This is a genomic window from Gemmatimonadales bacterium (assembly GCA_036500345.1).
GTDB lineage: Bacteria > Gemmatimonadota > Gemmatimonadetes > Gemmatimonadales > GWC2-71-9 > Palsa-1233.
Genome location: DASYCE010000026.1, coordinates 1 through 115,343 on the forward strand (window position 1 = coordinate 1; position 115,343 = coordinate 115,343).

The following is a 115,343-nucleotide window of genomic DNA, read 5'->3' on the forward strand; positions in this document are numbered from 1 at the left end:
ACCCACGCCTGATGGTAGTCATCGCCGCCCGGCGAACCACGCAATGCGACCCAGGTCTTACCGCCGTCCTTGGTGCGGCTCACCGCGACGTTGGGGACGTACACGACGTCGGCGTTGTGCGGATCGACGGCGATGTGCTCGAAATACCACCCGCGACCCCACAGCGCATTGTCCCCCGACACCTTCGTCCAAGTGGCGCCGGCGTCGTCGGAACGGAAGAAGCCACCTTGACCGGGCGCTGCACCGCCGCGGCCGCCACCCGCCGCTGGTGCTGGCGCGCCAGGTTCAGGAACGAGGCAATCGACCACCGCATACACGCGCCGCGGGTTGCTCGGCGCCACGGCAATTCCCGTCTTGCCGATCCCTTCCTTCGGCAAGCCGACGGTGAGTTGCTTCCACGTGGTGCCGCCGTCCGTTGACTTGAAGATGCCGCCCCCGGGTCCGTTGGTCGGAGCATAGGTGTACCACGGCGGGCGACGGGTGTTCCAGAGACCGGCATAGACGATCTTCGGATTGCTCGGGTCGATCACAACTTCCGCGGCACCGATGTTCTCGTCCTTGTAGAGCACTTTCTGCCACGTCTTCCCGCCATCGATGGTACGGAAGACGCCGCGCTCGGGACTCGCCGCATAGAGATGACCGATCACCGCGACAAAGGCGATGTTCGGGTTGCGTGGATCGACAGCGATCTTGCCGATGTGCTGCGTGTTCTCAAGGCCCAGGTGCTGCCACGTCTTGCCAGCATCGGTGGACTTGTAGACACCGTTGCCGAATCCGGTCGAATCGCGCAGCGTTGATTCACCGGTGCCCACATACACCGTGTCGGGCGACGACGCCGCGACTGCAATCGCACCGATCGACGCCACCGGCTGTGAGTCGAACACTGGCGTCCAGACACGTCCGGCATCGACCGTCTTCCACACACCGCCGTTGACCGCGCCAAAGTAGAACTCATTCGGCCGCCCCGGAACGCCGGTCACGGCATCGGTTCGGCCGCCGCGGAACGGACCGATGAGGCGCCATCGCAATCCCGAGAATGCCGATTCGTCCTGCGGCACGCCCATCCCATACTCGAACGGCGATGCGACCCGATCGCCGCGGAGCGCGCGGCCGAACGTCGGCCGCATCGCGGTGTACGCCACGCCGAGGCCCGCGGCCGCGAGAAAGTCGCGCCGGGTGGTCTCGGTTGGGGGCTCGGTTGTGGTGGAATCGGAAACGGGAGAGTCGGAGGAAAGCGGAAGGTGCTGATCGGACCCACGAGGTGACGCCACGAGCAACTCCGGTGAGAGGCGAGGTTGGGAGCCACAATGATTTGCGAGGCCTCTCAATTAGCTGGCGCGACGGGTGGTGTCAAGTTATGGCGCGGTACATTGTTGCAAGGCGGATCGATTCGGATCGGCCAGGCGCCGGACGGGGCACCGCTCTGGCGTTTCGGGCTGCGTCCAGCCATTTTTCAGGGCTTCCTCCGACTACCATTTTCTCGAGTGACCGGCATGGCGACCACCCGTAAGGCAACAGCTACCACCGCGATCCCGGCGACAGGCGATCCCGACGCGCAGCCGTTCTTTACGCCGCAGCGGATCCGGATCTTCGGGATCGCTGGAGCAGCAGTGCTGGTCATCGGGCTCGTCGCGTGGTTCATGGTTGCCGCCGGGCAGCGGAAGCAGGCCTTCGCCGCCGAGGCACTCGAGCAGGCCCGCGATGCCGCCGCACAGCAGAACTGGGGCGTCGCCGTCCAGGGATTCACCCGGGTCGCCTCGTCGTACAGCGGAACTCCGGCGGCGTACGAAGCCAATCTCGGGCTGGCGCAGGCGAAGCTCGTCGCCGGCCAGAACGAGCTGGCCATTTCCACCCTCGAGGCGTTCCTGAAGACCAATCCGCCTCCGACCTACGCATCACCCGCCAACAACCTGCTCGGCACCGCCTACGAGAACATGGGGAAATTCGCCGAAGCTGAGGCTGCCTATCGCAAGGGATCGGACCTCGCCACCGTGGATTACCTCAAGGCGAGCTCGCTCCTGGACGCAGGCCGGGCCGCCAGGCTCGCGAACAAGGCCGACGAGGCGAAGTCGATCTACACGGAGATCGTGACCAAGTACGCCAAGACCGCTGCGTACAGCGAAGCCCAGGTCCGGCTCGCTGAACTGACCGCACACTCCTGATTCGCTGATTTTCCCGCTGGGCGAGGAACGCCTTCCTCTAGCAAGCGACCTGGTTTCTGCATGCCAGCAATCGACACCCAACGATTGCCGGGGCCTTCCTCCGGAACGACCAGCAGTGATGGACCGGACGAGCTGATTCAGCTGAACGCTTGCCAAGAGCTAGCCAGCCAGCTCGGCAATTCAGACCTAACCAACTGGAAGTAAACGGGTTACGTAGGTCACTGATTCAGCGATCTGGCTGTGTAAACTACGACGTATAATGTATATTATGTTAAGTTGTACGGTGGATAAGTGTGGGAAACCGATCGTTATCCACCTTCCCCCATTGTCTATTGGTTTGGAAGCTCGCAGCAGGTTTGCTGGGAGTTCAGGAGAGCCAGACACCCCGCGCCACAACTCGCCCCTCGCCGCAGAGCCAGATGGCGGACCCGCGCCCGTGGTCCACGGTAGCGCTGACCGAAAGGATCCGACCGCTTGCGGAGAGGAACTGGAGCGGCAACGAGTCCAGCCCGACATCCGCGAGCGCGAGCGCCCCAGCCACCGTTCCAGTCCCGCAGGAGAGTGTCTCCGCCTCAATGCCGCGTTCATAGGTCCGAACGGTCCACGCCGGCGAGTCGCCCGCACCTCTAGTTCTACTGGAAGGTGAGGTCTGTGAGAGGAAGTTCACGTTGGCGCCACCAGCACCGAGCGCCGGATCGAATCTGAGGGTGCGTCCCCGCGCCATCACGTCGACTTTGGCGACATCGTCCACCAGGACGATCGCGTGTGGGACCCCGACGACGCCGAGGCGGATCCAGCGCTCGCCGGGCTGAAGCGTCGTGTCGACCGGCCGAGGGACCGGGGCGTCCGGAAGGTGGAGCTCTGCCATCTGTCCGGGACCGACGCAGCGGGTCGCGAAAGTCGCCGCCTCGGTCACCAGGGTCATCCCTGCCGCGTCGGCCATCTCGAGTCGAGCTGCCAGACGGGTCGAGCAGAGCGCGGCGTTGCCGCACATCGGGGCCGGTGATCCGTCACTGTTGAAGTAGGTCATCCGAACAGTGTCGGGACCCTCGGGTGTGACGAAGACGAGTCCGTCGCCGCCGACGCCGTTCCGGCGATCACAGATTTCGGCGATCCGACCGGTCGTCCAGTCCTCCGGCGCGGAGGTCCGGCCGTCGATCATGACGAAATCGTTCCCCGAGCCGGTCATCTTGTGAAATACGATCGTCATCCGAGCCGCCCGAACAAGCCCTGAAGCTGCAGCCACCAGACCATCCAGATCGCTTCGACTACGATCCGCCGGTTCATCTTGCTATGTCCTTCGCTGCGATCAGTGAAGATGATCGGTAGCTCCGTCAGCCTGAATCCCTTCTTCCACGCCCGAAAGGTCATCTCGATCTGAAAGGCGTAGCCATTGGACCGGACCTTGTCGAACGGGATCGCCGCCAGCACTTCCCTGCGGAAGCATTTGAAGCCGCCGGTGGCGTCCGTGAGCGGCAGGCGGGTGATCCAGCGTGCGTACTTGTTCGCGAACCACGACAGCAGCAGCCGGCTCATCGGCCAGTTGATCACGTTGACGCCGCTGGCATAGCGCGAGCCGATGATCAGGTCGCCGAGGCCGCCATCGCTGGCTGCCTGGAGGAAGCGCGGCAAATTGGCCGGGTCGTGCGAAAAATCGGCGTCCATCTCGAAGATGTGGGTGTAGTCGCGCTGAAGTGCCCAGTGGAATCCGGCGAGATAGGCCCGCCCCAGCCCTTCCTTCGTGGTCCGGTGGAGGACGTGGACACGCGGATCGGCCTCGGCGAACTGATCGGCGATCGCGCCGGTGCCGTCCGGCGACCCGTCATCGACGACGAGGATGTCGAGCCGCGGATCCTGCTCGAGGATCGCCGGAACGATCTTCGGCAGATTCTCGCACTCATTGTATGTCGGAACAACCACCAGCCCGCGTTCAGCCATCGGTCTTCCGGACGCCAATGCGGTCGATGCCGAGTACCACGACGACCAGGATCAGGGAGATCAGGGTGACGAGCTTCCCGGTTCCGTACGCCGCGATGTCGTACGTGAGCGTCACGCTCTTCGCCCCTGCCGGCAGCGGCACCGTGAGCAGCGACCCGTCGCCGCGCAAAGGCGTGACGTCCTTGCCATCGACGGTGGCGTGCCAATCCGGGTACCAGTTTTCAGCGACGACGAGGTAGCTCGTCTGCGGATCGGAACCGGTGAGCGCGACTGACATCGCACCCGGTGCCCATGCTGTCAGCTTCGCCTGGACGTTCGACGGCGCCGGAAGCGGCGCAGTGGAAGCGAGCGGCGGCGCGTTCACCGTCGCTGTGTCCGAAAAGACGACGTAGCTGTTCAGCGCGAAGGCAGTGCTCGCGACCGTCTGCGGAATCTGGTCATCGGCAAGCTTGGCAGCGGCCGGCACGACACGGACCCATTGAATCGCCGAATCGCGTTCGAAGAGGGTCCCTTCGCGTGGACCTTCCACCATGTCGGAGAGCTGCATCGGACCGGCGATGCGATGGTACCCCGGGATCGAGTCTGCGTTGCGTGCCAGCGCCACGTACTTGACCGCGAAGAGGTCCCACATGTGCGGCGCAAGCTGATATTGCCAGACGTTCTTTCCACCGAGGAGCGCGTCGAAGAATCGGTCTTCCATGCCGTGATAACCGAGCAACATTGGAATGCCGTTGACCATCAGGCGCGCGCCGGCGTATAGCGTCAGCGAGGCGAATTGCTGATGCTGCTGCGGATCAGGATTATCCGGGGACGCCGGTGAATAGACCCGGTACGGCAGCGGCGACTTTTCCATCAGCATCATGAACGGGTCGTCGGCGTAGACCGTTGAAGCAGGCGGAAACCACGGCGCGAACTTCTGGAGGATCGACCAGTTGTCGCCGATGACGATCGCCGCGAGAAGAAGTGCCGCCGCCAGGCCGCGCAAGATCCCGCGCCGAACCAGAATCACGATCACGGCGCCGACGATGATCACCGCGAGAAGCCGCGCGCTCCCGGCTGTCAGTTCCGGCGCGTTGGCAACGACCTCAGGCACCTTTGCCGGACCAGCGAGCCCCTCGGCGAGACCCTGAAGCGCGCCGACGACCCCAAGCAGCGCGATGCTGCCGAGGACCCCGAATATCGTGTAGATCGACCGCGTCGTCGACGTACCGTCGAAGAGACGGTCGACACCAAATCCCGCGAACACGCATCCGACCAGCGCCACGATGAAGAACGCCAATCCTGGGGCCCGGAACTGCCCCATCTTCGGCATCAGGATCCACAAGTGGTAGAACGGCGAATAGCCGCCCCATGACACCAGCAGAAAGAGGATTCCGATCACGCCGAGCGGCAGCAGGAGCTTGCGGCGCTTGACGGCACCAAAGCCGAGGATCGCCAGCGCGAAGATCACCGCGCCCATGTACGGCGTATCGGTCTTGAAGAAGTTCGGCCCCCAGTAGAACTGATCGAGGCCATTGAACTGCGGGAGGATGATCGACATCAGTTCGACCGGCGCCATCCCCCAGCTGCTGGCATAGGCGTAGCCGAGACTTTCGCCACCGGCGCCGCGCGCGGTATACGCGACCATGTGCTGCACTGGAATGAGCTCGACCCCTGCGACACCAAGCCCCACCACGACGGCTGCGGCCGCACATGCCAGCGTGACGATCGGGTTCATCGTGGCGGGTCGCTCAGGATCGAGGAAGACCAGCCAGAGGGTGAAGAGTCCGCACGCAACCAGGATGTAGTACGCCGCCAGATAGTGTGGTGTGAGCATCACCAGCCCGATCACCAGCGCAAACCAGCCGAAATAGCCGCGACGACCGCCGCGGATCGCGCGCAGCAGCGCGAGCAAGGCGAATGGCGCCAGTGCTGCCGCGAAAAGTTTGCCGTCGTGCCCCGGATTCATCTGCGACGCCACGGCGCCAGTGAGTTCGTACGCCAGGCCGCCCACAACCGATCCGGTCCAACTCACCCGCAGCGCCCGCAACAGCGCGTACATCGCGATGCCGGCGACGATGAAATGAATGAAGAAGGCGAGGGTCAGCGCCGTGTCGGCGCGGACGATCCAGCGAAGCCACGCAGTGGGGTAGAAGACGTCGAAATGTCCGGGCACCGCCCACAACGGCATCCCGCCGAAGATGTATGGATTCCATTGCGGAATGTGGCCGCTCTGGTGCATCCCCTGCTCTGCCAGCGCCCGGAAGGCGTAGCCTGCGACGATCTGGTCCTGGCCGCCGAGAAACTGCCCCGAGAGCATCGGGTAGAAGAGCGCCAGCGCGGCGACCAGGAATACCGCGCCCGCGATCAGGAGGGGGAACCTCGGCGTGAACCAGTCGTCAGACCGGGAGGATGATGTCACTCGGTTTTCTCCGGAAGAGAAGGAATGGCAATGCCACGCCGACCTCGTTGATCGTCAATGCTACGCGGGAAGCTGCGGCAATTGCCAGCGCCGGTGCGTCGCCGATCGTGTCGCGGAGGAGCATGAACAACGCGAGGTCCCTGATGCCGAACCCGGCCGGGATGAAGAGAAAGACGTAGCCGAGGACATAGGATGCGGCGAACCCGCCCGTTGCCGTAGTCCACGGAAGATCGATCCCCTGCAGCGTGCCGAGAAGGAGGAGCTGCAATGAGATGCCATAGCCGGCCCACGCCACGAGATTGGCGAACAGAGCGGCGGCGAGCGCACTCGGATCGACCGGGCGGATGGCTTCCGGCCTGCCAAGGACGAATCCGATTCGCCGCGTGACCGACGGGGACGTGAGTCCGATCGCCATCACCAGGGCGAGCGATGCGAGCACGATCGCCGCCGTCGCGCCGAAGCCGCCGGCGAGGCGGTTGAGGAGGTCGGTGCCGGAGAGGGCAAGCGCCAGCATCGCGCCGGTTGCCAGCGACACCAGTTGCATGATAACTGCCGAGCCGGTCGCCGCCGTTGCCGACACGCCGCGCTGCTGGGCCATCATCGCCATCCCGGCGATCGACCAGATCTTCCCGGGGATGTACTTGCCGAGGCTGGAGATGCTCCAGATTCTCGCGGCGTCGACGATACGCAGCCGTTCGCCCCACCCGGCCAGCACCGCGCGCCAGCCCCAGATGAGGACACCGTACATCGCCCACGTCACGATCAGCGCGGCAATGATGAATTCCCAGCGCAGGTGCCAGACAATCCGCTGCTCCTGCACCTTGGCCCAATCTGCTCGGGTCTTCTGGACCAGGAAATACAGAATGATTGCGCCGCCAACCGCCTGCGCCACGCGCCAACTCGTCTTACGCATGAAGCGCACCCTCGTACCAGGTGAGACAACGCTCAGCCACCGCGTCGGCGGACAGCCGGTCACGCCACTGCAAACCTGCCTGCCGTGCGTGCGGCATGGCGTCGGGAGTATTCAGCAGGTCGAGAATGGCGTCGGCAATCGCGGCCGCCGCCGGTTGGACAATCCACCCGCCGGCCCCTTGGATGACGACGTCGGCCAGTCCCCCGCCATCCCGGCATGCGATCACCGGGACACCCTGCATTAACGCCTCCGCTGCTGCGAGGCCGAACCCTTCACCGACGGCCGGCATGATACAGCCATCTGCGGTCGCGAGGACCGTGGGGACGTCCGCCGGCGCGATCTCTCCGACGAACCGGACGTGCGCCTCGATGCCGAGTTCGGCCGCACGCAGTTCGAGCGCGGCACGCTCAGGGCCATCGCCGACAACGTGCAGTGTACAGTCTACCCCCAGTTCTCGTGCGTGGGCTACCGCCTCGATCGCGAGATGAACGCGCTTCTGCGGCGTGAGGCGGCCGATCACGACGAACCCGCCGCCGCCGGCGCTCCATGGCCGGTCGACACTCACCACTGGCATCGGTTGAACGCCGCTCTCTGCCACGTGGACCCCGGTACGGCGCTCGACGATCTCCGCCAACGACCGCGACACGGTCGTCACGACTTTCGCACGGCGAAAGACGCGTCGTCCAAGGAATCGCGCCGGGGCGCTTCGTTCGAGCAGTTGCACGTCGGAACCGTGGCACGTGAGTACCATCCGCGCCCCGGCAGGCGCCGCGAGTCCGCCGGGCAGCCACCAGTGCGCATGGATGACGTTCGCCCCCGCGCTGCGCAGCTCCTCTCGCGCGCCTCTCCTGAGCGCGCGTCTGAGCGCATTGAAGGTCATCATCCCGGTCGGCGACATGATCGATCGCGCATTCATCCCGCCGTACGCCAATCGTTCGCGTTCCGGCCGCGCATATCGCACGCGGCGCACCGGCACCCCGTCGAGTTCTTCCACCCCACCCGCGCCGCCATCGCTAGGCGCTACGACCCGAAGATCGATACCGCGCGTGCGCAGCGCCACCGCGAGGGGATGCAGGAATGCACCAGCGATATCGCCGCGGAAGCGGGGATAATTATGGGTGATCCAGACGACCCGCAATGACTCACTCAGGGCGATGTGCCTGCAGGCGGCGCAGCAGCTCGCGCTGTTCTTCGCGCACGCCGGCCAGCATTTCACCGATGAAGCCGAATCCGAACAGCACGAACCCGCTGATCACCATCATCTCGACCAGGTTGAGCAACGGCCGGAATCCGGTGTTCAGCGATGCGAAGCCGAGGAGGTATCCGAAGCGAAGGACCAGGGCGACAAGACCCGCGACGAAGCCGACGAGAAAGAGCGCGGCCCCGGCGATGCCGAAGAACAGCATCGGCTTGCGGCCAAAGCGAAGCTGGAACCATACCGAGAGCATGTCGAGGACGCCGACCGGGATGCGCCTCCAGGTGAACTTCGACACGCCGGCGGTCCGTGGGTAGAGCGGCACCGGCGTCGAGGTCAGCCGAAAGCCTTCCGCGGCGGCGATGACGACCATGTATCGATGGAAATCGGGGCGCAGCGGCTGGATCAGCATGATCTCCCGCCGGAATGCCTTCACCGAGTTGAGGTCGGTGACCTTGATCCCGAAGAGCCAGCGGCAAAGCGTGTTGTAGACGGTCGACACGAACGCCTTCTCGTACTTCCCCTGCTTGGTCCCGGTCACAATGTCGGCGCGATCCTCGAGGATCGGCGTCACCAGCGACGGGACGTCCTCCGGACGATACTGGAGGTCGGCCGGATAGAAGACGAGGATGTCGCCGCTGGCCACGTCGGCCGCGGTGCGCAGGGCGTCGGCGATCCCGCGTTGGCGCAGATGCGTTGCGACGCGCAGAAACGGATACTCGCCGGCGAGTCGCTGCAGCACCGCCGGCGTGTTGTCGCGGGAGCCGTCGTCAACCACGACAACCTCGAAGGGAACGCCGAGCGGCGGGAGCGCCGCCGCGCATTGTCGCATGAATTCCGGGAGGTTCTCCGCTTCATCCTTGGCAGGAACCAGCATCGAGACGCGCGTTGGTGCCGTCATACCCGCTTCCGCATCCGCGCCGGGAGGATCCCGAGCTGATCGCGGTACTTGGCCACGGTGCGCCGGGCGATCTGGATCCCCTGTTCCTCGAAGAGATGCACGATCTGCTGATCGGTGAGCGGCTTCGCCGGCGTCTCCTCGGCGACCATCTTCTCGAGCTTGGCGCGGATCGAACGCGCCGACGCGTCCTCGCCTGACGCCGTCGACAGTGCGCTGGAGAAGAAGAACTTGAGCGGCAGGACGCCGCGGGGCGTCTGCACGTACTTCTCGTTGGTCACTCGGCTGACCGTCGATTCGTGCATCGAGATCACCTCGGCGACCTCCCGCAACGTCAGCGGGCGCAGGTATTCGATCCCCTTCTCGAAGAAGTCGCGCTGCCGGTCGACGATGAAGTTCATCACCTTGAGCATCGTCTGGCGGCGCTGCTCGATCGCCTGCACCATCCAAGTCGCGCTGTTCATCCGGGAGGCGATGAAATCACGGTTCTCAGCGGTCATCTTGGTGCGATCGCGGGCCAGCTCCTGATAGGCGCGGGAGAGCCGCAGGCGCGGCACGCCCGTGTCGTTGAGGAAGACGTGGTAGCGGCCGTCGATCTTGTCGACGATCAGGTCCGGGGTGATATACGCGTCACTCCGATCGGAGTACTTGAGCCCAGGCTTCGCCTCGAATCGTGCCAGCGAATCAACCGCCTCCTGGGCGGCGCGCGGCTCGACATTGAACTTCCGCGCGAGATCATTCCATCGATGCGCAATCAGGTCGGGGAACGCCTCATCGACGAACCGGTATGCCAACGATGACGTGTCGCCGGCGTCCTTGAGCTGCAGCATCAGACATTCGCGAAGGTCGCGCGCGGCAATCCCCGGCGGATCCAGCGCCTGAATCAGCGTCAGTGCGGCGTCGAATTCCGGTATCGAAAAGAGTGCCACGCCCGGCGGGAGCAACGAACCGTTGCCGTTTCCGTTCGCGCCGCCGTCGGCATGGGACGCCGACTCGACTTCGCTCTCCTCTTCGAAGTCGAACGGATCAGCCTCCGGCGGGCGTGCCGCCGGATTGTTCGACATCAGCCAGCGGTTGACCGATTCCAGGATCTGGTCGGCCGTGGCGCCGAGATATCCATCATCATTGATGTTGCCGACGATTTCCTCGCACATCAGGCGGAGACGCGGCGAAATGTCGAGCATCTGCAGTTGATCGCGAAGGTGATCGGCCAGATCACGTGTCTCGACCGACACCGGCTCGATGTACTGCAGCGATTCGAACTGTTCCCGTTGGCCTCCGACCTCGAATCCGTTGGTCAGAATCTCTTCCCAGTCGATCTCGTCGTCCTTCTTGACCTCTTCCTGCTCCTGCTCGGTCGTCTTCTCGGGCGTGGCTTCTTCCTCAGGCTCCTCCAGTTCGAGGAACGGATTGTTGAGCAGCTCCTGCTGCAGATGCTGCTGGAGATCGAGCATCGGCATGTAGAGCATGTCCATCGCCTGATAGAGGCGAGGGTTGATGCGCAGTTCCTGCCGCAGGCCGGTCTGCTGATGCAGGCCTGTCTTCATGTGGGGCGTTCCATCTGCCGTCGCAGTCGTGCCGTCAGCGTTGGTCCGAGATAGAGTTCGGCGACGCGGTCGTTCCAGACCAGGTCGCGGACATTGCCGGCAGCCTGCACGGTCCCTTCATGCATGATGTAGGCGCGGTCGACGATCTCCAGTGTCTGCTCGACGTTGTGATCGGTAATCAGCACGCCGATCCCGCGGTCGCGTAACGATGCAACGATCGTCTGGATGTCGTGCACCGCGATCGGATCGACACCGGCGAACGGCTCGTCGAGGAGCATGAACTTGGGCGACGTGGCCAGGGCGCGGGTGATCTCGAGTCGCCGCCGCTCACCGCCGCTCAGCGTGTAGGCCACGGCATGCCGCAGCGGCGTCAGCCCCAGCTCGGCCAACATCGCATCGAGCCGGCGATACCGCTCCGCTCGCGGCAGGTTGAGGACTTCAAGGATCGCCAGGACATTCTGCTCCACGGTCATTCGACGGAAGATCGACGGCTCCTGCGGCAGGTAACCGAGACCGCGACGGACGCGTTGATACATCGGCATGTCGGTGACATCGACATCGTCGAGACGGATCGTCCCCTGTTCTGGTCGAATCAATCCACTGATCAGGTAGAACGTCGTCGTCTTCCCCGCCCCGTTGGGGCCGAGAAGCCCGACGATCTCGCCCTGGGCAAGATCAACGGCGACGTCATTGACGACCGCGCGTCGCTGATAGGTCTTGCGCAATCCTTCGGCGTGGAGGACGGTCACGGGACGATCACCTTTCCCGCCCGCTTGGTCGTGTCGGCAGGGTGGCGCAATGACGCCGTTTCCTGCTCCAGGCCGTCGACATGCCCGAACGCCTGCACCGAGATCACGCCGGTCGAGTCTCCGGATCGCATCACCATGAGAATGGTGTCGGCGCGGGTGTAGTTGGTGGACGGTGACTTCTTGCCATCCTTGACCACCACTCGAGAATAGAGAGACGCGGCCTTGCCGTACGAATGCAGCTGCGACAGGTGGGAGACGAGCGTGCCTGCCGAGTCGACCTGGCTGAAGTGGGCCAGGATCCGGTCGCCCCAGATGGTGTTGCGCAACGTGTCCGGCGTGACGCTGTCGCCGGGAGTGAGCGGCGGTCTTGTCGCACCGCTGTCGCGCGGATTCACGATGACCCCGTCGCCGAAGAGACGAACCTCGCGGAGGATCTCGGCCGGAGAATCGACCGCCAGCGAATCGCCGCGCGCGTCATATCCTGCGCTGTGCAAAGTGGCGCCGGTCTTCCGTGCCCAGGCGATCGTCGATCCAAGCTTCTCGTCGGTGAAGCCGAGAACGATCGTGTCGCCGGTGATCCGGGACGCACCACGAAGGACCTGCGCATCGGTGAACGACCGGAGCTCGCGTAGCTTGTCGGCGGCGGTCGCGAGCCGGATCTCGTGGCCGAGGACGGTGAACGAATCGGCCCCACCGCGATGCAGCATTGACTTGGGCCCGAGCAACTGCCCGACACTGGCGTCCTTGTTCCGGACAAACGCCATCGAGTCGCCTTCGCCGTGCAAGGCTTGGCGATCGATCGTCACGCCGCCGCTCCCCCAGAGCTTCGATTGACCAAACCCGATCAGGCGATCGCCGCTGAGCACGTAAGGATGCTCGGCACCCGTGTCGCGCACCGTCGTTCGGGTGAAGTAGCGTACGACCGGCCGTGCAATCGCCACTACCCGCGCGCTGTCGTTGATCCCCCTCACCTGCCGCCAGTAATCGACGTAGGGACCGACCAGCGTCGAGCCGGAATGGAGGTCCAGGACGTGGACATTGCGCCGCGCCTCGATTTTCTCGATTGGTGTGTGATAGATCATCGAATCGGCGGTGAAGCGATACGCGGTGTCGTAATAGACTGCGTGGCCGATCAACTGCATGTACTGACCGCTCTTGATGCTCACCGAATCGGCGTCGAGATGCACGGTCCGATCTTGGTAGCACGTAAAGCGCACTTCGCCACCAATGTCATAGTCGGTGTTGCCGGGAATGATCTGGTTGCTCACCAGATTGTGCTTGGCACCGAGTAGGTAGATCTGGCACGGACGCGTCGACGCCGAGAGCGACGTCGCGACCGCCAGCAGCAGCGAGGCCGCGCTAAGAATCGACTTCACCGCGCGCCCCCCGGGCCGGGGATCAGGATCCCCTTCCCCTTCTGACGGCCGGACGGACGATTGATCGTGACGTGCGTGAACCCCGGATCGAACTCGATCCACGCGCCTGCCATGTTTCCCTGTGGCGATGTCGACGTGAACGACGTATCGGCGTTGATGCGATTCCGCGAACGGTCATACACCAGGTGCTCCGTCTTGAGCACCTTCGCACCCGGCGACGTCGCCACGACGTTTCCCCGCGCGTCGAGGTTTTGCAGTCGCATCGAGTAGATCCCCTTGTCGGCCGTGATCGTCGACGTGGGGGCCCCGGTGGAATCGTGGAACGTCACCGTCATCTTCTTGAGATCGGCGACCTGCCGCCCCTGGTAGACCCAGGCCGACTCGGCGACCACATGCGATACAACGACGCCGTTCCGCGTGATGTCGAAGTTCATCGAGTCGTACACCTGATCGGCGCTGTCGGCCGCGACGGTCCCGTGCGGTGCCACGCCGTGCTTGACACATCCGGCCAGAACGATCGCAGCGAACACCGCGCGCCTCACCCGGCACCCGAGCGGAGGAGATCGTGCAGATGGACGACGCCAACCACCTCGTCACCTGCTCCAAGCACCGGCGCTGCCATGATGCTGTGGCGTTCGAGCTGACCCAGTGCCGCGGCAGCGAGATCATCGGCGCGCACGGTCTGCGGGCGTGAGCTCATCACCGTGCCTGCGGCGACCTCCATGTATCCCGGCATCCGCTCGGCGAGGCGAGTCAGATCGCCGGCAGTAATCACGCCCCGCAGTGCACCATCGGAGAGGACCATTGCGATGCCGCGCCCGTGCGCCAGCGCCACCACGACATCGCGCATCGGTGCGTCGGGGCGGACCGCGCGGTCGGCCGGCACCATGACGTCGCGCACGCGAAGGAGCAATCGCCGGCCGATCCTCCCACCGGGATGCAGGACTGCGAAATCCTCGCGTCCGAATCCCTTCCGTTCGAGGAGCGCCATCGCCAGCGCATCGCCGATCGCGAGCGCCACCGCCGTACTCGTCGTCGGCGCGAGATCGTGCGGGCATGCTTCCTCGACAACCGATCCGTCGAGCACCACTCGCGCCGCACGACCGACAGTGGAATCGCGCACCCCCGTGATCGCGACGACCGGCACGTCCAGCCGGACCAGCGCCGCCAGCAGGCCGAAAAGTTCCTCGGTTTCGCCGCTCTTGCTCAGCAGGATCGCGACCGATTGCGGGTCGACGAGGCCAAGATCGCCGTGAAGTGATTCGACCGGATGTACATACGTCGCGGCCGTCCCGGTCGATGTGAGCGTCGCGGCAATCTTCTGCGCGATAATACCGGACTTGCCGATGCCGCTTACCACGACGCGACCCCCGGTCGCGAGAAGATCGACCGCCGAGCCAAAGTCGCCGTCGAGCCGGTCGCACGCGGCGAGAATCGCCTCGCCTTCCAGGCGCATCGTCCGGCGAGCGGTGGCCACGGCGTCGGTGGTGGTGATCACGTCGGGACCTGGCCGCGTTCGGTAAAGAACCGGTTCACTGCCGCGTCGAATTCACCACGGGCCTTGAGCAGGTTGTCGATCACCTCGCGTACTGCGCCATGACCGCCGCGCGCCTCGGTGACGTACTTGCATGTCGCCCGCAGTTCCTCGCGGCAATTGGCGACGGCGATCGGCAGGCCGACCTTCTTGAGCACCGGGAGATCGGGAATGTCGTCGCCGACGAACGCGACTTCGTCCCAGCCGATCCCTTTCTCGGCCAACACCTTGTCGAAGGCGGCGACCTTGTCGTACGCCTCCACCGTCACCACCGTCTTGACCTTGAGTTCGGCTGCGCGCAACAGCGTCGACGGCGACGTCCGGCCAGTGACCCACGCGATGTCAATTCCGCTGCCGCGGAGCAGCCGCACGCCGAAACCATCCTGGATGTCGAATCGCTTGAACTCGACCCGGGTGCCCTGCAGCTCGCCGATCCAGCTGTCGTTCTCGGTGAGGACGCCATCGACGTCGAGACCGAGGAGGCGGATCTTCCTGGCGATCGCGGCGTCAAACACCGGCGCGCTCGTGAGCGGTGTGCCAGACCGCCAGGGTCTGCTCGATGAGTCCGTCGAGGCGATCGAGCGGCCACTGTGTTGCAGCATCCGACAACGCGCGTTCGGGCTCGGGATGCGTCTCGATGAAAAACCCGTCAGCTCCGGCAGCCGCGGCCGCAGCCAGCAACGCCGGGATATGCTCCCGCAACCCGCCGCTCGCCCCGCCCGGCGCCTGCCCCGGCTGCTGCACGCTGTGCGTCGCATCGAAGATCACGGCGCAACCGGTCGCTTCGTGCAAGCGCGCAAAGTTGCGATAGTCCACCACCAGGTCGCCATAACCGAAGAAGGTTCCGCGCTCGGTCACGGCGATGTCGCCGCTGCCGCCGGTCCGCACCTTCCCGACCGCTCCCGCCATTGCGCCGGCGTGAACCCATTGGCCTTTCTTGATATTCACCGGCTTGCCCGTCTGACCCGCGGCGACGAGCAGGTCGGTCTGGCGGCAGAGAAACGCCGGAATCTGCAGCACGTCAGCGACATCGGCCGCCGGCATCGCCTGCTCAGGTTCGTGCACGTCGGTGAGCACCGGAAGCCCTGACCGCTCACGCACCCGGGCGAGGATCTCGAGCCCCGCGTCGAGCCCCGGTCCGCGCGGCGAATCACCACGGGCCCGATTCGCCTTGTCGAACGACGCCTTGTAGCAGACACGAATGCCATGCCGATCGCCGACCTGCGCGAGTTGATCGGCGATCCGGAACATCGTGTCGTCATCCTCGACGACGCACGGACCGGCGATCAGGAAGGGACCTCCGCCAAACTGCCAGCCTGTCACGATGTGACGCCCGCCACAGCCTGCGGGGTCGGCGTGTCGGTCGCGCCGGCGTTGTGATGCACCAGCGCCGCGCCGATGAACGCCGAGAAGAGCGGGTGCGGACGGGTCGGGCGCGACTTGAGTTCCGGGTGGAACTGGCAGCCGACAAACCACGGATGGTTGGGAAGTTCGATCATCTCGACCAGCCCGCCGTCGGGGGACTGCGCCGACAGCCGCATTCCGTGCTCCGCAAGCACGTCGCGATACGCGTTGTTCACTTCCCAGCGGTGCCGATGGCGCTCGGAGATCTCCGACGTCCCATACGCCTGCGCCACGCGACTGCCGGCGCGGAGCCGGGCGGAATACGCGCCGAGGCGCATCGTGCCGCCGAGATCCTTGACGTCGCGCTGCGACGCCATGAGAGCGATCACAGGATCCGGACAGTCGGGAGCAAATTCGGTGGAGCTGGTGTCGGCCATGCCGCAGACGTGGCGCGCGAATTCGATGATCGCCACCTGCAAGCCGAGGCAGATGCCGAAGAAGGGCAGCTGTGCGGACCGTGCGTACTCGATGGCGCGGATCATCCCCTCGATGCCGCGTTCGCCGAAGCCGCCCGGCACGAGCAGGCCATCGAAGCCGGCGAGCAGTGCCGCGGGCGACTCGCGTTCGAAGCGGTCGCTCGACAGCCAGGTGATGTCGACACCGGCATCATGGGGAATCCCGCCGTGCAGCAACGCCTCGCCCACCGACTTGTAGGCATCCGACAAGTCGGTGTACTTGCCAACCACAGCGATCCGCACGCGGGACTGCGGATGCAGGATCCGCTGGACCATCGCGCCCCACTTCGAGAGATCGGGCTCGCGGGTCTCGAGATGCAGGCGGGCGCAGACTTCGCGATCGAACCCCTGCTCGAAGAATCGCAGCGGGAGTTCGTAGATGCTCTTCACATCGGGGCTCTCGATCACCCCGGAGAAGTCCACGTTGCAGAAGAGCGCGATCTTCCGCTTGATCTCGGGGTCGAGGGCACGCTCGCTGCGGCAGATCAGCATGTCGGGCTGGATCCCGACCTGCATCAGGTCGCGTACCGAGTGCTGCGTCGGCTTGGTCTTGAGTTCACCGGCGGCAGCGATGAACGGCACCAGGGTGAGATGCACGAAGATCGCGTTGTCTCGCCCGACATCCTGGCGAAATTGCCGGATCGCCTCGAGGAACGGCAACGACTCGATATCGCCGACCGTGCCGCCGATCTCGACGATGACCACGTCGTGCCCCGGCGCCGAGCGCTTGAGCGCCGCCTTGATTTCGTCGGTGATGTGCGGAATGACCTGGACCGTGCCGCCCTGATATTCGCCGCGACGTTCCTTGCTGATCACCGTCTGGTAGACACGGCCGGTGGTGACATTGTTCTGCTGTGCCAGCGAACGATCGATGAACCGCTCGTAGTGCCCCAGGTCGAGATCGGTCTCGGCGCCGTCATCGGTGACGTAGACCTCGCCGTGCTGGAATGGCGACATTGTCCCGGGGTCGACGTTGATGTACGGATCGAACTTCATCATCGTCACGGCGAGACCGCGCTCGACCAGCAATCGCCCCAGCGAGGCCGCCGCGATGCCCTTGCCGAGCGACGAGACCACGCCGCCGGTCACGAAGATGAATTTGGTGGTGCGAGGAGGGGTGGTCATGGCGACACCTCGGCGAGTTCGCGCCACCGCAGCTCTGCGGCGGCCAGGTCGGCTGGTGTATCGATCCCCGGTTCGGCCGGGGCCTCCAGCAATGCAACGCCTATCACGTATCCAGCGTCGAGCGCGCGAAGCTGCTCGAGCCGCTCGCTCTGCTCGAGTGCCGTCACCGGGCGACGGGTGACGTCGAGCAGCGGTCCCCTGCGGTAGGCATACACGCCCAGATGCTGCCACCACCGGGTCCGGTCGAGATCCACCGGATCACGCACGTGCGGGATCGGCGACCGCGAGAAGTACATCGCGCGTCCCGCCTGGTCGCAGACCACCTTGACCCGCGCCGGGTCGTCGCGGAGCGCAGGATCGAGTGGAGCCGCGGCGGTGCCGATGTCATCGCCTCGCAGGACTCGACCAATCGCACCGGTCACTGCATCGACCGGCATGAAAGGCTCATCTCCCTGAACGTTTACGATGAGATCGAATTCCCCGAACTCCGGCCGCTGCGCGACTTCGGCGATCCGGTCGGTCCCGCTGGCGTGGTCGGACGAGGTCATCACCACTTCGACGGCCCACGGCGCCACAGCCTTCGCGATCTCCGCGCTGTCCGTGGCCATGACCACTCGGTCGACGCCGGGGACCTCCCGAACGCGCTCGATCACGCGGGCCACCATGGGCGCCCCGCCCAATGGGAGAAGGGGTTTTGACGGAAGTCGCGTGGAGCCGACGCGGGCGGGGACCACCAGCAGGACGGGCACGATGCAAAGTATCAGATGGAGCGCCCGCTGTCAAAATGCGTGCCGGACTGCCGTCGAAGCGCCTAAACGCTTGACAAACAACCGATTACGCTACAGCACCTGCGAGCGAGAGGAAGTTCGTGATCAGTTGCTTCCCGGCGCTGGTTCCTACCGATTCCGGGTGGAATTGGACCCCCCAGATCGGGTGGTCGCGATGCCGCATCGCCATGATCTCCTCGCCTTCCGGGCGATCTCCAGTCCACGCGATCACCTCCAGCGCCGGCGGCACGCTCGCGGGATCGACGATCAGGGAGTGATAACGCATCGCCTCGATCGGTGAGGGAACGCTGTTGAAGAGCGAATCCCCCCGGTGAACTACGGGGGAGGTCTTGCCGTGCATTACCCGTGCGGCACGTACCACCCTGGCGCCAAACGCCTCAGCCATCGCCTGGTGACCGAGGCAGACGCCGAGCACCGGAATCCCGGCCTCTCCCGCGGCCCTGATCAGGTCGACCGAGATCCCTGCTTCGCCCGGAGTGCATGGCCCGGGCGAGATCACGATCGCCTCTGGCGCCAGGGCGAGCGCCTCGGCAACCGTGAGGTCGTCGTTGCGCTTCACCGTGGGCTCGGCGCCCAGCTCGCCGAAATACTGCACCAGGTTGAACGTGAACGAGTCGTAGTTGTCGAGCACCAGCAGCATCGGCTCAGCCCCGCGGATGGAACTTGTGGTGGACTGTCCGAAGGTAATCGCGGTCGACGTGGGTGTAGATCTGCGTGGTCGAGAGGTCGGCGTGGCCAAGCATCTCCTGCACTGCACGAAGGTCGGCACCGCCTTCAAGAAGGTGCGTCGCGAAGGAATGCCGCAACGTGTGCGGTGTGACCCGCTTCTCGATGCCGGCCTGGGCGGCCCGCTTCTTCACGATTCCCCACGCACCCACGCGCGACAATGGCAACCCCCGCGCATTGAGCAACAGCCGGCTCTGTGATTCACCGTGATCGAGTGTGGGCCGGATCGTGTGCAGATAGACCGACACCGCCGACGCCACCGCGCGACCGACCGGAACGAGCCGTTCCTTGCGCCCCTTGCCGAAGGCGCGGACGAGGCCATCGCCCAGCATGACGTCGGCGATCCCCAGGTCGCAGAGTTCGGACACGCGAAGCCCTGCACCATAGGCGAGCTCGAGCAAGGTGCGGTCACGCCACGCCAGCGGCTCTTCGACTCGCGGCGCTTCGAGCAGCCGCTCGACTTCCGGAACCGAAAGCACTTCAGGAAGGGTGCGCCACCGCTTCGGCGTCTCGAGGCGGTCGCTCGGATCGCGCTCGACCAGCCCTTCGGCGGCAAGGAATCGAAACCAGGTGCGAACACCCGAGATGGTGCGGCGAATCGTCGCCCCGCTCAATCCGAGATCCTTGAGCAGGAAGATGAATTCTCGGAGCACCGGAGTGCTGATATCGCGCGGTCCGTCGATCCCTTTCGACCGAACGAATTCGGCGAGGCGCGTCAGGTCGCGCTGATAGGCGACGATGGTGTTGTCGCTGTGGCCAGCTTCGAGCGAAAGGTGATCGCGAAATGCGGTGAGATGAAACGCCGTCGCGACCGGCGTCGCGTTCACGGCGACGACGAGGCCGCTGCGGCGGATTCGGCGGCGACCAGCGTGGCAACCGCCATGACGGCGATCCCTTCGTGGCGCCCGATGAATCCCATTCCTTCGTTGGTCTTTGCCTTGACGGATACGGCGCCCGGGCCGACGCCGAGGACCTCGGCGAGTCGTTGCTGCATCGCCGTGATGTGCGGCGCGAGTTTCGGCGCATCGACGATGACGGTCACATCGGTCTGTTGCAACTGCCAGCCGGTCGCCTTGATGCGATCGTGGACATCGGCGAGGAGAACCATCGAGTCGGCGTTGCGATAGGCTGGATCGGTATCGGGAAAGAGCCGGCCAATATCACCGAGTGCGGCAGCCCCGAGCATTGCATCTGCGATGGCGTGGGCAACGGCATCCGCATCGGAGTGCCCCGCGAGCCCGCGCGGATTGGGGATGGTGACGCCGCCGAGAATCAGCGGGCGCCCGCCGGCGAATCGGTGCGAGTCGTAGCCGATGCCGACGCGCATCAGGCGACCGCAGCCAGCTGCTGGTCGAGAATCGAGTAATCCTGGCGCCGGCGCCGCGGCGTATACCCGGCGTCGCGAATCGCACGTTCCATCTCGCCGATTGTTGCGCGGTAGGTCGTCCCCGCCGCGGATACCACGTTTTCTTCCATCATCAGCGAACCGAAGTCGTTCGCGCCGAATCGTAGCGCGACCTGGCCGACCTTGAGTCCCATCGTCACCCAGCTCGATTGCAGGTTGGGGACGTTGTCGCAGATGATCCGCCCCATCGCCAGTGTTCGCAGATAGGTGACCGCGTCGGTCTTGACGTAGTCGCTCATCTCCGGCGTCCCATCCGGTTGCAGGGGCCAGCAGATGAACGCCGTAAAGCCGCCGGTGCGAGCCTGCAGGTCCCGCACGCGAATCAGGTGCTCGATCCGGTCGGCGTCGGATTCGCCGAGACCGTACATCATCGTCACTGACGTCTTCATCCCCTGCCGATGCGCCTCTTCCTGGACGCCGAGCCATTCTTCCGTCTGCGCCTTCTTCTTCGCGACGCGGGCGCGGACCTCATCGACGAGGATCTCTCCCCCGCCTCCGGGAATCGAATCGAGCCCCGCCTCGTGAAGCTGCCGCACCACTTCGGCAACGGGCATGCGGAATCGCTCGGAAAAGAAGACGACCTCGGAAGGCGAGAATCCGTGAATGTGAATCGGATGATGCGCCTTGATGTAGCGCATCAGTTCGAGATACCACTCGAACGGGATGTAGGGGTTGTGGCCGCCCTGCAACAGAATCTGCACGCCGCCGAGCGCCTTGCATTCGTCGATCTTGGCGCCGATCTGTTCGAAGGAGAGCACGTAACCGCTCTTGTCCTTCGGGCGGCGATAGAACGCGCAGAAACCGCAATCGGCAACGCAGACGTTGGTGTAGTTGATGTTGCGATCGATGATGTAGGTCACGACGTCGTCGCCGTGGTGACGATAACGTTCACGATCGGCCAGCGCGCCAAGCTCCAGGAGCGGTGCCCGCTGGTAGAGCTCCAGATAGTCACGGAATTCCGGCGAGTCGCGATTGACGCTCGACATCAGGCCGCCGTGAGAAAGGTGAGCGAGCCGTTCGGGACGAGGCCGTCACCCGCCAGTCGCCCGAAGAATTCGGTCAAGCCGGCGAGGTGCCGGTACGACAGATCGTAGTCGAGGTCGCCGAGATAGGCGCGGCAGGTCGACGCCGGGATACCAGTTCGTGCCGCGGCTTCATCCGCGATGAGGTCGAGATGCCCGACGCCCCATGCCCGCGAGGCAAGCAGATGTTCATGCACGGCAAGTGCGCCGGAGCGGTCACGATCGCGACGAGCGGCCCATACCGCGAAGACAAAGGGAAGTCCGGTCCACTCCTTCCACGCCAGCCCGAGATCCTGAAACACCGGATAAATCCCGCTGGCGCGCAGGTGGAGCGCTGCATCGCCGATCACCAGCACGGCGTCATGCGGCAGCGCTTGCAGCGCAGCCAGATCATTCGGCTCGGCGCGAGCAGTGGCGAACCGGGGAGTGACGCCCCAGCGATGCCGGCAGAGCAGCTCGAGGAGCAGATGCGAGGTGCGCGACGACGCCGTTCGCAGGACCGTTGCACCAGTCAAATCCTCTACCGGCCGCTTGCTGAAGAGCGCCACGCTGTGCACCGGACCATCGCACGAGATCGCCAGATTCGGCAGGAGGTGGTATGCCGCCGCATCGCGCGCGTATTCGACCGCCGAGACGACGCTGAGATCGAGTTCCCCGGCGGCGAGGAGGTCGTTGAGTTCGGCGGCAGTGGCGGAGACGACCGTGGCGGGAGGCGGAACGATCCCGCGATCCATCGCGGCGTAGACCGGTGCGGCGTTGATCCACGGGATCCGGCCGAGCTTCATGCGGCGTGCACCACCGGGAGCGTCATCCGGCGATCGCCGCCATGCGGGATGTCGAGCGTCGCAAAATCGGAGCGGACCGACTCATACAGCGAATTCCGTTCGACCGGCGTCTTCCCCGCGTCACGGATCATCGCGACGAGTCCCTCGTACGGCATGTGCATCTGGGTCCGCGCCCCGGCCTCGTGGTACACCCGCTCGTACACCACCGTTCCTTCGACGTCATCGCACCCGAACGACAGCGCCACCTGCGACATGAACGGGGTCACCATCGGCCAGTGCGTCTTGACGTGCGGCATCGAATCGAGGAAGAGCCGCCCGATGGCGATGTTCTTCAGGTCCTCGTATCCGGTTGTCGCTGTGCCGACACGACCAAGCTGTTCGCCGAGTTCGTTGTGCTCGGTGTGGTACGCCAGCGGGATGTAGGTGAGGAAACCACCGGTTTCGTCCTGCAGCTCGCGCAGCATCGTCAGATGCTCGATCCGATCGGCGGCCGTCTCGACGTGCCCGTACAACATCGTGCAGTTGGTCGGAATGCTGAGGGCGTGCGCTTCGCGGTGGACCTCGATCCATTCCTTGCCGGTGAGCTTCCGTTCGGCGATGGTGGCGCGCACTGCGGTGGAGAAGACCTCCGCACCACCGCCAGGGAGGGACGTCAGTCCCGCTTCCTTGAGCGCAAGGAGCGTGTCGCGGATGCTCTGCTTCTCGATCCGGGCGAGGTGGGCGATTTCGACGGCGGTGAGTGCCTTGATGTGCACATCGGGGTGCCGCTCCTTGAGCCCGCGGATCATGTCGGTGTAGTAGCTCAGCTTGAGCTTGGGATGCAGCCCGCCGACAATGTGAAACTCGCGCGTCGGCGATCCGGTCGCGCTGGCCGCTTCGTGATAGACCTCTTCGAGCGAGCGGGTGTAATTCCCTTCCTCTTTCGGCATCCGCGCAAATGAGCAGAAGGTGCAAGTGTTGCGGAGGATGCAGACGTTGGTGGGGTTGATATGCTGATTGGCGGAGAAGTAGACCCGATTGCCGTTGCGGCGCCGGTTGGCAAAATCGGCGAGCGTGCCGAGGCCGATCAGGTCGCTGGTTTCGTAGAGGGTTATCCCATCCGCGGCGTCGAGCCGGCGCCCTTCGGCGACGCGCTCCGCGATCGGCAGGAGCGCGGGGTCGCGGAGACGATCAATGGCCAGTACCTGGGTATCTCCCGGCATGGGTTGAAGTTAGCGCATTCGAGGGTGAGGCGGTACAGCGGGCCGCCAATCCGGCTCAGCGATCAGACGCCCCGTACCGCCAGCGTGGCGTTGTGGCCGCCGAATCCGAATGAATTGGAAAGCGCCACCCGGACCTTCGTCTTCCGCATGACGTTCGGAACGCAATCGAGGTCGCACTCGGGGTCGGGATCCGTCTGATTGATCGTTGGCGGAACCTCACCACGCGTGGCCACGAGCAGGGAGACCACCGCCTCGATCGCACCGGCGGCGCCGAGAGCGTGCCCCGTCATCGACTTTGTCGAGGCGAAGATCAGCTCCTTCGCCTTCTCCCCGAACACCGCCTTCACGGCGTTCGTCTCGGCGATATCGCCCTGCGGCGTCGACGTTCCGTGCGCGTTGATGTAGTCGACGTCATCCATCGAGATCTGACCAATCGACAGACAGCTCTGCATCGCCTGGATGGCGCCGCGGCCGTCGGGCGGTGGCTGCGTGATGTGGAAGGCGTCGGCACTGGCGCCGTACCCGATGATCTCGCCAAGAATGTTGGCGCCGCGCGACCGCGCGTGCTCGTACTCCTCGAGGACCAGCATCCCGGCGCCGTCGGCAAGCACGAATCCGTCGCGCCCGCGATCGAACGGCCGGGACGCTGCCGGCGGATCGTCGTTGCGCGTCGACAGTGCCTTCATGTTGGCGAATGCTGCGACGCTCAGGCCGGTGATGGCACCTTCGCAACCGCCGGTCAGCATCACATCGGCCAGCCCTTCGCGGATCAACTGCCACGATGTGCCAATCGCGTGCGCACCGGAAGAGCACGCCGAGACCGTCGCGAAATTCGGCCCTTGCAGATGGTATCGGATCGAGATCAGTCCGGCGGCGATGTCGGGAATGAACATCGGGACAAAGAACGGAGAGACGCGATCAGGCCCCTTCTGCAGGAACGCTTCGCAATTCTCCTGGAACGTCATCATTCCGCCGATCCCGGAGCCGACGATCGCACCGGCGCGCGACGGATTCGGGGCACCACCTTCCAGTCCGGCCTGCACCATCGCCTGATGCGCGGCGGCGATGCCGAGCTGCGCAAAGAGGTCGTAGCGCCTGGCTTCCTTCTTGTCGATGTACAGGGACGGATCAAATCCCTTGACCTCGCAGGCGAAGCGAACGGCCCAGTTGGTCGGGTCATACTTCGTGATGCGTGCCGCGCCCGACTTCCCGGCGAGGAGCGCCTGCCAGGTCTCGTCCACCGTGACCCCGACCGGGGTCACGAGGCCGAGACCCGTCACGACCACACGACGCATCCGGCTACTTCCCGAGCTTCTCGTGGAGATACTTCAGTGCATCCCCGACGGTGCGAAGCTTTTCGGCTTCCTCGTCGGGAATGTCGATGTCGAATTCCTTCTCGAATGCCATCACAAGTTCGACGGTATCGAGCGAATCCGCACCGAGATCCTCCATGAAGGACGCTTCCGGCGTGAGCTTTTCCCGTTCAACGCCAAGCTCCTCGACGATGATGTCCTTGACCTTCTCCTCCACGTCGCTCATCTGTTGCCTCGATTGCAGTGTTGAAGTGTTGGGTCCGATTCAGCCGATCATGCCACCGTCGACGATCAGCGTCTGGCCGGTAACATACGCCGACATCTCCGAAGCGAGAAACAGGACCGCTCCCGCGACCTCGTCCGGCCTTCCCAGGCGGGCGAGAGGGATCGAATCCAATAATGCAGCGCGCGTCGCCTCCGGCAAGGCACTTGTCATTGCGGTGTCGATGAACCCCGGCGCAATGCAGTTGACCAGGACGCCGCGCCCCGCGTACTCCTTGGCGACAGACTTCGTGAGGCCGATCAGGCCGGCCTTGCTCGCCGCGTAGTTGGCCTGCCCCTTGTTGCCGGTCACACCAACGACGCTGGTGATGTTGATGATCCGCCCCGACCGGCGCTTCATCATCCCCTTGATCACTCCCTGGATCGCAACGAACGCCGCGGTCAGGTTGGAGGCAATGACGGCATCCCAGTCGGCATCCGACATCCGGATCAGCAGATTGTCGTGCGTCACACCGGCGTTGTTGACAAGCATATCGATCGGACCGAGATCCTTCTCGCACGCGTCGATCGTCGATCGCATCGCGGCCCGATCGGTGATATCGCAACCGTAGCCGCGGACGCCGTCGCCGATCGCCGCGGCAGCCGTCGCGGCGCCCTCAGCCGAACGTCCGACAATCGCCACCCGTGCTCCGGCGGCGTGCAGCGTCACCGCGATCGCGTGCCCGATCCCGCGGGTTCCCCCGGTGACAAAAGCGACCTTGCCTGTCAGATCAATGGTGATGCTCATGCCGACATCCAGGCGTCGACCTGCGTCGCGGTGCCGAGCGCAGTGCACTTCGCCACCGGCACGATCCGCTTCAGCAATCCGGTCAGGACGTTGCCGGGGCCGACCTCCAGCCAATGCGCGTCGGGATGCATCTCGTGCAGCGCCCGCATCGATTCGACCCATCGGACTGGCGCCGTCAATTGCGCGCCAAGGGACGCAATCGCCTCTTCATGGGTGCGCGCAAGTTCCGCCGTGGCGTTGGCCATGACCGGAAACGCGGCGGCGCCAAACGGAGCGTGTGCCAGCGCATCGCGAAGACCGGCGGCGGCTGGTTCCATCAACGGCGAGTGAAACGCGCCGCTCACATTGAGGGCGATCACCCGCTTTGCGCCGGCGCTCTGACAGAGTTCTCCCGCGCGCGCGACGGCAGCCGGATCGCCCGATATGACGGTCTGATCGGGCGCGTTGAGATTGGCGGCTACCACGGTCAGCTCCGAATCAATCTCAGCCTGTGCGCATGCGACTTCGACATCCGTGGTCGCGAGTCCCAGAACCGCCGCCATCGCACCGGGACGGCTTTGCCCTGCCTGGAACATCAATTCACCGCGGCGGCGGACCAGACGTGCGGCGCCAGCGGCGTCGAGTGCACCACTCGCAACCCATGCGGAGTATTCGCCGAGGGAATGTCCCGCCGCCGCAACGACGCCCCGGAGTCGCGGCGCAATGATCGCGAGCACCGCGCACGAATGCGCGAGAATCGCCGGCTGTGCGTTGTAGGTCAGCGTCAGGTCGGCTTCGGGCCCATTCCACATCACCATCGTCAGCGGAGCGCCGAGCGCCTGATCGATCTCGGAGAGACGTTCCTTCGCCTGGGGATACCCTTCGGCGAGATCCTTCGCCATGCCGAGTTTCTGCGCGCCCTGTCCAGGGAAGAGGAGAATTGTTACCACCGGACCACCATGCTCGCCCAGGTGAAGCCGGCGCCGAACGACACCAGCATCGCGACCATGCCGGGCTTGAGCCGCCCTTCCTCGACCGCCTGCTGCAGCGCCAGCGGGATGCTCGCCGAGCTGGTGTTGCCATAGCGGTCGAGATTGACCATCACCTTGTCCATCGAGATGCCGGCGTGCTTCGCGGTCGCCTCGATGATGCGCATGTTGGCCTGATGGGGAATGAGGAGATCGATCGCGTCCGCTGTGAGACCGGCGCGGCCGATCGCCTCATCGACGGAACGGCTCATTGCCAGGACCGCCGACTTGAATACTTCGCGCCCGGCCATCTTGACCAGATGCTTCTTGTCGCGGAGCAACTGCTCGCCCAGCGGCTCGGCCGATCCGCCGCCGGGGATGTAGAGCAGCGGTGCGAGCGTGCCATCGGAACCGAGGTAGCTCGACAGGAGGCCGCGACCATCGCCGTTGCTGCGCCGTACCACGGCCGCACCGGCGCCGTCGCCGAAGAGGATCGCGGTCGACCGGTCTTCGTAGTCGACGATCGACGAGAGCTTCTCGGCGCCAAGGACCAGGATTGTGTCGCCCATGCCCGCGCGAAGGAGCCCGTCGGCGACGGTCAACCCGAAGAGCCATCCCGGGCACGCGGCGACCACATCGAACGCCCAGGCACGATCCGCTCCGATGATCGCCTGCAGGTCGCACGCGGCCGACGGCAGGCGTCGATCCGGCGTCACCGTGGCGAAGATGATTCCGTCGAGGTCGTGTGCGGTGATCCCGGCGCGATCGATCGCGATGCGAGCGGCCGCAGCGGTATAGCTCGACAACGTCTCGCCCGGTGCCGAGATGTGCCGTTCGCGAATGCCCGTACGTTCGACGATCCACTGATCGGACGTGTCGAGTGTGCGCTCGAGATCCGCATTGGTGAGGAGGCCGGCGGGGACAGCTGCGCCGAGGCCCGCAATGACCGCGACTGGAGGAAGGGTCACGACGCGGTGACGGGTTCGCGCCGCGCCATCTCCGCAGCGATGTGCGCGCTCAGCCCGCTGCGCACAGATTCCGCTGCCCTGCGGATGGCGTTCTTGATCGCGCTCGCGTTCGACGACCCGTGGCAGATGATCGCCACGCCACGAATGCCGAGCAACGGTCCGCCGCCATACTCGGCATAATCGAGGAAGCGCATCAGCGGCTGGAGGTCGCTCGCCTGAAGGAGCGCGGGATTCTCCTTGCGGATCAATCCGGTGACCAGCGGCCCCATCGATTCGTAGAACTTGAGGACCGCGTTGCCGGTGAATCCGTCGCAGACCACGACATCGATCTGTCCATGTTCGGGATGCGGCACCACGATGTCGCGCCCCTCGATGTTCCCGACGTAGCGGATGCGCGGCTGCGTGCGGAGCGCCCGGTGGGTTTCGCGAACGACTGCGGTTCCCTTTTCATCTTCGCTGCCGACGTTGAGCAGCCCGACGGCGGGACTCTCACGGCCGACGACGTCCCGCATGTAGATGCTGCCCAGGCGGCCGAAGTTGACCAGCTCCTTGGAGGTGCAGTCGACGTTGGCACCTGCGTCGATGACCAGCACGACGCTGTCGGCCGTGGGAAACGGCGACGCGACCGCAGCGCGATCGACACCCTCGTGCAGTCCGAGCATGATCGTCGCCGCTGCAAGGGTTGCCCCGGTATTTCCCGCGGAGACAAACGCGTCAACCTGATTGTCGCGGTGCAGGCCAAATCCGATGACCAGCGAGGATTTGGGCTTCTTGCGCACGGCAGCAAGCGGCCTTTCGTCCATGCCGATCACGTCTGGCGCGTCGACCACCTTGAGGCGCGCGGGATCGACGTCGCGATGCCGCGCGAGGTGGGACTGAATGAGATCGGCGCGGCCAACCAGCGTGAGTTCGATGTCGGCCGGGAGTTCGCGCAATGCCAGCACGGCGCCATCGACCTCGGGGGCCGGGGCGCCGTCACCCCCCATCGCGTCGAGCGCGATGCGGATCACGGCCTACTGGTCCTCGATCTCGAGCCGCTTCTTGCCCGCGTAATAGCCGCACGACGGGCACACCCGATGGGGGAGCCGGGGAGCGCTGCAACGCGGGCAGGCCTGGGTGGGGATTCCCTGCGCGGTATGGTGGCCGCGGCGCAGGCGCTTGCGCGATTTCGACATCTTTCGCTTCGGGACAGCCATCGGTGCCTCAGTTGGTCGAGCCGGTCCGCGCGCAGGCGCACGGTCCAGCGTTCAAGTCAGCGCCACAGCTGGCGCAGAATCCCTTGCAGTCCGGCCTGCACAGCGGAAACGCCGGAACCCGGAGCGCCAGCTCTTCCCGGATCGCCGGGGTGATGTCCACCGACTCGGCGTCAGCGGCAAGCTCGTAGACACCTGGATCTTCCACCAGCGTGGGGTCGGCCGAAAAGAGCACGTCCACGTCTTCGTCGACGACCAGCGCCACGGCGGTCAGGCAGCGGCGGCACTCCCCCGCGATCCCGGCCCGCAGATGGCCTCGCCAGAAATAGTCGCCGCTATCCGTCGCCTGAAGGGCACCGTCGATTTCGACCGGGCCAGTCAATTCGATCTGAAGCCCGGAAAACGCCGGATCGTCCGGACTGATGGTCGCCCTGGTGCGAAGCGGTTGACCCCTGAAGTCCCGAACGTTCAGCCGAAGCATAGCCCTCAAAAATAGCCGGAAAAACCCACTTCGGTCAAGCCGAGCCGAGGAGGGCTAACTCACGCTCCGGAAAGAAGAAAGCGATCTCCCGGGCGGCGTTTTCGTCACTGTCCGATCCGTGCACCGCGTTCCGCCCCTTGGACTCCGCGAACAGCTTGCGTACCGTCCCGGCTGCCGCCTCTGCCGGGTCGGTCGCCCCGATCGTCGTCCGCCATGACGCCACGGCGTTCTCCTTTTCGAGGGCGAGGGCGATCGTCCGGCCCGAACTCATGAACGACACCAGCTCCTCGTAAAACGGCCGGCCGCGGTGCACCTCGTAGAACGCCTCCGACTCGGCCCGGGTCAGTTTCACCAGGCGCATGGCACGGATGAGATATCCCGCATCCTCGATATGGGCCAGGATCTTCCCCGCCTTGCCACCCTCGAAGGCGTCCGGCTTGACCATGGCGAACGTCCGATTGCCAGCCATTACTTCATCCTCTCCTTGAGCAGTCCGACCACGTCGGCCGGGCGACGCATGATCCCGATCCCCGCCGCCTCGAATGCAGCGAATTTCTCGTCGGCAGTGCCGGCTGATCCGGAGATGATCGCACCGGCGTGCCCCATCCGCCGACCTTTGGGAGCCGTCTGCCCTGCCACGAATCCGACCACCGGTTTCTTGACGTGCAGCTTGATGTACTCGGCCGCCTCCTGCTCCGCGGTCCCGCCGATCTCACCGATCATGACGATCGCCTCGGTACCCGGATCAGCATTGAACGCCGCGAGGACGTCAATGAAGTTGGTGCCGACGATCGGATCGCCGCCGATCCCGACGCAGGTGCTCTGCCCGAGACGGCTGCCGGTGAGATGATGAACCACCTCGTAGGTCAGCGTCCCCGACCGAGAGACGAGTCCAACCGAGCCGGGAGTGCAGATCGACCCCGGAATGATGCCGACCTTTGCCGCGCCGGGCGTGATCAACCCAGGACAGTTTGGTCCAATCAGCCGGACCCGCCGCTCGGCGAGGAACGGCATGACGGTCGTCATGTCGAGGACCGGCACACCTTCGGTGATGCACACGACCAGCGGAATCCCGGCGTCGGCGGCTTCCTCGATTGCACCGGCGGCCATCGCCGGCGGCACGTAGATCACGGCGCAGTTCGCACCGGTCGCCCCAACCGCCTGTTCGACGGTGTTGAACACCGGCACTTTCGATTCGAACTGCTGGCCGCCTTTCCCTGGCGTTACGCCGGCGACGACGTTGGTGCCGTACTCGATCATCTGCTTCGCGTGGAATGAACCTTCCCGGCCGGTGATCCCCTGCACCAGCAACCGGGTCTCTTTTCCGATCCAGATACTCACGCCGCCTCCTTCGCCAATGCCACGGCTTTCGAGACGGCGGCATCCATGTCGTTCATCGCGCTCATCCCGGCGCCATCGAGGATGCGGAACGCTTCCTTCTCGTTCGTTCCGGTCAGGCGAATCACGATCGGTACGCCGACCTTGAACTGCTTCGTCGCCGTCACGATGCCGTTGGCGACATCATCGGTGCGGGTAATCCCGCCAAAGATGTTGAAGAGGATCACTTTCACGCGGGGATCGGCCGTGATGATTCGCAATGCGTTGACGACCTTTTCCGGATTCGACGATCCACCGATGTCGAGGAAATTCGCCGGCTCGCCGCCGTAGTACTTGACCAGGTCCATCGTCGCCATCGCCAGACCGGCGCCGTTCACGACACAGCCGACGTTGCCGTCGAGCTTGATGAAGGTCAGCGATGCGTGGCGCGCCGTGACCTCGCTTGATTCCTCCGCCGACTCATCGCGCAGTGCGGCGAGATCGGGACGCCGATCGAGTTCATTGTCGTCGATCACCATCTTGGCATCGAGCGCCAGCACTGTTCCGTCAGGGGTAGTGGCCAGCGGATTGATTTCGGCGAGCGAACAGCCGTTCGCCATGAAGACGCGGTAGAGCTGATGCATGATCTTCATCGCCGCGCGTGCCTGCGCCCAATCGGTATACAGCGCGAGCGCGAGCTTGAGGGCCTGGTGCGGGAGAAGCCCGTAGCGCGGGTCGACGGCGAGCCGGGTGATCTTTTCCGGCGTCTTCGCCGCGACCTCTTCGATATCGATCCCGCCGGCGCTCGACACCATGAACACCGGCTTCTGGGTCGCGCGATCGAGAATCAGTCCGACATAGCTCTCGCTGGCGATTTCGGCCGCCGGTACCACGAGCACCTTCTGGACGACGAGGCCCTTGATCTCCATGCCGAGAATCCTGGAGGCGGTCGTTTCGGCTTCCTCCGCACCCTTCGCCAGCTTGACGCCGCCGGCCTTTCCCCGGCCCCCGGCATGCACCTGCGCCTTGACGACGACTGTTCCGCCGATTCGTCGCGCGATCGCCGCGGCGTCCGCCGCGGTCGTCGCCACGTCGCCTTCCGAAAACGGCACGCCGGCGTCCTTGAGGAGGGCGCGGGCCTGATATTCGTGCAGATTCACACAACCCTCGATGCTGAGTTGGCGCTCACCTGTGAGAAAACTGCGTCCGTTCCGCCTCGCGACGACTCGCGGGCGGGATCGGAACGCCGGGCACAAAGTAGCGGCGGCAGAAGGTGGACGGTATCTCCGCGCGGACTCGCGGAGCTAGTGGCCGTGCGGCAGGAGGACTTCGTGCAACGCCTCGAACGCGCGGCCGAAGGCGGTCAGATCGCCGCGCTGGAATGCGGAATCGGCGCGGCGGACCCAGGCGCGGGCAGCGTCGAGGACTGTCGACGCGTCTGGTCCGCGCGCAGCGGTATCCACCCCAGCCTGCCCTGCCGCCGCCCAACCGGCACCGACGCTTCGCCCACCCGTGACGTGGTCTGCGATGGCGGTGCCGATCCAGAGCAGCGTCGGGACTCCCCTCCGCGGCAACGCGAACAATGGTTGCCACGCCGTCGCCGGATCATGGCCGCTGGTCCACCGCACACCGCGCCAGATGACCGAGTCGCCGCCGGCCGCAACCGAGTCGCGAAGGTGGAGCACCTCGGCGGAGCGGCTCCAGTGGCGGATCAATTCGCTCCGGCTGTCGGCGGGAAATCCGTCGGATTCAATCGGTGACAGCCGCAATTCGGGCGTGCCATTCCGCCGGAACGCCGTCACGACCGACGCGACGGTCCCCCGCGACGGATCGGCAAGCGCGATCTGGCGCCCCGGTGTCGAATCGTCGATCCACGTCGGCACCGGCACGGCGACTGGTCCGGACGGAGCCTGCCGTTCGCCGGCGTTCCACGTCAATCCCTCGAGGACCGAGATCTGGACGTCGAACCAGAGCGGTGGATACGGCAGCGCGCGCCGCAGGTCGGCCGGCATCGACGCCGCCGGCGCAATCAACCCACCGATCGTGCGCCGCCACGACGCGCCAAGCGAGTCGGCACCGGGATCGAGATAGAAACGGGTCTCGCCGCTGGCGACATCGACCGTGCACACGACTTCCGGGACGACGCCAGCCACGCGGTCGTCATCCCAGTGGGCCCGTGTCGCCATCGGAATGCGGTCGACGACTGACATGCCCTGGACCACCCACACCGGCCGGTCGTCGACGACCACCACGTCGGCTGGCAGCCAGGAAAACATCGGCAGGATCGCAGTGGCACGTGCCGCCGGATCGAGGTGCCAATCGAACGCGGCCTGCTGCGGATCGCGGAGCATCCCGGGCTCCTGCCGGGCCCACGCCAGCAGGAGACGGCGCAGCGGACCGCCGGCATCGACGCCATCCCGCACCGCAGCCCACCCCGGTGCGCGCGGCCGGATCCTCGGATCGGCGAGCGACCTCCACACCGCACCGCCTGCGGCGTCAGCGGCGGTGGATCGGACGAACTGTGCGCCGCCCGCGATTGTGGTTGCCCCATCGACCGCGGCCTGCAGGTCGAGTCGCGGTTCATCGGCTCGATACGACGCGACCAGCCACGCCGGAACTCGGCGCCCGCTATCTGCCATCGCCACGGCGGTCGTCGCTTCGGGGATACCGCCGGCGCGTTCCGCCACGCGGTCGAGCAACGGCGGATCCCAGATCGCTGTCACGATGGGGAGGGTATCGGGCCCGACCGGCTGATCGCCAAGTCGCAACCCCCACGCCAGCTCGTCGAGATGGCGCATCGTCGCGAGCCGCTCGCCGGCCGGGGTAGCGTGGTCTGCGAGGGCGGGCACGACGAACCGCTGCAGCCCGGCACCGAGGCACAGAACGATCCATGCCCCGACGAGGACGCTGACCTTTCCGCGCAACGCCCAGAATACGGTCAGCAGTGCAGTCGCAACCGCAACGCCGGCCATCACCTGTGCACTGTGCGACACCAGGGCGGCACCGTCCATCGTCAACGACCGATAGTCGGAAGCCGCCAGGTGAAATGGCGCGAGGAGATAGCCGATGGCGATGACGCCGGCCAGTGCTGCGAGGAGGCCGCCAAGATGGCGCTGTGCATCGGCATGCAGGGTGACGGCGTAGCGTCCGACCCGCCGGATTGCGCCGATCCCGGCGTAGAGCGCCACGCAAAAGCCGAATCCCAGCACGACCAGCAGGACCAGGAAACGGAGGCCGAGATCCCACGCAGGAAGCTGCGCCGTGAAGACGCCGATATCCTGGTGCAACAGCGGATCGACGATGCCATAGTGTGCCCCCTGCCACGCGAGCACCATCGGCTCTCGCCATGCATGGGCCCCGCTCCCGGCGATCAGTCCGAGGAGCACACCGGATGCGATGGCTCCGGCGAGGAGGAACCGGACAGGCACAGCTTCGCGCAACTGCAGATTCCCGATGCGGTGCGACACCTGCACCGAGGTGATCGTTCGTGCGACAAGGAGGGCGTGGAGGGCAAACCAGGTCGAGGCGACGACAATCGCGCCGACATCGAGCGCCAGGCCGAGGAGCCGCCAGCCGGTGACAAACGAAGCAGCCGGGGACGAGATGGTTGCGGCCCACCAGCGTTCCGCGACCAGTTCGACCGTCCACCGGCCGACGAAAAGCACCGCGAACGCGGCAACGATTGCCCCGATCAGCCGGCGAGTTCGGGGCGTCATCGCGCTACCCGCGAACCCCCCGTGCGGCGAGCCATTCCATCAGCTCTGCGTGATGCGCGTCGCGGGCCTCGGGTGTGGTTCCCTCGAATCGGAGCACCAGAACCGGCTGCGTGTTGGAGGCGCGAATGAGCCCCCATCCATCCGGATAGGTGATCCGCACCCCATCAATCGTCACGACGGGATAGCGCGCCCCGAAGTAGGCAATCGCTTCGTCGACCAGTGCGAATTTTCGCGCATCATCGCACGCCACTCGCAACTCGGGCGTCGCGTACGTCGTAGGAAGATCGGCGAGGAGTGCGGCAACGCCGCTCGGGCCGTGCGAGACGATCTCGAGCAGCCTCGCCGCCGCAAACAACGCATCGTCGAAGCCGAACCAGTCCCCGCCAAAGAAGATGTGTCCGCTCATTTCGCCGGCGAGCGGTGCGCGTTCCTCCTTCATCTTTGCTTCGATCAGCGAATGGCCTGTTTTCCAGATCACCGGCCGCGCCCCGGCCGCGGTGAGTGCCTGCGGCAAGACCTCCGAGCATTTCACATCGAAGATCACGGCAGCGCCTTCGCCGAAGCGCCGCACCGCGTCGCGACCGAAGACCACCAGGAGTTGGTCGCCCCAGATCGGCCGGGTGTGTTCGTCGACTGCCCCGATACGATCGCCGTCGCCGTCGAAGGCGATGCCGAGTTCGGCCTGCTCTTCGCGCACCACGCGCTGCAGGTCGACGAGGTTCGCCGCCACGGTCGGATCGGGATGATGATTCGGGAAGGTGCCGTCGCTCTCGGCGAAAAGGGGAATCACCTCGGCGCCGAGGTCACGCAGCGTCTCGATCGCGACGAGCGACATCACGCCGTTGCCGCAGTCCACCGCGACGCGGACCGGCCGGCGCAGCGTGTGACGCTCCACGATCGCCGCACGATATCGGGCGAGAACGGTGTCGTTGGATTCCTGCCGTCCCGACCCGGTCCGGTACTGTTCGGCCTCGATCCGGTCGCCCAGCGCGGCGATCGACGGGCCGTGCAGCGACTCTCCTGCCAGGACGAACTTGAAACCGTTGAATTCCGGCGGATTGTGCGAGCCGGTCACCTGCACGCCGCCATCGGTGCCGAGGGCCTGCACCGCATAGTAGAGTGCGGGCGTCGGCAGCGAGCCCACATCGACGACGCTTGCGCCGGTCGACAGGATGCCGCGCCGGAGCGCCTCCGCAAAACCACCACTCGACGGCCGGTTATCGCATCCGACGGCGATGCGCGCACCGGTGCCAACGTGATCGATCGCCGTACTCCCGAACGCCCGGCCAAGATGTTCCGCGAACTCGAGCGTCAACTCCGAGCCGATCAGTCCACGGACGTCGTACTCCCGGAAAACCGCGCGCGGGATCTTCATCGCGCACCCACCGGCGCGGTCACCTGCCGCAGCTGCACTGCCTCCTGCGTTGCAAAATTCAGCACGGGGTTGGGCCAGACGCCGAGAAGGAGGATGGCAAAGACACAGAGCGCCACCGCGATGCGGGCCGGTCGCGGGAACTTGATTGTCTGGTGCGCCTGCCGTGTGCGCGTCGGCTTGAGCGTCATCGCGAGAACGACCGGGAGGTAGTAACCGATGGAAATCGCGCTACCGATCACTGCAACTACCGGGAGAATGATCTGCCCCTGGCGCAGCGCGGCAGAGAGCAGGAACCACTTCCCGATGAAGCCGAACGTTCCCGGGAAGCCGAGCAGCGACAGCATGCATACGCTCAAGCCCATCGATGCGAATGGTCGGACCGTAAAGAGCCCCTCGAGGTCGGTCAGCAGCACGGTACGGGCACCGGCTCGTTCGATAGACGCCAGAATGCCGAACGCAGCCACAATCGTGACGGCGTACGACAGGAGGTAAATCATCACAGCCGCGTTGCCGTCGTTGGAGTGGGCCCACACCGGCAACAGGAGATAGCCGGCGTGCGCGATGGCGCTGTACGCCAGCATCCGCTTCATCGACGTCTGTGCCAGCGCCGTCAGGTTCCCGATCAGAATCGTCACCAGGGCGAGTCCGAAGACGATTGGCTGCCAGAGTGACGTCAGCGACGGGAAGACCTGGTTCAGCACCCGCAGCAGCGCGAAGAACGCCGCCGCCTTGACCCCCGCGGCCATGAACGCCGTGATCGGCGTCGGCGCCCCCTCGTAGACGTCGGGAGCCCAGGCATGGAACGGCACCGCGGCAATCTTGAACGCAAAGCCGATCACAATGAGCCCCATCCCGAGCTTGGCCATCAGCGTCGGTGGTGTCGCCGCAAACTGGGCGCCGATCAGTTCGAAATTGAATTGTCCGGTGGCGCCGTACGTCAGCGCGATGCCGTACAGCAGGAATCCGGACGCGAACGCACCGATCAGGAAGTACTTCAACGCCGCTTCCGCGGATGCTCGACGCGTGCGATCGAATCCGGCGAGGATGTACACCGAGATCGACATCACCTCGAGGCCGAGGAAGAGCGTGATCAGGTCGGCCGAACCGGCGAGGAGCATCATCCCGACCGTCGCCAGCATCAGCATCGGGTAGTACTCGGGGGCGAGAATCCCCTGGCGGATCAGCCAGCGTACCGACAGGATCGTCACCGCACCCGCAATCCAGAGCAGCAGCGCATCGCTCGCGAACCGGAATCCGTCGAGCGCGATCATGAACGACAATCCGGCCGGGCGTGCATGGTTCCAGGCCAGCCACCCGGTCGCGAGGACCGCGAGCACGTAGCCGACGATCGAAAGTGCGCCCGCCGTGCGCATGTCGTAGCCGTCACGGTGCCGCCACGCCACGTACAGGAGCACCACCAGCGCCCACGCCGAGAGCACCAGTTCGGGGAGGAGTGCGAGCGTCGCACCGCCGGCGGAGGAGAGGTCGATCTGCACTATTGCGCCTCCACGTGGCCGGGGCCCGGAAGCGTTGCAGGCGGCAGCGCGGGCTGCACCATCTGGACGTACGCCCGCGCGGCACCCTCGGTGCGACGCAGCAATGGCGCAGGATAGAGGCCGACCCAGATCATCGCCGCAATCAGCGGACCGACCACCGCCAGTTCGCGGAGATTGAGGTCGCCGATGCCTTCATTCGCCGGGTTGGTGAACCGGTTGAAGAAGACGCGCTGCGTCGACCACAGCATGTACCCCGCGGAGAAGATCACCACCGTCGCCGCGATCGCCACCAGGTACGGATAACGCCCGAACGAACCGAGGAGCACGAGGAATTCCCCGACGAATCCATTGAGACCGGGGAGGCCGATCGACGAGAACGCCGTGATCACAAACGCCGTCGCCAGGAGCGGTGTGACGCGAGCGAGGCCGCCGAAATCGGCGATCCGTCGCGTATGTCGCCGCTCGTACAGCATGCCGATCATGAAAAACAGCGCGCCGGTCGAGAGCCCGTGCGACACCATCACCACGATCGCTCCCTGCACGCTTTCGACGGTACTCCCCCAGATGCCCAGCATCACGAAACCGAGGTGGGATACCGACGAGTAGGCGATGAGACGCTTGAGGTCGGGTTGTACCATCGCCACCAGCGCGGCGTACACGATCCCGATCACCGCCAGCGTGGCCATGACCATTCCGGTGGTCTTCGACAGGGCGAACATCGGGAAGAACGGGATCGCAAATCGGAGGAACCCGTACGTCCCCATCTTGAGCAGGATCACCGCGAGGTCGACCGATCCGGCCGTCGGCGCCTCCGTATGCGCGTCGGGAAGCCAGGTGTGGAACGGAAAGAGCGGCACCTTGACGGCGAAGGCGAGCGCGAACGCCACGAAGAGCCACGGCGCCCACGGCCCGAACAACTGCGCGTGCGACAGCAGATTGGTATACGAGAATGAATACACCCCCGTCTGCTGGCCGATCACCGCAACCATCCAGATGATCGCGACCAGCATCAGGAACGATCCGACGAAGGTGTAGATCACGAACTTCGTCGCCGCGTAGATCCGGTTGCTGCTCCCCCAGATCCCGATCATGAAGTACATCGGAATCAGCAGCGTTTCCCAGAACATGTAGAAGAGGAAGAGATCGGTGGAGACGAAGACGCCGAGCATCCCGGTGTTCAGTGCCATCAGGAGTGCGTAGAAACCGCGCTGCTTCTGGTCGACGCTCCGCCAGCTTCCCCACACCACGAGCGGCAGCATGATCACCGACAACAGGACCATCAGGACCGACAGTCCGTCGATGCCGACCCGGTACCCGATACCGAACTTGGGGAGCCAGGTCACATCGGTGACGAACTGCATCCCGGTCACCGTCGGGTCGAACGCCCACCAGAGGCCGATGCCGAGAAACAGTTCGGTCAGCGCCACCGCAAACGCGATGTACCGCGCGGCACGGACCGGCGAGAAGAGAATCGCCGGCATCGCCAGTACCGGGAGGATGAGCAGCACATGGATGATCCAGTGCGAATAGCTGATCGAGGCAAGGAATTGCGCCATCGGTTACCTCACCAGCGAGCGGAGAATGATCACCGCACCCGCGACGAACATCGTGACATAGAATGTCGTCTGTCCGTTCTGCAACCGGGATCCGAGCCAGCCGAGCCCCTCGGCGACCCGTGCCGTCCCGCCGACACCGATGCGATCGACCAGGAAGGCATCGGCGGTCTGCCAGAGGACGCGACGCGACAACCACACGACCGGATCAACCAGGACCTTCTGATAGATCTCGTCGACGTAATACTTGTGATACAGCAGCTTGGCCACTCCGTGCTCGGGTGGCGCACGATCCGGCGTGACGATCGCCTGTCGCTCGGTCACCATCGTCCCCGCGACGAGGCCGACGACCGCGGCAACGATCGCCAGTCCGATCAGCAGCATCCCGGTGGGCCCCTCCGCGCTGGGCGCCGGCCCCAGCGTTGCCCGCGCGACGGCGGTCACCGGCTCCAGCCAATGCTCGAGCCAGCTGTTCCCGCCCGCAAAGCTCGGCAGATTGACCAGGCCGCCGACGACGCTCAGCACGCCCAGCACCGCGAGCGGTCCCGTCATGAGCCAGGGCGCTTCGTGCAGATGTGACATGGCGCCTTCCGGGCCACGGAATTGGCCGAGGAACGTCATCGCCACCAGACGCGCCATGTAGTACGCGGTCATCAGCGCCGCGACCAGCCCCAGTGCCCAGCACACCATGAACACCGGGTTGTGCATCCCCTGCGCGAATGCCGCGCCGAGAATCTCGTCCTTCGAGAAGAAACCGGCGAACGGCGGAACACCGGCGATCGCCAGCGTCGCGATCAGCATGAGCGTGAAGGTCCACGGCATCGCGCGACGCAGCCCGCCCATGTTGCGCATATCCTGTGCGTCGGCATGCGAGTGCGCATGGTGCAGGCCATGATGCATTGCGTGGATCACACTCCCGGCGCCGAGAAAGAGGAGCGCCTTGAAGAAGGCGTGCGTGATCAGATGGAAGATCCCCGATGCGAACGCGCCGGTGCCCACGCCGAGGAACATGTACCCCAGCTGCGACACCGTCGAATACGCCAGCACCTTCTTGATGTCGTACTGGCGAAGGCCGATGCTCGCGGCAAAGAACGCCGTGACCGCCCCGACCACCGCGACGACTTCGAGTGCGGTCGGCGCCAGCGCGAAGATCGCCGACGTGCGGACCACAAGGAACACACCCGCCGTCACCATCGTGGCTGCGTGGATCAGCGCGGAGACCGGCGTCGGGCCCGCCATGGCGTCGGGCAACCAGACGTACAGCGGGATCTGCGCCGACTTGCCGGTGCATCCGAGGAAGATGCAGAGCGCGATCAGCAACACCATCCCGTCGCCCGAGTGGAAGACGGTGCCCACCTGGGCAGTGATGCCGCTGTAGTCGAGCGTCCCCAGTGTCCACCAGAGCAGGAACATCGCGATCAGCACGCCGAAATCGCCGATCCGGTTGGCGAGGAACGCCTTCTTCCCCGCGTCCGAGTTGGCGTCGACCTCGAACCAGAAGCCGATCAACAGGTACGAGCAGAGCCCGACCCCTTCCCAGCCGATGAACGACACCGGCAGCGACGCCCCGAGAACCAGCACCAGCATGAACGCGACGAAGAGATTGAGATACGAGAAATACCGCGCGTATCCCGGGTCGCTGTACATGTAGCCGGCGGAATACAGATGAATCAGGCCGCCGACGCCGGTGATGATCAGCATCATCACGACCGAGAGATGGTCGACCTGGAAGGCAAGGTCGATCGAGAACCGAGGCGTCACCGGCAGCCAGTGCCAGAGCACCACCTGAATCGCCGTCTGCGAGCTCCGCGCGAGTTCGGCGAACACCGCGACGGTCACCGCGAACGCGGCGAGCATGACCCCGACCCCGACGTATGACGCGAGTCGCTTCGCGTCGGGGCGCCGGAGCGCAAGTCCCCCGTTGATCGCGGCGCCAAGGAGTGGGAAAGCCACCGCGAGCCAGACCAGTTGGATCACGCGTCAGCCCTTGAGAAGATTGATGTGCGCCAGATCGACTGACTGGGTGTGCCGGAAAATCGCGAGAATGATCGCCAACCCTACCGCCGCTTCCGCCGCCGCCACCGTCATCACGAAGAAGACCATGATCTGTCCGCCCACGCCGTGCAACTGCGCCAGCGCGACGAAGCTCAGGTTGACGGCGTTGAGCATCAGCTCGACGCACATGAAGACGACGATGGCATTGCGCCGGATCAGGACGCCCGCGACTCCGAGCACGAACAGCACCGCCGACAGCGCCAGCGAAGGTCCCAGAAGCATCAGAGTTTCTTCTTCGCGAGGACGACCGCGCCGACGACCGCGGCCAGGAGAAGGATCGACGTGACTTCGAACGGAACGAGGTAGCCGGTAAAGAGTGGCTGCGCCACGCTGCCGACGGCGCCCTGCGCGGCCTGCGATGTTGCCAGCGCCGCACCATCGGGAAAGACCAGCGCCGGATTCGCCGTCCCCGGCATCGTCGAGATCTCTCCCGCCAGCCGCTGCGGTGTATAGGTGTGCAGCGTGACGAGCGTCGCGCCGAGCACCGCCGTAACACCGACACCGACCACCCACCCCGGCCACCGCTTCCACTCGCGCGGCACCTCCTCGAGGTTGAGCAGCATGATGACGAAGAGGAACAGCACCATGACTGCGCCGGCGTAGACCAGCACCTGGATCGCGGCGATGAACTGTGCCTGGAGGATCACGAAGATCGCCGCCAGCGCGAACATCGTCGACACCAGCCAGAGCGCCGCCGACAGGGCGTTGCTCCGGGTGATGCACAGCAGCGCCGACCCGACCGACCAGACTGCGAAGATCCAGAACACTACCGCGGCGGTATTCACCTCACTCGCCCCGCGGATCGGAAGGATCCCACAGCGTCGACACCGGATGAGTCTGCGCCGAGAGCCGCTCCAGATCGTACACGAAGCGATCGCGGGAGTATTCGGAATTCTCGTAGTGCACGCCGACGTGAATCGCTTCTTCCGGGCACACTTCCTGGCAGTATCCGCAGAAGACGCAACGGAACTCGTCGATCTCGTAGATCAGCGGATACCGGTTGCCAAGTTCGTCCTCGCCCGGGACCAGCTTGATGCAGTTGGCGGGACAGATCTGCGGGCAGAGCCCGCATGCGACGCACTTCGACCGCCCCTGCTCGTCGGTCAGCATCCGGTGCGTGCCACGCCACCGGGTCGAGATCCGCCAGTCGTCGGTGCTCTTCATCTCGGGGTACTGCATCGTCACCCGGGGCTGGAACATGTGCCGGAAGGTGAGCGCCATCCCCTTGAGCGTCGCGCGGACGTACGACACTTCCTTCTCGGGACGCTTGAGGACCTTCACGCCGATGGCCATCAGGCCGCTCCTTCGCGAATCGCGCGCCGGGACCGCGCTCGCGGTGCGACGCCGCGCACCACTCGGCCCCGATCGAGCAGGAAGAAGAAGAGCCAGCCGAGGAAGAGGTTCAGCGCGAAGAGCGCGAGGCCAAGCGCCCTGGGGTCGGTCCACCCGAATCCGCGCTCGACCACCTCGATGGCGATCGCCGTGACCATGATGTAGCCGAGTGACAGCGGGAGCAGGAGCTTCCACCCGAGTGCCATCAGCTGATCGTACCGGAACCGCGGCAGCGTCCACCGGATCCACATCACGAAGAAGATCCAGAAGAACGTCTTGACGAAGAAGACCGCACCGGTCACGATCGCCTGGATCAGGCCGCCCTGCTCGTCCCAGTGCGTGAAGGGAATGTCCCACCCGCCAAAGAAGAGCGCCGCCACCATCGCCGACACCGTCACGATGTGCGCGTATTCGGCGATCATGAAGAGCGAGAACTTCATGGCGCTGTATTCTGCGTGATAGCCTGCGACCAGTTCCGATTCCGCCTCGGGCAGATCGAATGGCAACCGATTCGTCTCCGCGAATCCCGAGATCAGGAAGACGAAGAACGACAGGAAGACGGGGAAGATGAACCAGAGCCCGTGCTGCTGCTGGGTGATGATCTCGCTGAACGAGGCATTCCCCGACAGGAGCAGCACCGGAATCAGCGACATCCCCATCGCCACTTCATATGAAATCAGCTGTGCGCTCGCGCGCAGACCGCCGAGGAGCGAATACTTGCTGTTGGATGACCACCCCGCGAGTGCCACGCCGTAGACGCCGAGGGACGAGAACGCGAGGATGAAGACGAAGCCGATCGGCAGGTCGGCGACCGACATCGGCATCAGCCCATGATACGAGATGGCGCCGATCACCGGCCAGGTGACGTCGAAATTCACCATCAGCGGTGCCGCGAGCGGGATGACCGCAATCAGCATCACCGCGGGGATGAACGAGAGCGCCGGCGCCAGAAGAAAGAGGACCTCCGTCGCCGAGCCGGGGCGCGTCTCTTCCTTGATGAAATTCTTGATGCCGTCGGCTGCGGGCTGGAGGATCCCGAACGGCCCGACCCGATTGGGGCCCGGGCGATTCTGCATCCACCCTGCCACCTTGCGCTCCATCAAGGTGAGGAGCGCCACGCCGACCATCACCATCGTGAAGACAATCAGCAGCTTCAGGATGGCAAGGAGGAGAAATCCTTTTTCGAGCGGCGTCACGTCGTGGCCTCCTGGCGCTGACCGATCGTCAACCCGCCAAAGCCGAGATCACGATACGTCACACCCGCAAAGGGAGTGAGCGTGCTGAACGCCTCAGAAGCAGTGGACGGCACCTGTCGCCCGCCACCGCCGCGGAGCCACGCTTGTGATGCCGCCCACCACGCGGGCCGTGCCATTCCCGGTGCCGATCGCGCCGGCAGCAACCGCTGCGCCCGGCCGTCGCGATTGACATAGACCCCCTGCTCCTCGACCATCGTCGTGATCGGCACCACGACCTCGGCGTTGGCGAGTCGCGGGTCGGGGACCGTCGCGAAATGGACGACGCGGCGCGCGCCGGCCAGTGCGGCGATGTCGCCGTCATCGAGCGCGACGTCGGCCACCAGCACCAGCGGCGCCCCCTGCAGGCGCGCCATCGTCTCGCCCCAGTCCGATCCCATGCCGAGGAGGCGCCCCCCCTCGAGGTTGGCGGCGCGCTCCCGGCGCAACGCAAGATTCGGAATGGAGCCGATCGGCGCTTCGTCGCCAAGCGGCACCTTCATCGCGGCGCTGCGCGGACGCTCACCTGCGAGGCGCAGCAACCAGCCGATCGATTCGCACGACGCGCGACCACCGGCCAGCACCGTGATCCCGCCCTCGGCTTCGAGGACCAGCGACGCGATCCGGTCGAGTGCCACGTTCCAGTCGCAGGCCTGGAAGCGGTCGCCGTCGCGAACCAGCGGCGCTTCGACCCGATCGCCGCGATTCATCCAGCGATAGTCGGCGCGGCCGGTATCGCAGATGAAGTGCCGGTTGACATCGAGGTTCGGACGCGGGCGCAACCGCACCACGGAGCTGTCACGCGTGTCGACCGTGATGTTGCACCCCTGGGTGCACCCCGGACAGATCGACGCCGTCTTGTCGAGATCCCAGGCGCGCGCCTTGTGCAGGAAATCCTTCGAGAGGAGCGAACCGACCGGACAGAGATCGACGACATTCCCCGACCACGGATGGTCGAGTCGTTCCGACTCGTCGATCCCGATGAACGCCCGGTCGCCGCGCTCGCAGACTTCGAGGACGCCGTCCTCCGCCACGCTATCCATGAAACGGACGCATCGCGTGCAGAGAATGCAGCGGTTCGGCACGTAGAGCACGTCGGGGCCGAAGTCCTCGACCGGCGCGTATCGCTTGGCGTAGTCCGAGTAGCGTGTCCCGGCGCGCCCTTCCTGATAGACGAAGTCCTGCAACTCGCATTCACCGGCCTGATCGCAGATCGGACAGTCGAGCGGATGATTGATCAGCAGGAATTCGAGCACCGCCTTGCGGGCATCGAGCGCCACCTGCGACGTCACGTGCACCACCTGGCCGTCGGCGACCGCCGTCACGCACGCCGGCATCAGCTTCGGTGCCTTCTCCACTTCGACGAGGCACATCCGGCACACCGCCGGCGACGGCAACGACGGGTGATAGCAGTAGTGAGGGATGAGCACCCCCGCCTGCTTCGCCGCGTCGATGATCATCGTCCCTTTCGCCACCTGGATCGGGACGCCATCGATCGTGACCGAAACCATCGCATCGGTCATCGCATCACACTCCCGCCATCGCGACTGCCGGTGATCCGCTCAGGTACGCGTCGAAATCCGCCCGGAACTTCTTGATTCCGCTCACCACCGGTGCTGCACACGAGTCGCTCAGCACGCAGATCGTCCGGCCGGTCATCTGTTCGGAAAGTTCCAGCAAGAGGTCGAGATCCGACGGTTTTGCCTCGCGCGCCAGGATCCGCTCGAGGATTCGCGTCGTCCACGCCGTCCCCTCACGACAGTTGGTGCACTGCGCGCAACTTTCGTGGGCATAGAAGCGGGCGAGGCGCATGATCTGGTAGACGAGGTCGGTGGAGTCATCCATGACGATCATCCCCCCGGAGCCCAGCATCGATCCCTTGGCGACAATTCCTTCATAGTCGGTGACGCAATCCTCGACTTCATCGGGCGTCATGATCGGCACCGATGAGCCGCCGGGGATCACCGCCTTGAGCGTGCGTCCCGGCCGCATCCCGCCGCAGAGATCGTAGATCAGGTCCTTCATCGGAAAGCCGAGGGTGATCTCGTACACACCGGGCCGCTGCACGTGACCGCACACCGAGATGAGCTTCGTGCCGGTGCTCTTCGGGTTGCCGAGGCAGAGCTTGCTGTACCACTCCGCACCGCGGTTGATGATGTGCGGCACGGCCGCGAGCGTCTCGACGTTGTTGATCGTCGTCGGCTTGCCGAACAGTCCCGCGACCGCCGGGAACGGCGGCTTGATCCGCGGATTTCCTCGCCGCCCTTCGATCGAGTTCATCAGCGCCGTCTCTTCGCCGCAGATGTACGCCCCGGCGCCGCGATGCAGCACGATGTCGATCCGTTTTCCCGATCCCATCGAGTTCGCGCCGAGCACACCAGCCGCGTACGCCTCGGCAACCGCTTCGCGCATCACATGAAACGGCTCGGTGAATTCGCCGCGAATGTAGATGTAGCACGTCTCCGCGCGCATCGCGAGCTGCGCGATCGCGCACCCCTCGATCAGGGCGTGCGGTGTCCAGCGCATGATCTCGCGGTCCTTGAACGTTCCCGGTTCCGATTCGTCGGCGTTGCAGCAGAGGTAGTGCGGCTTGCCGTCGTCCTTCGGCATGAACGACCATTTCACGCCGGTCGCGAAGCCCGCGCCACCGCGACCACGCAACCCCGACGCCTTCACCTCGTTGACGATCTCGTCGGGGAGCATGCTGACTGCGCGCTTGAGTGCGGTGTAACCACCGCGTTCGACCCACCCGGCGTAGGTCCGCGCCTTCGGGTCGCCGAAGTGCGTCGACAGGACGGCGGTCTCGCGCGGATGAATCGGGGTCGGATATCCCATCAGCTGTACCGGGCCAGAATGGCGGGAACGGTCTCAGGCGTGACCGACTCGATGAAGTCGTCGTCGATCAGGATCGGCGTCACGAAGCCGCATGCGCCGAGACATTCGACCTCAATCACCGTGAACCGGCCATCGGGACTCGTCGCGCCGAGATCGCCACAGCCGGTCTCCGTGACCAGCGCGCGCGCCACATCCTCGGCGCCGCACATCCCGCACGGCGACGTGGTGCACACCTGGATGAAGTGGCGACCGACCGGATGGGTGTGATACATCGTGTAGAAGGTCACGACGCCGCGGACGTACGCCGCAGTCAGGTCGAGCTTCTCGGCGACTTCGCGGATGGCATCCTCCGAGATCCACTCGCGCGCTTCCTGCACCAGCCAGAGCGCCGGCAGCAGCAGCGAGCGCTTGTCGGGGTACATCGGATAGAGCGACTCCAGCTTCGCAAGCGTCGCCCCCGTGAAGACCGGCTCATGCGGTGCAGTGTGCGATTCGTTCACCGGTCGATCTCTCCCATGACGATGTCGATGCTGGCGTTGATCGCGATCACGTCGGAGAGGAGCGCCCCTTCGCAGAGCTTGGGGAGCGACGCCAGGTTGAGGAACGATGGCGGCCGGATCCGCCACCGCACCGGCTTCGACGTACCATCCGACACGAAGTAGTAGCCCAGCTCTCCCTTGGGGTTCTCCACCCCGAGGTACACCTCGCCCGCCGGTACCTTGATCCCTTCCATCACCTGCTTGAAATGGAAGATCATCGCTTCCATGTCGCTCATCGCGCGCGACTTGGGCGGCAACGTCACCCGCGGATCGTCCACGTCGACCGGACCGGGGCGCAGCCTGTCGAGCGCCTGCTCCATGATCCGCACCGCCTGGAACATCTCCTCGAGCCGGACGCGATAGCGATCGTAGCTGTCGCCGTGCTCGCCGACCGGAACGTCGAAGTCGAACTCTTCGTAACCGAGATACGGCCGGTCCTTGCGGACGTCGTACGCCACACCGCTGGCGCGGAGCATCGGCCCCGACAGCGAGTAGTTGATCGCGTCCTCCGGACCGATCACGCCGACGTCCTGCGTGCGCCCGCACCAGATCGCGTTGCGGGTGAACATCGTGTCGACTTCGCGAAGGGTCGTCGGGAAGGTCCTCAGGAATCCCCGCAGACCATCTTCCCAGCCCTCCGGGATGTCGGCCATCATCCCGCCCACGCGCGACACCGACGTCGTCAACCGCGCCCCGGTCCACGCTTCCTGCAGGTTGTAGATCCGCTCGCGCTGATCGAACATCCAGAGGAACGGCGTATACGCACCAAGATCGATTCCCGTGGTGCCCGCCCAGACGAGATGCGAGATAATCCGGCTCATCTCGCACGCGATGACGCGCAGCAGGCGGCACCGCTCGGTGATCTCGATGCCGAGAAGCTGTTCGACCGCCAGCGCCAGGGCGATGTTGTTCGCCATCGGCGACAGGTAGTCGGTCCGGTCGGTCAGCGGGATGATCTGGTTGTAGAAGCGATACTCGCCGAGCTTCTCGAAGCCGGAATGCAGGTAGCCGATGTGCGGAATGACCCGCTTGACCGCCTCGCCTTCGAGCTCGACAACCAGGCGCAGAACTCCGTGCGTCGCCGGATGCTGCGGTCCGATGTTGACCAGCATCCGCTCGGCGCCAAAGTCGTCGTTCACCGATTCGCTCGGCCGCCGCGTCACCCCCAGCGGCACGTTGCGGACGTTGCCGCGCGCATCGAGTGTCGGCGTCGACAGTTCCATTTCCACGGTGCGTGGGGTCATGGAAGCACCTTCCCCGCGGCGGCGAGACGTTCGCGCACGTCGGCGGGAAGCTCGTGATACGCCTCGGCGATGGAGAGCTCTTCGAGTGAGTAGTACGCTTCGGGATTCGCCTCGAGCGCCTGGCGCGTCTGCTCCGCTCGCGACCAGTGCCCGCGCAGGGGGAACGATTTCCGCAGCGGGAATCCTTCCGAATACCCCTCCCACATCAGGATCCGCCGCAGATCGGGGTGTCCGGCGAAGCTCACACCGAACATGTCCCACACCTCACGCTCGAGCCACTCGGCGCCGTGCCAGAGATCGACGACCGAACGCACTGCGAGAGGACCGTCGGGATCAAGCTGAATCTTGACGCGCAGGTCGATCTTGCGGTCGAGCGATCGCAGCTGGTACACCACTTCCAGCGGCAACTCGGGATCGCGGTATTCGACGCAGGTCAGATCGGTCAGGTAATTGAACTGCTGCGACGGATCGGTCTGCAGCCACTGGAAGATCGCATGCGCCGGTTCATTCGCGACCGTGACGATCGCCTGGCCACAGACGATCTTCGACTCCAATGCTCCGTCGGGAAAGGCCGACTTGAGTGCCGCGAAGGTGTCCGCCGCGACTGCCGCCACGGTCACGCCGACCTCGTCTGATGGACCGAGTTGCCGAACGGCTCGGAGACTTCATCGATATCGGCTGGCCGGCGGAAGAGGCCATCAGGGCCGACCAGCTGCTCGACGCGCAGCGAGGGATCGATCATCGTCTCGCCCATGATCTTCTTCTGCAGCAGCATGATGCCGTAGATGAGCCCTTCGGGACGCGGCGGGCATCCCGGCACGTACACGTCGACCGGAATGATCGTATCGATCCCCTGCACCATCGCGTAGTTGTCGAAGATTCCACCACTCGAGGCGCAGGCGCCCATCGAAATGCACCACTTCGGTTGCGGCATCTGGTCCCAGATGCGGCGGATCACCGGCGCGAGCTTGAACGGCAGGCGGCCGGCGCAGATCAGCACGTCGGCCTGGCGCGGCGAGAAGCTCTGCCGTTCCATCCCGAAGCGCGCGATGTCGAACCGCGACGCCGCAGTCGCCATGTATTCGATGGCACAGCATGCGGTGCCGAACGGCATCGGCCAGAGCGAATTCGAGCGACCCCAGTTGGCGAGGAAATCGAGACGGGTCGTGATCCAGTTGGGCGACATCGTCTCGTGCGTCACCGGGGCCGCGACCGGGAGCGGACTCAATCCCATTGCAGTGCTCCGCGCTTCCAGATGTACACGTATCCCACACCGAGAATGATCACGAAGGTGAACATCTCGATCAGCAGCACGCCGCCCATCTCCTTCATCTGCTGGAACGCCACCGCCCACGGGATCATGAAGACCGTCTCGATGTCGAAGACGATGAACAGCATCGCCACGAGGTAGAACTTGACCGAAAACCGCTCCCGGGCGTCGCCGATGACCGGCATCCCGGATTCGTAGGCGGACGATTTGACGGCGGTGGGGCGATGGGACGAGAGGAGGGTCGAGGCACCGATGATCAGGATCGCATTGGCGACCACGAAAACCAGAAGAAGGAGAATCGGGATGTAGGGCTGCAGCATCCTGGGGGCCGCCTCGTGAAATATTTCACAACCCGGAAGAATAGTACCGGAAACCGGGGTCGAATTCAACGCCGCACCATCGGCTGATCGCACGCCGCAGCAGCCGCGCGGGACCGTTGCCCGGGGTGCCGGGGCGTCGGGATAGATTAGTCGCATGTCTATCAAATCCGACCGCTGGATCCGCCGCATGGCGGCCGATCACGGCATGATCGAACCGTTCACCGACTCCCAGGTGCGCGCGGGCGGGATCTCGTATGGCGTCTCGTCGTACGGTTACGACATGCGCGTCGCTGACGAATTCCGGATCTTCACCAACGTCCTCTCCGCCGTCGTCGACCCCAAGAACTTCGACGCCAAGAGCTTCGTCGAATTCAAGGGCGATGTCTGCGTGGTGCCGCCCAACTCGTTCGCGCTGGCGCGGTCGGTCGAGTACTTCCGGATTCCTCGCAACGTGCTGACGATCTGCGTGGGGAAATCGACCTATGCCCGATGCGGCATCATCACCAACGTGACGCCGTTCGAGCCGGAGTGGGAAGGCCACGTGACGCTGGAAATCAGCAATACGACGCCGCTCCCCGCGCGGATCTATGCCAACGAGGGGATCTGCCAGGTGCTCTTCTTCGAAGCCGACGACGACGACATCTGCGAAACGAGCTACGCCGACAAGAAGGGGAAATATCAGGCGCAGCGCGGCGTCACCCTTCCCAGGCTCTAGCGGCTCCTACTCACCACGCAACCGGCCGGTGGCGGCATCGACCTGCGTCGCCACCGCACGGATCCGCGCCGCGAGATCGCGCGCTTCATGCTGCGCCCTCGGAATGTCATTGTCGCGCAACGCCTCGGCGATTCCGGGAAGGGCGACATTGGCGTAGCCGTTGTCGCGATCCGACGCGAAGACCAGGTTCTTCATGAATGGCCGGCCCGGAAGCCCCTCCGGCCGTGTCAGCTTTGGTTCGGCGGTGCGGAGGTCTCGATTCGCGGCCGCCAGGATCGACGGACTCAGATCGCCCCGCGCCAGCACCGAGTCCCGAACGTGGTTGAATCGGTCGCCCGCGGATTGCAGCGCCGCGGCGGCCTGCTGCACTGCCGTCAACTCCGGCGCGACGCGGCTCACATCGGGTTCGTGAATCCGCAATGGTGCGACCGGGCTCGCAAGCTGGCCGAGGTAACTGCCGAGCGCGGCGAAGTCGTAGGGAATCACGTCGGCGTTGGCGAGGCGCGCGATGATCACCGACACGAGGCGCCCCTCTGCGCGATGGGAGAGATATCCCGGATCGCCGAAGCGCTCCATCGCGGTGTAGGTGTCGTATGCCGAGTGATACCACCCCGCGCGACCGCTGAAACCGGTCTCGATCGACGGAATGCCGAGATAGTTGTAGAAGCCGGCGAAATCCGATCCGCCCCCAAGATCACCGAGACGCGGCTCCGGCACCTGGCGCGCATTGCGGCCCGCTTCGGGACCGCCGTTGCGACGGCCGCCATTTCTACCGGCCGGGCGCGCGGCGTCGCCGACGATCCCCGGCCGCGCCCAATGTTCGTAGATCGACCCGGTATCGCCCGGCATCTGCACCGTCCTGGTCGCGTTGCGGATCAGCCCCTGCAGCGTGGCCGTACCGCCGGCGCCAAAGTTGCGCCCCGCTGCCGATTCGTCCTGGTTGTAGTACGCGACCGCCTCGGCCTTGAGCGAGTCACGCATCAGCTGCACCCACTCGGTCGAGCCGACAAGGCCCCATTCTTCGGCGTCCCACGTCGCGAAGACGATCGTCCTGCGAGGACGGATCCCCTCGCTCGCGGCAGTGGCGAAGGCGCGCGCCGCCTCCATCACGCTCACGGTGCCCGAGATGTTGTCGTCGGCGCCGGGGCCCCATGCGTCGCGATGGCCACCGACAATCACCATCTCATCGGGAAAATCGGTTCCGCGGAGTCGCCCGAAGGTGTCGTAGATCGTCTTGTAGGCGCGCTGCCCGCGCTCGGGCCACACTGCGACGCGCACCCTCACGCTGCTGTCGCCGAGGTGGTAGTCGAACTTCATCCCGCCCTGCCATCCCTGTGGCACTGCCGGACCGTGCATCTCCTTCATCAGGATTTCGGCGTTGCCGTAGCCGATCGGGACGACCGGAATGTGCGAGATCTCGAGCGAGTCCTCGCGGACACGACGCGCGTTGGCGGTCGATGCCCAATCGGGCGTCGTCGGGTCGCCGTCCCCGTTGTAGATCGACCCGCGCTGCACCTCCTGCGGATTGCGCATCGGCCCGTCGGGATAGACCGCGCCGCGAACGAAGCCGTCGTCGATCGGATCGGAATAGATCAGCAGTCCGACTGCACCGTGCGCTTCAGCCTCACGTGCCTTGATCCCGCGGAACGAAGCGCCGTAACGAACGATCGCGATCTTGCCGCGCACCGAGACGCCGAGTGAATCGAGGCGCGCGAAATCGGCGGGAAGCCCCTGATTGACGTAGACAAGTGGTGCTGTGACGTCGCCCTTCCCCGATCCGCCGTTCATCGCGGGCCACGGATTCAGGATCGTGGTCGGATCACCGGGAACCGGCGGCTCGTTGAGCGACAGACGGACGCGCGTTGGCGTGATCCGCTCGACGATCGTCGAATCGTGATACGGGAGATAGACCCGGAACGCGATCCGCTGCGTGTCGAGTCCCCACGAGGCCATGTGACGGAGGACGTAGTCGGCCGTCTCTGCCTGCGCCGGGGTTCCCGCGACATGCGGCTTGGCAGCCAGGGCGCGTGTCCAGTTCTGGGCGGACAAGGTGTCGGGGATTGCCTGGAGGCGCGATTCGAACTGCTCTTCCCTGGCGGTTCCGGCGGGGGTAAAGCCGGAAAGCGACTGGGCGGCAGCGGCTGACGCTGCCGTGAGTATCAGGAATGCGCTGACAATGGATGGGCGGATCGACACGATGCAACTCGGGTTTGGGGCAACCGACGCCGGTATCGACGTCGCACCCTAGAACAATAGCTGAGTTCGGCGCGACCGGCTGCCGTTATTGCGAACCTGCGATGGCTCCGGACCGCGGCCGCACCACTGCCTGGGCATCGGCGCTCTGCGGCGCGACAGTGAAGCGCCAAGCGTGGGACGTTGCCTGGTTGGTGAGAACGGTCCCATCGAAAAAGTAGAGCGATCCTGTCGTATTGAGCGCGATCCGCACGAAGCATCCCCCAGCGTGACAAAGGGTCGCAGAGGACGAGTGTGGCGCAGTCAGCTGCCCGAGCACGCCGAACGTTGCGGCGTTCAGCACAAGCACGCGCGGGTACCATGCGACTGGCGAGCTGCTCGAATCGGCGACGGGAGATTCGACGTAGAGTCGTGCCTTGTCCGGGCTGAACCGGACGCTCTCGACCGGATATGCGATGGTCGTGTCGTGGACCGTCGCGCCGGTGGTGGCGTTGACAACAATTACCCTGTGCAGGTCGCCCGCATCGCCGGCCATTGCCAACAACGAACCGTCGGCCGAAAAATCCGCGTCGGTGGCGTTCGTCTGCAGATTGGAGATACGGAACGCGACATTCCCCTCTGGCATGGTCAAGACCGGAACCCCGCCGGGTGCGCTGACCGGCAGGATCGCCGCACGATCACCGCGGGGAGAAATGACGAGCCCATTCATCGGGCCGCCGACGCCGGAGACAGGAGCAAACGAGGCTCCGGCAAACGTGGTTGCGGCAGTGTCGGCCAGGCTCACGATCCACGCGCCGGTCTTCTGGGACGCGAACCACGTCGATGCTCCGAGTCGCATCACATTTTGCGCCTCGGTGAGAGGGGCCAATCGCGCCAGGCCAGCGGGAATCTGCGCTGGCACCGGAGCGAGCTGCCACGGGGCAACGATTGCAGCTGCCTGTCCCTGTTCCAGATAAAATGAGCCATCGTAGCTCGGCCCCGGGCCCCAGAGACCGACTCCGCTGCCACCATGGAGGAGCTCGCCACCGAGCGACGTGAACTGATGCGTGTCGAGGTCGACGAATCGCAGGGTGTCGTCATCCCCGCTCGTCATGATCATCGCGTGCGCGGCACTTCGCGGCGACGCGTACGTGTCCCAATCAGACGCAAACGGGTATGTGGCCACATCGGCGTAGCCGTAGACCGTGATCGAATCGAGCGGCTGGGTCCACGCGCCGAGTCGGAGAATCGGCGCAAACGATCCCGAGATCGTGTCCGGCAACGTCACCGACGCGGTGCTGTCATTCTCGCGGTGCACCGGAAGGACGTATGTGCCGAGAAAGATCGAGCCGGTATCGGTATGGGCGCGAAGCCCGGCAGAAACCACGGTCACGGTGGACCCAGCCCAGGCGTTCGCGGAGGACACCGTGTACTGGTTGGTCACGGGAACCGAATCTGCTGAGCTGCAGGCGACAGCGCTTGCGGCGACGATCACCATGAAGGCGCGAGGGTTGCGTGGCATGTTTCACCCTACCACGCGGTACACCCCGCCGCAACCCTCCTGCCTCCGCAGGGTTACGGCACCACTCCCGTGATATCGAAGATGTCCATCTGCTGCTGTCCCGGATCGCGCGCCGCGAAGACGTAGGTCCGCCCGTTGATCACCGCGACCTCGCCGGTGTGCAGCCCGACCGGGACCGAGAAGTAGCCGGCGAGCGTCGGTGTGCCGGCCTGCGTCCGGTCGAAGATGTACAGTCCATTGCCTGGCCCACCTTCGGCGGTGATGACCAATGCCTTTCCATCCGGCGTCACGGCGACATCGCTCACGGTGGTGATGTTCGGGATGATGATCGAATCGGCGAGCGTCGGTGCGCCGTTCTCGCCAAGGCTCCAGATCTTCACGGCGTTGCCGAGCGCGCTGCGGGAACCCCAGGTTCCACTGTAGGCTGTCGAACCGAAGACCCATTGATCGGAGCCATAGCGCTCGGGGACGTTGTTGCCGCCACCCTTCACGGCGAGAGTACTCGGGTCGAGCGCCCAGAATCCGCTGAGCATGTCGGTGGCGTAGAGCGTGCCGTTGGCGAGCATCACGCCCCAGACATAGGTATTCCCGGCGCCTCCGGGCTGCACCTGCTTCACGATCCGATTCGACATGTCACCGCTGAGCGTGCCGGAGACGTCGATCTTGACCACGCCGGCGTTGTAGTAGGCGGCGTACAGCGTCTGGTTCGCTTCATCCATCCAGAAATTGTGGGTGCCGGCACCGGGGATGTGAATGAATCCGACCTCGACCGGATTGGTGAGGTCCGATACGTCGACGATATGGATGTCGCCCGACGACGACTTCCCCACCGCTCCGGGCCCTTCCTGACCGATGAAGAGGTACTTCTTCTCGCCGGTGACCGGATTGTGGAACCACCAGCCGTTGTGGACATCCGGCGAACCGGCGTCACCGACGCTGGTGATCAGCGAGCCAACCAGCACCGGATTGGACGGTGAGCCCCCCTTCATCCCGTTCCCCACATCGTAGATGCGGACTCCGGAGTTCCACATGAATGCGAAGGCGAGCCCGTCCCGTACGTAGGTGTCGTGATCGAACGTCGAACCGCTCGGCGCTGGAACGCTCGCGACGAGCGTCGGCTGCACCTGCGACGTCGTCCCCGCCGTGGCGGTGAAGACGGCAGTGTCAGTGCCCTGACTGACCACGGCGCGCACCGACTGTGTCCCCGACGTCGGGCCGAGGGTAAACACGGTGGACGCGTGGCCGCTGGCATTGGTCGTGGAGATGATCGGATTGAGCGACCCGCCGCCAGTGACGGCGGTCCATCCGACCGTCGCCCCGGAAACCGGCTGCCCCGATTGATCGGTAACGGTCACAGATAGCGGAGTGATCAGCGTCGCGTCGGGGGTGGACGTCTGTCCCGACCCGCCAAAGACGGCAACGGAGTACGGCGGACCGCCGCCACCCGGAGGAGGAGTGGTGTTGTCGTTGGACGAACAGGCGGTGGCGAATGCTGCGGCGAATCCCGCGGCCAGGTAGAGGCGTCTCATGACTGCTCCGGAGGGGGCACGAACGAGGTCCGGCTGACTCGGAGGATAACGCGGTGGCGAGGTCGGCGGTTCCGGCGCCGGTTCGAGTCAGGTAACAGATAGCGGAAAACTCCGCGGGGACACCGATTTAATTGACGAAGAAGCCGCTCCGACAGGCGAATAGATGTTTCATACAGGCGGACAGGTAGTTAATACCGGCGAACAGGGCGCTTCAACTCGCCAACACCGTGCTCCAACTCGGCAACACGGACTTCCACCCAGGTGACACGGCGTTTCGACTCGGCAAGAGGGAGTTCCGCGGGCGATCAGCGAGCTTCGCCATTGTCACACAGCGTTCCAAGTGATCGTCAGCGCGTTCCAACAAAGAATCACCGCGTCGCAACAGAGAATCACCGCGTCGCAACAGAGAATCAGCGAGTTTCGCGGTTTACTCCGCGCGTTTCGCGGCCTGAAAAGTTCGTTCCGCGGCGGTCATCCGGCCGATCAAGAGATCGTCATCGAGGGAGATGGTTCGCAAACGCTGCAGCGCCGGTCAATCAGGCGACATCATGGAAGACCGATCGCAGCGAACGGATCTCACACGGCGCTTCATGCCGGGCGACCGGCGCGTCATCGATGCAGCAGCGCGCTTGAAGGGAGGCATAGCGCGATCGGTGACAGTCAGACCGGCTCACATGGCGGGCATCCGGGCCGTCGCCTCCCGATCCACACGGTCCGATATCGGTAAAGCTCTGCTCGCTGGAGAATCAGCGACCGTCGCTGTCGAATCACACCATCTCGCCTCCCTGCGAGCTACATCTGCATCCCGCTCATCCCGGGCATCGCATTCATCTCATTGGCAAGCGCGCCGTAGCGCCCCATCCGGTGACCGCGCATCCCCCAGCCAACCATAACGCCGATATTCAGCGCTCGCACGTTGTCGCTGCCGTAGACCGCGACCGGATCAAAGATCCCGCCGCCGACGGCCGCAACCTTCCCCAGCGTCCCCTCGACGAACGGCTCGATCTCCAGCTTGTGCCGCGGCGAGACGACGTCGTACGCTAGGTGCACGGTGTTGAGCGTCCAGCGCGAAATCCCCAGGATGCTGTTGTCGGGGCTGGGACGCTGGGTGCGGAACGGATCGAAGAGCCGCAGTTCTTCCGGCCGTTCAGTTCGTTCAAAACGATATGACAGGCGCACTCTCCCGCGCGTGATCATCCCCTCGCCGAGAAAGGTGTGGTAGATGAATGTCCCCGCGAGCTCGGAAGTCCTGGCATACTCAACCAGCGCATACCGCTCGCCGCTCCTGGTCATGTCGTCCCATCGCCCCGACACCGACACCTTGTCGGCATCTGGCCCGCCGCCGGGACGATTCTCCGGCGAGGACACGTGCGCTGCAGACCCCTGGACCTCAAGTCCGTGAACCGGCCGAATCATTACGCGGCCACTGTACGAATCGCCGAACCGCCACTTCCCCTGATAGCGCAGGAGCGGCCAGTCGCACGGCGAGGTCGGTTCGTCGCCGTCGAAGAGCGAACCCTCGACGGTGACAGGACCGATGTCGTACTGCGCAATGCCGACCGCGCGCTCGAGAATCTGCGACAGGTGATGGTTGACCGGATAGCGCACGAATGGGCGCGACATCGGGTCGTCGGAGCCGAACGGAACAAAGCCCTTCCCGGCGGTGATGCTCAACTTCCCTGCACCGTCGAGGCGGCCGAGAATGTCGTTGACCGAGAAGTTGAGCTCGTGCACGTAGGTGTGCGGGTGACGCCGGTCGACGTACCCTTCGCCCCACGCCCCCGGCGTGAGCTCACCGCCAGGCATCGTCCACCCTTCGAGGTCGAGCGTCGCAACGAACGCGAGCTTGTCGCCGAACCCGTGCCCGACCGCCATCAGCACCGGCTGAACGACATGGAACTCACTCAGACCGCCGCCGCCGGGAATCGGATTGGAGTAATCGTTGACGCCGATCGCCTGCGCCATCGGCGTGATCCCCCAAGACGACTGGGCGGAGAGCGCACTCGCGCTTCCGCCCAGTGTGAAGACGACCACCGCCGCGCCGGCACTCCGCCAGCGGTTCACCCGGTGCCGCCGGTGTTCCGGCCGGGGCCGCGATCCGAAAGCGTTGCCTGCATCAGGTCGCGATTGAGGGACGCGATATTCTCGACCGAAATCTCCTTGGGACATGCCGCTTCGCACTCCTCGAAGAGAGTGCAGCCGCCGAAATCCTCTCGGTCCATCTGCCGGACCATCGAGACGACGCGCGATGCCCGTTCCGGTTGCCCCTGCGGCAGCAGCGCCAGGTGGTTCACCTTCGCCGCGGTGAAGAGCATCGCCGACCCGTTGGGGCACGCCGCCACACACGCGCCGCAGCCGATGCACGCTGCCGAGTCCATCGCCAGGTCGGCACGAGTCTTCGGAACCAGGATCGAGTTGGCATCCTGTGCCGATCCCGTCGGGGCGCTGACGTAGCCGCCGGCGGCGATGATCCGGTCGAAGGCGCTCCGGTCGACCACCAGATCGCGCAGGACCGGAAACGCCCGGGCACGCCACGGCTCGATGGTGATCGTGTCGCCGTCGCGGAACGAGCGCATGTGCAGCTGGCAAGTGGTCGTGGCGCGCCTCGGCCCGTGGGGAATCCCGTTGATCATCAGCGAACAGGTGCCACAGATCCCTTCGCGACAGTCGTGGTCGAACGCGACCGGCTCTTCGTTCCGGGAGAGCAGCTCTTCGTTGAGGACGTCGAGCATCTCCAGAAATGACATGTGCTCGCTGACGTCGCCGGCGGTGTAGGTGCGGAACTCGCCGCGATCGTCGGGGCCGGCCTGCCGCCAGATCTTGAGGGTGAGCTTCATGATGCGCGCCCCCTCATTTATAGCTCCGTGTGGCCAGCTTCACGAATTCGAACTCCAGCGGCTCCTCGTGACGGATCGGCGCCTGATCGACCCCCTGGTATTCCCAGACGGCCACGTGGGCGAACTGGTCGTCATTGCGCTTCGCTTCGCCGTCGGCGGTTTCGTATTCGGTGCGGAAGTGACAGCCGCACGACTCCTCGCGCTCCAACGCATCGCGGCAGGTCATCTCGGCGAACTCGAGGAAGTCCGCGACGCGGCCGGCCTTCTCCAACGACTGGTTCAGCGTCTCGGCGGATCCCGGGACTTTCACGTTCTCCCAGAATTCGGCACGCAATTCCGGGATCCGCGCGATCGCGCGGCGGAGTCCTTCGCGGTTGCGCGCCATGCCGCACTCGTTCCACATCAGGTGGCCAAGCTCCTTGTGGAAGGAGTCGACCGATCGCGTGCCGTTGATCGACAGCAATCGCGTCAGCTTCTCGGTGGCGCGCTTCGACGCTTCGGCGAAGGCGGCATGCGACGAGTCGACCGGCTCGAGCTTCGCGGTCGCGAGGTAGTCGCCGATCGTGTACGGCAGGATGAAGTAGCCGTCGGCGAGTCCCTGCATCAGCGCTGACGCGCCGAGGCGATTGGCACCGTGATCGGAGAAGTTCGCCTCGCCGATGACGTGCAACCCGGGAATCGTGCTCATCAGGTTGTAATCGACCCAGAGGCCGCCCATCGTGTAATGCACTGCCGGGTAGATCCGCATCGGCGTGTCGTACGGATTCTCGCCGGTGATCCGGTTGTACATCTCGAAGAGGTTGCCGTAGCGTTCCCGGATCGTCGCCTCACCGACGCGGTTGATCGCGCTGGCGAAGTCGAGATAGACGCCGCGCCCGCCGGGGCCGACGCCGCGCCCGTCGTCGCACGCTTCCTTCGCCGCGCGTGATGCGATGTCGCGCGGGGCAAGATTGCCGAACGACGGGTACTTCCGCTCGAGATAGTAGTCGCGATCGGGATCGGGAATGTCGCGCGGGATCCGGTTGTCGCCGTGCGCCTTGGGAACCCAGACGCGCCCGTCATTACGCAGCGACTCCGACATCAGCGTCAGCTTTGACTGATACTCGCCGCTGACCGGAATGCAGGTCGGATGGATCTGGGTGAAGCACGGATTGGCGAAGCCGGCGCCGTGCTTGTACGCGCGGTACGCCGCCGTGACGTTGCATCCCTTCGCGTTGGTCGACAGATAGAAGACGTTGCCGTACCCCCCGGTGGCCAGGACCACAGCGTGCGCCGCGAACGATTCCATCTCGCCGGTGACGAGGTCTCGCGCCACGATCCCGCGGGCGCGCCCGTCGACGAGAACCAGGTCGAGCATCTCGTGCCGCGAATACATTGTGACGCTGCCGCGGGCGATCATCCGCTCCAGCGCCTGATACGCACCGAGGAGGAGCTGCTGGCCGGTCTGCCCGCGCGCGTAGAATGTGCGTGACACCTGCGCGCCGCCGAACGACCGGTTGGCGAGCATCCCGCCGTATTCACGCGCAAAGGGAACCCCCTGCGCGACGCACTGATCGATGATATTCCCCGAGACCTGCGCCAGCCGGTAGACGTTCGCTTCGCGCGAGCGGAAGTCGCCGCCCTTGATCGTGTCGTAGAAGAGACGCCAGTCGGAATCGCCGTCGTTGGGATAGTTCTTCGACGCGTTGATCCCGCCCTGTGCGGCGATCGAGTGCGCGCGGCGGGGCGAATCCTGGAAGCAGAAGCACGACACCTGGTAGCCGAGCTCCGCCATCGACGCGGCAGCCGATGCGCCGGCGAGCCCCGACCCGACCACGATGACATGGAACTTCCGCTTGTTGGCAGGCGACACCAGCCGAAGATCGGCGCGATGGCGATCCCACTTTTCGGCCAGCGGCCCGCTGGGCGTTCGAGCGTCGAGTTTCATCGGATCAGTGCCACCTGAGATATCCCAGCAGCGATGCGATCGGGATCGTGGCCAATCCGCCGGCAACGAGAATGGCAAGACTCCACGCCAGGATCAGTCGCGCGCGCCGATATGACGGATGATCGAAGCCGAGCGTCTGGAACGCCGACCAGATCCCGTGAGCGAAGTGGAGCCCGAGGGCGAGCATCGCGATGAGGTAGAAGATCGCGACCGGTGTCACCGCCATCCCTTCCATCACGTTGCGGCCAACCTCGCCGCGATGGAAATCGGGATGGAAGGTTCCGGTGGTGAAATGCAGGATATGGAAGACGATGAAGACCGCCAGCAGCACGCCGCCCCAACGCATCGTGCGTGACGCGTACGTGGCCACCTGCTGCTCGTGCTTGCTGTACTGGATCGGCCGGGCGCGGCGCGCGCGCATCGTGAGCTGGTAGGCCGCGGCGATGTGAATCAGGACGCAGGCGAGGAGGATGGCGCGGGCCACCCAGAGAGCGGGGCCGAGCGAGCGGAGCCACGCGGCGTAACTGTCGAGATGTGCGGGATTGCTGAAGATCAGCACATTCGAAATCGTGTGCGAGATCAGGAAGAGAATCATGACGACGCCGGTCGTGGCCATCGCCACCTTCTTCCCGACCGTGGTGTCCCACAGCGCGAAGAGGCGGTTCATCGAGGGTCAGACGATCGCTTGGACCGAGCGCACCGCTTCGGCTGACTTGTTCAACGCCGTCCGCTCGTCGTCGGTCAGCGGGATCTCGATGATCCGCTCGAGCCCCTTGCGACCGAGGAGGCACGGCACGCCGCAGTACACGTCTTTCAGTCCGAACTCTCCCTGCAGCCATGCCGAGCACGGCAGCAGCCGCTTCTGGTCATACACGATCGCCTCGGCCATCTGGACCGCCGCGGCGCTCGGCGCGTAGTACGCCGACCCGGTCTTGAGGTGCGCCACGATCTCGGCGCCGCCGTTGCGGGCGCGATCGACCAGCTTGTCGAGCGTCGCCTTCTCGATGAACTGGGTGATCGGCACACCGGACACAGTGGTGCACGAGATCAGCGGCACCATCGTGTCGCCGTGACCGCCGAGGACCATCGCCTGGATATCGCGGACTGACACGCCGGCTGCTTCGGAGAGAAAGGTGCAGAACCGCGCCGTGTCGAGGACACCGGCCATCCCGATCACCCGCTCGCGCGGGAAGCCGGTCGCGCGACGCATCACGTAGCACATCACGTCGAGCGGATTGGAAACCACAATCACGATGGCGTTGGGCGCGGCGGCCTTGATCTGCTCGCCGACCGACTGGACGATCCCGGCGTTGGTCTTGACCAGATCGTCGCGGCTCATCCCAGGCTTGCGGGCGATCCCGGCGGTGACGATGAAGAGTTCGGCGTTGGCTGCGGCGGAATAGTCGTTGGCGCCGACGACCCGGGTGTCGAATCCCTCGACCGGGCCAGACTCCCATTGATCGAGCGCTTTCCCCTGCGGAATGCCCTCCGCCACGTCGATCATCACGACGGTACGCGCGAGATGTTTTTCGGCAACGCGCTGTGCAGCTGTGGCACCGACGTTGCCCGCTCCGACCACTGCAATTTTGTCGAACATTTCCCCGCCCCAGTCATGCTGAATGACGTGAGTGAAGGTAATCGAATTGACCGGGAGCCTCAAATCACGGCGCGAATGGCGCCGTCGCCACGCTCAGCGATGACGGCGGCGGCTGCGTCCCGGAGTCGCAGGTGCCGGCGTTGCCCGCTTGGCGACGAACTGCAACGTCAGTTCGATCGCCGCAGCAGCGTCGCGTTCCTTCCGCTTGGCGGCACGGGGCAATCCATACACGCGATCGGGGTACTTCTCGCGGATCTTGTCGGGGAGCTGCAGCGCTTCGTTTCCGAAGACAAGAACGCTGTTGGGGCGAAATGGCGCATCGACCGGATCCCGATCGGCGTCGGCCGCGAAGTAGAGGCACCGCTCGCGGCTCATCGCATCGCGGAAGTCCCGCCACATCGGATGGATCCACCAGTCGAGCGCCTGCCAGTCGATCTGTCCGGTGCTGAAGGCGGGGTCGTCGATGGTGAACGCCGGCGCCACGAGGTGTAGCGACGCGTCGGCCAGGATGCAGCGCCTGGCGAGGTCGGCGCTGACCTCGGCGGTCTTCGGTTCGAGCAGGGCGATGTGGAGTGGCATGGGAAGAGCGGGAATAAAACGCCCGCGCGCACTGGAGGCAACCAGTACGCGCGGGAGTGTTCAGCGATCGGCTACTGCTGGCAACTGGCGAACGGCGAGACCGGCTTCTTCCCGTCGACGACCAGGCGGTGGTCGAGATCGGCCACCTTGACCGCGATGTCGTAGATCAACTGGTCGACACGCGCCATGTGTTCATAGCGGATGTATTCCGGCTCGTCGGTGACCTGGTGATAGTCGGCGTGACCGCCGGTGGTGAAGAAGATCACCGGGATGTTGTACCGAGCGTAGTTCGCGTGATCGCTGCGGCAATAGATGTTCTGCGGGTGCCCGTTGGCGTCCATGCTGTAGTCGAACTGCAGCGGCACCTTCTCGGTCTTGTTCACCGCCTCGGCGATATCGCCGAACTCGGTCGAGAGACGGCGCGCGCCAACGAGCTGCACGTAGTCCGGAGAACCGTGCAGCACCACGTTGTCCTTGCTGATTCCGGTCACGTCGGTCGCTTCGCCGCGGCCGACCATGTCGATGTTGAGGTCGCCGACAATCGAGTCGCGGGGGAGCGTCGGGTAGTTGGTGAAGTACTCCGATCCCCAGAGTCCCTTCTCTTCACCCATCTGCCAGATGAAGATGATCGACCGCTTCGGCTTGACCCCGCTCTTGGCGAACTTCTCGGCGATTTCGAGGACCGAGACCGAACCGCTGCCGTCATCATCGGCACCGTTGCTGATCGAGTCCATACGCGGCGGATAGATCTTCCGCAGTGAATCCTTGATCGCGTTGATCCGCGCCCACTGATCGGCGTCCGGCGTGATCCTGCCGGTCCGTTCGGCGCCTTCAGTCTGCGCGATCTCGTTGTACGCCTTGAGCGAATCCGATTCCACCAGCGCGCGGTTCGCCGTGCCGATGTGATCGGAATGGCCGCCGATGATCACGTACTCGTTCTTGAGCTTCGGGTCACTTCCCGGAAGTACCGCGATCACGTCGCGCGTCGGCGAGAGGACGGTCTTGCTGTGCGCACTGATCGTCGCCTGCTGGCCGAGGTCGCCCTTGGCAGCCGATGACGGATCCTTGCCGAGAAGTGCGGCCGCCATTTGCGGAGAGATGGTGGCAGTGAAGAGTCCACCGCCGCCGCCGCGACCGCCACGTCCGCCGCCGCATGCCCTCGCGTCGTCGGCCGCGTGGGTCTGACAGTATGCAGCCTTCCCTTCGGTCTCCACAGTGTCGTGGAGTGAATAGCCAACCCGGGGCGTCGTCAGTTCGGGCTCGACCGTGAGCACCGCCGCTGCACCCGCCAGCGGATTCGCCGGAGCCTGCCCGCCAGCTCCACGTCCACCACGCGCGCCGCCACGACCACCCGCGAACCCGCCGCGGCCACCGCCAGCGCGCGGAAGTTCGATGACGATCTTCCCTTCGACCGCTGACGCGGAAAGCGCGTTCGTGGTATCGCCCTGCGTTCCGCCGAAGATCACCTGACCCGAGACGTCGGTGCTACCGTTGAAGTCGAAATCACGGTAGGCGTGGAAGGTCTTCCCGCCGCTGGCAATCGTCGACGCCGAGTCCTCGTACGTCGCGGTGACCGGCATGTACTCATAGAACGACCCCTTGGTCCCGCCCGGCTTGAGCCCCATGGCGCGGACCTGGCCCTCGATATAGGCCGTGGCGCGCTGCGCGTCGGGCGAACCGGCTTCGCGGCCGCGCATTGAATCGTCGGCGTAGATGTAGAGCCGGGTCATCAGGTCGCAGGCGGTGATCGCCGGGACGGTTGAGCCACCCTTGTACTTGAGCGGCATGGTCTGGTGGGTGGTCGCAGGGCAGCTCTGCTGCGCGGACAGGGCGGTCGCTCCCAGCGCTGACGCCGCAGAGATGACGGCGGCTGCGCGGGCGATGGTACGGTATCTCACCATGAATCCAGGGTTGGAGTTGAGCGGGAGGGGCGGAATGGAACGTTCACACGCACGTTACGCATCGCGGAGCCCGTGGGTTGCGCCGGACCTGCTGCGTGGAATCCCGGACCGACGCCGAACCCTGTGCAGGCGATATACTTGCGGCACGTCTCGAAGTCACGATCAACGCCGAGGAGCCGATGTTTCGCCGGATCGCAACGCCAATTGCCGCCTTCACCCTCCTGGCGGGGGGAATCACGCCAGCGCAGGCCCAGAACCCCGGTGCATTTGTGGTCACCAGCACCGACGTCCACACCCGCGACCCGATCGGCTCGGCGCAGGTGTTCAGCGGGATGGGATGCACCGGAAGCAACATCTCGCCGGCACTTCAATGGCACGGCGCCCCCGCAAAGACCCGGAGCTTTGCCGTCACGGTGTATGATCCCGACGCGCCGACCGGCAGTGGGTGGTGGCACTGGGTCGTCTACAACATCCCGGCCACTGCGAAGGGCCTTCCCACCGGCGCAGGTGATCCAGCCAAGCATCTCCTCCCGGCGGGTGCTTCGCAGGGGAACACCGACTTCGGCACCGCCGGGTACGGTGGGCCGTGCCCGCCGGCTGGTGACAAGCCGCACCACTACATCTTCACCGTCTATGCGCTCGACGTGCCGTCGCTGGAGATTCCGGCCGGCTCGACCGCGGCGTTCGTCGGATTCAACCTGCACGGTCACACGATTGCGAAGGCATCGATGACCGCGATGTTTGGCAGGTAGTATTTGCTGATATAGCAGCCGCGCGACATCGCCGTGTACGAAACAGACGCGGGAGGGACGACCTGAGTCGACCCTCCCGCGTCTGTTGTTCCGGCGTCGTGCGCCGGGCGTGACCGGCTACTGCTTACACTGCCCGTGCGGATCGGCCATCTTCTGCCCGTCGACCTTGACGCGGTGGTCGAGGTCGGCGACATGATTGGCGAGATCGAAGATGTAGTTGTCGAGCAACGCCATGTGATCGTAGCGGATGTACTGCGGCTCGTCGGTCACCTGATGATAGTCGGCATGGCCGCCGGTCGTGAAGAAGACGACCGGAATTCCCCACGCCGCATACTTCGCGTGATCGCTGCGGCAGTAGATGTTCTCCGGGTGCCCGTTGGCATCGAGCGAGTAGTCGAACTTGAAGTTGTACTTCGGATTCTTGTTGACCGTCTCGGCGAGATCACCGAGCTCGGTCGAGAGGCGGCGCGACCCGACCAGCTGCACGTAGCGATCGGCGCCGTGCACCAGTTCGCCCTCCTTGGTGACACCGGTGATGTCGCTCGGTGCCCCACGGCCGACCATGTCGATGTTGATTTCCGCGACGATCGAGTCGCGAGGGACGGTCGGATGATCGGTGAACCAGCCTGAGCCCCACATGCCACGTTCCTCACCAGCGTGCCAGATGAAGAGGATCGAGCGCTTCGGCTTGATGTTCCCCTTGGCGAACGCCTCGGCGAGTTCGAGGACCGTAACCGTTCCCGAGCCGTCGTCGTCGGCGCCGTTGCTGATCGAGTCCGGGCGCGGACCACCGTGCAACTTGTGCAGCGAATCGATCTGTGAATTGACTGCCTTCCATTCGTCATCCGACAACTTCTTCGTCGGACCACCATCGGCGCCCTGCGGCCGCGCGTATTCGTTGAAGATCTTGAGCGAATCGTGATCGACGACGCGCTGCATCGGAATGTGATCGTTGTGCGCACCAATCGCGACGTACTCACCGCGAAGCTTCGGGTCGGTCCCCGGTAGGATCGCGATGACGTTGCGTCCTTCGCGCGGAGTGTCGGTGAAGCGCAGGTCGGTGGTGATCCCCTTCCCCGATATCCCCGGCTTGATCGCAGCGCCTTCGCCAAAGATGGCATTGGCGAGCTTGTGCGAGATGACAATTCTGAGCGCACCCGGGCGGTCAAGAGTCTGGGAAATGCTTGCCGGCGGCGGGGCCGCTGCCATGCGGACCTGATTGGTCAGGAGTGTGTCGGGGTCGATCTGGAGTTGACCCACGGTTCCGTCGAGCATGGCGACGTAGCGCTTGTATCCATCGCTCGCGATGAACTTCCCCTGGTCAAATCCAGCCGGCAGCGCCATCAGCGGCGCGACCACGACAAACTTTCCCTTGTATTCCTCGGGAGTCGGGTTGCCGATCGTGTCGAGCACCGTGCCCCACACCACTGTACCGGTCGCCGAGACCTGATGTACCTGACCGTCTTCTGCGGCGACAAAATCACGGCCGGCGTGATACGTCGCTCCATCGATCGTGATCGTCGAGGTCGCCGTATCGAGTGCCCGCTGGATGACTCCGATATTCTGGAAGTAGCTGCCGTTCTCACCAGCCGGCTTGAGGCCGAGACGGCGCACTTCACTCTCGATGTACGCCGTCGCCATCAGGTTGTACTTGCTCCCGACGAAGCGGCCACCCATCGAATCATCGGCGTACTTGTACAGTCGGGTCATCAGGTCGCCGGCGGTGATTGCAGGGACCGTCGCTGGGCCCGAGTACTTGAGGGGGAGATCCTTCGGTCCCTGCGCGGCGAGCTGACCGGCAGCGCCGACGAGGAGCGCGAGGGTAAACGTGCGAAGTCCGGCACCTGGTGATGCCATCGAGAAGTTCCTCAGCGTTGAAGTAAGACCGGCCCGTCGGGCCCGGTTGAAAGACACTCGACAGACGGAAAACGTTGCAACCGAGTTTCGCGCTTCGAACCGTTTCCTAACCACCCCGGACATGCATCTCGCGGCGGGGATCGGCGCGCAGCCCCTGGAGCGGAACCAGCACTCCCCGTTGCGGCGTCACGGCGCGTACCTCGGCACCCCGATCGCGGCGGCCGGTCCAGGCTTCCGCGATCGCATCGGTGAGTTCGGCGTCGGTCGCGCCGCGGCGGAGGAGCTCGCGCAGGTCGATGCCGCGATCGGCGTAGAGACAGAGGAAGAGGGTTCCATCGGCGGTCAGCCGGGCACGGTCGCATGACCGGCAGAACGGCGCAGTGGTGGAGGCGATGACCCCGGCGATCATCCCGTTGGCAAACCGGTATCGCTCCGCGGGGGCATGCGGATCGTCGTCGCGCGGGATCCCCTCAGCTGATCCGAATCGCGCGGCAAGCGCCGCGACAATCGCTTCGCGCGAGACCACATCTTCAGTCCGCCATTGCGTCGCGCCGCCCACGTCCATGTATTCGATGAATCGCGGCTCGATGCCGCGCTCGAAGGCGAATGCCGCGAGATCCGCAATCTCGTCGTCGTTGAAGCCGCGGACCACCACCGCGTTCAACTTCATCCGACCGAACCCCGCGCGCCGCGCAGCATCGATCCCCTCGATCACCTCGGCGTGCCGGTCGCTCCGCGCAAACGCCGCCATCCGTTCGGGGCGCAGCGTGTCGAGTGAGACCGTGATCCGGTTGAGCCCCGCGGCGTGCAGCCGCGGCGCGATCGGCGCGAGCAGCACCGCGTTCGTGGTCAGCGCGATCTCGCGCGTTCCGGCGCGCGATCTGATCATCGCCACGAGTTGATCGAGATCACGACGCATCAACGGTTCGCCGCCAGTGAGACGGATCTTTGTCGCGCCGAGAGAGCTGAAGATGGTGATGAGGCGAGAGAGCTCTTCGAACGAGAGGAGCGATTCCCGCGGCAACCAGGTGTACTCGTCTTCGGGCATGCAATAGCTGCAGCGAAGATTGCAGCGGTCGGTGACGGAGATCCTGACCGCGCCGAGCGGCCGCCCCAGCTGATCGACGACCGGGCTCATTCCGATGTCGCGATCACGCCGCCGGGCGACGTCGGATCGACCCACCCGCTGCTACCGTCGACGTACTCTTCCCGCTTCCAGATCGGCACTCGGCGCTTCACCTCGTCGATGACCCATCGCGCCGCAGCGAACGCGCCGTCACGATGCCCCGCTCCCACCGCGACCACGACTGCGACGTCACCCACAGCCAGCTTGCCGAGCCGATGGGTCAACGCAACCCGGCACTCCCATCTCGATTCTGCCGCCGCCATGATTTCAGCGCAGGCCATTTCCGCCATCTCGGTGTAGGCGCTGTATTCGAGGCCAACAACCTCGCGCCCGGCGTGATGGTTCCTTACCAGTCCTGCGAAGGTCACCACTCCGCCGCGATCGGGCCCGGCAACCTGTGCTGCAAGTCGCTCAGCATCAATCGTTTGGAAGGTGAGATATGAAGTCATCTCATCCGCCGGCCAATGGCGGGAGCAACGCAACGGCGTCGGCCGGCCCGAGAGGTGTCTCTGCCGATGCCTGCGACATGTTCACCGCGACGAACGGTTCGGCAGGAAGCGATGCGCCCCCCGGGAGAACCCGGAGGGCGCTGACCAAATCGGCGACCTGCGCGCCGTCGGGAAGATTCACTTCAACCTGTTCCGCACCAAAGAGTTCGGCGTAGCGCGCGAAGAGCCGAACGCGACAGATCACTCGTCGTCGTCCATCTCCGAGTCGTCGGGAACGTACTCTTCATGAGCCACCAGCGCGCGTAACTCCTTGCTGGGCTTGAAGACCGGGACTGGGCGTGCGGCAACCTCGACCGGATCTCCGGTGCGTGGATTGCGCGCCATCCGCGTCTTGCGCCGGCGGATCTTGAAGGTGCCGAATCCGCGGACCTCGATGTTGTGCTGGTCGTGCATCGCCAGCTTCACGGCGTCGAGGAATGCGTCCACAACGCGCGCGCAATCCTTCTTCGAGATCATCGGTCCGGAGGTCCGGGCGATTGCAGCAGTGACTTGCTCGACGAGATCGGCCTTGGTCATCGCTCCCTCTGCAACGGGCTGGGTGAGGTGAGCCGGAAGCCTCACTTCTGGGCCGATAACTACGAGCTTAAGCGTTGCCTGTCAAGAGGTTGCGGGCTCGACCCCGAGCCTGGCCCGGACCGAGCGCAGGAACTCGTCGAAGTGCGGATAGGCGTCGTGGGGCCCCGGCGCCGCTTCAGGATGGTACTGCACAGCGAAAATCGGGAGCTCCCGATGCCGCAGTCCCTCGACTGTGCCGTCGTTCAGATTGAAATGGGTGACCTCGAGGTCCGCCGCCCCGGCGACCCCTTCTTTCCCGCCCTCGACCGCAAATCCGTGGTTCTGGGTGGTGATCAGGACGCGGCCGCTCGCGAGTTCCTTGACCGGGTGGTTTCCCCCGCGATGGCCATAGCGGAGCTTGATCGTCCTCCCGCCAAAGGTGAGTCCCAGGAGCTGGTGGCCGAGGCAGATCCCGAAGGTGGGGAGGCCGGTTGCCGTCAACGCGCGAATGGTCTCCTGCGCGTAACCGACCGCCGATGGATCGCCGGGGCCGTTCGACAAGAAGAGCCCGGCGGGGTTCCGTGCCAGCACATCGGCACTACTCGTTTCGGCCGGAACGACTTCGACGCGAAATCCGGTGCCGTCGAGCATCCGAACGATGTTGCGCTTGAGACCGTAGTCGAATGCCACGACCAGCGGTCCGTCCGCCGGACCGGCCGCGTAGGACGCTTCCGTCGTCGCACGGGACGCGAGGTCGAGTCCATCCATCGACGGAGATGCGAGGAGTTCGGCACGAAGTGCATCGGTCGGCGCATTGCCTTCGGCGATCACACCGCGCATTGCGCCGCGTTCACGGATATGCCGGGTCAAGCGCCGGGTATCGACTCCGGTGAGAATCGGCACCGACGCGGCCTCGAGCCAGTCGGCGAGCGAGCGTCGCGCCTGCCAGTTGGAATAGTGCTCGGAGAGTTCGCGAACAATGACGCCACTCACCTGAGGCCGCGCCGATTCATCGTCGTCGAGCGCGATCCCGTAGTTGCCGATCATCGGTGCCGTCATCACGACGATCTGGCCGAGATAGCTCGGATCGGTGAAGGTCTCCTGATAACCAGTCAGGTTGGTCGTGAAGACGACCTCACCGGTGCCGCGAGTGGTCTTTCCGACCAGCCGGCCAGCGAACCAGGAGCCGTCTTCCAGCAAAACAAAGGCGGGACGACCAGTCCCGCCTGCGTGAATCACCATCAGGGCTTCTTCCCCGCGGGTGGAGGAGCGGTGGTCGGTGCAGCGCCACCCGACGTCGTGCCAGCAGTCGTCGGCGCCGGCGGCGGCGTCAATCCCGGGATGACGTTGGAAGGAGCCGTCGGCGGAGCGACCGGCTGTGTCACGGCTCCCTGGCGAAGACGCTTCTGGACCTCGGACGAACCTTGCGTGCCTCGACCGCCCGAGATGATCGAGAGGAGGAGTGCCAGCCCCATGAAGAAGCCACCGGTATACCAAGTCATCTTGGTGAGGAGGTTCGTCGCCTGCCGCCCGCCCAGGACCTGAGAGGTGGTCCCGCCCCCAAGTGATGCCAGGCCGCCGCCCTGCCCGGCCTGCATCAACACCACGGCCGAGAGGAGGAGACCATCGAGAATCATGATGATCAGCAAGAACGTAAACATCCGACACCCCTGTAGTTAGCTGCCCAATCTATCCGGATCGCCCGCCCGGCTCAACTCGGCGCAGCGACCCCGGTAGCGCAGATCGCAGCCCAGGTATCCGGGTCAAGCGACGCTCCTCCGACGAGTACTCCGTCGACTTCCGCCTCGGCGATGAGCTGGGCCACGTTGTTGAGATTGACCGATCCTCCGTAGAGGATCCGGGTGTCTCTTGAAAAGCCGAGCTGGATCAGGACCGCGCGGATGGCAGCGTGCACGGCGGCAGCATCCGAGGGTGTCGCGTTGCGGCCAGTGCCGATCGCCCACACCGGTTCGTAGGCGATGAGAAGGTCGGCGCCGGCGTCAATGCCGTCGAGTCCGACGCGAAGCTGCCGCGTGACCACCGCCTCGGTCTCGCCGCGAGTGCGTTCCTCGATCGTCTCGCCAACGCAGAGCATCGCGGTCAAGCCGCCGTCGAGCACCGCGCGAAGTTTGCGATTGGTGTCGGCGTCGGTCTCGCCGAAGACCTTGCGACGTTCGCTGTGGCCAACGAGCGCCGCATCGGCACCAGCGCCGCGTGCCAGGGCGACCGAGGTCGCGCCGGTGAAGGCACCGTTGGGAGCCCAGTATACGTCCTGTGCGCCGACCACGAGATGTTCGTGACCGCGAAATCCGCTCGCTATGGTTTCCAATGAAACAGCAGAGGGAAAGAACATCACGGTGCGGCCCGGCTCCGGGCGGTACAGCGTGAGGAACCGGTCGGCAAAGGTGCGCGCTTCGCCCGGGGCGAGGTGCATCTTCCAGTTGGCGGCGAAGACGAGCGGTCGCGGCGTCATGCGTTGTCGAGCGCCTCGACGCCGGGGAGCGGCTTCCCTTCGAGGAACTCGAGCGACGCGCCGCCGCCAGTGGAGACATGGGTCACGTTGTCTTCGACGCCCGCAGCAGCAACCGCCGCCGCGGAATCACCACCGCCGACGATCGTCACTGCACCGCTGCGCGTGGCGGCGGCAAGGGCATGTGCAATCGCCATCGTCCCCTTGTCGAAGGGAGGAGTCTCGAAGACTCCCATCGGTCCGTTCCACACCACCGTCTTCGCAGACGCGATCACCTGCGTGAACGCCGTGACGCTGCTCGCATCGATGTCGTACATCGCCCATGCCGCCGGAATCTGATCGCGCGGCACCTCGCGCGTGGGGGCGTTCGACTCGAGCTTCTGGGCGATCACGGCGCCGGTGGGCAGGAGAATCTTGTCGCCGGCCTCGGCGAGAAGTCCCTTCGCCATCTCGACGCGATCGCCTTCGACCAGCGATGTTCCGGTTTCCAGGCCCATCGCCTTGAAAAAAGTGCAGGCCATCGCACCGCCGATGAGGATCCGTTCGACCTTGGGAAGGAGCGCCTCGATCAGGTCGATCTTCCCCGAGATCTTCGCTCCGCCGAGGATCGCGACGAGCGGCCGCTTCGGGTGATCGATCGCTTCACCGAGAAAGCGCAGTTCCGCGTCCATCAGAAAGCCCGCGACCGCAGGCTTCAGGCGGTGCGCAATCGCTTCGGTGGACGCGTGTGCGCGATGCGCCGATCCGAAGGCGTCGTTCACGTACATGTCGCCAAGTGCTGCGAACCTGTCGGCGAGTGCCGGATCGTTCTTCTCTTCGCCTGGATAGAAGCGGGTGTTCTCGCCGACGATGACGGCGCCGCGCGGGAGCCGGCGAACCTGGGCCGGTGCATCCGGGGAGGTCGGGTCGGCCAGAAAGGTCACCGGAAATCCGAGCAGCATCTCCAGCGCGCGCGCCACCGGCTTGAGTGAGTATTTCGGGTCGGGGCCGCCCTTGGGCCGACCAAGATGCGAGAGCACCACGACGCGGGCGCCCTTCTCGTGCAGATACCTGATCGTGGGCAAGGAGGCGCGCAGGCGAGTATCGTCGGTGATCCTCTCGCCATCCATCGGGACGTTGAGGTCGGATCGCAGCACGACACGCTGGCCGTCGAGATGCGACGGATCGAGTTGTGCCAGCGTGCGCTTGGTCACAAGGACTTGCCGATATGCGTGATCATGTCCACGCAGCGGGCCGAATATCCCATCTCGTTGTCATACCACGACGAGACATGGACCGTCGTGCCGTCGACGACATTCGTCGACAGCGAATCCACGGTGCTCGACGCGAGATTGCCGATGTAGTCGGCCGACACGAGCGGCTCGTCGTTGACGTCGAGGACACCCCTGAGGGCACCGCTCGCCGCCGCACGGAACGCCGCGTTCACCTCGTCGATGGTGGTTGCCCGGCCTACCGTGCAGGTGAGGTCGACGATCGAGACGTCGGCGGTCGGCACCCGCAAGGCGATCCCATCGAGCTTCCCCTTCACTTCCGGCATCACCAGCGCCGTCGCCTTCGCGGCGCCGGTCGACGTGGGGATGATCGACAATGCCGCCGCGCGCGCCCGGCGGAGATCCTTGTGCGGCAGGTCGAGAATGTGCTGGTCGTTGGTGTAGCTGTGGACGGTCGTCATGAAGCCGCGGACGAATCCGAAGGCGTCGCTCACCACCTTGACCACCGGGACGAGACAGTTGGTCGTGCACGACGCATTTGACACGACATGATGCGTGGCCGGATCGTATTCCAGGTGATTGACGCCGTAGACGAAGGTCTTGTCTTCGCCCTTCGCCGGCGCGGAGATCAGTACCTTCTTCGCCCCGGCTTCGAGATGCTTCGCCGCGCCAGCGCGGTCGGTGAAGTGACCGGTCGACTCCACCACGATGTCGATCTTGAGATCACGCCAGGGAAGTTTGGCGGGGTCGCGTTCGGATACCACCTTGATCGGGTTGCCATCGAGGACGATCGTGTCGCCGTCCACCGCGACCGTCCCCGGGTATCGGCCATGGACCGAATCGTACTTGAGGAGATGCGCGAGTGTGGCAGTGTCGGTCAGGTCGTTGACGGCGACGAAGGTGATCCCCTGCGTATTCGCCGCCCTGGCCGCGCGCACGATGTTGCGGCCGATTCGTCCAAATCCGTTGATTGCTACCCGTATCGACATTGAAGCCTCGTTCCAGGACTCAGGGTGTATTCGTGCGACCCGCCATCAGATTCCCGTCAGCGGGAGCTCGGCTCGTGCGAAAGTGACCCCTTCGACGCGCTCGGCCCCGCGGTCGAGCAGTTCCATCGCCGCCGAACATAATGTGGCGCCGGTGGTGAATACATCATCGACGAGGATCACCGGCCGCTCGTCGTCGGTGGCGGAAAACGCCGTTGAAAGATTCGCCCGGCGGTGTTCGGGAGTGAGGCGTGTCTGGGTGACGGTTTCGCGCGCTCGTCGTAGACGTTCGGGGCGGACCGGGAGGCCGGTAATCGCACCCAGCGCGATGGCGAGTTGTTCCGCCTGATTGTAGCCGCGGACCCGGCGGCGGCGGCGCGCCAACGGGATCGGGACGAGGTCGGCCTGCGCGACGTGGCGGACCAGCGGCGCCATCCGGAGCGCAAACGATTCGGCGAGGCGCCACCAGCCGTGGTACTTGAACCGGTGCACCAGCTGCCGCACGGCGGGGTCGAGGCGAACGGCACTTCGGACGGGACCGAAGTCGGGTGGCCACTCGGCGCAGGTCCGGCATGCGAGCCGTAACGGCAGATGGTCGCCGCATCGAGCGCAAACCGGCTCGGAGATCGGTTGCCACCGGGCGCGGCAGAGGTCGCAGACCAGGGCCTCGTCACCGCACCGTGACGGATGGCGGCATGCGATGCACTCCGACGGGAGCACCCATCGCTCGGCCCGCTGCACGACGTCAGTCCATCGTGCCATTCACAGCCGCGCGCATCACCTCGAGAGGTGGGTCGACATCGGGAAACCAGAGGCGCCAGGAGGCGGCACCCTGAGCCACGAGGACTTCGCGGCCGTCGAGCGCCCGGAGACCGCGTTCCCGGCACCGCGTCACCCAGTCGGTCGTCCCGGCACCGCGATAGGTGAGATCGAGCACGGCAGCGCCCGGAGGCAACGCGGATTGCTCGATCGGGTCGGCATCGCCGCGGGCAAGCCCGAGGGGAGTCGCATTAATCACCACGCCGCATTGCTCGAATGGTGCTGCCTCGACGCCGATCGACCGAGCCCACGTGGCAAACGCCGTGGCGCGGCGCGTATCGCGCGATCGAACGGCAACGCGTCCGCCGAGTTCGCTCGCGGCACCGATCACGGCGCGCGCGCTTCCCCCGGTGCCGATCACGCCGATCGAGGCACCGTCGGCCTGCAGCTGGCTCAGTGCCGCGAGGATTCCGTCGACATCGGTATTGCCGACGTGGAGCGCACCATCGCGACTGCCGAAGAGATTCGCCGCGCCGAGTTGCGTGACGCGCGCGTCGTGGCTGGCCGGGACAGCGGCGGTGATCTCCTTGAAGGGAATCGTCACGTTGCCACCACCACCATTGCGCGCGAGCAGCGCCATGACGGCGGGGGTCTCTGCCGCGGTGGGGCGCAACGCCAGGTAGACCGCGTCGAGACCGATGGCGCGGAAGGCGGCGTTCTGCATCACGGGCGAGAGCGAATGTGCAACGGGGTCGCCGAGGACCGCAAAGAGGCGCGAAGTGGCGGAGGCGATCACCGGCGGCGCTCCGCGCGGATCCGGTCGATCGCCCGGTCGAGGAGTTCGTCAAGGACGACGGCAACTTCGCGATAGCCGGTGACGTCACCTCCCATCGGATCATGGATGTCGCGCCGACCGCTCGGGTCGGCGGCATAATCGCCCAGCGTGAACACCTTCTGCTCGCCGCCGAGTTCGGCGACGCGGCGAGCGTGCGCCTCGGTCATGGTGACGATCAGGTCGGCCCAGCGCACCTGATCCCCAGTCAGCATGCGTGCGCGATGCGACGAGAGGTCGAGCCCGCGCTCGAGGGCGACGAGGTATGACCCCTCGGACGCCGGTGTGCCGTCCCAGGCCGCGGTTCCGGCCGACTGAACCACGGCGTCCGCAAGATCCGGTGTCCGCGTGAGCTTGTCGGCGAGGATCGCCGCGGCAAGCGGCGACCTGCACGTGTTGCCCGAGCAGACCAGGAGGATATTCATCGGGCGCGCCGTGGAGTCATCATGGCGCCATCGAGCCGGCGCGGCGCCGAAGCTCGGTGCGCGGGATCGCACCCTCGCGGACGAGGCGGGGCGTGGGGCCGCTGCAATCGACAAGGGTGGAGGGCGGGACATTTCCCAGCACACCACCATCGAGCACCATCAGATCGCCGTCGGCGATCGCTTCGGCGAAGAGCCGTTCGATCGCTTCTGGCCCCGGTGCGGCGGCCTGCCCCGGCCGGTTCGCCGACGTCGAAGTGAGCGGATGGCCCAGCCGCCCGACGAGCTGCGCGATGCCACGATGAGAGGTCCACCGTACGGCAATTCCCCCTTCAGGTCCGCGCAGTGAATCCGGCAGGCGGCCTTCACCGCCGCGCAGCACCAGCGTCAGCGGGCCGGGCCAGAATTCACGTGCGAGGACCCGGGCCTGCGGCGTGAGGACCAGCCCAGTCCGTTCCAGCATCTCGAGATCGCTGATCAGGAGAAGAAACGGCTTGCGCGCCGGGCGACCCTTGAGCTGTGCGAGACGTGTGAGCGCTTCGGGGATCGGCGCCGACCCCAGCCCGTACACTGTTTCTGTGGGATAGGCGAGCAGCTTCCCCGCGGCCAGATGCGGCGCCAGAACCACTGCGGCTCGCTCGACGTCGTCTTCGGTGTGGAACGGGATGCTCATCGACGACTCGCGTACCATGCGGCAAGGTCGAGGTCGTGCGCCGTGGTGATCTTGAGGTTCTCGATCGAGCCGGGGATCAGGTCGACAGGCTCACCCAGGCGCTCGACGAGGGTGGCATCGTCGGTCGCCGGCAACTCATCGAGGCCGGCGGCGGCATGGGCGCGTTCGAGAATGGCGCGTGGGAACGCCTGGGGCGTCTGCGCGGCCCAGAGACCGTGACGGTCGACGGTCGACAGGATGCGTCCGAAATCGTCGGCGCGCTTGATGGTATCGGCCACGGGAATTGCGGGCACCGCTGCGCGTCCGTCACGCGCGCTGGCGATCGCCGCGTCGATTGTTGTGCGCGCAGGGAACGGGCGGGCGCCGTCGTGGACCAGAACGATGGTGCAGTCACCGGCGAGCGCCGCGAGGCCGGCCCGGACCGAATCGCGTCGTTCCTTCCCACCGGCGACCAGGTGCAGCCGCTCGCCGCACGCGTCGGCAAGCCATGCCGGCGGCGTGGCCGCATCTTCGGGTGGAACGACGACGATGATCCGGCCTACGTGCGGATGCGTTGCGAACGCACGGATCGCGTGCAGCAGGACCGGCGTCCTGGCCAGCAACTGATACTGCTTGGGGACTGGTCCTCCGAAGCGGGTGCCGCGCCCCGCGGCGACGACAACGACTCCGACGTCAAGCGGCAAGGGTACGGACCAGTTCTTCGACGTGCTGCAATCCATGATGCCGCAGACCGGCGATCTTCGCCGTCGACCGCGACGATCCGAATGCGTGCACGAACCCGAGACGTGCCGCTTCGTTGAGGCGGCGCTCCAGTCCGCCGATCGGCCGGATCTCGCCGCCGAGTCCGAGTTCGCCGATGAACAGTGCGTTGGCCGGCGCGGGACGATCATGTGCCGACGAGAGGAGTGCTGCGGCAACGGCGAGATCGGCGCCAGGCTCCGTGAGCCGGACGCCCGCGGTGACATGGACGAAGACGTCGCGCGTTGCAAACGAGGCGCCGGCGCGACGCTCCAGCACGGCGAGGATCACGGCGAGGCGCTTCGGGTCGAGCCCGGTCGCGACGCGCTGCGGCGTGCCGTACCCTGATGGTGCCGCGAGCGCCTGCACTTCGACGAGCACGGGCCGCGTCCCCTCCATGAGCGCAGTCACCGCGCTGCCGGGAGTCCCTTCCGCGCGCGCGGCGAGGAACACCGCCGAGGGATTCGGGACCGTGATGAGGCCGTGCTCGGTCATTTCGAAGACGCCGAGTTCGTCGACGGAACCAAAGCGGTTCTTGGTGGCGCGCAGCAGGCGGTAGTCGAGCGCCGATTCGCCTTCGAAGTAGAGCACGGTATCGACGATGTGCTCCAGCGTCTTCGGCCCGGCGATACTGCCGCCCTTCGTCACATGCCCGACGACGATCACCGCGACACCAGTCTCCTTGGCGAAGCGCATCAGCTGGCCGGCGCACTCGCGAACCTGCCCCACGTTACCCGGCGCGCTTTCGAGTGCGTCGGTGTACACCGTCTGGATCGAATCGAGGACGAGCACCGACGCGTCCATCGCACGGGTGGCACGCAGCACCGATTCGAGGCGGGTTTCGCCGATGACGCGCACATCGCCGGAGCCGGAGCCGAGGCGATCGGCACGAAGCCGCAACTGGTCGGCGGATTCCTCGCCGCTGGCGTAGAGGACTGCGCGTCCGGCTCCTTCGAGTCGTGCAGCGGCCTGCAGCAGGAGCGTCGACTTGCCGATCCCCGGTTCGCCGCCAATCAGCGTCATCGATCCCGGCACGATCCCGCCGCCGAGGACGAAATCGAGTTCGGCGAGTCCGGTCGTCCAGCGTTCGAGGCGCGTCGCCGTGACGTCGCGCAGGCGAATCACCGGCGCACCGGCGGCGCCGCTTTCGACTGCACGAGTCGACGAGAGGACGATCGGTTCCTCAGCGATGCTGTTCCACTCGCCGCACCCCTCACAGCGACCGGCCCATTTGGGATGGTCGTGGCCGCACTCGGTGCAGCGCCAGACCGATCGCGCCTTGGCCATCTAGGCCTCACGCTCGCTGCGATTGTCGAAGCGGGTGTACTGCTTGTGAAAGTGGAGATCGAGCATGCCGGTCGGGCCGTTGCGGTGCTTGGCGACGTGGATATCCGCCCGCCCCTCGAGGGACTCGCCCTTCTCTTCAGCCTTGTCGCGAAGGTCCTTGTACATCTCGGCGCGATGGATGAAGATCACCACGTCGGCGTCCTGTTCGATGGCGCCGGAGTCGCGCAGATCGGAGAGGACCGGCGTGCGCTCGCCGCCCCGCTGCTCCGACGCGCGCGACAGCTGCGACAGGGCGATCACCGGCACCGACAGCTCGCGCGCCAGCCCCTTGAGCGAACGCGAGATGTCGGAGATCTCCTGGACGCGATTATCGGAATATTCCGGGCTCCGCATCAGCTGGAGATAGTCGACCACGATCAACCGGACATCATTTTCTGCACGCAGCCGGCGTGCCTTCGAACGCATCTCGAGGAGGGTGAGCGCCGGGGTATCGTCGATCCACACCGGACAGCTCTGCAGAATCCCCGCAGCGCGCGCCAGCTTGGTGAAATCCGTGTCGCGGAGCGACCCACGCCGTACCGACTGCGAATCGACGCGGGCTTCGGAGCAGAGCATCCGCTGCACCAGCGCGTCCTTCGACATTTCGAGCGAGAAGATCGCAACGCCGAACCCCTTTTCCGCAGCGTTGGTCGCGATGTTGAGGCAGAAAGCGGTCTTTCCCATCGACGGGCGAGCTGCGACGATGACAAGTTCCGACGGCTGGAATCCGCTGGTCATCTCGTCGAGATCGACAAATCCGCTCGGCACGCCGGTCACCGCCGACCCGCTTCCCTGCAGCGCCTCGATCCGCTCCATCGTCGGCCAGAGCATCTCCTTGATGCGGGTGAATCCCGCCTCGCGCCGCTGCTGGCCGATGGTGAAGATCTTCCCTTCGGCGCTGTCGAGGAGCTCGGTCGCGGTCGACTTGCCGTCGTAGGTCGCGGTGATGATCTGCGTCGCCGCTTCGATCAGGTGGCGCTGGATCGCCTTGTCACGCAGGATGCGGGCGTGGAACTCGAGGTTGGCGGCGGTGGGGACGGCATTGACGAGTTCGTCGAGATACGGCACGCCGCCGGCGATTTCGAGATCACCGCGGCGCAACAACTCATCGCGGAGCGTGACGTAGTCGATCACCATCCGCTGTTCGAGGAGACCGCGGAGTGCCCGGAAAAGCCGGCGGTGCCCTTCGCGGTAAAACATGGTGTCATCGAGGAGTTCGGCGCCGCGGAGTGCGGCGTCGCCGTCGATGATCATCGCGCCAAGAACTGCCTGTTCGGCTTCCTGGCTCCACGGCGCACCGCGCCCCTGGAACGCGTCAGGCGCGGCGATCGAGGAGCTGTCGGGCAATACGGACGTCATCCCACGTTGGCCGTTTCCAGTTCGGGTTGCGAAGCAGTGCCGCCGGATGGTAGGTGACCACCAGGGGAGTGCCGTTCCAGTCGTGGACCTTGAGCCGCAGCCGGCCCAGGGATTCCTTGACGCCGAGCAGTGCCTCGGCCGCCGTCCCGCCGAGCGCCAGGATCACGCGCGGCCGGACCAGTTCGATCTGTCGTCGAAGATACGGCATACAGGCGTCCCGTTCATCGGGGAGTGGGACGCGGTTGCGCGGCGGCCGGCACTTGACGACGTTGGCGATGTAGACGTCGCTGCGCTGCAGCTCGACGCCGGCGAGGATCTTGTCGAGGAGTTCACCGGCCCGCCCGACGAACGGCCGCCCCGAAAGGTCCTCGCTTTCGCCCGGCCCCTCGCCAACCACCATCAGACCGGCGTGAGGGTTCCCCTCCCCCGGCACGGCGTGGGTGCGGGTGGTGCACAGCGGGCACTTCTGACAGCCGACGACCACCGACGCGATCTCGTCGATTGAATCCCAGGGAGGCTGGGCTGCAGCCGGCGGGAGTCGAATCGACAGCCCCGCTTCGGGAATCGGCGGCATCCCTTTGCGCCAACCCTCGCCCTCGACACCGGTCGATGCTGGTGCGTCGGCTGGTGGCGGAGGAGCTGACGGGGCTGGAGGCACCGCAGCGGCCGATTGGGCCGAGTGTGAGGGTCGCGGCGATGTGCCAGTCGTTTCCACCTGGAGCGGCGCCGGTGACGTCGTAGCTGCGGTCGGCCAGTTGAGCGGCGCGTCGAAGATCACTTCGTCCCCGCCAAGATCCCGCTGCAATTCGATCCATCGCCGGCGCGGATCAGCCACGATACGCCTCGACCGCGTCGAGAATCGCTTCGGCAATCTCGCCCTTGCTGCGCAGCGCGACCCGCTGGCTCCCGCCACGACGATTGAGGATCGTCACCGCGTTGGTATCGACTTCGAACCCGGCGCCCTCTTCCTCTGCATCATTGATCACGATGAGATCGAGCTGCTTCCGGTCGAGCTTGGCGTGGCCCTTCTCGATCGCATTGCCGGTCTCGAGGGCAAATCCTACCGCGGTGAGGTCGCTCGGCCGCGCGGCGAGTGTGGCGAGGAGGATATCGTCGGTCGGTACCAGTTCGAGCGAAAAGCCGCCCTCGCCTCGCGGCAATTTGCGATCGCGTGGTGCGGCGGCGCGATAGTCGGCCGGCGCCGCAGCCATGACGAGGATGTCGGCAGATGACAGCGCGCTGCGAACGGCATCGGCCATCTCCGTCGTCGTCTGCACCGGGACGAGATGCACGCCGTCAATCGCCCGTTCGGCAGACGGCCCCGAAATGAGAGTGACCTCCGCCCCGCGGATCCATGCCGCGTCGGCGATCCGATATCCCATCTTGCCGCTCGATCGATTGGTCAGCACGCGCACCGGATCGATCGATTCGCGCGTCGGGCCCGCGGTGACGACGAGGCGCCGACCACTCAACGCACCGGCGCCGCGAACCACCCGGGCCGCATGTGCCATGATCTCTGCCGGCTCTGCCATTCGCCCGGGGCGGTCCGAGGGACCTTCGGCGAGCGCACCGAGAACCGGGCCGACCGTCTGCCATCCCCGGTCGCGAAGCAGCCCGAGATTCGCCTGCGTGGCGGAGTTGGCGTACATCTCGTCGTTCATCGCCGGCGCAAGGAGAATCGGTGCTGCCCCGGCGAGTACCAGTGCGGTGAGGAAATCATCGGCCATTCCTGCGGCGAGTCTGGCGATGACATTCGCGGTGGCGGGAGCGACGATGACAAGATCCGCGTCCCGCGCGAGTGTGACGTGCTCGAGCGCGGTGCCGCGTTCCCAGAGCGACGTGTGCACGAGGCGGCGAGTGACGGCTTCGAAGGTCGGTGCGCCGATGAATTCCGACGCACCGCGGGAGAGGACTACGTCGACCAGCGCTCCTCGCTGCGTCAGTTCCCGCGCGAGGAGGACACACTTGTAGGCCGCGATCCCCCCCGTCACGCCGAGGACGATGCGACGGCCCTGCCACATCTCAGGCGTCGGTGCGACGCCGGCGCAACTCGCGGAACGTGAGTTCGCCGCTGGTGAGCTTCTGCAAGGACAGCGTGGTGAGCTTCTTGACGCCTTCCGCCTGTTGCCAGCCGGCGACCGCATCTCGCGGAAACTCGTTGAGGTACCGGGCGAATTTTGCCGCGACGAGAACGCCGCGATACTTCGAACCGGTTTCCTGCGCCACTTCCTGCGGAGTGAAAATTTCCACCGTGTGCTCCTCTGTCAGTGTGCTGCCGCGGTGCGGTGCAACTCCGCCGCCACCTCGGTGCGAAGCCGGTCGAGCACGACCGCAAAATCGCGCTGCCGGCTGGTGCGCCGTGATTCTGCATCGAGGATGGCGTTCACGGCCTGCACCGCCGCCCCCACTTCGTCGTTCACCACCACATAGTCGTACTCGACCGCCGCACCGAGCTCATCGATCGCCTGCTGCAACCGGCCGGCGATGACCGGCGCCGAATCGGTTGCCCGGCCGCGAAGCCGTTCGGCAAGCACCGCACCGCTCGGCGGCACGATGAAGACCAGGACCGCGTCGGGAAATCGTGCCCGGACCTGCCGCGCGCCGCACACTTCAATGGCGAGGATCGCGTGACGCCCGGCATGGGTGATCCGCGTCACTTCACTCGCCAGCGTTCCGTACCGGTGGCCGTTGTACACCGCGTGCTCGAGAAACTCGCCGGCGACAACCCGCCGTTCGAACTCCGCGTCATCGACGAACCAGTACGACGCACCGTTCACTTCGCCGGGCCGCGGCGGCCGCGTCGTCGCCGACACCGACTGCGCCGCATCACTCCGTGCCGCCACGAGCTGCGCACTGATGGTCGACTTCCCGCCACCCGACGGCGAGGAGAGTACCACCACCATCGGCGTCACTCGATGTTCTCCAGTTGCTCGCGCACCTTTTCCAGCTCGCCCTTCATTGCAACTACGTCGCCGGCAATCTCGGCGTCATTCGCCTTGGAGCCGATCGTGTTGATCTCGCGCCCCATCTCCTGCGCCAGAAAGCCGAGCTGCTTGCCGATCGCCAACTCGCCGCCGAGTGCTGTGGTTGCAGCGTCGAGATGCCCGCGCAACCGCACCAGCTCTTCGCTGATGTCGAGGCGATCGGCGGCGATCGCGATTTCCTGCGCCATCCGCGCGTCGTCGACCGTTCGATCACTGGCGAGCATCTGCACGTTGGCCGCAAGACGGTCGCGCTCGCGGAGGAGCCGCGCCGGTGCCCGCGCTTCGATTCGATCGGCCGCGGCGCGCATCGTGGTGATCCGCTCGACCAGGTCCCGCATCAGCACTGCGCCTTCGCGTTGCCGGGCCGTGCGGCATTCGGTTGCGGCCGTGGCGACGACCGGTGCGAGCGCCGCCCACGCCACTGGCTCCGTCCCGCCGGCACGCACACCGAAGACATCCGCCTGGCGCGCCACCAGCTCCACGGTCACGTCGCCGGCGAGGCCGAACCTCCGTTGCAGGTCGCGCAGCGCGGTGACCACCTGCTCTGCCCTCGCCAGATCGACGGCCTTCCTCGATTCGTCATCGGCCCAGTGGACCTGGACGTTGACGTGCCCTCGCTCGAACTGCCGCCGCAAGGCATCTCGGAGATCGGCTTCAAGGACGGCGAGGTCGGACGGCAGCCGCGCGGACAGGTTGAACCAGCGGTGGTTGACCGTCCGGATCTCGACGCGCGCCCGCCGTCCCCCAACATCACCTTCCGCCGTCCCGAACCCGGTCATGCTCAGCGCCAAGGTCGCTCCGGTCAGGAGAAAGCCCGGAAAGATAGCCGCCGCTGGCTAGTTCGAGAACTCCCAGCGGATCCCGAACGTGGTACCACCCGACTGGATCGGGTACCCCGGGACCGTCCCCAGCCGGACCGCCTGCAGGTTGACCCGATCGTAGTAGGCGATGAAGGGGCCGAGCTGCAGCTGGATCACGGTCCGAAAGAAGGTCGCACCTGGAAGCGGGATCGCGGCGCCGGTCGCATCACGGCCACCGATCCCGGGACTCCACGTCTCCATGACTCCCTGGAGCTTGAGCTGGAAGATTCCGCTAGGAAAGTTGCGCAGGAAGCGGGAGCGGATCGTCGCCGTGGTGAGACCGTGCTGCGGCGGGACGCCATCGGGGAGGATCCCGTGCAGTGGATTCTGGTACGCGGTCTCCAGCGTGAACCAGTTGATCGGCGTCAGTCGCGCGTGGACCGTGATCCAGTCGGTCTGCGCGAGCGGTGCGTAGGCGTTGATCACGGCGAATTCCGAGAACGACTCGGGCCGCCACCCGGCGTCGTGCGCGTACCCCGCGTCGATCGCCAGCAGCTTGCTATTGAATCCGGCAGTCGCCTGGGCATCGACAAAGTTGAACGGACGCTGCGTCGCGATCGACGGGCTCTGGACCCGGCTGCCGCCGGAGTAATTCGCGCCGACTGAGAAGCCGAGCGGAAGTTGGATCCCGACGCGCGCGGCGGCCCAGTGGCTGTTCCGAGCCGCCGAGTGATGTTGCGCATCGCCCTCGACCGATCCGGTGATCAATCGGCTGGGTGACCATCCGATCTCCATCCGGCCCGAGAGCGGCGTCCATCTCGTGGTATACCACCCGCTCCCAACGGCGGACCAGGTCGGGGCGCGCAACGACGCGACGGCGCCGAACTGACCGATGCCTTCGCCGCCCGGCGCAGAATCGCTGCTCCACTCCGTGTGTGACGCGAGCAGGTCAATGCCGGCGCCGAGGCCATCGTCCCGCTGCCGCCACGCCGCGCGCATCGATGCATCGGTCCGCGACCCCGTGACGCCGGCGAACAACGTGTCGGACTTGTCGGTATTGAGGAGCAGCCCGCGGTCGATCGATTGAGTGATGACCTGACCCTGAATGCCGAAGTGCGGCGTGGGGACATAGCCGAATTGCACCCACCCGCTGCCGATCGTGTTGGCGCCGCCGGTCGGCAGCGAGTTGACGCCGAAATAGTCTGCCGCCGCCGAAAAGCCGATGCCACTTGAATAGCGACGTTCGAACGAGGCGAAGTATCGCGCGATGCCGCGATCACCCTGGGCGACGCCGACCTTGGTGCGCGGTGCCTGTCGATCGTAGGCGCGTGTGAAGAGCCGCACACGCATCGAACCGGGCGTGGTGGTGACGTCGACACTGTCGAGGATACCAAGTGGAATCGTGGACGGATCCCAGGCCAGTGAATCGGGTCCGACGGCAATCTGCGGGACGCCGTCGAGTTCGTACGTCACCGACGCCGCCCCGTGGGCCATGTAATTGGGCAGCACGGCGCTGCCGATCCAGCCGGCACGGTCGAGATAGACGCCGGGAATGCGCGCCAGCAGTTCGGGCACGCTCTGCGCCGTGGCCCAATCGATCGAGTCGCGCGTGAAGACGGTGCGAGAGCCGGCCGGCTGCACCTCGTCGGTGCCGCTGCGTGGCAACGCGGCGCGGCGGATGAGCAAGTCCTTCTGAACCTTGAGGAGGCGGTCGGTGGTAGAGAGCGTGTCGCGGCGCACATGCGACGTATCGACTCGCACCGAGTCGAGCGGCCGGTTGAGTACCGGATCCTGCGCGACAAGGCGTTGCGCATGGCAGAGGAGGGCCACACCGATCACCCAGGCGACGACCGGCACTCGCACGCGCGAACTCAGCTCCGGGCGAGCAGGAACTCAGTGAAGAGGCGAACCATGACTCCGGTCGGCCCTTTCACCTGGGTCGGCAACTCGCGGTCGGTGTACGCCGTTCCCGCAATGTCGAGATGCGCCCACGGATACTCTTCGGCGAACTCCCGCAGGAACCAGCCCGCGGTGATGCTCCCGGCGGGACGTCCGCCGGAATTTTTCATGTCGGCGATATCCGACTTGATCAGCTCGCGGTATTCGTCCCAGAGCGGCAATTCCCAGGCACGCTCGTCGGCGCGTTCCCCGGCGGCGATAACGGCGCGAATCACCTCATCGCTGGTCCCCATCACGCCGCTGGCGGTGTGCCCGAGGCCGATCACGATCGCACCGGTGAGCGTCGCGCAGTTGATCACGGCGGCCGGCTTGTACTGCCGCGCCCACGACAGCGCATCGGCAAGGATGAGCCGTCCTTCGGCGTCGGTGTTCACCACCTCGATCGTCTTGCCGAGGTGTGATCCCACCACATCGCCCGGCTTGTACGAGGTGCCGGACGGCATATTCTCGCAGAGTGGAATCAGGCCGATCACATGTTGCTTCGGCTTGAGTTGGCCAATCACATCAAAGGTGCCGAGGACCGCCGCCCCGCCGGACATGTCGTACTTCATATCTTCCATGTTCTGCGCCGGCTTGATCGAGATCCCGCCGCTGTCGAAGGTGACGCCCTTGCCGATGAGCACCACCGGTGCCGCGTCCGACCCGCGATGATCGAGCACGATGAAGCGTGGTTCGACCGCACTTCCCTGCGCAACGGCGATCAACGCCTTCATTCCTGCCTTGATGATCGCCGCGCGGTCGAGCACCGTGACGGCGATGCCGTGCCGCTTGCCAAGTTCCGTGGCTGCGCTGGCGACGTATTCCGGCGTACACGTGTTACCGGGCAACACCTGCAGGCCGCGCGTGAACGCCTGGCCGCTTGCAATGATGCTGCCGAGTGATACGCCTCGCGCGAACGATTCATCCGCAGCGAGCGTGAGAAGCTCGCATTTCTCGAATGCCGGCTTGACGACTTCCGGGGGGCGCTTCAGATCGGGAAAGTGCCAGGCGCCAAATGGAATTCCTTCGGCAAGTGCCTGTCCGGCCCGATCGGACGGGATTCCGGCGGCAGCTTCCGGCAGGAACGCCACGATCGCAGACGGCACACCGAGGATCCTGGCACGCTTACCGGCGATCATCGCGGCACGCCGCAGCGCGGCATCGGTGACCTTCTGCGGATCGCCCAGTCCGACGAGCAGAATTCGTTCAGGTGCTTTCTTCGCAGGATAGAGGAGTGCGGTTTCATCGCGCGCGCCGGTGAAGTCACCCGACTCCCAGCAACGATTGATGGTGCCATCGGCGGCGCGATCAAGTTCGGTCAGGCCGGCGGGGAGCGGACCCTTGGCCACGAGAATGACGAGAAGTGGCGTCTGCAGACCAGAGAGTTTCGCCACGCGGTGGGTGACAACTAGCGGCATGTACGCCCCGTCGGACCGGAGAACCGGAATGGTGAATCGAGCCGAGCGATCAGGGCGGGAAAATACACCGAGAGGACGTGCCGATGCCCAAGGTGGGACTCGAACCCACAATCCCTTGCGGGAAGCGGATTTTGAGTCCGCCGCGTATACCGTTCCGCCACTTGGGCCTGCGCACCAAAAACGCCGATGCACAACGGCCCGTCAAGGCTCCGGCGACGCCGCTCCCCGGCCACCGCCGTTGAGTCGCTGCAATTGCAGATCGCGCACACGCTGCAGCAGCCGGTCGCGTGCCACCTGGAACTGCCCGCGCTGAACCGGACTCAGGATCGGCGCGAGCTCCTTCATTTCATCGCGAAATGTTTCGGCGTATGCCACCCGATTGGAATTCAGGCCGTCCACATATCGGGAGACGTTGTCCGGATTTGCAGCAACGCCGGGGCGAAGCTCTCCCATGAGTGACAGCCGCAGCTGGCGCTCCTCGGTTTCGAGGCCGGCACGCTTCTGGGCCCAGGTCGTCACAACGCGCTGAAATGGTCCGACCTGATCGGGGGTCAACCCCATCTCCTTGGTCACCTGATTCATGAAGACCCGCTCGATGTTCTGTTCGAGCGCGGCGCGCCGCGGCTCCTTCTGGGCTGCAAGTGGGCTCGCCAGCAGCGCCATTCCGATGACCAGCGCTCCGCATCGACGCGTCATTGTCCTCCCCCTCCTTCGGAATGCAGCAGGTCTTCAAGTTCGCCTTCGGTCAAGTCACCCAGGTGCGGAGTCAGTCCCGGGGTTGCATCCGACGCCGACGGCCCGAGCGACTGCTGCACTACTTCAAGTTGCTGCTCAGTCAGGTTCTGCAATTCGGGGAGGATCGCGACCGGCGCCTCCGCGACGGCCGCCACCGATCCCGCCGGGCGATCGGGCGTCCGGGAGATCGCGATGATCAAGATCGCCGCCGCTGCCGCAGCAACCAAACCGATTGCGCCGCCGCGCCATGGTATCCGCCGCACCGGGCGCTCGATGTCGCCCTCGTGCCGGAGACGTTCCACGACGTGATTGGCGATCGCCGCGCCATCAATCCGCAAATCGGCGCCAAGGGCGACACCTGTGCTGACCAGCTGCCATTCCGCCCCGCACGAGGCGCACGACGAGAGATGCGCCAGCTCGGCCGCGTCCCAGGCCCCGTCGCCACGCGCCACTTCGGGCATCCGATCAGAGAGTTGTTCGCAGCCGGTCACCCGAGCAGCTCCTTCAGACGCTTGACTGCATGATGATAGTGGACGCGTGCCGCGCCGGGCGTGCTTCCGACGGCCGTCGCAATGTCCCGATACTCCAACCCCTGCTGGACCCGCAGCAGAAAGACTTCACGCTGCAAGCGCGGCAACCGCCCGAGTCCCGCCTGGAGCTGCCTCCCCGCCTCGTCCGCCGCGAATTCGCCGGCGGGATCCGACCGGTCGGCAACATCGTGCTCCTCGATCGGCACGAACGCCCGCCCCTTGTTCTGCCGGAAGCGATCCTTGAGGAGGTTGCCGGCGATCCTGAAGAGCCATCCCCGAAAGGATCCGTCACCTCGCCATCCATCAAGCCCTCTGAACGCTTTGAAGAATGTGTCCTGCACCAAGTCGTCGATCTCAGCGCCCCGGGCTCCGGCTGCGCCAAGATACCGGCCGAGTGCCGCGGCGTGACGCTCGACCAACTGTCGAGCCGCCAGCTCGTCGCCACCCCTCCACGCCATTACCAGTTCAGGGTCGGTCAGGGGGCACTCGCTCGTGGCTGGCCGTCACCGTAACGACGTTGCGGCCGAGCCCGCGTTAACGTTCGAGCTGAGCGATCATTGGATCCGGTCCGATCCAGCCGGGAGGATGTGAAAATCAATTCCGGCAAAATGTTGACGACTGGCAGTTGGCTGAACACGTTGCCATCAAACGTAATAGGCTGTCCTATCTCAGGTGACTTCTGAATCAAATCGGTCTGATGAACACGACGTCCGCAGGACTTTCCACAAAGGGTCCGATGGTGATTGGCCACCGTGGTGCTTCGGGGCACGCGCCGGAGAACTCGCTCGCGGCCTTCCGCATCGCGGCGTCGGCGAATCACGTGGCGACGTGCTCCGGCGTCGAACTCGATATCCAGGTGACTGCGGACGGCGAGATTGTGGTCTATCACGATGCCGTCCTTGCGTCGGGCGACCCGATCCCATCGCTCCCTTCGGGCAGGGTCCGCGCCGTGACCCTGGCCGACGGATCAGCACTACCGACCCTTCGTGAGGCACTCGCCGTCCTGGACAACCTCGACGTCTTCATCGAGGCAAAACATCTGCCGCCTGCCGCAGACAAGTTGCTCCTTGCAACGATCACGGCAGCGCGCCGGCGATGCCATATCCACGCGTTCGACCATCGGATGATCGCCAGACTCCGCCGCCTCGATTCGTCGCTCTCCCTCGGGATTCTCTCCCGGTCGTATCCGGTGGATCCGGTGGGCCAGGTGGTCCACGCCGGTGCCAACACGCTGTGGCAGGAGGCGTATCTGATCGATCAGCCGCTTGTCGCGGCGTGCCACGCGGTCGGGATCCGGGTGATCGCGTGGACGGTGAACGACGCTGGTCAGGCTGCTGCGCTCGCTCGGCTCGGAGTCGACGGACTGTGCGGCGACTGGCCGGAGCGGCTGCGACATTCGTGGTGAATAAAAAAGCGCCCCGGGTCGGGGCGCTCGGTGGTGCGGCGTGCGCAGCGTCTCAGCTCGCGGCCTCGATCGGATAGACGGAGACCCGCAGGCGATCGCGGTCCTTGCGTTCGAACTTCACGACGCCGTCGATGTAGCTGTGCAGCGAATCATCTTTCGCCTTGAAGACATTGCGGCCGACGTGGAACTTCGTGCCGCGCTGCTTGACGAGGATGCTACCCGCCGTGACGCGCTCGCCGCCAAAGTGCTTGACGCCGAGGTACTGCGGGTTCGAGTTGCGGCCGTTGCGGCTGGAGCCGACGCCCTTCTTGTGTGCCATGAATTACCTCAGCCGAGAGCGACGCCAGTGATCCGGACTTCGGTGAACTTCTGCCGATGGCCGGTCTTCCGCCGATAATTCTTGCGGCGCTTGAATTTGAAGACGTAGATCTTGTCGTGCTTCCCGTGTCCGATCACTTCCACCGACACCGACGCGCCCTTGACGACCGGCGACCCCGCAGTGATCGTGTCGCCGTTCGAGGTGAGGAGCACCTCGTCGAAAGTGATCGTGTCGCCGGGCAATTTTTCGGACATCAGCGGCAGACGAAGGGTTGCCCCCGTCTCAGCCCGCCATTGTTTCCCGAGCGCCTTGAAGATCGCGTACATCACATCCTCCAAAATAGCCCGCAAAGCTATGGACCTCATGCACTTGGTGCAAGGGGTGTCAGGCTACGGCATAGAGCTCGGTGACGTCCCGCCCCGCCGGCCTGGACATCAGCCTGAACTCGTCGAGCCGCAGCATGGGGTCGTCGCGAAGTTCGAGTTCGATCCCGCCCTGCCGTCCGAGCGCCTGGACCAGCTTTGGCTCCTCTTCGAGCAGGTAGAGCGCGACGTCCGGATGCAGCCGGATGGCGATCCGCCGTTCCTTCCGCTCGGTGCCGGCCCTCTTGATGGCACGCTCCAGCCGGCGGGTGACCACCTCCGGCGAAAAGATGCGCCCGGTCCCGTGGCAGATCGGGCACTCGCGGGTCATCGATGCCCAGAGTGACGGGCGCACCCGCTGGCGGGTCATCTCGATCAGGCCGAGTTCGGAGACGGCGTAGGCGCGGGTCCGAGCCCGGTCGCGGCCGAGGTGCGTGCGAAGCTCCTGGAGCACCCGGTCCCGATTTGCCTTGGTCTCCATGTCGATGAAGTCGGCGACGACGATGCCGCCGACGTCGCGCAGGCGGATTTGCCTGGCGATTTCGCGAGCCGCCTCGATGTTGGTCCGAAGAATCGTCTTCTCCGGATCCCGCTTTCCCGTGTAGCGGCCGGTGTTCACGTCGACCGACACCAGTGCTTCGGTCGGCTGGATGATCAGATATCCGCCGCTCGGCAATTCCACGCGCTGCTGAAAGAGATCGCGAATCTCGGTCTCGATCTTGAAGCGGTCGAAGAGCGGGATGCCGTCATCGTAGAAGTGCACCCGCTCGGTCAGTTCGGGATCAATCAACTCGAGATACTGGCAGATCTCGTGATGGAGTTCACGAGAATCGACCCACAACGCATCGACCTTGGCAGAGAAGACATCACGCACCAGCGATCGGGTGAGCGACGCTTCGCGATGAAGGAGCGCTGGCCCGCGGCGGAGATAGGTCTGCTTCCGCTTGATCTTTTTCCAGGTGTTGATCAGCGAAAGGATCTCGCGCCGGAAATGATCCTCGGTGACCCCCTCAGCCACCGTCCGCACGATTACGCCGCCGGCGTCGCTCGGCACGAGCTTCGAGACCATCTCGCGCAATTTCGCACGCTGCTCGCGGTTTTCGATCTTTCGCGACACGCCGACCTTGGTAGCATACGGCATGTACACCAGGAAGCGTCCGGCGAGCGAAATCTGGGCGGTGACCCGGCACCCCTTGGTGGAGATCGGCTCCTTGGTCACCTGGACCGGGAGCATCTCTCCCTTCTTGAGTCGTTCGGTAATGTCGGGAGCGGCGCGCCGACCGCCGATCTCGCGCCGGCCACCATCACCCCGACGCTTCCCCGCCGGGGCCGCCGCCGGCTGGGCGGCGCCTTCGACCTCGGCGTCGGCATCGGCATCGGACGCGTCGTCATCGGGTTCGTTGTCATCGGGATCATCATCCTCCTCGGGTTCGAGAAGGTCCGATGCGTGCAGATATGCGCTCTTTTCAAGTCCGATGTCGACGAACGCCGCCTGGATCCCGCCCAGAACCGCTTCGACGCGACCGTAATAGATGTCGCCCACCGTTCGACTCTGATCGGGCCGGTCGACCAACAATTCGACCAGTCGATCGTCCTCGATAATGGCAACGCGGGTTTCGCGAGACGTACCGGAGATCAGGATTTCGCGCTTCACTGGGTTCTCTCGGAGGACCAGAGCGGCATCGCGCCTGGCCCACGCATGGAGGGAGGATTGGATGCCGGACCGTGACCGGGCGAGTCCCCAACGACCGCCCCAACGTCCTCGCGGAGCGACCATCGCGATACGACGCGGTCGATGGCATTCCATCGAACAGGTCCGATCGCGTGCGGGTGCTGCCGGTGAACGGGGAGCCGTCGCCTTGCCGTGGGGCAATGCGCGCAGTGGTGCAGAAGGTCCAGCGAACGAAGAAGGCTACGAGATCTGCAACCAGCTGCCTGGCCACGCCGGATGGGCGCCAACGCGCAATCGACGATGGAATGGGGCGAGGTTGCATGTCTAAACTTATGAAACACTGGCACTTACAGCAAGACGACGGGGCTCGCGTTGCGGCGCGGTGGCCGCGACCTCGGAACCTGGAATCGGGGCAAGCGGTTTGACAGCTGTTCCCGGGTGGCGCCTACCGTGCGTACCCTTCAACATCGGCCCGATACTCAAGTCGCAGGAAAACCACGCACGGGCAGGCCTCGCGGCTCGGCCCTTGCCCTCGAAATAAAGGACCAATGACCAACTCTTTGAGATGCGTTCGCCGCGTCGCGCGCGCGTTGCCATCGCTGGCGGTGGCCGCGATCGCCGGGTGCCGCAGCGATTCACAGCTTCCCGCCGGCGCTCCATCGACCATCGCAGTCGTCGCGGGTGGCGACCAGGTGGCAACCGTCGGCACCTCAGTTGCTGTCGCACCGACAGTCGAGGTTCGCGACGCGGACGGCGCGCCGGTGGCGGGCGTCACGGTTCGTTTTTCTCTTCCCGACGGAACTGGAACGATCTTCGGCGATTCCGTGGCCACCGACGCCAATGGACGCGCGACCGTCGGTGAGTGGATTCTCGGCACCTCACCGGGCCTCGACTCGCTGCTGGTGCAGACCGTGGCACCGGCGCTCTCGGCTGTCGTCACGGCGACCGCAAGCGCGGGATCGGCTGTTTCGGTTCGCTCATCCTCGCAGCAGGGATACCTCGCGCAGGTCGGCTCCACGGTCACGCCCGCTCCGGCGGTGCTCGTCGTCGACTCGTACGGCAACCCGGTTTCCGGCGCTGGCGTCACCTTTACCGTCACGCAGGGTGGCGGGTCGGTGACCGGTGCGAGCGCAACCAGCGATGCCAGCGGCGTCGCGACGGTCGGCTCCTGGACTCTCGGAGCTACGGCGGGCACCAATACCCTTCGCGCACGCATCAGCGGCGGTGCATCGGTGACGTTTACCGCGCAGGCGGTGACGGCCGCGCCGCTGCTCACGGCAACGACGCCGGTCGACCAGTCTGGCTACCTCGGGTTCCCGGTCACGATCGTCCCGCGAGTTCTGGTTTCCGACGCGATCGGCCACCCGCTCCAGGGCGTACCGGTGACATTCACGGTCACCAGCGGCGATGGAACGGTCACGGCCGGAACCGCGATCTCGGGATCTGACGGGATTGCGGCTCCGGGCGACTGGCGACTCGGCCAAACCTCGAGCACCGTGACTGCCACGGCGCAGCTCGGCTCGCTTCCCGTCGCGTTCACGGCATCCGGCGTCCCGGCGCCGTTTCTGATCGATGTGCGATTCCTGACCACGGTCACACCCGATGTGCGGGACGCCTTCGTAGCCGCCGCGCGACGGTGGATGGGCATTATCACGGCGCATCTGCAACCGGTCCTGGTCGCGTTGCCCGCTGGCGCATGCGGGGTACCGCATCCCGCCATCAACGAGACCGTGACCGACGTGGTGATCTACGCCGACGTGGCGCCGATCGACGGCGTGGGAAACATCCTGGGATCTTCGGGGCCATGCGCCACCCGGTCGGGATCGGACCTACCGGCAACCGGCACCATGCAGTTCGATTCGGCGGACCTGCAGTTCCTGGTGACCACCAATCAGCTGCTGCCGACGATCACTCACGAGATGGCCCACGTACTCGGATTCGGAACGATCTGGGCGGATCGCGGCGTGATCAGCGGTGCGGGCAGCTCGGATCCGATCTTTACCGGAACGCAGGCCCTGGCGATGTGGCCTGCATTCGGCGCGGCGCTCAGTTACACGGGCCGACCGATTCCGGTCGAAAACACCGGCGGTTCGGGAACACGTGATTCTCACTGGCGCGAGACGGTTTTCCAGGACGAGTTGATGACCGGCTTCATCGCCCCGCAGGGCGTGCCGATGCCGCTCTCGAAGATCACCATCGGAAGCATGGCCGACCTGGGATACCAGGTCGACTACAGCAAGGCTGACCTCTTCGTCGGCAACCTGCTCGCGCAAGGGAGCGGCGGCGGAAAGAGTTTTGTCCTCAACGAGCAACTCAGTCGGCCGATGTTCAAGGTCTCGCCAATCGGAACGTCGAAGATCCGGCAATAGCGATCACGGCGGGGTCGGCGTGCAGCGGTCGCAACCGCTGCACCGCTCGACCCGTTCGCCAAACCAGCCGAGCAGATGACGCCGACGGCAGCTCCGGGTCCGGGCGTAATTGATCATCACATCGATCCGGCGGGCTGCTTCGCGGCGCCGTCGCCGGATTCGCCGCCAGTCGACTGACCCGCGGTCGGGGCGAAGTTCGGCCGAGAGTCGGTCGGCGGCGGCGACCACTGATGCCGGTTGCCGCAGCCGAAGCGACGGGTCGCGCCAGAGCTGTTCGAGAAGTCGTTCGGACGGAAAGGTGGTTGCCAACTGGCGCCTGGGAAGGACGGCATCGCCGGGATGGTGGAGCAAGACACAGCGCGCCGGGGCACGATTGCGCCCGGCCCGCCCCGCTTCCTGATAGTACGACTCGGGCGTCGCCGGCATGCTCCAATGCACGACCAACCTGACCGCGGCCTTGTCGATTCCCATTCCGAACGCGCACGTGGCTACGACCACGCTGGCGCGATCGGCGATGAACCGCTCGAGCACACCGCTTCGCTCCGCCGGACTCATTCCGGCGTGATATGGTGCTGCATCCACGCCGTGTTCGATCAGCGTCCGCGTGATGCCCTCCACGATTCCGCGGGTCGGAGCGTAGACGATGCACGCCCCGTCGGTCGCGCGAACCAGCCGGACCATGCGACTGGCGCGTTCGTCGCGACCGGAGACCTGGATCACGTCGAACCGCAGGTTGGGTCGGTCGAATGATCCGACAATCTCCCGGTGATCGTCACGAAAGCCGAGCGCCCGCCGGATTTCGCGCCGGACGGCGGGCGTGGCGCTCCCGGTGAGCGCGATGCACGGCGGATCGCCGAGGGCGGTTCGCGCGCGCGCGATGCCGCGGTAGCTGGGCCGAAAGTCGTGGCCCCATTCCACGATGCAGTGCGCTTCATCCACAGCGAGCCGTGCCACCCGGCCTCCACGACCGGTGTACTCGTCGGCGAACCGCGTCAGTCGTTCAGGCGACAAGTAGAGGAGGCGGATACGACCGGCGAGGGCGTCGGCGATAATGGCGGCCTGCGTGGCGGCGTCCTGGGTACTGTTGATCGCCGCCGCGGGGACCTGCCGCAGTGTGAGTGCCGCGACCTGATCCTGCATCAACGCGATCAACGGTGATACCACGACAGTCAGCTGATTGGCAGCTAGCGCTGGAACCTGGAAGCAGAGCGACTTGCCGCCTCCGGTGGGGAGGACCGCGAGTACGTCGCGGCCACACAGCACATGATGGATGATCCGGGATTGCAGCGGACGGAATTCGGCATGTCCGAAGGAACGCTGCAGCAGTTGGCGGGCGATCGAAAGCGGCGAGGACATGCCGGCAATGAATCACCCGGCGAGCCGGGCCAAGGTGCCCGATCACGCAGAGCGGATCGGATCAGCGCGGACTGTTACCGCTGTTCTTCGTTCGGAGCGCGCCGGGCGCGGGCCACGATCCGGAGTGCGACTGCGATCGCAAGGACCGCGATCGCCGCCCATGCGATTCGTCGATCGTCACGCGCAATCGCCAGCACTGCGAGCGCCACACCGGCAAACGCCGCCGCCAGTCGCACCCGGCTCATCGCGACAGGAACCCGGCCACCGAGCGCCGGAAGTCCTCGGTTCCGCGGGCAATGGCGTTGACCCGCGCGCCGAGGAAGATTCCGTCGCTGAAATTCCGGTCGTCCAATTCGACAAAGAGTTGCTTGGTCAGGGCGAACGCCGTGGCGCTCTGCTTCGCGAGTGCCGCAGCAAGGGCGCGCGCGACCGACTCGATCTCCGCGTCGCCAACCACCCGGCTCACCAGCCCGATCTGCATCGCCTCTGGCGCGCTGACGACGCGACCGGTCGCCACAAGATCGAAAGCGCGCTTTTCGCCGACAGCGCGCCGAAGCACGGTCATCACCATCGCCGGGACAAATCCGCGCTCGATCTCCGGGTACCCGAACGAGGCACTTTCGGCTGCGAGCACGATATCGCACGCCGTCGCGAGGCCCGCACCACCGGCCAACGCCCGTCCGGTGACCACGGCGACGACAGGCTTGGGGAGGCGTCGAAAGGCAAGGAAGAGTTCGCCGAGCGCCAATGCGTCGCGCTCGTTCTCGTCGGCGCTCCGGTCAACCGATGCCAGCAGTTCGTTGAGGTCCGCTCCCGCACAGAAATCCCGGCCGGCACCACGAATCACGACGACGCGAATCGCTGGTTCGAGCTCGGCCCGGGCGATTCCGTGCGCCAATCGATCGAGCGAGGCGCAGTCGAGTGCGTTGCGCTTCTCGGGGCGATTGAGCGTGAGGGTGAGAATCCCGTCAGCCAGCGATTCGAGGACGTGGTCAGTCATGATTGGGCCGGTATCGACGGGCGATCTTTCGTGGCACCGGGATTTCCATGCGGAGCAGCGCAGTGGAGAACACCTTCCCCTGCGCATCGGTCTTGAGCGACATCGTCCCGCCGCCATCGAGGGCGCCGTGCAGCAGGAAGTTCAGGGCATTGAGATTCGGCAATTCGAATCGCTCCACACCGCTCACCATGCCGCGGAAGTGCCGTGCGACGCGCTTCACCGTGACCTCGTCGCGCAGGATCGGATAGAGCTCGGGGTCGATCGCAATGAGGCCGACGTTGGCGGTGTCGCCCTTGTCACCCGACCGCGCGTGTGCGAGGTAGCGCAGCGCCATCGACGTCGTCGCCATCAGAGCAACTCGACTTTCACGAACGGTTCGATCAATTCACGCGGCACCAGCGCGGGCCAGTAGGCCACGATCTCCTCGACCTGTGGGCGGCCGCCGGCGAAACCGGTCACTGACGGCGGCCCGGTGAGGACCAGCGGGGCGATCTCGCGAGTGAACCGTTCCACCGCCGCGCGGTCGCGCCCCCGTACACCCACACGGAGCGTCACTTCCGGGAGCTCGGGATCTGCCGGCCCGGCCAACGCGCCATGCGTGGCATCCACGCCGACCAGCTCGGTCAGCACCTGATCGAACTCGAGCCCCAGCGCCTTCAATCGCTTGCGAAGAATCGCGTCGGCAGCGCGTGCCTTGTCGACCGCCTCGGGCCACGCGTACACCAGCGTTCCGACCGCCTTATACCCGTAGAACCAGGCGATCGACACCTTGAGCATACCGGTGCGCGGCGCTCCGGTGATGCCGGACACCTCGACCCGGTCGCGACGGCGCTGGCGCAAACGGATGCTGGTGAAGTCCGCGATCCCGTCCGGCGTGATGTAGTCCTTGGGGTCGCCCATTTCGTAGACCAATTGCTCGGTCACGGAGGCGACATTCACAATGCCACCGGTACCGGGATGCTTGGTGACGATGAACGTGCCATCGGCGCGCGCGTCTGCGATCGGAAATCCCACATCTTCCAGTCGGCGCACGCGGCGCCAATCGCTGAGGAGATTACCGCCCGAGCTTTGCGCACCGCATTCGAGGATGTGTCCCGCGATCGTTCCCGCGGCGATGCGGTCCCAGTCATCGAACTGCCAGCCGAACTCGTGCATCAGCGGGCCGAGGGTCAAGCCGGTGTCGGTGACGCGGCCGGTGATGACGACATTGGCGCCACGCTGGAGCGCTTCCACGACCGGTGCCGCGCCGAGATACGCGTTGGCGGAACGGATGTCGCCGCGAATGTCGCTGAGCGGCCGTCCGGTATCCATGTTGGCGAGCGATTGACCGCCGGCGAGCAGTTCGTCGATGCGATCGAGAATGTCATCGCCGGTGACGAGCGCGATCCGGATCGAGTTGCCGAGACCGAGCCGATCGACCACGGCGCGGAGCGCCGTGGCGCATCCGCGCGGATTGACGCCGCCGGCGTTCGAGACGACCCGGATCCCCTTGCTCGCGATCTCGGGGAGAATCCGCTCCATCTGCGTCACGAAGTCGCGGGCATATCCGGCGGCGGGATCGCGGCTTCGCTGCTTCTGCAGAATCGACATCGTGACTTCGGCGAGATAATCGAGCACGAGATAGTCGATCGGCCCGCCAGTCACCTGGCGAACCGGCGCTTCAAGCCAGTCGCCCCAGAATCCCTGCCCTGCGGCAACGCGCACCACGTCCGGGCCGCTCATGGTGACTTGCCGTCCCCGCGCGCGATGGATAGCTCGCGGGTCCAGATATTTTCCGGTCCCTCGAGCGAGACGACCGTGATCAGCGGTTGAAAGTCATCGGGAATCGGAATCGGTATCGCCCCCGGAACAAAGCGCTCTTCGTGCGTCTCGCCTGCAGCGAGGGTCCGGTACGCGGAGCCACCGCCGTCGAGGGAATACGGGGTGTCGACGTAGTACTTCACCACGAGCCTGATGGTCCACGGCACAGGATTCGGCTCGGCGAACGCCGGTGATAGGAGGACGGTCAGCGAGTCGTGCCCGACGCTGTCAGGGAGATCGATCGTCGCGCGGCTGACAGCGTAGTTGATCGGCGAGACATCGATCTCGCGGCCGCGACGATCGAGGACCGTCAGGCCGAAGTCCGTGAAGCGCGACCATTGGTCGCGCGGCATGTCGGCGTCGATCACCAGATGTGTCGCCCATTTCGGTATCGGAAGCCCGATGCGCACATCGCCGCCGACGGTGCGCTGCACTGCGATCCGCCGTTCCGCACCGATCAGCCCAGCGCGCAGTCGCACCGACAGCGGCGTAGACACGAGGTTGCGCGCCGTCACGTGGAGCGTATCGCGCACCATGTTTGCGCCGAGCCGGAGTGGCGCTGGGCGAACAGCGACCGTGGCGATCGCCGGTACGGTTGGCGGTGCCAGGGCGTCGACTTCATACAGCCCGCCGGCGACGTCGCTGGCGCCGACATCAAACAATCCCGCTGCTGTTCCCGCTCCTGCGGCAATGGTGGCTCCGTCGCGGAAAGGCATTCCGCCGGGTTCGTGCAGCGAGGCGGTGCCGTGCACCGAGGGATCCGCCATCGCGACTTCCACCTGGAATCCACGACCGGTATCGGCCTCAAAGAAGGTCCGCCCGACGCCGCCGGCACCGATTGAGAGTGTCACCTGGCTCCGCGCACCGGCGAGTTTGAGCGGCGTGCGCACGGTCACCGGAATGACGGCGAGCGGTCCCGCCGACTCGTCCGGGCCGTCGACCTCGATGGCCCCGGTACGCACTGCGGGCGCGGGCCCAGGGCTCGGCGCGACCGTCACGATGAATTCGCCGCGCCCCGTGGTCGTCGCGATCACCTCGGGAACCTGGATCCACGGCATCGTGGGATGCAGCCGCAAGACGAATGGCGCCGTGCCATCGAGGCGCCGCACCACGACGTGCGCGCTGAGTGTGCGCGCACTGGCCGGATCGGCGGTGAGGAACACGGCGCCACGTCCACGTGCCGTGCCAACGTCGACGGCGACATCGGGCATCTCATGCGCGTGGGCGAGCCAATCCCACGCCGCGGTGAGATCCGGCACGCCCATCCCTTCGTCCACGATCGAACCCGACGGCAGCATCTTCCCCGCCGATCGCAGCGCCTGTCGAATGACCCGTGCCGGCACCGCGCGCCCGGCTGGGTGCAGTCCCGACACCAGGCGCGCCGCGAGCCCGGCGGCATAGGGCGCCGCCATGCTCGTGCCGGTCTCCTCTTCGTTGCCGATGTCGTAGTTGGGAATGGTCGAGTATGCGGCGCCGGGGACGACGATGTCCGGTCCGGCGATCTCCGCGCCCCGGCTCGAAAACGGCGCCACCGGTTCAACCGCCTCACCGACCGGACTCGCGCCGGTGAACACCAGCGGCAGTGTGGCGCCGACCGAGATCACCCGCGATGCACTCCCGGGAAATCCGATGGTGCTCAGCCCGGGACCGTCGTTTCCCGCCGCGACCGTCATCACGACATCGGGATGGGCGAGCAACACCGAATCGACCAGCGCGTCAATCCGCGCGGTACCGTCGATTTCGTTGCCGACGCCAAACGACAGATTGACGACCAGCGGCATCTGGCGCTGGCTGGCAAACCGGATCGCGTAGTCGAGAGCGCGAAGCATCGACCCCGTGACAGTCACTGCGCCGTGCGAATCGTTGGAAATCTTGAGGCCGATCAGCCGTGCTCCCGGCGCAACGCCGTCGAAGCCGGCGACGCCGTAGATATCGTGCCCCGCGGCGATTCCGGCGACGTGGGTACCGTGGCCGAACGTGTCAAAGACGAGATCGAGCTGCGGGGCGCTCGCGTCCCCGGTGAAGTTGGCCGCAAAGTCGACCGTCGCCGCCTCGCCCGGCCTCGCCCATCCGAAGGATTCATGCGCCACGGCGAAATCATGGATCGGCCGGTCATCGGCGAGCGTGCCGTCGCCCTGCGTGTCGGCGAACATCGCCCACCCGGACTGCGTATTGACCACCACGATCGCGAGGGAGTCGCCGACATGATGATTGCCGTTGGCGTCCGCTGCGGGCGCCTGCCCCAGCGCGGTTTCATCGAGCATCCCGCCCCATACCGCGGCGCCGGTTGCTGCCGCGGCCACACGCGAGGCGCCGAGGAGCCGTTGCGTGCCGACGAGGAGGGTGTCGCCGCGGCGCGCGACCGGTCGAAGATCGATGCGTCCTTCGTCAGAGAAATCCCGCAGGTCGAGGAGTTTCGTCGCGCTGTCGCTGGTGAACTGCAGCCCCGGAATCGCCGGATCGATGCCGCTGTCGAGGATGGCGACCAGGACCCCGCGTCCGTCGAAGGCGGGGTGCGCCGCGGCAAACCGGTCGACGCCGGCGGAGTGAAGCGCGATGAGGCCGGCGCGAAACGCGTCGGCGGGGGCCACCAGACGATGGGTAGTATCGGAAAAGACAGCGGCCCGCAGCCGGGCACCGCCGGTGTGCCACGATCCCGCGACGCGATCGTGACTCATGCGCGCCGACGCAGGCGGCGCACCGGCCACCACGCCGAAGATCAGGAGAGCTGCGGTTGCGCGTCCGATCACGACACCGTCTCCGGCAGCACAAACGGCCCGAGGTGCGATCCCCGGTTGTAACTGGTGACACGCAGGAGAAAGGCGAGCTGGTCCCGCGTTTCCTCGGGAGACACGATCGCATCGACAAAGCCGCGCGCCGCGGCGTAGCGCGCATCGAGCTGCGTTTCGTAATCCTCGCGCATCGATTCCACCGATTGTTGCGTCGCGGGATCGAGCGGTTGGTGCGCCTGGCGCGCCTTGTCGATCGCCGTACCGTGTGCGGCGGCGATCGCCGCCTCACCTTCCATCACCGCCATCCGGCCCGAAGGCCAGCTGAGGAGGAAGTCCGGATCGAACCCCTGCCCCGCCATCGCGTAGTAGCCGGCACCGGACGCGTGATTCACGGTCAAGACCAGCTTCGGCACGGTGGCAGTCGCCATCGCTTCCACGAATTGGGCCCCCGCCCGGATGATCCCCTCGTGCTCAGCCTCCGGACCGACCATGAATCCGCTCACATCCTGGACGAACAGGAGCGGAATCCGCTCACGATTGGCGGTCTCGATGAAGTAGGCGACCTTCTCCGCGCTTTCGGCGTAGACGATGCCGCCGAATCGCGGCTTCTCGCCGGGCGCACCCTTGATCAATCCTCGTTGATTGGCAATGACAGCGACCGTGCGCCCTGCAATTCGCCCATGCCCGCACAGCATCTCACCGGCACGATCCGGCTGGAATTCGATGAGTTCGCCGCAGTCGAGGATGCCATCGAGGAGATGCCGCATGTCGTAGGACAACCGATGGTCGTGCGGCAGTACGTCGTACAGGGCTCGGCTGTCGGACCGCGGCCCGTGCGACTCGGCGAGCGACGACGCCGGCGCCACCGGGGCCGGGAGCCGCGCAATGTAGTCGCGGAGCCGCTGCAGGCAGTCGGCATCGTCGGCTGCACGATAATGCGCGACACCGCTCACCGCCGTGTGGGTTCGTGCGCCGCCAAGGGATTCCGCGTCCACCGTCTGGCCGGTCGCTCCTTTCACGAGATTCGGTCCGCCGAGTCCCATGAACGACGTTCCATCAACCATGAAGATCACGTCGGAGAGCGCGGGGAGATACGCACCACCGGCAATACAGCTCCCCATCACCGCGGCAATCTGCGGGACGTGGAGGTATCGGCGCATCAGGGAGTTGTAGTAGAAGATGCGCGCCGCGCCGTACTGCCCCGGAAACACCCCACCCTGATATGGCAGGTTGACGCCCGCTGAATCGACGAGATAGATGATCGGAATCCGCTGCCGCATCGCGATCTCCTGCGCGCGCAGGATTTTCGTGATCGTCTCGGGCCACCACGACCCGGCCTTCACCGTGGCGTCGTTGGCGACGATCACGACGTCGCGCCCGGCGACGACACCGACACCGGTGATGACGCCGGCAGCCGGCGCGTCGCCGTTGTAGCGGTCATAGGCGATCAGCAGGCCCACTTCCAGCCACGGTGTCCCGGGGTCGCGCAGACGGTCGACCCGTTCGCGCGGGGCCAGTTGACCCTTGGCGTGCATCTTCTCTATTCTGGCAGCGCCTCCCCCCTCGCGGAGGCGAGCCGCCAGGACGAGATATTCATCGGTCAGGACGCGCAGGCGCGAGCCCCGCGACGGCGAGTCCTTCAATGCCATGGGGCTCAGTCGTGGAGGTTGGCGCGCGCCCAGTCCTGGACGTACGCAATGAGATCGGTTGTCGGCGTGCCGGGGCCAAAGAGCCGACCGATCCCCTGTTGTTGCAGTGCGGCGGCGTCTTCGGCCGGAATGATACCGCCGCCTGTCACCAGCACGTCGCCGCGCCCGTGCTCGATCAGCAGCTGGTGCACCCGAGGGAACAGGGTCATGTGCGCGCCGGAAAGAATCGACAGTCCGACGACATCGACATCTTCCTGCACCGCCGCCGACGCGATCATTTCGGGGGTCTGGTGGAGGCCGGTGTAGATGACCTCCATCCCGGCGTCGCGCATCGCTGCGGCGACGACCTTTGCGCCCCGGTCGTGTCCGTCGAGTCCCGGTTTGGCCACCAGGACCCGGATCGGACGTGTCATCGGCTCATCGTGTGCCACTGCCATCATCATCATTCCACGCTCCGTGCCATCACTTGAATCGCAGCAATCCGGCGAGGCCGTCCACCGCCTCGCCCGCCGCCGGGTCATAGATCACGTCGAGCGCCACGCGCTGGCGCAACGCTTCCTCGATCGCGTCGTCGATGATGTCGACGGTGGGCATGACCTGGCCGTCGTCGCGCAGGTCGCGCGCCAGCGTCGACAGCCGGCCGGTCTTCATCGAACGGAAACCCGGAAGCATGGCATCGCCGCGGACGAGCAGGAGGCGCACCTGGCCCTGCGACAGCGCCTGCAGCGTCGGACGGACGCCGTTCACCGCCCAGCCTGTGCCGAGCCCTTCGGCAAGTTCCTCGATATGGCGCGCTTCGGATGTCCGCGCGAATTCGGCGCGCACCTCCGCGGTGATTCGCTGCACCACTGGTGGCGTCGCATCCTTCGGCGCGACGCGCGCGTAACCGATCAACCGATCGGCGAGGTAGTTGTGCAGGTACGGCTCGAGCGCCGCCGCTTCCGTCCCCGGCGCCGCGATGACGATCTGGTGTCCCGGCGACTTGCGATCGAGATCGAACAGGGCGCGCGCCACGCGTTCGAGATGGCGCCGTTTCTCGTCGCGAATCCGGTTGTGGAAGGAATGTTCGCCGGTGGCATCGCCACGCGCCGCCGCCGAGTGGTAGCGGCCGCCGCGGGTCACGTCCGACACCACCTTGTGCACCACACGGGCGTCATACGCGGTGACTTCCCAGATCAGTGCCGTCGTCCGATCGAGCGTGACGGTGAAGATCCGGCCGAACTCCGCCTCGCTCGCCGCCAGTTCGCGCACCAGCGGCGTGCGATCCACCGCGAGGCGAGACCGATGCACCCGCGGCAGCGCCCGGACCTCGAAGAGATCAAGCGGCGCCGAGGCGAAGATCGCCACCCCCTGTGCGTCGGGGAGATGAGCATCGTCGCGCAGGTGATCGATGACGCGCGACAGATCGGAGCGGATCGCGTCCTGCCGCTGCCGGTCCCAGCCCATCGATGGCAGCGCGTATTCAAGTTCCTTGGCGCGGTTTCTCGCCTTGGTCAGATATTTTCGACGAACGCGGTCGCGCGGCTCGAGCTTGAGGTAGCATGAGACGACCGGATCGGTTCCGGGCTTCATGTGCAGCACGTCAGTCCTGTCGAGCACCTGCCGGGTCGTTGCCATGATGTTTCCTCCCGGGATCTAGAAGAACACCGGCTCACGATAGGCGCCCCAGACTTCCTGGAGCACGTGCCGGATTTCGTACAGCGTACAATACACCCGTGCACAATCGAGCATGGCGGGGATCACGTTCCGATCTCCGCGGGCCGCCTCCTCGAGGGCGAGCAGCGCGGCCGCCACGTTCGCTCCGTCGCGCTGCTGCCGCATCGCAGCCATGCGTGCGCGCTGTTGCCGCTCCGCGCTGTCGTCGATGCGGAGGATCTCGATCTCCGCCTCCTGCTCTTCCACGAAACTGTTGAGCCCGACGACCGTGCGCCGCCCCGCCTCAACTTCGGCCTGGAAGCGTGCCGCCGACTGCGCGATCTCCCGCTGGAACCAGCCCGCCTCGATCGCGGCCACGGTGCCGCCCATCGCGTCGACCTGTGCGAAGATCGCTTCGGCGTCGGCTTCGAGACGTTCGGTGAGCGCTTCCACCAGGTACGACCCGCCGAGCGGATCAGCAACGTTGGCCACGCCGGTTTCGTAGGCAAGGATCTGCTGGGTTCGAAGCGCGACCCGCACCGAATCTTCGGTCGGCAGCGCCAGCGTTTCATCGAGCGCATTGGTGTGCAGTGACTGCGTGCCGCCGAGGACCGCGGCGAGCGCCTGATAGGCGACGCGCGCGACGTTGTTCATCGGCTGCTGCGCCGTGAGCGACACACCGGCGGTCTGACAGTGAAAGCGCATCTTGAGCGACCGTTCGTCGCGCGCACCATAACGCTCGCGCAGGTGGCGGGCCCAGATGCGCCGCGCCGCGCGCATCTTGGCGATCTCCTCGAAGAAGTCGTTGTGCACGTCCCAGAAGAACGACAGCCGCGGGGCGAACCGGTCGACATCGAGGCCGCGGGCGATGCCATGCTCGACGTAGGTAAATCCGTTGGCGAGCGTGAACGCGAGTTCCTGCGCCGCCGTCGCGCCCGCTTCGCGGATGTGGTAGCCGGAGATGGAGATCGAGTTCCAGTTCGGCGTGTGCGCGCTGGTCCATTCGAACAGATCGACGATGATCTTGAGCGACGGCTCGACCGGATAGATCCATGCGTGCTGCGCGACGAATTCCTTGAGGATGTCGTTCTGGATCGTCCCCTGCAGTTTCGCGATCGGCACACCCTGCCGCTCCGCCGCCGCGACAAAGAAACAGAAGAGGATTGCCGCGGGGCCGTTGATCGTCATCGACACCGAGACCTGGTCGAGCGGAATCCCGTCGAACAGCGTCTCCATGTCGGCGAGCGACGAAATCGCGACGCCGCACTTGCCGACTTCACCCTCCGAGCGCGGATGGTCGGAGTCGTAGCCCATCAGCGTCGGGAAGTCGAACGCCACCGACAACCCGGTCTGGCCGCGCTCCAGCAGATACTTGTAACGGCGATTGGTGTCCTCGGCGGTGCCGAAACCGGCGAACTGCCGCATCGTCCAGAGCCGTCCCCGATACATGGTCGGATGGATGCCGCGAGTGTACGGGAAGGCGCCGGGAAGCGGCTCGATCGTGCCGACGTCGAGCGGAGTATAGACGGGCTCGAGCGCGCGCCCGGAGATGGTGGTGAAGTCGCTGTCGTCGCGGTGCGGCATCGCCGCCGCCCGCGCCTTCCACGCCGCGAGCTCGTTCCGCAGGCGCAACAGCTCTTCTTCCTGTTCCGCGAGCCGTTCGAGCAGCGGATCATGTGCCGTGCTCGTCATACCCGGGCACCTTCCTTGAGGCCGGCGACGATGTCACCGGCAAGTTCATACGGGCTGACGCGCCCCGCAGCGAGATCGTCGAGGCGAGCCGTGATCATCTCGTCGGCGTGCGACTCGTGCCAGACCCAGCGCCGCATCGCCCGTTCCACCACGTCACGCGTGCGCTGAGCGACCCGCGCCCTGCGACGCTGCTCGAGCGTGCCACTCTCCTCCAGCCATTGCCAGTGCTCATCGAGCCCGGCGACGATCTCCGTGATCCCGTCGCCGGCGACCGCGGTGCTGATCCGGACCGTGGGACGCCAGCGTGCGTCATCGACCACCGGTGCCGATTTCACGCCCTTCATCGCGCCATGATGCGCCGGCACGTTCCGCGAGGCGCGGCCCATCCTGAGGTCGAGCGCGAGTTCGAGTTCGCGCCGAAGCTTTTCCGCACCGGGGCGATCTCCCTTGTTGATGACGAACAGGTCGGCGGCTTCGATCACGCCCGATTTCAATGTCTGGATGCCGTCGCCCGACTCCGGCACAAGGACGAGGATCGTCTGGTCCGCCATCCGTGTCACGTCGAGTTCGGATTGCCCGACACCGACCGTCTCGACGATGATGCGATCAAAGCCGGCGGCGTCGAGCACGTCGCATACCTCGCGCGTGGCGGTCGCCAGGCCGCCGAGAGAACCACGCGTCGCCATGGAACGGATGTAGACGCCGGGATCGAGCGCGACTCGCTCCATGCGAATCCTGTCGCCCAGCAAGGCGCCGCCCGTGAACGGAGAGGTTGGATCGACCGCGACCACACCGACGCGCAGACCGTCGGCGCGGAACGCCCCGACCAATCGTTCGATGAGCGTCGATTTACCGGCACCCGGCGGCCCGGTGAGCCCGATCCGCCGCGCCCGGCCCAACCTCGGGTGCAATCCAGCGAGCAATCCCTCAAAACCGCTGCGGCCGTTCTCGACGATCGAGACCGCGCGAGCCAGCGCCGCAACTTTTCCCTCCAGCAGCGCCGCCAGCAACGTCTCATCGCGCATGCCGGAAGCTAGCACCAGCCCGAGAACGGGGGCAGGCCACATCAGAGCAGGACCAACGAGGCGAGACCGAGGAGCAGGGCAAACCCGACGGCATCGGCAAGTGCGCTCACCAGCGCCGGTGAAGCCTCCCAGCGGTCCCGTCCCCAGCGGCGCAGCGCGCCCGGCAACAGCGCGCCCGCCACGGTGGCCGCGCAGAGATTGCCGGTCATCGCCAGCAGCACGACGAGGCCGAGCTTCCACGACTCGCCGAGCAGCACGGCCACGCCGGCGACCACCGCGCCGATCGCCACGCCGTTGACCAGGCCCACCACTGCCTCGCGAGAGAGCAGCGTCCACCGCGGCGATGGATTCGTATTGAGGATTCGTCGTCGTGCAGCTACGGCGAGCGCCTGGGTCCCGGCGCTCCCGCCAGCGCCAGCTACCACCGGCATCCAGACGACGAGGGTGATCGCACGCAACAGCGAATCGGCGAAGAAGTAGACGACCGCGGCAGCGACGAACGACGGCAGCAAGTTGAGATAGAGCCACGGAAGCCGGCCGCGGACGGCCGCAAGCCACGACGGATTCTCCCCCTCGCGCGCGGACAGGCCGCCGGCACGGAGCAGGTCGGCGGCAACCTGGTCAGCGGTGACATCGCGCACGTCGTCGGCCGTGACGCGTCCCAGCAGCCGACCCGTGCCATCGACGACCGGTACGCTGGTCAGGTTGTACCGCGTCAGCATCCGGACAACCTGATCCTGCCCGGCATCAGGCGCGACATGCGCCTCGTCGGGGACCATGTGGTCCCGAACCGTGGTCACCGGCTCGGCGAGGAGGAGTGCCTTGATCGAGAGGATTCCTCGCAGGCGTCGCTGCGCATCCACCACGAAGATCTCGGTCAGGTCGCCGATCGATGCCGCCTGTCGGCGAACCGATTCCACCGCGAGCGCCACGCGGTCGCTGTCGACGACGGTGACCACGCGAGCGGTCATCAGGCCGCCCGCAGACGTCGCGTCGTAGCGCAGGAGCTGACCAACATCCGCGGCATGATGCAGCAGCGCGAGGATTCGGTCGCGATGACCCGCACTGACCCGGGCGAGCAGGTCGGCAGCGTCATCGTCCTCGAGATGCGCCACGATGCGCGCGGCACATTCATCGCCGAGCGCGGCGAGGAGCGCAGCGGCCCCGCCGTCGCGCGGCAGTTCGGCGATCGCTCGCGCCGCGAGCGCGGGCGGGAGACGCGTGATGAATTCGGTGCGGTCGTCGCCACGGAGCGATCGGAGGACATCGGCGAGATCCGCACCGGCCAGTGTGCCGGCGCGATGCAGCACGGCAGACCAGCGACGTTCCCGGACCAGGGCGATGAGTTCGCGCGCGTCGTCGACCACGGCGCGCGTCATCCGCCGACGCGGTCGATGACGACCGGCGCGACTGCGTCCCGGCGTACCAGCACCCGTTCGACCCTGGTCGGCGACGCCGCAAGGACGTCGATCTCGAGTCCGCGCAACGCGAACCGCTCGCCGGTGGCGGGGATGCGCCCGAGCAGTTCGGCGAGGAGCCCCACGAACGAAACCGCCTCGCCGCGCGGAAGCTCGATGCCGAAATGCTCGCCGACCGCGGATGGCGACATGGCGGCATCCGCCTCGAGCACCGCAGCGGTCGCGATGGTGGTGACCGGAGCATCGTCCTCGTCGGCGATTTCGCCGACGAGCGCGCCGAGGAGATCGTCGAGCGTGACGATCCCGGCAGTGCCGCCGAATTCATCGACGACCACCGCCAGGTGCTGCCGTTCGCGCTGCATGTCGAGCAGGGCGTCGCCCGCCGGTCGAAGCTCGGGCGCAAACGAGACGGGACGGAGCGGCAACACGTCGCCGGCCTGATGCTTGAACAGATCGAACGCGTGCAGCATTCCGACGATTTCATCCAGCGTCGCGCCGTAGACCGGAAGGCGGGTGTAGCCGCTCTCGGCGAAGGTGCGTTCCACATCCGCGTACGCCGCGTCCTGCGGAATCGCGACGACGTCGGTTCTCGGCGTCATGACCTCCTTGACCGGGCGGACCGCGAAGGTCATCACCCCACCGACCATCACCAGCTCCTCGCCGCCGACGCCACTCGCCGACCCTTCCCGCGTGAGCGCCCGGATCTCGTCAGCCGGATCGGTGCCGCTCGCCGGAAGGACCCAGCCGAGAATGGCGGCGAGCCCTGCCAGCAATGCACCGAGCTGCTCGACGACCCGTTCGGCTCGGGGCAACGTCAGCCATCGCGGGAGGAGATATCCACCGAGCAGCGTGACCGGGACGCCGATCAGCACGACGACGACGCCCAGCTCCGCAACGGTCAGATCGCTGAACACTCCGGGAATTGCCGCGCCGGCCAGCGCGACGCCGAACGACGCCGCAGACGTGGCAGCCATCACCTGCCGCTCGGTGACCGCAATCCATGCGAGCGACTCTTGGGCGCCGCGCAGGCGCCGCGCAATCGCTTCTGCCAATGCCACGCGCGCACTGGTGACCAATGCCGCGGCGCCCGCCGAACTGACGAACGCGAGAACCAGGCCGAGGAGAAGGAGCAGCCAGCTCATTCGGAAACCTCCGCCGGCACCGGCCACACGGTGACGCGTCGCACGCGCCGCCGCACCACGAGATCGGCGACGAAGCGCCACCCGTCGATCGTTCGCGCCTCACCCATCTTCGGCACATGCCCGAACTCGGCGAGAACCAGACCGCCGACCGTGGCAACCTGTGGCTGGCCGAAGTCGTGCTCCAGCTCGGCCTCGAGATCGACGAGCGGGATCCCTCCCTGCACCGTATAGTGACCATCATCATGGCGGAGCACCGGCTGCACTTCGTCGACGTCGTGCTCGTCGTGAATCTCGCCGACGATCTGCTCGAGAACATCTTCGAGCGTGACAAGCCCCGCCGTGCCGCCGAACTCGTCCACGACGACGGCGAGATGCCCCTGGCCGCGCTGAAAGTCACGCAGCTGCCGGTCAAGCCGTTTCGCCTCGGGCACGAACGCCGCCGGGCGGATCAGCTCCTGCCAACGCGCCGTCGCGGCGTGCTCCTGCTGGCGGGACAGCATGTCCTTGGCGTGCAGCATCCCGATCACGGCGTCCGGATTGCCGTCGAGCACCAGCAGCCGCGCATGCTCACTCCGCCGCAACGTGTCGATCACGTCGTCGGCACTTTCAGAGAGGTCGACCGAGACGATATCGATGCGCGGCGTCATCACTTCGGACACTGTCATCGATGCGAGTGAGAAGACACCGGCGGCCATGTCGTGCGGCGTCGGTGCACCGGGCCGCGTCGGCGCCGCGGGTGCCGGCCCGTGATCGACGCGAGCGGCGAGCCTCAGCAGCGGCCCGAACACCGGCATCGCCCGCAGCGCGATGGTGCGCGCGTACGGAACGAGCTCCGGCGCGAGCGACGCCAGCAGCCTCGGTGCGAGGTCGCCCACGGCCCATACCAGCAGTGTGACGAGGACGATCCGGACGAGCGCGGTGAGCGCGAGATACATCCACCAACGCACTCCCGTCGCCGCGAGCGCCGCAGCGACGGTCATGAGGGTGAGATGCATGATGTGCAGTGCTCGCGCCGCAGAGATCGGCTCGGCGCCGGGCGCCCGGGCCAGCGCCCGCGCACCAAGTTCACCATCGCCCTGCGCCGCCAGCGCGACGAAGGCGGCGGCAAGCATCACCAGCCCCGCGAGCGCGGGAAGGCCGCGGATCAGTTCGGTCACGTCAGGGCCGCCAGATACTGCTCCTGCCGGCGCCACATCGCGCTTTGCAGCCGCGACGCCCCGTCGGGATGATCCCACCCCAGCACGTGCAGCGTCCCGTGAATCACCAGGCGCAGCAACTCGTGGCGCACGGGCACGCCGTGCTCGCGCGCGTTCCGCGCCGCCGCATACCGGCAGATATAGACATCACCGGTCACGGCACCGTCCGGCTGTAGTAATGGAAATGATAGCACGTCGGTGGCGCCGCGGTGGCCAAGATAGCGCGCGTTGAGCGCGCGCATGGTGTGCTTGCCGACAAACGTCACGTGAACCGTCGCGCGGCGGCGTTCACCGCGGAGGACACCGCGGACCGCGGCGTCGACGGCGCCCACCGGCAGTCCGCCGAGCGCGCCGTTGACGCGCACCTCCGGCGCGGCGGCCATCAGCCTGCCTGATCGTCGGCGTAGGCGCGGATGATGTCGCGGACCAGCCGATGCCGGACCACGTCCACCTCGGTGAGATAGTGGAAGGCGATGCCGGTGATCCCCGGCAGCACGCGCTCGATCTGGATCAGCCCCGAATCCTCGCGGCTCACCAGGTCGATCTGCGTCCGGTCCCCGGTGACGACGACCTTGCTGTTCACACCGAGCCGGGTGAGGAACATCTTCATCTGGGCGCCGGTGGCGTTCTGCGCCTCGTCGAGAATGATGAACGCGTCGGCGAGGGTCCGCCCGCGCATGTAGGCCAGCGGGGCGATCTCGATGACACGGGTATCGAGCGCGCGCTGCACCTTGTCGCCGGGCATCATGTCCTCCAGCGCGTCGTACAGCGGGCGAAGATAGGGGTCGACCTTCTGCTGCAGGTCGCCCGGGAGGAAGCCGAGTGATTCACCGGCCTCGACCGCTGGCCTGGCGAGCACGATTCGCTTCACCCGTTTGCGCGCCAGCGCCTCGACCGCCTTTGCCACCGCGAGGTACGTCTTGCCGGTCCCCGCGGGCCCGATACCGATCACGATGTCGTGCCCCTCGATCAGATCGAGGTATTCGCGCTGGCCGGGTGTCTTCGCGACGATCGCGCGACGGATCCCGGGAAGCACGATCTTTCCGGCGTCACCGGGGGTACCGAGTTCCGTGACATGGCCGTTCGTCGCCATGCGATAGACATCTTCGGCGGCCACAGCCTGACCAGCGCGGGCGAGATCGATCAACCCTTGCACCACCGGCGCCGCGCGCTCGACCTGCGCAGCCGTGCCGAGGAGCGTGACCGCATCCCCCCGCTGCGAGACGCGAACCCCGAGGGCGCGTTGCAACTCGACGAAGTTGGTTTCGTTGACACCGGCCAGGAGGAGTGGATCCGCACCCTCCGCCGGCAGCGTCAGCCGACTGTCCTCGGGATTCATGGCGTCCCGTCGCCTGCCAGGCGAAGATGCAGCGCGGCGAGATCGGCCGGATTCACCGGAGTTGGCGCTCCCTCGAAGAGCGCGCGCGCACCCGCGGTCTTGGGAAAGGCGATGACATCGCGCAGCGACGTCGCGCCGGCGAGGAGCATCGCGATCCGGTCGAAACCAAGCGCAAAGCCGCCGTGGGGCGGCGCACCCGACGCGAGGGCGTCGAGGAGGAAGCCGAACCGGCGTCGCTGATCGTCGGGTCCGATGCCAAGAAAGCGGAAGACCGTTGCCTGCAGCGCCGGATCGGTGATTCGTATCGAGCCGCTGCCGAGTTCATTGCCGTTGTAGACCGCGTCATAATGCAGCGCGCGACAGCGCCACGGTTCGGTGTCGAGGTAGGCCCGGTCATCCGGATGTGGAGACGTGAACGGATGATGGGTGAACACCCAGCTTCCGTTCTCGGGATCGCGCTCGAAGAGCGGGAAATCAACCACCCAGGTGAACGAATGCTCCGCAGTTCGGGGCACGGCAGGATGCCGGCCGAGAATCGATCGCACCGCGTGAAGCGCCGGCGAGGTGACGGCATCGGCGCCCGCCACCGCGACAACGAGCGACCCTGCCGGCACCGCGTCGGCCGCGGGACCAGTTGCGATCGCCGGAATTGCCTTGAGCCCCTGCCCCTCCCACGCCGCGTCGGTCTTCCGCATCCAGATCAACCCGCCGGCGCCCGCGCTCTTGGCCGACGCGGTCAGTGCGTCGAGCTCCTTGCGCGACAGCGCGGCGAGCCCCGGCGCCACGATTCCCCGCACGCGGCCGCCCGGTTCGAGCGCGACGCGGACCCAATCGGCGGCGCCGGCCGCGACGCGCGGCGTGAAATCCTCGATCTCGAGGCCGAACCGAACGTCCGGCTTGTCAATACCGAAGCGCTCCATTGCATCGTGGTGCCGCATCCGAGGAAACGGAGTCGTCACCTGGTGCCCGGCCTCGCGCCAGAGATCGGCGAGAACGCGCTCAACGATCGGCAGCACGTCGTCCTGCTGGACGAACGAGGCTTCGAGGTCGATCTGGGTGAACTCGGGCTGGCGATCGGCGCGCAGGTCCTCATCGCGGAAGCAGCGCGCCAGCTGGAAGTAGCGGTCGAATCCCGCGACCATCAGCAACTGCTTGTAGATCTGCGGCGATTGCGGGAGGGCGTAGAACTCTCGCGGCTGCACCCGGCTCGGCACCAGATAGTCGCGCGCACCCTCCGGCGTCGGCTTGGTGAGAATCGGTGTCTCGATCTCCAGGAAGCCAAGCTCGGTCAGCGTGGCGCGTGCCCGCTGCAGCAGCCGATGCCGAAGAATCAGGTTGCCCTGCAGTTCGGCGCGGCGCAGGTCGAGCACCCGGTGCTCCAGCCGAAGCTCTTCCGCGGCGAGTTCCTCACCCTCCCGACGCGCCACCGGAATCGCCGGCGTGCGCGCGGGACCGATGATCGTCAGCCGGGTGACCCGGACCTCGACCTCACGGGTCGGCATGGAGGGGTCGCGCGCCGGCTCGCGCCGGGCGGCAACCGTACCGTCGACCAGAAGCACCGTTTCGGGCGACGCCGCGGCCGCGGCAGCGATCACCTCCGGCGTGCTCCATTCCGGATCGCACGAAAGCTGGACCAGCCCGTCGCGGTCACGCAGATCGAGGAATACGATGCCACCGAGGTCACGCCGGCGATGCACCCAGCCGCCGAGCCGGACCTGCTGGCCCACATGGTCGGCGCGAAGGGCACCACATCGATGAGTGCGGAGAGATGTCGCTGCTGTCAAAGGTGCAGGTTCAGTCAGGCTCGGCTCAGGTGGAGTGGAACCGCAAATAGTAACCGTCGTCAGGCGCCTCCAGCAACAAAACCGACCGATCGATTGGTGTCAGATGCGAGGTGAGGTGGCACAGTCCAACCTTCCTGCAGACAACGGGATAGCCCGCTGACCGCAGCCCTGGGCCGCTGCAGCTTCGTTACCGGAATGCCGTGCAGCGCAACGTCTCGACACCCTTATCTTTCGGCGGTGAAGTCACCCGCGCAGCAGACAATTCTCGACCTGGCCCCACCCGAAGCCACCCGCGTGCTCAGTTCCTGGGTCGCCGAGCAGCAGCTGCCGGCATACCGCGTCACGCAGCTGCTGCGACGACTCTGGGTCGCACCGGTGGCTTCGTGGGAGGGAGCAACCGAGCTGCCGAAGGCGCTGCGCGCCACGCTCGATCAGACCTTCCCGATTCCACGGCTGGCCGAGGAGGTCACTCAGGAATCGCGGGACGGGACCCGGAAATTTCTCTGGGGACTTGCCGACGGGGAGCAGATCGAGTCGGTCCTGATCCCCTCCGCCGGGCGACGGACGCTCTGCATTTCCTCACAGGCGGGGTGTGCGCTGGGCTGCGTCTTCTGCGCCACCGGACGGATGGGATTTCGCCGGAACCTCGCCACCTGGGAGATCGTGGCGCAGGTGCGTGAGCTGGTGCTCCGCGATCCGGCGAACAAACCGACCAACATCGTCTTCATGGGGATGGGAGAACCGCTGCTCAACTGGGACGCGGTCGACGCGGCCCTCACGATTCTCAATCATCCGGACGGATTCGGCATCGGCGCTCGGCACATCACGGTGTCGACGGTGGGCATCGTGCCGGGGATGCTGGCGCTGGCCAAACGCCCCGAGCAGTTCCGGCTGGCGATCTCGCTGCATTCGCCGCACGCAGCCGAGCG

The 115,343-nt window shown here is 65.7% G+C and carries 112 protein-coding genes and 1 tRNA gene (1 of these 113 running past the window's edge); 6 read left to right on the forward strand and 107 right to left on the reverse strand.

From position 1 onward, the window contains the following. Positions 1 to 1,271, reverse strand: a 1,271-nt coding sequence (locus VGM20_11190; protein ID HEY4101425.1) for a hypothetical protein, incomplete at its 3' end; no start/stop codon positions are given. Positions 1,272 to 1,493: 222 nt separating this feature from the next. Between VGM20_11190 and VGM20_11195 the strand changes: the two genes are divergently transcribed. Next, entirely contained in the window at positions 1,494 to 2,162 is a 669-nt protein-coding gene (locus VGM20_11195) for a tetratricopeptide repeat protein (GenBank protein ID HEY4101426.1), read from the forward strand. A 367-nt stretch (positions 2,163 to 2,529) separates the two neighbouring features. Here VGM20_11195 and dapF read toward each other — a convergent pair whose 3' ends face one another. The 48 genes from dapF to VGM20_11435 form a co-directional block, all read right to left on the reverse strand. After that, positions 2,530 to 3,372, reverse strand: coding sequence for a diaminopimelate epimerase (gene dapF, locus VGM20_11200; GenBank protein ID HEY4101427.1), 843 nt, complete (start codon positions 3,370 to 3,372; stop codon positions 2,530 to 2,532). Then, on the reverse strand, positions 3,369 to 4,100 hold the full coding sequence (locus VGM20_11205) for a polyprenol monophosphomannose synthase (GenBank protein ID HEY4101428.1): 732 nt from the start codon (positions 4,098 to 4,100) through the stop codon (positions 3,369 to 3,371). The genes dapF and VGM20_11205 overlap by 4 nt, the downstream gene beginning before the upstream one ends. Next, positions 4,093 to 6,501, reverse strand: coding sequence for a hypothetical protein (locus VGM20_11210; GenBank protein HEY4101429.1), 2,409 nt, complete (start codon positions 6,499 to 6,501; stop codon positions 4,093 to 4,095). Before VGM20_11210 ends, VGM20_11205 begins: the two co-directional genes overlap by 8 nt. Beyond that, on the reverse strand, positions 6,479 to 7,414 hold the full coding sequence (locus VGM20_11215; protein HEY4101430.1) for a lysylphosphatidylglycerol synthase domain-containing protein: 936 nt from the start codon (positions 7,412 to 7,414) through the stop codon (positions 6,479 to 6,481). The genes VGM20_11210 and VGM20_11215 overlap by 23 nt, the downstream gene beginning before the upstream one ends. Further along, positions 7,407 to 8,552: a glycosyltransferase gene (locus VGM20_11220; GenBank protein ID HEY4101431.1), complete on the reverse strand. Its 1,146-nt coding sequence runs from the start codon at positions 8,550 to 8,552 to the stop codon at positions 7,407 to 7,409. The genes VGM20_11215 and VGM20_11220 overlap by 8 nt, the downstream gene beginning before the upstream one ends. 4 nt (positions 8,553 to 8,556) lie before the next feature. Next, entirely contained in the window at positions 8,557 to 9,510 is a 954-nt protein-coding gene (locus VGM20_11225) for a DPM/DPG synthase family glycosyltransferase (protein ID HEY4101432.1), read from the reverse strand. Then, entirely contained in the window at positions 9,507 to 11,054 is a 1,548-nt protein-coding gene (gene rpoN / locus VGM20_11230; protein HEY4101433.1) for an RNA polymerase factor sigma-54, read from the reverse strand. Before rpoN ends, VGM20_11225 begins: the two co-directional genes overlap by 4 nt. Beyond that, entirely contained in the window at positions 11,051 to 11,803 is a 753-nt protein-coding gene (gene lptB, locus VGM20_11235; protein HEY4101434.1) for an LPS export ABC transporter ATP-binding protein, read from the reverse strand. Before lptB ends, rpoN begins: the two co-directional genes overlap by 4 nt. After that, the gene (locus VGM20_11240) at positions 11,800 to 13,179 is read right to left on the reverse strand and encodes a hypothetical protein (GenBank protein HEY4101435.1); all 1,380 of its coding nucleotides are present in this window, start codon (positions 13,177 to 13,179) and stop codon (positions 11,800 to 11,802) included. Before VGM20_11240 ends, lptB begins: the two co-directional genes overlap by 4 nt. Continuing rightward, the gene (gene lptC, locus VGM20_11245; protein ID HEY4101436.1) at positions 13,176 to 13,709 is read right to left on the reverse strand and encodes an LPS export ABC transporter periplasmic protein LptC; all 534 of its coding nucleotides are present in this window, start codon (positions 13,707 to 13,709) and stop codon (positions 13,176 to 13,178) included. Before lptC ends, VGM20_11240 begins: the two co-directional genes overlap by 4 nt. An 8-nt stretch (positions 13,710 to 13,717) precedes the next feature. Continuing rightward, positions 13,718 to 14,677, reverse strand: a complete 960-nt coding sequence (locus tag VGM20_11250; protein ID HEY4101437.1) for a KpsF/GutQ family sugar-phosphate isomerase — start codon at positions 14,675 to 14,677, stop codon at positions 13,718 to 13,720. Continuing rightward, on the reverse strand, positions 14,674 to 15,228 hold the full coding sequence (locus VGM20_11255; protein ID HEY4101438.1) for an HAD hydrolase family protein: 555 nt from the start codon (positions 15,226 to 15,228) through the stop codon (positions 14,674 to 14,676). The genes VGM20_11250 and VGM20_11255 overlap by 4 nt, the downstream gene beginning before the upstream one ends. Then, on the reverse strand, positions 15,221 to 16,036 hold the full coding sequence (kdsA, locus tag VGM20_11260; GenBank protein HEY4101439.1) for a 3-deoxy-8-phosphooctulonate synthase: 816 nt from the start codon (positions 16,034 to 16,036) through the stop codon (positions 15,221 to 15,223). Before kdsA ends, VGM20_11255 begins: the two co-directional genes overlap by 8 nt. Then, positions 16,033 to 17,697 (reverse strand): CTP synthase, encoded by a 1,665-nt coding sequence (locus VGM20_11265; GenBank protein ID HEY4101440.1) that lies wholly within the window; start codon positions 17,695 to 17,697, stop codon positions 16,033 to 16,035. The genes kdsA and VGM20_11265 overlap by 4 nt, the downstream gene beginning before the upstream one ends. Beyond that, positions 17,694 to 18,446 carry a 3-deoxy-manno-octulosonate cytidylyltransferase gene (gene kdsB / locus VGM20_11270; protein HEY4101441.1) on the reverse strand — a complete coding sequence of 251 codons (753 nt, stop codon included), beginning with the start codon at positions 18,444 to 18,446 and terminating at the stop codon, positions 17,694 to 17,696. The genes VGM20_11265 and kdsB overlap by 4 nt, the downstream gene beginning before the upstream one ends. An 85-nt stretch (positions 18,447 to 18,531) precedes the next feature. Further along, a complete protein-coding gene (locus VGM20_11275; protein ID HEY4101442.1) occupies positions 18,532 to 19,125 on the reverse strand; it encodes an aminodeoxychorismate/anthranilate synthase component II in 594 nt (197 codons plus the stop codon). Positions 19,126 to 19,129: 4 nt separating this feature from the next. Continuing rightward, positions 19,130 to 20,038, reverse strand: coding sequence for a site-specific tyrosine recombinase XerD (xerD, locus tag VGM20_11280; GenBank protein ID HEY4101443.1), 909 nt, complete (start codon positions 20,036 to 20,038; stop codon positions 19,130 to 19,132). Then, positions 20,035 to 20,538: a 2-C-methyl-D-erythritol 2,4-cyclodiphosphate synthase gene (gene ispF / locus VGM20_11285; GenBank protein ID HEY4101444.1), complete on the reverse strand. Its 504-nt coding sequence runs from the start codon at positions 20,536 to 20,538 to the stop codon at positions 20,035 to 20,037. Before ispF ends, xerD begins: the two co-directional genes overlap by 4 nt. After that, positions 20,538 to 21,602, reverse strand: a complete 1,065-nt coding sequence (mqnC, locus tag VGM20_11290) for a cyclic dehypoxanthinyl futalosine synthase (protein ID HEY4101445.1) — start codon at positions 21,600 to 21,602, stop codon at positions 20,538 to 20,540. Before mqnC ends, ispF begins: the two co-directional genes overlap by 1 nt. Next, positions 21,602 to 22,423, reverse strand: a complete 822-nt coding sequence (locus VGM20_11295) for a menaquinone biosynthesis protein (GenBank protein ID HEY4101446.1) — start codon at positions 22,421 to 22,423, stop codon at positions 21,602 to 21,604. Before VGM20_11295 ends, mqnC begins: the two co-directional genes overlap by 1 nt. Beyond that, the gene (gene mqnE / locus VGM20_11300) at positions 22,420 to 23,625 is read right to left on the reverse strand and encodes an aminofutalosine synthase MqnE (protein ID HEY4101447.1); all 1,206 of its coding nucleotides are present in this window, start codon (positions 23,623 to 23,625) and stop codon (positions 22,420 to 22,422) included. The genes VGM20_11295 and mqnE overlap by 4 nt, the downstream gene beginning before the upstream one ends. A 62-nt stretch (positions 23,626 to 23,687) precedes the next feature. Next, entirely contained in the window at positions 23,688 to 24,920 is a 1,233-nt protein-coding gene (gene fabF / locus VGM20_11305; GenBank protein HEY4101448.1) for a beta-ketoacyl-ACP synthase II, read from the reverse strand. A 4-nt stretch (positions 24,921 to 24,924) separates the two neighbouring features. After that, complete coding sequence (locus VGM20_11310; GenBank protein ID HEY4101449.1) at positions 24,925 to 25,164, reverse strand: acyl carrier protein; 240 nt, start codon at positions 25,162 to 25,164, stop codon at positions 24,925 to 24,927. 39 nt (positions 25,165 to 25,203) lie between these two features. Continuing rightward, positions 25,204 to 25,947, reverse strand: a complete 744-nt coding sequence (gene fabG, locus VGM20_11315) for a 3-oxoacyl-[acyl-carrier-protein] reductase (protein HEY4101450.1) — start codon at positions 25,945 to 25,947, stop codon at positions 25,204 to 25,206. Next, positions 25,944 to 26,876, reverse strand: coding sequence for an ACP S-malonyltransferase (gene fabD / locus VGM20_11320; GenBank protein ID HEY4101451.1), 933 nt, complete (start codon positions 26,874 to 26,876; stop codon positions 25,944 to 25,946). Before fabD ends, fabG begins: the two co-directional genes overlap by 4 nt. Next, entirely contained in the window at positions 26,870 to 27,862 is a 993-nt protein-coding gene (locus VGM20_11325) for a beta-ketoacyl-ACP synthase III (protein ID HEY4101452.1), read from the reverse strand. Before VGM20_11325 ends, fabD begins: the two co-directional genes overlap by 7 nt. Beyond that, positions 27,859 to 28,872, reverse strand: coding sequence for a phosphate acyltransferase PlsX (gene plsX / locus VGM20_11330; GenBank protein ID HEY4101453.1), 1,014 nt, complete (start codon positions 28,870 to 28,872; stop codon positions 27,859 to 27,861). The genes VGM20_11325 and plsX overlap by 4 nt, the downstream gene beginning before the upstream one ends. A gap of 3 nt (positions 28,873 to 28,875) precedes the next feature. Beyond that, positions 28,876 to 29,058, reverse strand: coding sequence for a 50S ribosomal protein L32 (gene rpmF, locus VGM20_11335; GenBank protein HEY4101454.1), 183 nt, complete (start codon positions 29,056 to 29,058; stop codon positions 28,876 to 28,878). A gap of 7 nt (positions 29,059 to 29,065) precedes the next feature. Further along, the gene (locus tag VGM20_11340) at positions 29,066 to 29,437 is read right to left on the reverse strand and encodes a DUF177 domain-containing protein (GenBank protein HEY4101455.1); all 372 of its coding nucleotides are present in this window, start codon (positions 29,435 to 29,437) and stop codon (positions 29,066 to 29,068) included. Positions 29,438 to 29,570: 133 nt separating this feature from the next. Beyond that, positions 29,571 to 30,005, reverse strand: a complete 435-nt coding sequence (gene ndk, locus VGM20_11345) for a nucleoside-diphosphate kinase (GenBank protein HEY4101456.1) — start codon at positions 30,003 to 30,005, stop codon at positions 29,571 to 29,573. Further along, on the reverse strand, positions 30,005 to 30,877 hold the full coding sequence (gene sucD, locus VGM20_11350) for a succinate--CoA ligase subunit alpha (GenBank protein HEY4101457.1): 873 nt from the start codon (positions 30,875 to 30,877) through the stop codon (positions 30,005 to 30,007). The genes ndk and sucD overlap by 1 nt, the downstream gene beginning before the upstream one ends. Then, positions 30,874 to 32,013: an ADP-forming succinate--CoA ligase subunit beta gene (gene sucC / locus VGM20_11355; GenBank protein ID HEY4101458.1), complete on the reverse strand. Its 1,140-nt coding sequence runs from the start codon at positions 32,011 to 32,013 to the stop codon at positions 30,874 to 30,876. The genes sucD and sucC overlap by 4 nt, the downstream gene beginning before the upstream one ends. 144 nt (positions 32,014 to 32,157) lie before the next feature. Further along, complete coding sequence (locus VGM20_11360; protein ID HEY4101459.1) at positions 32,158 to 34,569, reverse strand: UPF0182 family protein; 2,412 nt, start codon at positions 34,567 to 34,569, stop codon at positions 32,158 to 32,160. 4 nt (positions 34,570 to 34,573) lie between these two features. Beyond that, positions 34,574 to 35,944 carry a phosphomannomutase/phosphoglucomutase gene (locus tag VGM20_11365; protein HEY4101460.1) on the reverse strand — a complete coding sequence of 457 codons (1,371 nt, stop codon included), beginning with the start codon at positions 35,942 to 35,944 and terminating at the stop codon, positions 34,574 to 34,576. Then, positions 35,941 to 37,440: an NADH-quinone oxidoreductase subunit N gene (locus VGM20_11370; GenBank protein HEY4101461.1), complete on the reverse strand. Its 1,500-nt coding sequence runs from the start codon at positions 37,438 to 37,440 to the stop codon at positions 35,941 to 35,943. Before VGM20_11370 ends, VGM20_11365 begins: the two co-directional genes overlap by 4 nt. Continuing rightward, positions 37,440 to 38,996 carry an NADH-quinone oxidoreductase subunit M gene (locus tag VGM20_11375; GenBank protein ID HEY4101462.1) on the reverse strand — a complete coding sequence of 519 codons (1,557 nt, stop codon included), beginning with the start codon at positions 38,994 to 38,996 and terminating at the stop codon, positions 37,440 to 37,442. Before VGM20_11375 ends, VGM20_11370 begins: the two co-directional genes overlap by 1 nt. A gap of 3 nt (positions 38,997 to 38,999) precedes the next feature. After that, positions 39,000 to 40,970: an NADH-quinone oxidoreductase subunit L gene (nuoL, locus tag VGM20_11380; protein HEY4101463.1), complete on the reverse strand. Its 1,971-nt coding sequence runs from the start codon at positions 40,968 to 40,970 to the stop codon at positions 39,000 to 39,002. Between the two features lie 3 nt (positions 40,971 to 40,973). Further along, positions 40,974 to 41,270: an NADH-quinone oxidoreductase subunit NuoK gene (nuoK, locus tag VGM20_11385; protein ID HEY4101464.1), complete on the reverse strand. Its 297-nt coding sequence runs from the start codon at positions 41,268 to 41,270 to the stop codon at positions 40,974 to 40,976. Further along, positions 41,270 to 41,833: an NADH-quinone oxidoreductase subunit J gene (locus VGM20_11390; protein ID HEY4101465.1), complete on the reverse strand. Its 564-nt coding sequence runs from the start codon at positions 41,831 to 41,833 to the stop codon at positions 41,270 to 41,272. Before VGM20_11390 ends, nuoK begins: the two co-directional genes overlap by 1 nt. Before the next feature lies 1 nt (position 41,834). Then, positions 41,835 to 42,341: an NADH-quinone oxidoreductase subunit I gene (locus VGM20_11395; protein ID HEY4101466.1), complete on the reverse strand. Its 507-nt coding sequence runs from the start codon at positions 42,339 to 42,341 to the stop codon at positions 41,835 to 41,837. Continuing rightward, positions 42,341 to 43,576, reverse strand: a complete 1,236-nt coding sequence (nuoH, locus tag VGM20_11400) for an NADH-quinone oxidoreductase subunit NuoH (protein HEY4101467.1) — start codon at positions 43,574 to 43,576, stop codon at positions 42,341 to 42,343. The genes VGM20_11395 and nuoH overlap by 1 nt, the downstream gene beginning before the upstream one ends. Then, positions 43,573 to 45,135: a 2Fe-2S iron-sulfur cluster-binding protein gene (locus VGM20_11405; protein ID HEY4101468.1), complete on the reverse strand. Its 1,563-nt coding sequence runs from the start codon at positions 45,133 to 45,135 to the stop codon at positions 43,573 to 43,575. The genes nuoH and VGM20_11405 overlap by 4 nt, the downstream gene beginning before the upstream one ends. Before the next feature lie 4 nt (positions 45,136 to 45,139). After that, positions 45,140 to 46,447, reverse strand: a complete 1,308-nt coding sequence (gene nuoF, locus VGM20_11410; protein HEY4101469.1) for an NADH-quinone oxidoreductase subunit NuoF — start codon at positions 46,445 to 46,447, stop codon at positions 45,140 to 45,142. Then, entirely contained in the window at positions 46,447 to 46,947 is a 501-nt protein-coding gene (locus tag VGM20_11415) for an NAD(P)H-dependent oxidoreductase subunit E (GenBank protein ID HEY4101470.1), read from the reverse strand. The genes nuoF and VGM20_11415 overlap by 1 nt, the downstream gene beginning before the upstream one ends. Further along, the gene (gene nuoD / locus VGM20_11420) at positions 46,944 to 48,230 is read right to left on the reverse strand and encodes an NADH dehydrogenase (quinone) subunit D (GenBank protein ID HEY4101471.1); all 1,287 of its coding nucleotides are present in this window, start codon (positions 48,228 to 48,230) and stop codon (positions 46,944 to 46,946) included. Before nuoD ends, VGM20_11415 begins: the two co-directional genes overlap by 4 nt. After that, the gene (locus tag VGM20_11425) at positions 48,227 to 48,850 is read right to left on the reverse strand and encodes an NADH-quinone oxidoreductase subunit C (protein HEY4101472.1); all 624 of its coding nucleotides are present in this window, start codon (positions 48,848 to 48,850) and stop codon (positions 48,227 to 48,229) included. The genes nuoD and VGM20_11425 overlap by 4 nt, the downstream gene beginning before the upstream one ends. After that, entirely contained in the window at positions 48,847 to 49,416 is a 570-nt protein-coding gene (gene nuoB, locus VGM20_11430) for an NADH-quinone oxidoreductase subunit NuoB (protein ID HEY4101473.1), read from the reverse strand. The genes VGM20_11425 and nuoB overlap by 4 nt, the downstream gene beginning before the upstream one ends. 38 nt (positions 49,417 to 49,454) lie before the next feature. Beyond that, positions 49,455 to 49,820 (reverse strand): NADH-quinone oxidoreductase subunit A, encoded by a 366-nt coding sequence (locus VGM20_11435; protein ID HEY4101474.1) that lies wholly within the window; start codon positions 49,818 to 49,820, stop codon positions 49,455 to 49,457. Positions 49,821 to 49,974: 154 nt separating this feature from the next. Between VGM20_11435 and dcd the strand changes: the two genes are divergently transcribed. Then, positions 49,975 to 50,535, forward strand: a complete 561-nt coding sequence (gene dcd / locus VGM20_11440) for a dCTP deaminase (protein ID HEY4101475.1) — start codon at positions 49,975 to 49,977, stop codon at positions 50,533 to 50,535. Between the two features lie 6 nt (positions 50,536 to 50,541). Here dcd and VGM20_11445 read toward each other — a convergent pair whose 3' ends face one another. From VGM20_11445 to VGM20_11490, 10 genes are all read right to left on the reverse strand, one after another. Continuing rightward, positions 50,542 to 52,731: a M28 family peptidase gene (locus VGM20_11445; GenBank protein ID HEY4101476.1), complete on the reverse strand. Its 2,190-nt coding sequence runs from the start codon at positions 52,729 to 52,731 to the stop codon at positions 50,542 to 50,544. A gap of 85 nt (positions 52,732 to 52,816) precedes the next feature. Beyond that, positions 52,817 to 54,229 (reverse strand): hypothetical protein, encoded by a 1,413-nt coding sequence (locus tag VGM20_11450; protein HEY4101477.1) that lies wholly within the window; start codon positions 54,227 to 54,229, stop codon positions 52,817 to 52,819. A gap of 53 nt (positions 54,230 to 54,282) precedes the next feature. Continuing rightward, entirely contained in the window at positions 54,283 to 55,758 is a 1,476-nt protein-coding gene (locus VGM20_11455) for a hypothetical protein (GenBank protein HEY4101478.1), read from the reverse strand. A 792-nt stretch (positions 55,759 to 56,550) separates the two neighbouring features. Next, entirely contained in the window at positions 56,551 to 57,822 is a 1,272-nt protein-coding gene (locus VGM20_11460; GenBank protein ID HEY4101479.1) for a hypothetical protein, read from the reverse strand. Beyond that, positions 57,819 to 58,595: a succinate dehydrogenase/fumarate reductase iron-sulfur subunit gene (locus VGM20_11465; GenBank protein ID HEY4101480.1), complete on the reverse strand. Its 777-nt coding sequence runs from the start codon at positions 58,593 to 58,595 to the stop codon at positions 57,819 to 57,821. Before VGM20_11465 ends, VGM20_11460 begins: the two co-directional genes overlap by 4 nt. Positions 58,596 to 58,608: 13 nt before the next feature. Then, positions 58,609 to 60,522, reverse strand: coding sequence for a fumarate reductase/succinate dehydrogenase flavoprotein subunit (locus tag VGM20_11470; GenBank protein HEY4101481.1), 1,914 nt, complete (start codon positions 60,520 to 60,522; stop codon positions 58,609 to 58,611). A gap of 4 nt (positions 60,523 to 60,526) precedes the next feature. Next, positions 60,527 to 61,189 (reverse strand): succinate dehydrogenase cytochrome b subunit, encoded by a 663-nt coding sequence (locus VGM20_11475; GenBank protein HEY4101482.1) that lies wholly within the window; start codon positions 61,187 to 61,189, stop codon positions 60,527 to 60,529. 6 nt (positions 61,190 to 61,195) lie between these two features. Next, the gene (gene mdh / locus VGM20_11480; GenBank protein ID HEY4101483.1) at positions 61,196 to 62,119 is read right to left on the reverse strand and encodes a malate dehydrogenase; all 924 of its coding nucleotides are present in this window, start codon (positions 62,117 to 62,119) and stop codon (positions 61,196 to 61,198) included. A 93-nt stretch (positions 62,120 to 62,212) separates the two neighbouring features. Then, positions 62,213 to 62,698 carry a hypothetical protein gene (locus tag VGM20_11485; protein HEY4101484.1) on the reverse strand — a complete coding sequence of 162 codons (486 nt, stop codon included), beginning with the start codon at positions 62,696 to 62,698 and terminating at the stop codon, positions 62,213 to 62,215. 71 nt (positions 62,699 to 62,769) lie between these two features. Beyond that, positions 62,770 to 64,596: a M20/M25/M40 family metallo-hydrolase gene (locus VGM20_11490; GenBank protein HEY4101485.1), complete on the reverse strand. Its 1,827-nt coding sequence runs from the start codon at positions 64,594 to 64,596 to the stop codon at positions 62,770 to 62,772. A gap of 98 nt (positions 64,597 to 64,694) precedes the next feature. Here VGM20_11490 and VGM20_11495 point away from each other — a divergent pair, with 98 nt between their 5' ends. After that, the gene (locus VGM20_11495) at positions 64,695 to 65,351 is read left to right on the forward strand and encodes a YbhB/YbcL family Raf kinase inhibitor-like protein (GenBank protein HEY4101486.1); all 657 of its coding nucleotides are present in this window, start codon (positions 64,695 to 64,697) and stop codon (positions 65,349 to 65,351) included. A 117-nt stretch (positions 65,352 to 65,468) separates the two neighbouring features. Here VGM20_11495 and VGM20_11500 read toward each other — a convergent pair whose 3' ends face one another. The 28 genes from VGM20_11500 to VGM20_11635 form a co-directional block, all read right to left on the reverse strand. Continuing rightward, positions 65,469 to 67,208: a M20/M25/M40 family metallo-hydrolase gene (locus tag VGM20_11500; protein HEY4101487.1), complete on the reverse strand. Its 1,740-nt coding sequence runs from the start codon at positions 67,206 to 67,208 to the stop codon at positions 65,469 to 65,471. Positions 67,209 to 67,314: 106 nt separating this feature from the next. Beyond that, positions 67,315 to 68,346 carry a GTP 3',8-cyclase MoaA gene (gene moaA, locus VGM20_11505; protein ID HEY4101488.1) on the reverse strand — a complete coding sequence of 344 codons (1,032 nt, stop codon included), beginning with the start codon at positions 68,344 to 68,346 and terminating at the stop codon, positions 67,315 to 67,317. Continuing rightward, on the reverse strand, positions 68,343 to 68,783 hold the full coding sequence (locus tag VGM20_11510) for a molybdenum cofactor biosynthesis protein MoaE (GenBank protein HEY4101489.1): 441 nt from the start codon (positions 68,781 to 68,783) through the stop codon (positions 68,343 to 68,345). Before VGM20_11510 ends, moaA begins: the two co-directional genes overlap by 4 nt. A gap of 1 nt (position 68,784) precedes the next feature. Further along, entirely contained in the window at positions 68,785 to 69,027 is a 243-nt protein-coding gene (locus tag VGM20_11515; protein HEY4101490.1) for a MoaD/ThiS family protein, read from the reverse strand. Further along, positions 69,024 to 69,359 (reverse strand): HU family DNA-binding protein, encoded by a 336-nt coding sequence (locus tag VGM20_11520; protein HEY4101491.1) that lies wholly within the window; start codon positions 69,357 to 69,359, stop codon positions 69,024 to 69,026. Before VGM20_11520 ends, VGM20_11515 begins: the two co-directional genes overlap by 4 nt. Positions 69,360 to 69,440: 81 nt before the next feature. Continuing rightward, on the reverse strand, positions 69,441 to 70,580 hold the full coding sequence (gene carA / locus VGM20_11525) for a glutamine-hydrolyzing carbamoyl-phosphate synthase small subunit (GenBank protein ID HEY4101492.1): 1,140 nt from the start codon (positions 70,578 to 70,580) through the stop codon (positions 69,441 to 69,443). Beyond that, the gene (gene secG / locus VGM20_11530; protein ID HEY4101493.1) at positions 70,580 to 70,999 is read right to left on the reverse strand and encodes a preprotein translocase subunit SecG; all 420 of its coding nucleotides are present in this window, start codon (positions 70,997 to 70,999) and stop codon (positions 70,580 to 70,582) included. The genes carA and secG overlap by 1 nt, the downstream gene beginning before the upstream one ends. A gap of 50 nt (positions 71,000 to 71,049) precedes the next feature. After that, positions 71,050 to 71,811, reverse strand: a complete 762-nt coding sequence (gene tpiA / locus VGM20_11535) for a triose-phosphate isomerase (protein ID HEY4101494.1) — start codon at positions 71,809 to 71,811, stop codon at positions 71,050 to 71,052. Further along, positions 71,808 to 73,001: a phosphoglycerate kinase gene (locus VGM20_11540; protein HEY4101495.1), complete on the reverse strand. Its 1,194-nt coding sequence runs from the start codon at positions 72,999 to 73,001 to the stop codon at positions 71,808 to 71,810. The genes tpiA and VGM20_11540 overlap by 4 nt, the downstream gene beginning before the upstream one ends. Beyond that, the gene (gene gap / locus VGM20_11545) at positions 72,998 to 74,008 is read right to left on the reverse strand and encodes a type I glyceraldehyde-3-phosphate dehydrogenase (protein ID HEY4101496.1); all 1,011 of its coding nucleotides are present in this window, start codon (positions 74,006 to 74,008) and stop codon (positions 72,998 to 73,000) included. The genes VGM20_11540 and gap overlap by 4 nt, the downstream gene beginning before the upstream one ends. Positions 74,009 to 74,053: 45 nt before the next feature. Next, the gene (locus VGM20_11550) at positions 74,054 to 74,767 is read right to left on the reverse strand and encodes a ComF family protein (GenBank protein ID HEY4101497.1); all 714 of its coding nucleotides are present in this window, start codon (positions 74,765 to 74,767) and stop codon (positions 74,054 to 74,056) included. Then, a complete protein-coding gene (locus VGM20_11555) occupies positions 74,751 to 75,560 on the reverse strand; it encodes a hypothetical protein (protein ID HEY4101498.1) in 810 nt (269 codons plus the stop codon). The genes VGM20_11550 and VGM20_11555 overlap by 17 nt, the downstream gene beginning before the upstream one ends. Continuing rightward, positions 75,557 to 76,021, reverse strand: a complete 465-nt coding sequence (locus tag VGM20_11560; GenBank protein HEY4101499.1) for a low molecular weight protein arginine phosphatase — start codon at positions 76,019 to 76,021, stop codon at positions 75,557 to 75,559. Before VGM20_11560 ends, VGM20_11555 begins: the two co-directional genes overlap by 4 nt. A 19-nt stretch (positions 76,022 to 76,040) precedes the next feature. Beyond that, a complete protein-coding gene (locus VGM20_11565) occupies positions 76,041 to 76,691 on the reverse strand; it encodes an L-threonylcarbamoyladenylate synthase (protein HEY4101500.1) in 651 nt (216 codons plus the stop codon). Next, positions 76,688 to 77,374 carry a 2-C-methyl-D-erythritol 4-phosphate cytidylyltransferase gene (gene ispD, locus VGM20_11570; protein HEY4101501.1) on the reverse strand — a complete coding sequence of 229 codons (687 nt, stop codon included), beginning with the start codon at positions 77,372 to 77,374 and terminating at the stop codon, positions 76,688 to 76,690. The genes VGM20_11565 and ispD overlap by 4 nt, the downstream gene beginning before the upstream one ends. Then, complete coding sequence (radA, locus tag VGM20_11575) at positions 77,364 to 78,716, reverse strand: DNA repair protein RadA (protein ID HEY4101502.1); 1,353 nt, start codon at positions 78,714 to 78,716, stop codon at positions 77,364 to 77,366. Before radA ends, ispD begins: the two co-directional genes overlap by 11 nt. After that, a complete protein-coding gene (gene dnaB, locus VGM20_11580) occupies positions 78,717 to 80,114 on the reverse strand; it encodes a replicative DNA helicase (GenBank protein ID HEY4101503.1) in 1,398 nt (465 codons plus the stop codon). Then, positions 80,071 to 80,949 carry a uracil-DNA glycosylase gene (locus tag VGM20_11585; protein ID HEY4101504.1) on the reverse strand — a complete coding sequence of 293 codons (879 nt, stop codon included), beginning with the start codon at positions 80,947 to 80,949 and terminating at the stop codon, positions 80,071 to 80,073. Before VGM20_11585 ends, dnaB begins: the two co-directional genes overlap by 44 nt. Next, positions 80,942 to 82,135 (reverse strand): bifunctional phosphopantothenoylcysteine decarboxylase/phosphopantothenate--cysteine ligase CoaBC, encoded by a 1,194-nt coding sequence (coaBC, locus tag VGM20_11590; GenBank protein HEY4101505.1) that lies wholly within the window; start codon positions 82,133 to 82,135, stop codon positions 80,942 to 80,944. The genes VGM20_11585 and coaBC overlap by 8 nt, the downstream gene beginning before the upstream one ends. Before the next feature lies 1 nt (position 82,136). Further along, complete coding sequence (locus tag VGM20_11595; protein HEY4101506.1) at positions 82,137 to 82,364, reverse strand: hypothetical protein; 228 nt, start codon at positions 82,362 to 82,364, stop codon at positions 82,137 to 82,139. A 14-nt stretch (positions 82,365 to 82,378) separates the two neighbouring features. Continuing rightward, positions 82,379 to 83,017: a guanylate kinase gene (gmk, locus tag VGM20_11600; GenBank protein ID HEY4101507.1), complete on the reverse strand. Its 639-nt coding sequence runs from the start codon at positions 83,015 to 83,017 to the stop codon at positions 82,379 to 82,381. Positions 83,018 to 83,022: 5 nt separating this feature from the next. Then, positions 83,023 to 83,877, reverse strand: coding sequence for a YicC/YloC family endoribonuclease (locus VGM20_11605; protein HEY4101508.1), 855 nt, complete (start codon positions 83,875 to 83,877; stop codon positions 83,023 to 83,025). 57 nt (positions 83,878 to 83,934) lie between these two features. Next, positions 83,935 to 85,761 carry a Plug domain-containing protein gene (locus tag VGM20_11610; GenBank protein HEY4101509.1) on the reverse strand — a complete coding sequence of 609 codons (1,827 nt, stop codon included), beginning with the start codon at positions 85,759 to 85,761 and terminating at the stop codon, positions 83,935 to 83,937. 8 nt (positions 85,762 to 85,769) lie between these two features. Beyond that, complete coding sequence (locus VGM20_11615) at positions 85,770 to 87,254, reverse strand: leucyl aminopeptidase (GenBank protein ID HEY4101510.1); 1,485 nt, start codon at positions 87,252 to 87,254, stop codon at positions 85,770 to 85,772. Between the two features lie 84 nt (positions 87,255 to 87,338). Then, positions 87,339 to 87,421 (reverse strand) — tRNA-Leu (locus VGM20_11620). A gap of 34 nt (positions 87,422 to 87,455) precedes the next feature. Further along, on the reverse strand, positions 87,456 to 87,950 hold the full coding sequence (locus VGM20_11625) for a hypothetical protein (protein HEY4101511.1): 495 nt from the start codon (positions 87,948 to 87,950) through the stop codon (positions 87,456 to 87,458). Continuing rightward, entirely contained in the window at positions 87,947 to 88,480 is a 534-nt protein-coding gene (locus VGM20_11630) for a hypothetical protein (GenBank protein HEY4101512.1), read from the reverse strand. The genes VGM20_11625 and VGM20_11630 overlap by 4 nt, the downstream gene beginning before the upstream one ends. Then, on the reverse strand, positions 88,477 to 88,977 hold the full coding sequence (locus tag VGM20_11635; GenBank protein HEY4101513.1) for an RNA polymerase sigma factor: 501 nt from the start codon (positions 88,975 to 88,977) through the stop codon (positions 88,477 to 88,479). The genes VGM20_11630 and VGM20_11635 overlap by 4 nt, the downstream gene beginning before the upstream one ends. Positions 88,978 to 89,216: 239 nt before the next feature. Here VGM20_11635 and VGM20_11640 point away from each other — a divergent pair, with 239 nt between their 5' ends. Continuing rightward, a complete protein-coding gene (locus VGM20_11640; GenBank protein ID HEY4101514.1) occupies positions 89,217 to 89,924 on the forward strand; it encodes a glycerophosphodiester phosphodiesterase in 708 nt (235 codons plus the stop codon). Between the two features lie 52 nt (positions 89,925 to 89,976). On the opposite strand, the gene rpmA is transcribed toward VGM20_11640, so the two are convergent. From rpmA to VGM20_11655, 3 genes are read right to left on the reverse strand one after another with little or no spacing between them, the layout of a single operon-like run. Continuing rightward, a complete protein-coding gene (gene rpmA, locus VGM20_11645; protein ID HEY4101515.1) occupies positions 89,977 to 90,243 on the reverse strand; it encodes a 50S ribosomal protein L27 in 267 nt (88 codons plus the stop codon). Positions 90,244 to 90,251: 8 nt separating this feature from the next. Next, positions 90,252 to 90,569 (reverse strand): 50S ribosomal protein L21, encoded by a 318-nt coding sequence (gene rplU / locus VGM20_11650; protein HEY4101516.1) that lies wholly within the window; start codon positions 90,567 to 90,569, stop codon positions 90,252 to 90,254. Positions 90,570 to 90,627: 58 nt separating this feature from the next. Further along, positions 90,628 to 92,259, reverse strand: coding sequence for an Rne/Rng family ribonuclease (locus VGM20_11655; GenBank protein HEY4101517.1), 1,632 nt, complete (start codon positions 92,257 to 92,259; stop codon positions 90,628 to 90,630). 566 nt (positions 92,260 to 92,825) lie between these two features. Here VGM20_11655 and VGM20_11660 point away from each other — a divergent pair. Next, positions 92,826 to 94,646: an Ig-like domain-containing protein gene (locus VGM20_11660; GenBank protein HEY4101518.1), complete on the forward strand. Its 1,821-nt coding sequence runs from the start codon at positions 92,826 to 92,828 to the stop codon at positions 94,644 to 94,646. Between the two features lie 3 nt (positions 94,647 to 94,649). Here VGM20_11660 and VGM20_11665 read toward each other — a convergent pair whose 3' ends face one another. From VGM20_11665 to aspS, 17 genes are all read right to left on the reverse strand, one after another. After that, positions 94,650 to 96,002 (reverse strand): RecQ family ATP-dependent DNA helicase, encoded by a 1,353-nt coding sequence (locus VGM20_11665; protein HEY4101519.1) that lies wholly within the window; start codon positions 96,000 to 96,002, stop codon positions 94,650 to 94,652. A gap of 74 nt (positions 96,003 to 96,076) precedes the next feature. Next, positions 96,077 to 96,247 (reverse strand): hypothetical protein, encoded by a 171-nt coding sequence (locus VGM20_11670; protein HEY4101520.1) that lies wholly within the window; start codon positions 96,245 to 96,247, stop codon positions 96,077 to 96,079. Beyond that, complete coding sequence (locus VGM20_11675) at positions 96,244 to 97,002, reverse strand: enoyl-CoA hydratase/isomerase family protein (protein ID HEY4101521.1); 759 nt, start codon at positions 97,000 to 97,002, stop codon at positions 96,244 to 96,246. Before VGM20_11675 ends, VGM20_11670 begins: the two co-directional genes overlap by 4 nt. Next, a complete protein-coding gene (locus tag VGM20_11680) occupies positions 96,995 to 97,351 on the reverse strand; it encodes a hypothetical protein (GenBank protein HEY4101522.1) in 357 nt (118 codons plus the stop codon). The genes VGM20_11675 and VGM20_11680 overlap by 8 nt, the downstream gene beginning before the upstream one ends. Continuing rightward, the gene (locus VGM20_11685; protein HEY4101523.1) at positions 97,351 to 98,724 is read right to left on the reverse strand and encodes an acyclic terpene utilization AtuA family protein; all 1,374 of its coding nucleotides are present in this window, start codon (positions 98,722 to 98,724) and stop codon (positions 97,351 to 97,353) included. Before VGM20_11685 ends, VGM20_11680 begins: the two co-directional genes overlap by 1 nt. Further along, positions 98,721 to 101,552 carry a S8 family serine peptidase gene (locus tag VGM20_11690; GenBank protein HEY4101524.1) on the reverse strand — a complete coding sequence of 944 codons (2,832 nt, stop codon included), beginning with the start codon at positions 101,550 to 101,552 and terminating at the stop codon, positions 98,721 to 98,723. The genes VGM20_11685 and VGM20_11690 overlap by 4 nt, the downstream gene beginning before the upstream one ends. Continuing rightward, positions 101,549 to 103,183, reverse strand: a complete 1,635-nt coding sequence (locus VGM20_11695) for a carboxyl transferase domain-containing protein (GenBank protein ID HEY4101525.1) — start codon at positions 103,181 to 103,183, stop codon at positions 101,549 to 101,551. The genes VGM20_11690 and VGM20_11695 overlap by 4 nt, the downstream gene beginning before the upstream one ends. A 5-nt stretch (positions 103,184 to 103,188) precedes the next feature. Beyond that, positions 103,189 to 103,629: a cobalamin B12-binding domain-containing protein gene (locus tag VGM20_11700; GenBank protein ID HEY4101526.1), complete on the reverse strand. Its 441-nt coding sequence runs from the start codon at positions 103,627 to 103,629 to the stop codon at positions 103,189 to 103,191. A gap of 16 nt (positions 103,630 to 103,645) precedes the next feature. Then, positions 103,646 to 104,800 (reverse strand): hypothetical protein, encoded by a 1,155-nt coding sequence (locus tag VGM20_11705; GenBank protein ID HEY4101527.1) that lies wholly within the window; start codon positions 104,798 to 104,800, stop codon positions 103,646 to 103,648. A gap of 18 nt (positions 104,801 to 104,818) precedes the next feature. Continuing rightward, positions 104,819 to 106,510, reverse strand: coding sequence for a methylmalonyl-CoA mutase family protein (locus VGM20_11710; GenBank protein HEY4101528.1), 1,692 nt, complete (start codon positions 106,508 to 106,510; stop codon positions 104,819 to 104,821). Then, a complete protein-coding gene (meaB, locus tag VGM20_11715) occupies positions 106,507 to 107,535 on the reverse strand; it encodes a methylmalonyl Co-A mutase-associated GTPase MeaB (protein HEY4101529.1) in 1,029 nt (342 codons plus the stop codon). Before meaB ends, VGM20_11710 begins: the two co-directional genes overlap by 4 nt. A gap of 41 nt (positions 107,536 to 107,576) precedes the next feature. Further along, a complete protein-coding gene (locus VGM20_11720; protein HEY4101530.1) occupies positions 107,577 to 108,914 on the reverse strand; it encodes a magnesium transporter in 1,338 nt (445 codons plus the stop codon). Next, positions 108,911 to 110,095: a CBS domain-containing protein gene (locus tag VGM20_11725; protein ID HEY4101531.1), complete on the reverse strand. Its 1,185-nt coding sequence runs from the start codon at positions 110,093 to 110,095 to the stop codon at positions 108,911 to 108,913. The genes VGM20_11720 and VGM20_11725 overlap by 4 nt, the downstream gene beginning before the upstream one ends. Beyond that, positions 110,092 to 111,252, reverse strand: coding sequence for a hemolysin family protein (locus tag VGM20_11730; protein ID HEY4101532.1), 1,161 nt, complete (start codon positions 111,250 to 111,252; stop codon positions 110,092 to 110,094). The genes VGM20_11725 and VGM20_11730 overlap by 4 nt, the downstream gene beginning before the upstream one ends. Then, positions 111,249 to 111,674, reverse strand: a complete 426-nt coding sequence (gene ybeY / locus VGM20_11735; GenBank protein HEY4101533.1) for an rRNA maturation RNase YbeY — start codon at positions 111,672 to 111,674, stop codon at positions 111,249 to 111,251. The genes VGM20_11730 and ybeY overlap by 4 nt, the downstream gene beginning before the upstream one ends. Further along, complete coding sequence (locus tag VGM20_11740) at positions 111,674 to 112,630, reverse strand: PhoH family protein (GenBank protein ID HEY4101534.1); 957 nt, start codon at positions 112,628 to 112,630, stop codon at positions 111,674 to 111,676. The genes ybeY and VGM20_11740 overlap by 1 nt, the downstream gene beginning before the upstream one ends. Beyond that, entirely contained in the window at positions 112,627 to 114,414 is a 1,788-nt protein-coding gene (aspS, locus tag VGM20_11745; protein HEY4101535.1) for an aspartate--tRNA ligase, read from the reverse strand. Before aspS ends, VGM20_11740 begins: the two co-directional genes overlap by 4 nt. A 237-nt stretch (positions 114,415 to 114,651) precedes the next feature. Here aspS and rlmN point away from each other — a divergent pair, with 237 nt between their 5' ends. Beyond that, a protein-coding gene (gene rlmN, locus VGM20_11750; protein ID HEY4101536.1) for a 23S rRNA (adenine(2503)-C(2))-methyltransferase RlmN crosses the window boundary here: on the forward strand, positions 114,652 to 115,343 show its 5' portion. It continues 382 nt past the right edge of the window; 692 of the gene's 1,074 nt are visible here — the first part of the coding sequence; its start codon is at positions 114,652 to 114,654; its stop codon lies beyond the right edge, outside the window.

Coding starts and splice junctions, on each gene's coding strand:
- VGM20_11195 (HEY4101426.1), top strand. CDS start 1,494: ATGGCGACCACCCGTAAGGCAACAGCTACCACCGCGATCCCGGCGACA.
- dapF (HEY4101427.1), bottom strand. CDS start 3,372: ATGACGATCGTATTTCACAAGATGACCGGCTCGGGGAACGATTTCGTC.
- VGM20_11205 (HEY4101428.1), bottom strand. CDS start 4,100: ATGGCTGAACGCGGGCTGGTGGTTGTTCCGACATACAATGAGTGCGAG.
- VGM20_11215 (HEY4101430.1), bottom strand. CDS start 7,414: ATGCGTAAGACGAGTTGGCGCGTGGCGCAGGCGGTTGGCGGCGCAATC.
- VGM20_11225 (HEY4101432.1), bottom strand. CDS start 9,510: ATGACGGCACCAACGCGCGTCTCGATGCTGGTTCCTGCCAAGGATGAA.
- rpoN (HEY4101433.1), bottom strand. CDS start 11,054: ATGAAGACAGGCCTGCATCAGCAGACCGGCCTGCGGCAGGAACTGCGC.
- VGM20_11265 (HEY4101440.1), bottom strand. CDS start 17,697: ATGACCACCCCTCCTCGCACCACCAAATTCATCTTCGTGACCGGCGGC.
- VGM20_11275 (HEY4101442.1), bottom strand. CDS start 19,125: ATGCTGCTGGTGCTCGACAACTACGACTCGTTCACGTTCAACCTGGTG.
- ispF (HEY4101444.1), bottom strand. CDS start 20,538: ATGCGCGTCGGCATCGGCTACGACTCGCACCGATTCGCCGGCGGGCGC.
- mqnC (HEY4101445.1), bottom strand. CDS start 21,602: ATGTCGAGCGTCAATCGCGACTCGCCGGAATTCCGTGACTATCTGGAG.
- VGM20_11295 (HEY4101446.1), bottom strand. CDS start 22,423: ATGAAGCTCGGCCGGATCCCGTGGATCAACGCCGCACCGGTCTACGCC.
- mqnE (HEY4101447.1), bottom strand. CDS start 23,625: ATGCCGGGAGATACCCAGGTACTGGCCATTGATCGTCTCCGCGACCCC.
- fabF (HEY4101448.1), bottom strand. CDS start 24,920: ATGCGTCGTGTGGTCGTGACGGGTCTCGGCCTCGTGACCCCGGTCGGG.
- VGM20_11310 (HEY4101449.1), bottom strand. CDS start 25,164: ATGAGCGACGTGGAGGAGAAGGTCAAGGACATCATCGTCGAGGAGCTT.
- fabG (HEY4101450.1), bottom strand. CDS start 25,947: ATGAGCATCACCATTGATCTGACAGGCAAGGTCGCTTTTGTCACCGGG.
- rpmF (HEY4101454.1), bottom strand. CDS start 29,058: ATGGCTGTCCCGAAGCGAAAGATGTCGAAATCGCGCAAGCGCCTGCGC.
- ndk (HEY4101456.1), bottom strand. CDS start 30,005: ATGGCTGGCAATCGGACGTTCGCCATGGTCAAGCCGGACGCCTTCGAG.
- VGM20_11360 (HEY4101459.1), bottom strand. CDS start 34,569: ATGACGCCCCGAACTCGCCGGCTGATCGGGGCAATCGTTGCCGCGTTC.
- VGM20_11365 (HEY4101460.1), bottom strand. CDS start 35,944: ATGAAGATCCCGCGCGCGGTTTTCCGGGAGTACGACGTCCGTGGACTG.
- VGM20_11375 (HEY4101462.1), bottom strand. CDS start 38,996: ATGGCGCAATTCCTTGCCTCGATCAGCTATTCGCACTGGATCATCCAT.
- nuoK (HEY4101464.1), bottom strand. CDS start 41,270: ATGCTTCTGGGACCTTCGCTGGCGCTGTCGGCGGTGCTGTTCGTGCTC.
- VGM20_11395 (HEY4101466.1), bottom strand. CDS start 42,341: ATGGCCATCGGCGTGAAGGTCCTCAAGCGTCCCGAGAAGGAAGTGTCG.
- VGM20_11405 (HEY4101468.1), bottom strand. CDS start 45,135: ATGACCGATGCGATGGTTTCGGTCACGATCGATGGCGTCCCGATCCAG.
- nuoF (HEY4101469.1), bottom strand. CDS start 46,447: ATGGGATATCCGACCCCGATTCATCCGCGCGAGACCGCCGTCCTGTCG.
- nuoD (HEY4101471.1), bottom strand. CDS start 48,230: ATGACCCCACGCACCGTGGAAATGGAACTGTCGACGCCGACACTCGAT.
- nuoB (HEY4101473.1), bottom strand. CDS start 49,416: ATGTCGCCCAACTGGATCACGACCCGTCTCGATTTCCTCGCCAACTGG.
- VGM20_11435 (HEY4101474.1), bottom strand. CDS start 49,820: ATGCTGCAGCCCTACATCCCGATTCTCCTTCTTCTGGTTTTCGTGGTC.
- dcd (HEY4101475.1), top strand. CDS start 49,975: ATGTCTATCAAATCCGACCGCTGGATCCGCCGCATGGCGGCCGATCAC.
- VGM20_11450 (HEY4101477.1), bottom strand. CDS start 54,229: ATGCCACGCAACCCTCGCGCCTTCATGGTGATCGTCGCCGCAAGCGCT.
- VGM20_11455 (HEY4101478.1), bottom strand. CDS start 55,758: ATGAGACGCCTCTACCTGGCCGCGGGATTCGCCGCAGCATTCGCCACC.
- VGM20_11465 (HEY4101480.1), bottom strand. CDS start 58,595: ATGAAGCTCACCCTCAAGATCTGGCGGCAGGCCGGCCCCGACGATCGC.
- VGM20_11470 (HEY4101481.1), bottom strand. CDS start 60,522: ATGAAACTCGACGCTCGAACGCCCAGCGGGCCGCTGGCCGAAAAGTGG.
- VGM20_11475 (HEY4101482.1), bottom strand. CDS start 61,189: ATGAACCGCCTCTTCGCGCTGTGGGACACCACGGTCGGGAAGAAGGTG.
- mdh (HEY4101483.1), bottom strand. CDS start 62,119: ATGTTCGACAAAATTGCAGTGGTCGGAGCGGGCAACGTCGGTGCCACA.
- VGM20_11485 (HEY4101484.1), bottom strand. CDS start 62,698: ATGCCACTCCACATCGCCCTGCTCGAACCGAAGACCGCCGAGGTCAGC.
- VGM20_11500 (HEY4101487.1), bottom strand. CDS start 67,208: ATGGCATCACCAGGTGCCGGACTTCGCACGTTTACCCTCGCGCTCCTC.
- moaA (HEY4101488.1), bottom strand. CDS start 68,346: ATGAGCCCGGTCGTCGATCAGCTGGGGCGGCCGCTCGGCGCGGTCAGG.
- VGM20_11510 (HEY4101489.1), bottom strand. CDS start 68,783: ATGACTTCATATCTCACCTTCCAAACGATTGATGCTGAGCGACTTGCA.
- VGM20_11520 (HEY4101491.1), bottom strand. CDS start 69,359: ATGACCAAGGCCGATCTCGTCGAGCAAGTCACTGCTGCAATCGCCCGG.
- carA (HEY4101492.1), bottom strand. CDS start 70,580: ATGGTGATTCACGCAGGCGGGACTGGTCGTCCCGCCTTTGTTTTGCTG.
- secG (HEY4101493.1), bottom strand. CDS start 70,999: ATGTTTACGTTCTTGCTGATCATCATGATTCTCGATGGTCTCCTCCTC.
- tpiA (HEY4101494.1), bottom strand. CDS start 71,811: ATGACGCCGCGACCGCTCGTCTTCGCCGCCAACTGGAAGATGCACCTC.
- gap (HEY4101496.1), bottom strand. CDS start 74,008: ATGTCGATACGGGTAGCAATCAACGGATTTGGACGAATCGGCCGCAAC.
- VGM20_11550 (HEY4101497.1), bottom strand. CDS start 74,767: ATGGCACGATGGACTGACGTCGTGCAGCGGGCCGAGCGATGGGTGCTC.
- VGM20_11560 (HEY4101499.1), bottom strand. CDS start 76,021: ATGAATATCCTCCTGGTCTGCTCGGGCAACACGTGCAGGTCGCCGCTT.
- VGM20_11565 (HEY4101500.1), bottom strand. CDS start 76,691: ATGAGCATCCCGTTCCACACCGAAGACGACGTCGAGCGAGCCGCAGTG.
- radA (HEY4101502.1), bottom strand. CDS start 78,716: ATGGCCAAGGCGCGATCGGTCTGGCGCTGCACCGAGTGCGGCCACGAC.
- dnaB (HEY4101503.1), bottom strand. CDS start 80,114: ATGACGTCCGTATTGCCCGACAGCTCCTCGATCGCCGCGCCTGACGCG.
- coaBC (HEY4101505.1), bottom strand. CDS start 82,135: ATGTGGCAGGGCCGTCGCATCGTCCTCGGCGTGACGGGGGGGATCGCG.
- gmk (HEY4101507.1), bottom strand. CDS start 83,017: ATGGTGGTGGTACTCTCCTCGCCGTCGGGTGGCGGGAAGTCGACCATC.
- VGM20_11605 (HEY4101508.1), bottom strand. CDS start 83,877: ATGACCGGGTTCGGGACGGCGGAAGGTGATGTTGGGGGACGGCGGGCG.
- VGM20_11615 (HEY4101510.1), bottom strand. CDS start 87,254: ATGCCGCTAGTTGTCACCCACCGCGTGGCGAAACTCTCTGGTCTGCAG.
- VGM20_11625 (HEY4101511.1), bottom strand. CDS start 87,950: ATGACGCGTCGATGCGGAGCGCTGGTCATCGGAATGGCGCTGCTGGCG.
- VGM20_11635 (HEY4101513.1), bottom strand. CDS start 88,977: ATGGCGTGGAGGGGTGGCGACGAGCTGGCGGCTCGACAGTTGGTCGAG.
- VGM20_11640 (HEY4101514.1), top strand. CDS start 89,217: ATGAACACGACGTCCGCAGGACTTTCCACAAAGGGTCCGATGGTGATT.
- rpmA (HEY4101515.1), bottom strand. CDS start 90,243: ATGGCACACAAGAAGGGCGTCGGCTCCAGCCGCAACGGCCGCAACTCG.
- rplU (HEY4101516.1), bottom strand. CDS start 90,569: ATGTACGCGATCTTCAAGGCGCTCGGGAAACAATGGCGGGCTGAGACG.
- VGM20_11660 (HEY4101518.1), top strand. CDS start 92,826: ATGACCAACTCTTTGAGATGCGTTCGCCGCGTCGCGCGCGCGTTGCCA.
- VGM20_11665 (HEY4101519.1), bottom strand. CDS start 96,002: ATGTCCTCGCCGCTTTCGATCGCCCGCCAACTGCTGCAGCGTTCCTTC.
- VGM20_11670 (HEY4101520.1), bottom strand. CDS start 96,247: ATGAGCCGGGTGCGACTGGCGGCGGCGTTTGCCGGTGTGGCGCTCGCA.
- VGM20_11675 (HEY4101521.1), bottom strand. CDS start 97,002: ATGACTGACCACGTCCTCGAATCGCTGGCTGACGGGATTCTCACCCTC.
- VGM20_11680 (HEY4101522.1), bottom strand. CDS start 97,351: ATGGCGACGACGTCGATGGCGCTGCGCTACCTCGCACACGCGCGGTCG.
- VGM20_11685 (HEY4101523.1), bottom strand. CDS start 98,724: ATGAGCGGCCCGGACGTGGTGCGCGTTGCCGCAGGGCAGGGATTCTGG.
- VGM20_11695 (HEY4101525.1), bottom strand. CDS start 103,183: ATGGCATTGAAGGACTCGCCGTCGCGGGGCTCGCGCCTGCGCGTCCTG.
- VGM20_11700 (HEY4101526.1), bottom strand. CDS start 103,629: ATGATGATGATGGCAGTGGCACACGATGAGCCGATGACACGTCCGATC.
- VGM20_11705 (HEY4101527.1), bottom strand. CDS start 104,800: ATGGCAACGACCCGGCAGGTGCTCGACAGGACTGACGTGCTGCACATG.
- VGM20_11710 (HEY4101528.1), bottom strand. CDS start 106,510: ATGACGAGCACGGCACATGATCCGCTGCTCGAACGGCTCGCGGAACAG.
- meaB (HEY4101529.1), bottom strand. CDS start 107,535: ATGCGCGATGAGACGTTGCTGGCGGCGCTGCTGGAGGGAAAAGTTGCG.
- VGM20_11720 (HEY4101530.1), bottom strand. CDS start 108,914: ATGACGCGCGCCGTGGTCGACGACGCGCGCGAACTCATCGCCCTGGTC.
- VGM20_11725 (HEY4101531.1), bottom strand. CDS start 110,095: ATGAGCTGGCTGCTCCTTCTCCTCGGCCTGGTTCTCGCGTTCGTCAGT.
- ybeY (HEY4101533.1), bottom strand. CDS start 111,674: ATGGCCGCCGCGCCGGAGGTGCGCGTCAACGGCGCGCTCGGCGGACTG.
- VGM20_11740 (HEY4101534.1), bottom strand. CDS start 112,630: ATGAATCCCGAGGACAGTCGGCTGACGCTGCCGGCGGAGGGTGCGGAT.